Source organism: Dactylosporangium maewongense (assembly GCF_039531485.1).
GTDB lineage: Bacteria > Actinomycetota > Actinomycetes > Mycobacteriales > Micromonosporaceae > Dactylosporangium > Dactylosporangium maewongense.
The window spans coordinates 209,334-324,676 of the sequence record NZ_BAAAQD010000004.1 but is presented as its reverse complement, the minus strand read 5'-3'; the positions used below and the strand labels follow the sequence as shown (position 1 = coordinate 324,676).

The window sequence follows — 115,343 nt, the reverse complement described above, 5'->3', positions numbered from 1 at the left end:
GGCGGGCTTACGCGGCCGGGCGCAGCTGGGTCAGGGCGCGCAGTGCGTCGGTGAGCGAGATCGGCCGGTCGTTGACCTCGGTGGCCAGGCACCATTCGACGTACTGCCGCATCAACGTCGACGGCTTCACGCCCTTGCTCTTCGCCACCGCGGCCAGGCGCTGCGCCACGTCCGACGGCAGGCGCATCGAGTAGACGGCCATGACCTCCGCGTCCGGCTTCGGTGGCAGCGCCGGCGTCGGCGCCCCCCGGTCGAACGTGAACTCCCCTGCCGCGACCGCCGCCACCATGGCGTCCATCTGCTGCTCGCTGAGCGGATCGGTGCTCATGCTGCGCTCGCCTCCCACTTCTCGAACTCGGCGAGCTCGTCAGGGGTCATGTCCCGCGCTCCGAGAATCCCCCAGCTGAACTGGCCTTCCTGCTTCACCACGACGATCAGCGCCCGGCCCGCCTCGGTCCGCGCCCAGATGCTGAGCGCCGGAATCCCCAACGCGAAGCCCGGCAGCGGCCGCCGCCGGTCGGCGTTCAGCGCCTCCAGCACCTCGACGTCGGTGATCCCGACCAGCGCCGCCAGCGTCGCCGGCCACCAGCGGTACGGCATGCCTCCAATGTACGACGCCCGTCAGACTTCCGTCCACGCCCCCACCCGTGGCGTCTCCGGCCGCCAGTTGATCGAATCGCGGATCCGGTCGTCCACGTAGCCGGATCCGCTACTCGATCAAGAACGCCGGTGCGGCATGTGCCCGGAACGACAACGCGCGAGCCTCCCGGAGGAGGCTCGCGCGGTGGTACGGCTGGACGTCGGCCGGTCAAGAGGTGGGCTTGTCCGTCTCCGTCTCCGTCTCCGGGGCGGGGCCGCTGGCGTTGTCGGCGGGGGTGCTCGGGGAGGCCGGCGGCTGTGGCTTGTCCTCCAGGCCCTCCTCGACCGACTCGGCCTTCGCCGGGTCGTCCAGGATGGCGGTGAGGGCGAGGCCCGTCAGCCGGCGGAACGTGCGGCCCGGGCGGTGCCGGTCCAAAACGGCGACCTCGAGCTGGTTGGCCGCCAGCTTCCTCGGCTGGCCGCCCTCGCCGCCGACGCTGCCGAGACCCTCGACCGCGAGCTTCAGGGCCTCAGCGAGCGTCTGGTCGGGCCGCAGGCGGGTTTTCACGGCGCCGGAGATGGTGTCGGACTGGCCGCCCATGGTGACGAGGCCGGGCTCGTCCTGGACGGAGCCGTCGTACGTGATGCGGTAGAGCTCGTCGCCGTCGGCGGTGGCGCCCACCTCGGCGACGCAGATCTCGACCTCGTACGGCTTCTGCTCCTGGGTGAAGATGGCGCCGAGGGTGCGGGCGTAGGCGTTGGCGACCTGGCGCCCGGTGACGTCGCGGCGGCCGTAGGAGTAGCCGTGCAGGTCGGCGAGCCGGACGCCGGCCGAGCGCAGGTTCTCGAACTCGGGGTAGCGACCGACGGCGGCGAAGCCGATCCTGTCGTAGATCTCGCTGACCTTGTGCAGGGCGGTCGACAGGTTCTCCGCGACGAAGAGGACGCCGCCCTCGTAGCTGAGCACCACGACGCTGCGACCGCGCGCGATGCCTTTGCGCGCGTATTCCGAGCGATCCCGCATGATCTGCTCGGGCGAGGCGTAGAACTGCATGGCCACGGGGCGGGTTCTCCTTCTGACGTGGGAGCTGGCTGACGGGGGCGGGGGGACGGAGGGCTCAGACGCCCGGGTTGTCGGCGCGCTCGGCGATGACGGCCTCGGCGACCGCGCGGGTCTCCTCGTCGGTGAGCCGGTGGGTGCCCTCGACGGTGGCCGTCATGATGACCGGGAAGATGCCGCGCAGCAGGTCGGGGCCGCCGGTCGCGGTGTCGTCGTCGGCGGCGTCGTAGAGCGCCTCGACGGCGATCTTCACGGCCTCGGCGGTGGTGATGCCGGGCTTGTACCGCTTCTTCATCGACGACTTCGCGAACAGCGAACCCGAGCCGATCGAGTCGTAGCCGCGCTCCTCGTAGACGCCGCCGGCGACGTCGAAGCTGAAGATGCGCCCGGCCTTGTCGACGGACTTGGCGTCGACGTCGAACCCGGCGAACAGCGGCACCACGGCCAGGCCCTGCATCGCGGCGCCCAGGTTGTTGCGGACCATGGTGGCGAGGCGGTTGGCCTTGCCCTCCAGCGAGAGCATCGAGCTCTCGATCTTCTCGTAGTGCTCCAGCTCGACCTGGAACAGGCGCATCATCTCCAGGCCGAACCCGGCGGTGCCGGCCATGCCGACCAGCGAGTAGGCGTCGGCGGCGAAGACCTTCTCGATGTCGCGCTGGGCGATGAGGTTGCCCATCGTCGCGCGCCGGTCGCCGCCCATGAGCACACCGTCGGCACAGGTGATGGCGACGATCGTGGTCGCGTGCGCGCTCACGTCGGCGGCCATGCCGGGCGGCAGCGGCCGGCGACCCGGGAGCATCTCGGGCGCGACGGCCGACAGGAACTCGCTGAACGACGAGGTCCCCGCGGCGTGGAACGCGGCCGGCAGACGCCCAGAGTGGTCAAGACCCGTCGGCAACGGAGCTCCCTTCACAAGGATGATCGACTGTAGTTGACCAAACAATACGCCCGTCGGCCCGGATGCGTCCGGACCGACGGGGCCTTCTCAGTGACGGCTACTGGCCGCCCTTTTGCACGTATCCGCGGACGAACTCTTCGGCGTTCTCCTCGAGCACCGAGTCGATCTCGTCGAGGAGGTCGTCGACGTCCTCGCCAAGCTGCTCGACCCGCTCGGCTGTCTCAGGGTTGACCTCGGGCGCGGCGACGTCCTCTTCCTCGTCGCGCCGCGACTTACCGGATTGGGACTGCCCGCCCGTATCCCTCGTCGCCATGTCTCATCCTCCTCGGGGGACCACCAAACAACCGCTGCATCGAACTTACCCGGAAGTGATCGCTTCGAGCAGATCCTTCGCGCTCGGGCATTTGTCGAACAGTGCACCAACGTGCTTCTTGGTCCCTCGTTCGGGCTCCATCATCGGCACCCGCACCAGCGACTCCCTGCCCACGTCGAAGATGACGGAGTCCCAGCTCGCCGCAACCACCTCGGCGGGGTATTTCGCCAGGCACCGGCCGCGGAAGTAGGCCCGGGTGTCGTCCGGCGGCTCGACGATCGCGCGCTGGATCTCGTCCTCGGTGAACAGCGTCTGCATCGACCCGCGGGCGACCAGCCGGTGATAGAGGCCCTTCTCCGCGCGGACGTCGGAATACTGCAGGTCGACCAGCTGCAGCTTGTGCGAGGACCAGCCCAGCGACTCGCGCTCGCGGTAGCCCTCCAGGAGGCGGAGCTTGGCGACCCAGTCGAGCTCGCCGGCGCACAGCATCGGGTCGCGGCCGAGCCGGTCCAGCACGCTCTCCCAGCGCTCGAGCACGTCGGCGGTCTGCTCGTCGACATCGGACCCCTGCCGGGAGTCCACGTAGGCGCGGGCCCGCTCATAGAACGCCCACTGGATGTCCAGCGCGCTCAGCCGCCGGCCGTCGCGCATACGGATCAGGTGCTTCAGCGACGGGTCGTGGCTGACCGCCTTGAGCTCGGTCACCGGGTCGGCGATGCCGAGGTCGCCCGGCAGCGCCTTGTCCTCGATCATCGCCAGGATGAGCGACGTCGTGCCGACCTTGAGGTAGGTGGAGATCTCCGACAGGTTGGCGTCGCCGATGATGACGTGCAGCCGCCGGTACTTGTCGGCGTCGGAGTGCGGCTCGTCGCGGGTGTTGATGATCGGCCGCTTCAGCGTGGTCTCCAGGCCGACCTCGACCTCGAAGAAGTCGGCCCGCTGGGAGATCTGGAAGCCGGGGCCGGACCCGTCCTGCCCGATGCCGACCCGGCCCGCCCCGCACACGATCTGCCGGGTGACGAAGAACGGGGTGAGGTGCATGACGATGTCGGCGAACGGGGTCTGCCGCCGCATGAGGTAGTTCTCATGCGTGCCGTAGCTGGCGCCCTTGTTGTCGGTGTTGTTCTTGTACAGATGGATCGGCAGCGTCCCCGGGATCGTGGCCGCGCGGCGGGACGCCTCGGCCATCACCCGCTCGCCGGCCTTGTCCCACAGCACGATGTCACGCGGGTTGGTGCACTCGGGCGTGGAGTATTCGGGGTGCGCGTGGTCCACGTAGAGCCGCGCACCATTGGTCAGTATCACGTTGGCCAGGCCGAGGTCCTCGTCCGCGAGGGCCTCCGCCGGGTCGTAGAGGGCACCCGAGTAGGTGAACCCGCGTGCGTCGCGCAGCGGGGACTCCTCCTCGTAGTCCCACCGGGCCCGGCCGCCCTTCGTGAGCTCGGGTCGTGCGCCATAAGCGTTGACCACCTGGGATGACGTCACCATCGGGTTGGCTCCCGGCTGGCCGGGCACCGACACGCCGTATTCGACCTCAGTGCCCATCACGCGCCGCACACTCATGCCCACAACCCTAGTCGCAAGGTACGACAGTCTGCCTCCACCGCGGCGCGCCAGGTTTGCATGATGTCCGATTGTTGTGAAGCCGTCGCCGCCCGTAACATCCACGGATGCGAATCTTGGTCGCCTTCGAGGGTGCAGGCGCGGGTGAGGCGCCCCTGTCATGGGGGCAGCGGGACATCTGGGCGTCGATGACCAGGTTCGGCGAGCAGCTGCCGCTCGGCGGGGTGACGCCGCTGCCCCCTGGCCGGTCCGTCGAGGACGTCGCGGCCGAGCTGCGGTACCTCATGGGCCGCTACCAGGTGCTGCGCACGCGGCTGCGGTTCGCCGGCGACGGGACGCCCCGGCAGGTCGTCGCGGCCGGCGGCACCGCCACGCTGGAGATCCTGGACACCGAGGCCGACGCCGAGGCCGAAGCGGGCCGGATGCTCGACCGGTTCCGCCACGAACCCGTCGACTTCACCAGCGACTGGCCGATCCGGATGGGTGTCGTGCGCCATGCCGGCCGCCTCACCCACCTGTGCGCCGTGATCTGGCACATCGCGATGGACCGCTCCGGGGCCGCGGTGATGCTGCGGGAGGTCGCCGCGAGGGTCCAGGAGCCCGTCAGCGGCATGCAGCCCCTCGAACAGGCCGGCTGGCAGGCGTCGGACGCCGGCGCGCGGCAGAGCCGCAGCGCGCTGCGGCACTGGGAGCGGGTCCTGCGCGCGATGCCGCCGCCGTGGCCCCGCTCGTCCCGGCGGCGGGAGCGGCCCCGGCACTGGAAGGGCCGCCTGGTCTCCCCCGCGATCCCCCTCGCCACGCGGGTCCTCGCGGACCGGACCGGCGCGGACCCCTCCACCACGCTGCTCGCCGGGTTCGCGGTCGCGGTGCGCCGCTGCGCGGGCGTCGACCCGGTGCCGGTGCTGCTGGTGACCAGCAACCGCTTCCGCCCCGGGCTGGCGGACGTGGTCGCGCCGGTCGCCCAGCCTGGCCTGTGCCTCGTCGACGTCGCCGACGCCACGTTCGAGCAGGTCGTGGCGGGCGCCCAGCGAGCGGCGACGACCGCCTACAAGCACGCGTACTACGACACGGCGTCGAAGGAATCCCTGGTCGCGCGGATCGCGGCGGAGCGCGGCCCGCAGTTCCGGGTCGACTTCCACCTCAACGACCGCCGCGGCCCCGTCCCGCCGCCGGCGCGGGGCTCGCTGCGGGAGGCCGTGACCCGCCGGACCCTCGACTGGACGCCGTTCAAGGACACCCCGTCGAGCCGCCTGTTCGTGCACGCCGACGACGCCGGCCCGGCCACCGCGCTCACCTGCTACGCCGACACCCACCACCTCTCCCTGGCGGAGGCGTCCACGGTACTGACAACCCTCGAGACCGTCCTGACCGACGCCGCGCTCCAAGCCATAGGCTGACCAGCAGCCGTCTCTCGTCAGCGGCGGCGGCGCCGGTACTGACGCCCCGCTCTCTCACACGGGCGCTGCGAGCCGCCGGCTGGGCAGCGGGTTGACCACGACCTCCCAGCAGCGGAGGCGTCGCCGGTACTGACGGCCGTCCTGACCGGCGGGGTGCTGCAAGCGGCCGGCTGGGCAGTGGTTGCCCGCGGTCTCTCCGGCGGCGATGGCCGTCATCGGCGCGGACGACCCAGCAGGCCCTTCCTGACCGGCACAGCGCTGCGAGCCGCCAGCTGAGCAGCGGTCGTCCACCGGCTTTCGGCGGCGAGAGCGTCGCCGGCGCAGACGACCCCGCGGGCCGTCCAGACCGACACGGCTCTACGCGCCACCGACCGACCTGCCGTCGCCCGCGGCCACCCGGCGGCGAGGGCGTCGCTGACACGGGTAACCCCGCAGGCGTCCTGACCGGCGGGGTGCTGGGGGCGGTCGGCTGGGCGGTGGTTGTTCGCGGCCGGGACGGTCGCGTCGCGGCCTTGGCCGGACGGGGCGCGGAGGCGCCCCGGCCGGCGCCGCGGTCTGCGCAACTACACGCGGACGTGCAGGGAGGGCCGCCAAGGCCCGACCGTTGACTGCGGGAGCAACGGCCGTGCCCACGACGGACCGGAGCCATGAACTTGGCACTTGGCTCTTGGCTCTGGCTCCTGGGGCGCTGCTGGTGCGCTGCTGGGGTCATGCGAAGCGGGCGGCGCCTCTGCCGAGGTCGCCGCCCGCCGGTGTCGCGGTGTTACAGATATTGGCCGGTGTTGGTCGCGGTCTCTATGGACCGGCCGGCCTCCGCGCCCTTGCCGCCGGAGACGAGCGTGCGGATGTAGACGATCCGCTCGCCCTTCTTGCCGGAGATGCGGGCCCAGTCGTCGGGGTTGGTGGTGTTGGGAAGGTCCTCGTTCTCGCGGAACTCGTCAACGCAGGAGTCGAGCAGGTGCTGGAGGCGCATGCCCTTCTGGCCGTTGCTGAGGAAGTCCTTGATCGCCATCTTCTTGGCCCGGTCGACGATGTTCTGGATCATCGCGCCGGAGTTGAAGTCCTTGAAGTACAGGACCTCCTTGTCGCCGTTGGCGTAGGTCACCTCGAGGAACCGGTTCTCCTCGGTCTCGGAGTACATCCGCAGGACCACCGCGTCGATCATCGCCGCGACCGTCGCCTCGGGCGAGTTGTCGTGCTCGGCGATGTCGTCCTTGTGCAGCGGGACGGTGGTGAGGATGTACTTGGAGAAGATGTCCTTGGCCGCCTCGGCGTCCGGTCGCTCGATCTTGATCTTCACATCGAGCCGGCCGGGGCGCAGGATCGCCGGGTCGATCATGTCTTCCCGGTTGGACGCGCCGATGACGATGACGTTTTCCAGGCCCTCGACGCCGTCGATCTCGCTCAGCAGCTGAGGCACGATCGTGTTTTCGACGTCGGAGGAGACGCCCGAGCCACGGGTCCGGAACACCGAGTCCATCTCGTCGAAGAACACGATGACCGGGGTGCCCTCGCTCGCCTTCTCACGGGCGCGCTGGAAGATCAGCCGGATGTGCCGCTCGGTCTCGCCGACATACTTGTTGAGCAGCTCGGGACCCTTGATGTTGAGGAAGTAGCTGGTCCTGCGCTCCTCGCCGCGTCGCTCGGCGATCTTCTTCGCCAGCGAGTTGGCGACCGCCTTGGCGATCAGCGTCTTGCCACAGCCGGGAGGGCCGTAGAGCAGGACGCCTTTCGGCGGACGCAACAGGTGCTCGCGGAACAGCTCCGCGTGCAGGAACGGCAGCTCCACGGCATCGCGGATCTGCTCGATCTGCGAGAAGAGGCCGCCGATGTCGGTGTAGTCGACGTCGGGCACCTCCTCCAGCACCAGCTCCTCAACCTCGCTCTTCGGGATCCGCTCGTAGGCATACGCCGAGCGGGGCTCGATCATGAGCGAGTCGCCGGCGCGCAACGGCGCTTCGGCGAGGGTGTCGGCCAGGTGGACGATCCGCTCCTCGTCGGCGTGCGAGATGACGAGAGCGCGGTCACCACCTTCCAGGATCTCCTTCAACATGACGACCTCGCCGGCCCGCTCGAACCCGAGCGCGTCGACGATGTTCAGGGCGTCGTTGAGCAGGACCTCCTGGCCTCGGCGCAGCTCCTCGACCTCGATGGCCGGGGAAACTGCCACGCGCAGCTTGCGCCCACCGGTGAAGACGTCAACGGAACCGTCTTCGTGGCGGGCGAGGAAGACGCCGTAACCGCTCGGCGGCTGTGCCAGGCGGTCAACTTCCTCCTTCAGCGTCACGATCTGGGCGCGGGCCTCCTTGAGGGTGGCCACGAGCCGCTCGTTGTTTTCGGTCAGCCGGGCAATCTGCGCCTGCGCTGCGGCAAGCCGCTCCTCGAGCTGTCGCACGTGTCGCGGGGTTTCCGTCAGCTTGCGCCGCACCAGGGCGAGTTCCTCCTGGAGGAAAGCGACCTGCGTGGAGAGATCGTGGGCGTCCTTCTCCCATCGTGCGGCGCGCGTCTCCGCGTCGTCGCTGCGTGCCACGTCCCACCTCCCCGGGGGCTTTGAACGTTGTGCTCTAACACTAACTGCTGTTCGCCGGTCTGGGCCCCTTCGAACCCGTGCGCCACAGGGCTTTTACAAATCGTGCGGCCTGGAGGCGCTTTCCACCAGCCCTGTAATGTTGCAGCGTGAGCGCTCTTGAGGTGTGGGTTGACCAGGACCTGTGCACCGGTGACGGCCTGTGTGTGCAGTACGCGCCTGAGGTATTCGAGTTCGACGTCGATGGTCTGGCCTATGTGAAGGGGACCGACGGCGAGCTTCAGCTGGCCCCCGGCACCCGCGTCGACGTGCCCGAACACCTCCGGCTCGAGGTCATCGACGCGGCCAAGGAGTGCCCCGGCGACTGCATCCACGTGCACCGGGCGGCCGACGACGTGCCCGTCGCCGGACCCAACGCCGACTGATTCCTCACAGCATCGGCTTGCCCACGAGAGAAGAGACCAGCCGGGCAAACTCCTCCAAACGGGCGATCTGTCCGGCGCCGCCGTCGTCGAGAGTTTTACCGAAGCGCAACGCGTCGTGGCGAATGACCGAGCCGGCCTCCTCGGCGGCGACGTTCGCCTCGTCGAGCGAGGTCAGCAGCAGGTAGACATCGACGCTGTCTACTCTCGCGTGCCCGTTGGGGTTGCGGCTGAGCCGGCGGCGGCAGCCGACCTCGGTCACCGCCGACAGCGCCACGACCCGCAGCGACGACGTCATCGAGCCCGGCGGCGCCTCCTCGGGCGGGATGTCCTCGCCGTGCCACAGGATGAGCCGGGTGCCGTCGCAGACGACGACCTCCTGCCAGACCCCGTTGACGTCGTTGACGAACCGCTCGAGCGTGAAACCGAGCACACTCTGCCCGCGCAGGACGCCGGCCATCGCGTCGAGCGCGATGTCCGGGTCCCGCAGGTATGCCCTGGCCGCCGACTCGAGGTCCGGATAGGGCGACCAGTCCGGAAATACGGCAGGTAGGTCACTGAAGCTCGGACGGCTCATCCTTTGCCTCCTCCTCCCGTGCGACCGCGGCGGCTGCCAACCGCCGCGCCGCATACGCTTCGGCGCCCTTGCTCGGCTTGCGGCGCCGCGGCGGCGCCGTCACCCCCGGCGCCAGCTTCCGGGCACTGACGAGGAACGCGGTGTGCGCGATCATCCTGTGATCGGGCCGCACCGCGAGACCCTCGACGTGCCAGTCACGCACCAGGCTCTCCCAAGCCCGGGGCTCCGTGTAGCCGCCGTCCTCGCGCAGCGCCTCCACCAGCTCGGACAGCTGCGGCGTGGTCGCCACATAGCCGATGAACACCCCGCCGGGGATCAGCGCCCGTGACACGAGCGGCAGGATCTCCCACGGGGTCAACATGTCTAGGATTATCCGATCAAAACCGACATCTTCGCAGCCCGCTACGTCACCTACCCGCAAGGTCCACCCCGCCTGGGGCCCGCCGAGGAAGGCCTCGACGTTGCGCCTGGCGATCGCTGCGAAGTCTTCGCGCATCTCGTACGACGTGACGCTGCCGCTCGGTCCGACCGCCCGCAGCAGTGAGCAGGTGAGGGCGCCGGAGCCGGCCCCGGCCTCCAGGACCCGGGCACCGGGGAAGATGTCGCCCATGGCGACGATCTGCGCGGCGTCCTTCGGGTAGATGACCTGGGCGCCGCGGGGCATGGACAGCACGTAGTCCGACAGCAGCGGCCGCAGCGCGAGATACGCCGTGCCGCCGGCGCTCGTCACGACGCTGCCGTCGGGCGCGCCGATCAGGTCGTCGTGCGGGAGGGCGCCGCGGTGGGTGTGGAACTCCTTGCCCGGTTCGAGCACGATCGTGTGCATCCGCCCCTTGGGGTCGGTCAACTGGACCCGGTCACCCGGCTGGAAGGGTCCCCGGCGGGTGGTGGGGAGGTCGAGGGACACAGTCACGTGCGATTCCTTCTGCTGGTGGGCCTGCTGGTGGATCTGCGTGTTTCGAGCAACGAGAGCAGCTCGGCGCCGCGCAGGACGCCGTGCACATCCTCACCCGAGACCACCAGGTAGTCGCCGCCCGGGTCGTCCCGGATGGCGTGCAGCAGGTCGGTGCCCCGCAGATCCCCTGCCAGGACGTGGTGCTCGTCGATCCGGCGGGTGACGTCGCCGATCGGCACCCACGGCCGGCGCTCCGCCGGGACCGCCCGTGCCGAGGCGCCGTGCACGAACCCGAGCATCGCCCCGGCCCCGTCCACGACGGCGAGTGGCTGGCCGCCGCTCTGCTGGGCGATCCGCTCCGCCTCCGCCAGCGGCGTGGCCGCGGCGACGGGGATCACCGGCCTGGCCAGCTCCCGCGCGTTGAACGGCGGCAGGCTCGACGCGACCCGCCCGTGCCGGATCGCCTGACCGGCGCCGACCCACATCGTGATGCTGACCAGCAGCGTGAAGAGCAGGCCGAAGATCCTGTCGAGGACGCCCTGGGAGTACAGCACGACCACGGTGGCGGCGGTGGCGACCGCGACCAGCCGCCCCGACCAGCCGGCGACCCGCCGGCCGAGATTCGGGTCACCGCTGATCTTCCAGACGAGGGCCTGCAGCGCCCGCCCACCGTCCAGCGGCAGGCCGGGCAGCGCGTTGAACACGGCCACCACGATGTTGCTCAGTGCCAGCTGGAACGCGAACGTCTCGGCCAGGCTGTGCGCCGGCAGCACCAGCGCGACGCCGCCCGCCAGCAGTCCCAGCAGCAGCGACACGGCCGGCCCGGCGAGCGACACGAACAGCTCCACGCCCGGCCGCGGCGCCTCCCGCTCCATCTCCGTGTAGCCGCCGAGCATCTCCAGCGTGATACCGCTCACACCGATCCCGCTGTGCCGGCTCGTCACCGCGTGGCCGAGCTCGTGCAGCAACACCGACAGCAGCAGGCACACCACGAACCCGAAGCCCAGCACGAACCCGGTCGTCATCGGCAGCGTCCGCTGCGCCGACAGGAACTGGCTATACGTCAGCGTGATCAGCGCGGCGAGCAGCAACCAGGACGGGGCGAGGAAGATCGGGACGCCGAACAGCCGCCCCAGCGGGATCCCGGAGCCGCGCTCCGGCGGCCGGGTCCGGGCAGCCGACGACGCCGGCGCGGGTGCCGAGCGGTAGTCGTCCATTGCCCATGATGCTACGTGTAGTCCGCGCCGAGGGGTCGGTCCGCGAAAACTGTCGTACCCGTGGCCTAACCTTCCACGCATGACGGAGACCATCACCACCCTGCCTACGTTGTCGCCGTCGCGCGCCGCGGACTTCAAGACGTGTCCGCTGCTGTACCGGTTCCGCAGCATCGACAGGCTTCCCGAGCGCCCGACGCCCGACCAGATGCGAGGCACGCTCGTGCACGCCGTGCTGGAGGCGCTGTTCGAGGAGCCGAGCGGCAGCCGCACTCCCGAGCGGGCCGCCGCCCTCGTCGCGCCGCAGTGGCAGCGCCTCGTGGAGACCGAGGAGGGCCTCGCCGACCTGTTCGCGGACACGGAGGCGTTCCTGGAGTCCAGCCGCGAGCTGCTCGGTGGCTACTTCGCCGTGGAGGACCCCAACCGGCTGGAGCCCGCGGAGCGGGAGGCGTTCGTCCAGGCCGAGGTCGACGGCAAGCTCGTCATCCGCGGCTACATCGACCGCCTCGACGTCTCCCCCGCCGGCGACCTCCGCGTCGTGGACTACAAGACCGGCGGCGCGCCCCGCGAGGCCTTCGAGGCGCGCGCCATGTTCCAGCTGAAGTTCTACGCGCTGGTCCTGTGGCGGACCCGCGGCGTGGTGCCCCGCGTGTTACGCCTCATGTACCTGAAGGACCGCGAGGTCTGCGACTTCTCCCCCGACGCCGACGAGCTGGCCAGGTTCGAGCGGACGCTGCTGGCCCTGTGGCAGGCGATCGAGCGGGCGACGGCCGAGCGCGATTTCAGGGCCCAGCCGAGCCGGCTGTGCGGCTGGTGCGCCCACCAGGCGCTGTGCCCGGCGTTCGGCGGGACGCCGCCGCCGTTCCCCGAGCCGGCGACGGCTGCCGCGCTGCCCTTGTCGACGGAGGAGGAGCCCGCCGCGGGCCGCGACGAGTGACCCTTGCCGCCACTCCCGGTTCGGCCCGGCGCGGTGTGTCGGTCGACCCGTTCGGGGCCGGCACGGCGCGGACGGCACGCCTCCGGATCGAACCCGGACGCGGTGCGGGGCGACAAGGTCGACGCGCACCGCTCAGGGCCCACGCCGTCAGGCCGGCGCGGCGAGTCCAGCGCCGTCCCGTGAGGGGTGCCACCCGGCACGGTGACTTGGTGCGTCGGCACAGCCCCCAAGTCCTCCCGCGGGCACGGCGCAGCACGACCCGGGCACCACGCGGTGCCGGGGCGGCGCCGGGTGCAGGCGGGCACGGGCGTGACATGGAGCGGGACGGGCGGTGTGTCGCTCGACTCGCCCGGAATCGGCACGGGCCGGATCGAGACCGGACGCGGTGCGGGGTGGCAGGGGCCGAGCGCCTCGCGATGCGCTGAAGGCTCACTCCGTCAGGCCGGTGCGGCGATCCCCGTGCCGCCCGGCGACGGGTGCCACCCGGCACGATGACCTAGCTCGTCCCGTGAGCCTGGCCGAAGTGCGGCACGCGCATTGCACGGGTGTGGCCACAGCGCGGACGCGGCACAGACACGGCCCGGGTCGACTGTGGGCCGGATGCGGGGGCCTACGCGGGTGCGGACGCGGCACTGCGCGGGTGCGGACACTGAGCAGGTGTGGGCACTGAGCGGGTGTGGGCACGGCACAGGCACGGGCACCGCGCGACGCTGGTGCGGCAGGGCGAGTTCGGACCGTCGCGATCGTGGGTCGGGCGCAGCCGGTGAATGCGGTGGGCAAACCGCAGCCCGGGCGTGGATCAGATGTGGGCGGTCCGGCCGGGCGCGGCGCAGGTGCGACCCGGCACCGCACGGCGCGGGCAGGGGCATGGCACGGGAGTGAGCATCGCACGCGTCTCGGCCAGCAGTCCGCCGCGGTCAGCCGGCCGGCTTCGGTCGTCTCGGCGAGCAGCCCGGCGACGCGTCCGAGTGGCCGGGGTCCGTATCCCAGCCCGGCCGCCCGGTCCGTGCTCGACGAGCCGCTGACCGTGCCACCGCGGCAGGCCGGGGCGGGCCCCGCTCCGGCGCCCAACCCGGGCCCGGCACCGGACCCGACGGCCGTCGACACGCGGATCAGCCTCGAGTTGCCCGAGCCGCCGTGTGCCAGCCGGTTGCCATGCCGCTGCGAGCCCCGCCTGATTGATCGAAGGACAGGCCCGGCCGCCAGCACGACCAGAACCGGCCTTCGATCTCCAATCACGAACCTCGCATCCGTCAGCGCTCGAGTTGCTGCAGGGGGGGGTCGGGTGCCAGTGCCGTGCCGCTGCGGGGCGCGGGCTGATTGATCGAAGGACGGTTCTGGCCGCCGGGACGACCGGATCCGGCCTTGGATCACGCGGGCGCGGACGTCGCGTCGCAGTAGGTGGGGGGACGGGCGTCTCATCCTCAAGCAGGAGGCGCGGGTCGGACGCGGCGACGAATCCAACCAGGGTTGGAGCCGATAGCGTACGAAGAGTGCTGAAGCGCGTGTTGAGCCGCCGAGCGGACCCGTTGGTGCAGGACATCGTGCTCGCGGTCGTGCTCGCTGTGGTCAGCGGGAGTTCGACGGCGCTCGCGGAGCAGGTGCTCGATGCCGGCAACCTGGCCCTGCAGGTGACGTTCGACACGGTCGGGTTGCTGGCGGTGGCGGTGCGGCGGCGGTGGCTGTGGGGGGCGGTGTGGTTCACGGCGGCGCACACCGTGGTGCCGTTCCTCGGGGTGCTGCCGGTGATGTACGGCGGGTTCGCCGTGATCGTCCTCACGTACACGGCGGCGGCGTATCTGCCGTTGCGGCGGGCGATCGCGGCCGGGCTGCTGATCTGGGCGCCGGGGATGGTGCTGGCGACGGTGCTGGGGCGCACCAATGACGAGCCGCTCGGGCTGACGCCCCAGGTCTTCCTGCTGTTCAACGCGATGAGCGCGGCGGTGTGCTTCACGGTCGGGCGGATGATGGCGACGCGGCGGGCGTATGTGGCGGCGCTGGAGGATCGGGCGAGGACGGCGGAGACGAGCCAGCGGGCGCTGACGGAGCAGGCGGTGGCCGACGAGCGGCGGCGGATCGCGCGGGAGCTGCACGACGTCGTGGCGCACCACGTGAGCGTGATGGGGGTCCTCGCGACCGGGTCGCGGCGGATGCTGCAGCGGGATCCGGGCGCCGCGGACGAAGCGCTCGCGACGATCGAGGAGACCGGCCGGACCGCGTTACGGGAGATGCGGCGGCTGCTGACGGTGCTGCGCACGGAGGCGGAGCCGGCCGGTGAGCTGGCGCCGCAGCCGGGGCTCGCCGGCGTGGAGGGGCTGGTGGAGCAGATCCGGGAGGCCGGTCTGCAGGCGGTGCTGCGGGTGGAGGGCGTGCCGGGACAGCTGGACCCGGGCATCGCGCTGACGATCTACCGGATCGTGCAGGAGGCGCTGACGAACGCGTTGAAGCACGCCGGCGCGGCGACGGTCGAGGTGAGGATGGTGTTCAGCCGCTCGGACGTGGTCGTGGAGGTGTGCGACACCGGACGCGGGCCGCAGCTGGGCACCGCCGCGATCGGGCACGGACTGCTGGGCATGCGGGAGCGGGTCATGTTGTACGGGGGGACGCTGCGCACCGGGCCGCGGCCCGGCGGGGGTTACCGTGTGCACGCGAGGATCCCCATCGAACAGCATGCGGACAGCGTGGAACGGCTGCCCGCATAGGAAAGGCGCAGAGCTTGAACGAGAGGCCTATCCGGCTCCTGCTCGTGGACGACCAGCCGCTGCTGCGCACCGGGTTCAGGATGGTGCTCGGCGGCGAGGCGGACCTCGACATCGTCGCGGAGGCGGGTGACGGCGTCGAGGCGATCGAGCTGGCCCGGCGGCTGCTGCCCGACGTGGTGCTGATGGACATCCGGATGCCCCGCATGGACGGCGTGGCGGCGACCCGGGCGATCGTCGAGGCGAAGCTGCCCGTGCGTGTGTTGATCCTGACCACGTTCGACCTCGACGAGTACGTGGTGGGCGCGCTGCGGGCCGGCGCGAGCGGGTTCCTGGCGAAGGACGTGCCCGCCGACGACCTGGTCACCGCGATCCGGACGGTGGCGGCCGGTGAGGCGGTCGTCGCGCCGCGGATCCTGAAGCGGCTGCTGGACAAGTTCGCCGACGCGCTGCCCGACCCGGACGCGGAGCCGCCGCGGGACCTGCGGGTGCTGACGGACCGGGAGCGGGAGGTCCTGGTGCAGCTGGCGCGGGGGCTGTCGAACTCGGAGATCGCGCGGGCGCTGTCGGTGAGCGAGACGACGGTGAAGACGCACGTCGGGCACGTGCTGACGAAACTCGGCCTCAGGGACCGCGTCCAGGCCGTCGTCCTCGCGTACGAGACGGGTCTGGTCCGACCGGGATCATAGGTCTCCTTCCCAAGGAGTACCCCCGACCGGCACCCCGGGAGGACGGCACACCCACGATCACCCCGTAGCGTGAGTGCATTCACGAAACCAGAGGGGGATCGAGCGTGACCACGACAGTCACGACCGGGCAGGCGGTCGCCGCCCGCGCGGTGGATGTGTGGAAGGTGTACGGCAGCGGCGAGGCCCAGGTCATCGCGCTGCACGGGGTGAGCGTCGAGTTGGAGCGCGGGCAGTTCACCGCGATCATGGGCCCGTCCGGGTCCGGCAAGTCGACGTTGATGCACACGCTCGCCGGGCTCGACTCGGTGACGCGCGGTGAGATCTTCGTCGGTGACACCCGGCTCACGGGGATGTCCGACGGGGACCTGACCAACCTGCGCAGGACCAAGGTCGGGTTCATCTTCCAGCAGTTCAACCTGCTGCCGACGCTGACGGCGGAGGAGAACATCCTGCTGCCGCTGTCGATCGCGGGTCGCAAGGCCGACCCGAAGTGGTATGACACGGTGATCGAGACGGTGGGGCTGCGGGACCGGCTGAAGCACCGGCCGAGCCAGCTGTCCGGCGGCCAGCAGCAGCGTGTCGCTTGCGCGCGGGCGCTGGTGGCGCGGCCGGAGGTCATCTTCGCCGACGAGCCGACGGGCAACCTCGACTCGCGGTCGGGGGCGGAGGTGCTGTCGTTCCTGCGCAACTCGGTGCGCGAGTTCGGGCAGACGATCGTCATGGTGACGCACGACCCGAATGCGGCCTCCTACGCCGACCGGGTCATCTTCCTGGCCGACGGCCGGGTCGTCGACGAGCTGCTGTCCCCGAGCGCCGACGCGGTGCTGGACAAGCTCAAGGGCCTGGACGCCCACCTGGAAAACAGGGTCGAGAGCGCCACCGACGCGCCGCAGGCGGGCTGAGCCGTGCTGCGCGCGACGCTCAAGAGCCTGCTGGCGCGCAAGCTCCGGCTGATCCTGTCGACCCTCGCCGTGGTGCTGTCGGTCATGTTCGTGTCGGGGTCGCTGGTGCTCACCGACACGTTGGGCCGCACGTTCGACAACGTGTTCTCCAACATCTACAGCTACACCGATGTGCAGGTGTCGGCGAAGTCGCAGACGGCCGACGAGGCGTCCGGCAACAGCCAGGCGATCCTGCCGATCCCGGCCGACGAGGTGGCGCGGGTCGAGAAGGTCGACGGGGTGCGCTCGGCGACCGGCCAGGTGTTCGTCACCGGCGCCCGCGTCGTCGGCAAGAACGGCAAGGTGGTCATCAGCCAGTCCGGGCAGTTCGGCGGCAGCTGGACCGGCGAGGACGAGCTGACGAAGCTGATCGCCGGGAAGGCGCCGGCGGCCGCGGACGAGATCGTCATCAACAACGGGCTGGCGAAGCTGGGGAAGTTCGCCGTCGGCGACTCCGTCGACATCATCGCCCGCGCCGAGGCCCGCAAGACCTACAAGATCACCGGCATCATGCAGTACGCGGGCGGCCGCGACTCGATGGCCGGCGAGACGACGGTGCTGTTCACCGAGGCGACCGCGCAGAAGGTGATGCTCGGCGAGCCGGGCGTGTTCAACGTCATCGACGTCAAGGGCAACTCGGGCGTCACCGACAACCAGCTGCGCGACAACATCAAGGCGGCGCTCGGCCCCACGTTCACCGTGCAGACCGGTGAGGAGCTGTCGAAGGCGTCCAGCGAGGCGATCCGGGGGCTGCTGAAGTACTTCAACTACTTCTTCCTCGGGTTCGGCACGATCGCGCTGCTCGTCGGCGTGTTCCTGATCCTCAACACGTTCTCGATCATCGTGTCGCAGCGGACGCGGGAGCTGGCGCTGCTGCGGGCGATGGGCGCGAGCCGCTGGCAGATCATCCGGTCGGTGCTGCTGGAGGCGCTGCTCATCGGCGTCGTCGGGTCGCTGTTCGGGTTCCTGGTCGGCATGGGGCTCGGCGCGGTCGGGGCGAGCGCGTTCACGGCCCTGGCCAACATGGAGTCCGCGGGCCTAGGGCTGCCGGTGGCCGCGATCGTGACGTCGTTCACGATCGGCATCCTGGTCACGATGATCTCGGCGGTGCTGCCTGCGATCAAGGCGGCCCGGGTCGCGCCGATCGCGGCGATGCGGGACGCGGCGACGACGGACAAGCCGCTGACCGGCATCACCATCGCCGGTGCCGTCGTCACCGCGGTCGGTGTCGGCTCGCTGTCGTGGGGCCTGGCCGGCGCCGGCGACGCGACGCTGCTGCTGGTGTTCGGCGGGGTGCTGCTGACGCTGATCGGCGTGGCGCTGCTCGCGCCGATGGTCAGCCGGCCGCTGGTCGCCGGGCTCGGCGCGGTGTTCTCCTTCTCGGTGCCGGGCAGGCTTGGGCGGCGTAACTCGTCGCGCAACCCGCGGCGCACCGCGATCACGGCCGGCGCGGTCATGATCGGCATCGCGATCATCACGATGATCTCGACGATCTTCTCGTCGCTGTCGACGGCGATCGGCGAGTCGGTGGAGAAGGACCTGCAGGCCGACCTCGTCGTCTACGGGCAGCAGACGTCCGACGTGCCGCCGGTCATCCAGCCCGACGAGCTCACGCAGATCAAGGCGCTGCCGCAGGCGCAGACGGTCGCCGCCGTGACCTACGACGGCGTGCAGGTCAACGGCAAGCAGGACTTCGTGTTCGCCTACGACGACTCGTCGGCCGCGATCACCGTCCTGAAGCTGCGGCCGGTCGCGGGCCGGATCGACCGCCTCGCCAGCGGCGAGTTCACCACCGACGAGAAGACCGCGAAGGACCGCAAGTACACGGTCGGCACCACCATCACGGTGACGTTCGCGAAGGGGCAGACGAAGACGCTGACGATGGTCGGGATCAGCAACTCGACCAGCAACGGCAACGGCGTCGTCATCTCCAACGCCGACGCGCAGACCGGGTTCGCGTTCCCGCAGCCGATCCAGGCCATGGTCAAGGTCAAGGACGGGGTCACGATCGCCGACGCGAAGGCCGCGGTCGAAGGGGTGCTGAAGAACAACCCCGAGGTCAGCGTCCAGACGAAGGACGAGCTCGTCGGCTCCAGCCGGCAGCAGTTCGACGTGGCGCTGGTCATCGTGCAGGTGCTGCTGTTCATCGCGCTGGGCATCTCGGTGCTCGGGGTCATCAACACGCTGCTGCTGTCGGTGATCGAGCGGACCAGGGAGCTGGGGATGCTGCGGGCGATCGGCCTGCGGCGCCGGCAGACGTGGTCGATGGTGACGATCGAGTCCGTGGTGATCACGCTGTTCGGCACGGTGCTCGGGCTCGTCGTCGGGGTCGGGCTCGGCGCGGCGACGGTCACCGCCCTCAAGTCGGTGATCGGCTTCGGCGCGGTCACGCTGCCCTGGGGGTACATGATCGCCTACATCATCGGGGCGCTCGTCGTCGGCGCGGTCGCCGGCCTGATCCCCGCGATCCGGGCGGTGCGCCTCAACGTGCTCAACGCCATCGCGTATGAATAGGCACCAGCGCTGACAAAAGCCGGTCGGGGGTCTCCCCCGACCGGCTTTTCCGCTTTTCCGGAGCCCTTTCTGTGAAGGCTGAGAAAGGCGGGCTAGGGGTTGACCCTGATTTCCGCTCCGGGCCAAACCCCCGCCCAAAACCGGTGGTCGGGTCGCCCTGCGGGCGGACGAGACGAGCCGGAACCGCCCCGAGGATGAAGGCACACCATTCACCAGGGGGAATCATGACTGCATCGGTTGCGACGCGCACCGAGGTGGCCGCGAAGGCGGTCGACGTCTGGAAGGTCTACGGCACGGGCGAGGCGCAGGTCAACGCGCTCGGCGGCGTTTCCGTGGAGCTCGAGAAGGGCCGGTTCACCGCGATCATGGGCCCGTCGGGCTCGGGCAAGTCGACGCTCATGCACTGCCTGGCCGGGCTGGACGCCGTGTCGCGCGGCGAGGTCTACATCGGCGACTCGAAGATCACCGGCCTGTCGGACCGGGGCCTGACGAACCTGCGCCGCACGAAGGTCGGGTTCATCTTCCAGCAGTTCAACCTGCTGCCGACGCTGACCGCCGAGGAGAACATCCTGCTGCCGCTGTCGATCTCGGGCAGGAAGCCGGACGCCGCCTGGTACAACACCGTGATCGAGACCGTCGGCCTGCGGGACCGGCTCAAGCACCGGCCGAGCCAGCTGTCCGGCGGCCAGCAGCAGCGGGTCGCGTGCGCGCGGGCGCTCGTGTCCCGGCCGGAGGTCATCTTCGCCGACGAGCCGACCGGCAACCTCGACTCGCGGTCCGGCGCCGAGGTCCTCGCGTTCCTGCGCAACTCGGTCCGCGACTTCGGCCAGACCATCGTCATGGTCACCCACGACCCGAACGCCGCCTCCTACGCCGACCGGGTCGTGTTCCTCGCCGACGGGCACATCGTCGACGAGCTGTACGCGCCGACCGCCGACGCCGTCCTCGACCGTCTCAAGCGTCTCGACAAGGCGGCCTGACGATGCTGCGCGCCACACTGAAGAGCCTGCTCTCCCGCAAGCTGCGGCTGGTCCTGTCCGGGCTGGCCGTCGTGCTGGGGGTGATGTTCGTGTCCGGGGCGTTCGTGCTCACCGACACGATGGGACGCTCGTTCGACAGCCTGTTCGCGTCGGTGTTCGAGGACACCGACGTCCAGGTGACCCAGAAGCCGAAGGTCGACGGCCAGGACATGGGGCCGTCGCAGGCGTCGAACATCCCGGCGGCGACGCTGGACAAGGTGAAGAACGTGCCCGGCGTCGCGAAGGTCGTCGGCGAGGCCAATTCCGACGGCGCCCGCGTCATCGGCAAGAACGGCAAGGTCGTCACCACGTTCGGCCCGCCGCGCCTCGGCGAGAACTGGGTCGGCACGTCCGACCTGATGCAGCTGCGGGAGGGCCGCGGCCCGCAGGCCGACGACGAGATCGTGGTCAACGCGACCACGGCGAAGGCCGCCGGCATCAAGGTCGGCGACGACGTCGGCGTACTGACGCTGCAGCCCGGCAAGAAGGTGTTCAAGCTCGTCGGCATCGTCGGCTACAGCGGCGACCGTGACTCCCTCGGCGGCTCGCTCGAGGTCTTCTTCACCACGCCGGTCGCGCAGGAGCTGATGCTCGGCGAGAAGGACGTGTACAGCTCGCTGAAGGTCACCGCGGCGCCCGGCGTCAGCCACGACCAGCTGCGCGCCGACGTCGCCGCCGCGCTCGGCGGCGAGAGCGGCCAGGCCGGCGGGTTCCAGGTCAAGACCGGCAAGCAGCTGCAGGACGAGACGACGAAGGACTTCCGGGAGGGGCTGTCGTTCTTCAACAACGTCCTGATCGGCTTCGCGGGTGTCGCCCTGTTCGTCGGCACGTTCCTCATCCTCAACACGTTCTCGATCATCGTCGCGCAGCGGACGCGTGAGCTGGCGCTGATGCGGGCCCTCGGCGGCAGCCGCGGCCAGACGCTCGGCTCGGTGATCATCGAGGCGGTCGCGATCGGGCTCATCGCCTCGGTCCTGGGCCTCGCCGCCGGCGTCGGCGTCGGTGTCCTGCTCGCCTGGGTGTTCGGCAACGTCAGCGGCGTCGCCCTCGCCAGCGTCGGCGTGCCCGCCGCCGCCGTGATCAGCGCGTTCGTCGTCGGTCTGCTGGTGACGGTCGTCGCCGCGGTCCTGCCGGCGCTGCGCGCCTCCCGCATCCCGCCGATCGCGGCGCTGCAGGAGGTCGCGACCCCGGACCGCCCGCTGACCAAGCTCACCGTCAGCGGCGCCCTCATCGGCGCGGCCGGCGGCACCATGCTCGGCCTCGGCCTCGCCGGTCAGGGCGACAACACGCTGTGGCTCATCCTCGGCGGCGTCCTGATCAGCTTCATCGGCGTCGCGCTGCTCACGCCGCTGCTGGCCCGGCCGGTGGTCGCGCTGCTCGGCCGGCTGTTCTCCTGGTCGGTGCCGGGCAAGCTGGGCCGGCTCAACTCGGGCCGCAACCCGCGGCGCACCGCGATCACCGCGGCCGCGCTCATGGTCGGCCTCGCCCTGATCACCGGCGTCAACGTCATCCTCGCCTCGGCGAAGCAGAGCCTGTCGTCGCAGGCCGCGACCCAGGTCACCGTCGACCTGATCATCTCCGGCGACGGCGACGACAACGGGCCGGCGAAGTTCGACCCGGCCGTGATGGACGCCGCGGCGAAGCTGCCCGGCGTGGCCAGCACCGCCAGCGAGTACTGGGACTTCGGGCAGCTGGAGGGCGGCGGCGGCACCGGCATCTCCGCGACATCCGACATGGCCGCCTACGCCGGCATGTTCAAGATGACCCCGACCGAGGGCACGCTCAACTGGACTGGCCCGAACCAGGCCGTCGTGGACACCGAGAACGCGCAGAAGCGCGGCCTGAAGCTCGGCTCGACGATGACGATCCAGTTCAGCCGCGGCGCGCCGCACACGGTCACCGTCGTCGGCCTGTACAAGCGCAGCGACGTCATGGGCGGCACCATCGTCTCCGGTGACGTGGTGAAGGACTTCCGCAGTCCCCAGCCGTCCTGGGGCTACATCAGGGTCACCGAGGGCACCGCGGTCGCCGACATCCAGCGGCAGGTCGACCAGCTGCTCGTCGACAACCCGGAGGTGTCGGTCGCGAACCGGGCCGAGTTCGTCGACGCGCAGTCCGCGCAGTTCGACCAGCTGCTCACCATGATCCAGATCCTGCTGGCGCTGGCGATCCTCATCGCGGTCCTCGGCATCGTCAACACCCTCGCCCTGTCGGTGCTGGAGCGGACCCGCGAGCTCGGGCTGCTCCGCGCCATCGGGATGCGCAGGGCGCAGACGATGCGGATGGTCACCGTCGAGGCGGTCGTCATCTCCACGTTCGGCGCGCTGCTCGGCCTCGCGGTCGGCACCGGCCTCGGCGCGGCCGTGGTCCGGGCGCTGAAGGACGACGGCTTCTCGAAGATGGCCTTCCCGTGGACGCAGATGGCGACGTACCTGCTGCTCGCCGCCCTGGTCGGGGTCCTCGCGGCGATCCTGCCGTCGATCCGGGCCTCGCGGGTCAACGTCCTGCAGGCGATTGCGCACGACTGACCACGTCGCACGGACCAAGGGGCGCCTGCTCGGGGAGGCGCCCCTTCTCCGTTTCCGGTTTCCGCGTCGGTACGGACACCCGCGGCGCGACCGGTCCGCACAGTGATCCGCGACCTCGCCAGGCGACCGAAGACCGGACGCCGTCCCGCCGCCGGCGCGCGCCGCTACGCGACCAGTTTGCGCAGGTAAGCGACGTCGACGTCGAGCAGGGACTCGACGAGGGTCACGCCGGTGGGGTCCAGGTCGACCTCGCACGGCACGGCGAGGACCGCGCAGCCGGCGGCCCGGGCGCTGCGCACGCCGTTCGGCGAGTCCTCCACCGCGACGCAGTCCATCGCGACCGCCCCGACGAGCCGCGCCGCCGTCAGGTACGGCATCGGGTGCGGCTTCGTCTGGTCCACCTCGTCGCCGGCGACGACCGCGTCGAAGTTGTCCGCCCCGATCGTCAGCAGGGCCACGTCCACCAGGTGCCGGTGCGTGGCGGTGACCAGCGCGAGCGGTACACCCTCCGCACGCAGCGCGGCGAGCAGCTCCTTCGCGCCGGGACGCCACTCGACGCCACCGTGGAAGAGCTCCTTCACCCGCGCCTCCAGCCACCGGACGCTCGCGTCGGTGCTGATGCTGGCCGGCAGGCCGAGGTCGGCGTGCAGCAGCCGCATCGAGTCGGTCATGTTGCTGCCGACCATCGCGTGCCTGGCCTGCGCGGACAGTTCACCGCCGTAGTGCGCGGCGAGCTCGGTCAGGCCGACGGACCACACCTTCTCGCTGTCGACGAGGGTGCCGTCCATGTCGAAGAGCACGGCCGCGAGCCGGTCGTCAGAAGCCACCTGACGGATCCTGCCTGAGCGGGGCGGTCACCGTCCGTCATTCGTGCTCAAGCTCACGGCGTGCAGAAACTCCGCCGGCGTCATCGAGCCCGGCCGTGCGCCCGACCGGGCCGCCCGCTGCACGAGCCGCCGCGCCGTCTCGTTCGCCGGGGTCGGCACCCCGTGCAGGCGGCCGAGCAGCACGATCTCGCCGTTGAGGTAGTCGGCCTCCACGGTGCCGGTGCCCCTGGCCAGGCTCTGCCACGACGACCCGCCGGCCCGCCCCACGCCCCCGGGCCAGCGCATGATGTCGCCGCGGCGCTCCCGGTCCTCCGCCGCGGACGCCACGTCGATCCCCGCGTGCCGCAGCACCGCCTCGCCCTCCGCCCGGACCGGCTCGGCCGCCTCGTCGACGCCGTCGACCCGGCCGCACAGCGCCTCCACGGCGTTGCCGAGGTTCATCAGCAGCTTGCGGTACTTCCAGCGCATGATGTCCGGCCGCGGCTGCGACACGAACCCGGCCGACTCCAGGTCACGGGCCAGGGCCTGCGCGGTCGCGTCGCTGCCGGACGGGAAGCGGCCGAGGTCGAGGATGCCGGGGACCGGGGCGCAGTGCGCGGTCACCACGCCGGGCTCCAGGTGGCTGCCGGGCAGGATCACGTGGACGCCGTACACGCGGGCGAAGTGCCGCAGGGCGGCGCGCTCGTTGGCGACCCCGTTCTGCAGGCACACGACCGGCCCGTCGAACCCTTCGAGGGCGACCAGCGCGGCGGCGGTGTCCATGCTCTTCATGCCGAGCACGACGACGTCCTTGTGCGTGTCCCCCGGGTGCTCGACCGCGTCGAGCTTGACGACCGTGTCACCCGACGGCTGGCGCAGCGTCAACCCGTCGCGGCGGATCGCCGCCAGGTGCGCGCCCCGCGCGACGACCGCCACGTCGTGCCCGGCCATCGCCAGCCGGCCCGCGACCACACCGCCGACCGCACCCGCCCCGTACATCAGCCATCGCATCGACCCAGGGTATTCGCCGCCGGCCGGACCGGACGTGATCTTGAAAATCGACACCCTGGGCGCGGCCGGCAAGCCATCCGGCGGTGTCCAACGTAGGCTGGGACCGTGACCGAGTTCGACGGCCTGCCCGTGCTGCGCTCCCCTGTCGCGATTGCCGCGTTCGAAGGGTGGAACGACGCTGCCGACGCGTCGACCGCCGTCGTCGAGCACCTCGAACAGGAATGGGGCGCCGAGCCCATCGCCTCGCTCGACCCGGAGGACTTCTACGACTTCCAGGTCAACCGGCCGACGGTGATGATGTCCGAGGGCGAGACCCGCCGCATCGAGTGGCCCACCACCCGCTTCTCGGTGGCCACGCCGCCCGATGCGGAGCGTGACATCGTCCTCATCCGCGGGATCGAGCCGAGCATGCGGTGGCGCACGTTCTGCGAGCAGGTCCTCGAGGTCTGCCACAGCCTCGAGGTGAGCCGGATCGTGCTGCTCGGCGCCCTGCTCGCCGACGTGCCATACACCCGCCCGCTGCCCGTCAGCGGCTCCGCGCCCCGCGGCGCCACCACCGGCGACGCCGGCGAGCGGCTCGGCCTGACGCCCACGCGGTACGAGGGACCGACCGGCATCGTGGGGGTCCTGCACGACGCGTGCGCCCGCGCCGACCTGGAGGCTGTGTCCTTCTGGGTGCACGTGCCGCACTACGCCAACAACCCGCCGTGCCCGAAGGCGACCCTCGCGCTGCTGCACCGCGTCGAGGAGGTCCTGGACCTGCCGGTGCCGACCGGCGACCTGGCGAAGGAGTCCTCGGAGTGGGAGGAGCGGCTCAAGCAGGCCGCCGAGCAGGACGCCGAGCTCGCCGAGTATGTCCGCGAGCTGGAGGAGCGCTCCGGCGACGCGGGCCTGCAGCCGCTGTCGGGCGACGAGATCGCGCAGGAGTTCGAGAAGTACCTGCGCCGCCGCGGGGGCCAGGCCGGCCCTTCCGCGACGGGCGCTTGGTAGCGGCTACGTTGGTCAGACCTGGCGGTACGTGCTGAGGAAGCGGCCGATCCGCCCGATCGCGTCCTCCAGGTCGGACACCCGCGGCAGCGTCACGATCCGGAAGTGGTCCGGATTGTGCCAGTTGAACCCGGTGCCCTGCACGACCATGAGCTTCTCCTTGCGGAGCAGGTCGAGCGCGAACTGCAGGTCGTCCTTGATCGGGTGCACCTCGGGGTCGATCCGCGGGAACATGTAGAGCGCGCCCTGCGGCTTCGTGCACGACACGCCCGGGATCTCGTTCAGCATCCGCCACGCGATGTCACGCTGGGCGAGCAGCCTGCCCCCGGGCAGGATGAGGTCGTTGATGCTCTGGTACCCGCCGAGCGCCGTCTGCACGGCGTGCTGCGTCGGCACGTTGGGGCACAGCCGCATGTTGGCGAGGATGTCCAGGCCCTCGATGTAGCTGGTCGCGTGCTGCTTCGGTCCCGACAGCACCAGCCAGCCGGTGCGGAAGCCCGCCACCCGGTACGCCTTGGAGAGCCCGTTGAACGTGAGCGTCAGCAGGTCCGGCGCGACTGCGGCCGTCGACACGTGCGTCGTGTCGTCGTAGAGGATCTTGTCGTAGATCTCGTCGGAGAAGACCAGCAGGTTGTGCCGGCGGGCGACCTCGGTGATCCGCTCGATCATCTCCCGCGAGTACACCGCGCCGGTCGGGTTGTTCGGGTTGATGACGACGATCGCCTTGGTGCGCGGCGTGACCTTCTTGGCGATGTCGTCGACGTCCGGCATCCAGTCGTTGGTCTCGTCGCAGATGTAGTGCACGGCCCGCCCGCCGCACAGGCTGACCGACGCGGTCCACAGCGGGTAGTCCGGCGAGGGGATCAGCACCTCGTCGCCGTTGTCCAGCAGCGCCTGCAGCGCCATCACGATGAGCTCGGAGACGCCGTTGCCGAGGTACACGTCCTCGATGTCGACGCCGTAGACCTGCTTCTGCTGGTAGTACTGCACGACCGCGCGCCGGGCCGACAGCAGGCCCTTGGAGTCGCCGTAGCCGTGGGCGGAGGGCAGGTTCAGGATGACGTCCTGGAGGATCTCCTCCGGCGCATCGAACCCGAACGGCGCCGGGTTGCCGATGTTGAGCTTCAGGATGTGGTGGCCTTCGGCCTCCATCTGCTTGGCGGCGGCCATGACCGGTCCGCGGATGTCGTAACAGACGTTGGCCAGCTTCGCGGACTGAGTCACCTGCATGCAGCCACAGTACGAGGCCCGCTCCCATGCCTCAGTAGCCACTTCCCATCATGTGGCGCATGACGTGTTCCGTGAACCACCTTGCCTCCAGCTTCCTAGGAGGCTAGTCTTCTATGTATGACCATCAACCCTGGGGCCGCGGAGTTCCCGCACCGGCAGATCGCCGCGCAGCTCCGGGCCCGGATCCACCGGGGCGACTGGGCCCCCGGTGAGCGACTGCCGTCGATCCCGTCGCTCGCCACCCAGTTCGGGGTCGCCAAGCAGACCGTCCAGCGCACCATCGACCAGCTGCGGATCGAGGGCCTGCTGATCACCCGTCCCGGTTCGGGGACGTTCGTCCGCGGCACGAAGCGCCGGATGAACCGGCTCTCCCGCGGGCGCTACGGCGCGGAGCGCGGCTACCACGCCGAGCTCGCCGCCCGCTACCGCCAGCACCTGATGCAGGTCGGCGCCATGCCCTGCCCCCCGGACGTCGCCGAGGCCTTCGGCATCGACGTCGGTGTCCACCTGCTCGTCCGCCGCCACCTCGTCCGCACCGGCGACGCCCCGGTCGAGGTCGGCGCCTCCTGGTTCCGCCCCGCCGACGTCCGCGGCACCTCCATCGAGCGCCCCGACGTGTTCGACCGCCCGCTGTACCAGGAGGTCGAGGCCGAGACGGGCCGCCGCTACACGAGCGCCCGCGACCAGGTCAGCGCCCGCCTCCCCACCCGCGAGGAGGCGGAGCTGCTGCAGATCCGCCCCGACACGCCCGTCCTGGTGCTGCTGCACATCGCGTACGACGCCGAGCACAAGCCGATCGAGGTCGCCCAGGCCGCCTGGCCGGGCCCGATGACCTCGCTGACCGAGGAGTACAAGATCCCCGGCGTCCGCCCCGGCCTCCCCACCGACGAGCCCGACCTGGCCCTCGGCTAGCCCCACCCGGACTCTCCGCCGGTCCCCCACCGCCGCAGGTCAGGCCGGTCCGGCACACTTGCGACCGCACATCCCGAGAAAAGTTCCGGCGGGCGTGCAGCGTTCGGGTGGGCGGGGACCGTTCTATCCGCGGCGGAGGGAGCGGCCCTTTGAAGGCAGAGGATCCGGACGGGTTCCGGGAGTTCGTGGCGGCGCGGATGGCGGCGCTGCGAAACCTGGCATACGTCACGTGCGGGGACTGGCACTCGGCGGAGGACGCCGTCGCCAACGCCCTGGCCAAGTTGTATCCGCGCTGGTCGCGGCTCGACCGACCGGACCTGTACGCGCAGACGATGGTCGTGCGTGCGGCGATCGACGAGACCCGGCGGCCGTGGTGGCGGCGGGAACGGTCCGCCGGCGACCAGGTGCCTGACGTCGCGCAGGCCGATCCCAGCGGTGTCGCCGACGAACGCCTGACCGTGCGCAGGGCGCTGCAGGCGGTGCCCGTCCGGCAGCGGGCGGTGCTGGTGCTGCGGTACTACCTGGGCATGACGGCCGAGGAGGCCGCGGAGGTGCTCGGGATCCGGGCCGCATCGGTCAGGAGCCAGACGACCAGAGGTCTGGCGAATCTCCGGGCGGCCCTCGCCGCCGGAGGCGTGGTCTTGGATGAACCGTCTGAACTCGGAGAGTGGACCAATGCAGATGCAGGACCTGGTGGAGCTGGCGACGTCAGAGCCACCGCCGCTGCGGCACGACGCTGACCAGATCCTGGCGGCGGGCCGGCGGGTCCAGCGCCGCCGCCGGGTGGCGACCGGTGCCGCCGCGGCCGCGGTACTGGGGGTGATCGCCGCCGCCGTCGCCGTGCCCGCCCTCGGACGGGGCGGCGAGGAGGCACAGCTCCAGATGGGTGCCCCGGAGAACAACCAGCCGGTGCCCGCGACGGCGGAGCCGTTCACGTTCACGTTCGGTGGTTACAAGGTCGGGAAGCTGCGGGTGGCGCAGCCGGTCGACGTGTCGACGGCGTACCAGCTCGCCTCCGTGTACGCGGACGGGCTGACCACCACCGACAAGGCCGCCGACCCGAACGCGCCGGCGCAGGACGGCAAGAAGCTGTACGCGTACCTGACCGTGTACCGGGCCGGCGCGTACGACCCGTCGAAGCTGACCGGCACGCAGCCGGTGACCGTCGGCGGGCGGCCCGGGCTGGAGGCCGGCGGCCCGTACCTCGGCTGGGCGACGCGGCGGACGTTGGCGTGGCAGTACAACACGGACGCGTGGGCGGTGATCCAGGCCAGCTCCGACGACGCCGCGTACCCGTCGGCGAAGGACCTGCGCGACCTCGCCGCCGGGCTGCGCGGCCAGACGCCGGTGCCGGCGAAGGCACCGGTGAAGCTGGGCTACGTGCCGGCCGGATACCGCCTGCAGGAAGCGTCGATGCACGCCATGACGGGGCTCAACGGGATCGCCGCCGCCCGCGACGGCGACTACGCGGGCCTGCTGTTCAGCAACCCGGCCCTGCCGACGACCGGGCTGACCGCGCCGTTCGGCGGTGAGGACGGCGCCGACCCGAAGGGCAGCTTCGTGGTGTACGTCGTGCCGGCCGCCAACTCCAACCAGCAGCCGTCGCCAGGCGTGACCTGCGGCAACGGCTTCTGCAACCGGTGGGTCGGCGGCGTGAACATCCAGGTCAGCAGCGGCGGACGGCTGACCGACACGGAGATGACGAAGGTCCTCGACGGCGCCACCCTCGCCGACGTGAAGAACGAGCGCACCTGGACGCCCGTCCCGGCCTGACGTCCCTGACGACGGCGACGGCCACCCACCGGTCGGTGGGTGGCCGTCATCGTTTCCGGGCGTTGTTCAGGTGATCGGTCAGGTGATCGGGTCGGGGGCGACCTCCGGCTTGGTGGCCGGGCGGGCCGTGTCGACGCGCGGGTCGCCCTCGTCGGCGAAGTAGTCCGCCGCGCTGGTGTCGTCGCCGCCGTCGGTGACCGACGCGGCCCGCAGGATCAGCGTGAGCAGCGCCGCGACGATCAGGTTGACCGCGACCGCGACGAAACCGACGTAGATCGTCTTCGCCGAGTCGAAACCGAACTCCTTCAACGGGAACGCCGAGCCGCCGAAGTGGGCGCGCTTCGTGGCGGCGTTCGGGATCTGGTACAGCATCCACACGCCGAGGCCCATCCCGGCGACCCACCCGCCGATCAGCGCGCCGCGGTGGAACCACCTGGTGAACAGGCCCAGCGCGACCGCCGGCAGGGTCTGCAGGATGATGACGCCGCCGATGAGCTGCAGGTCGATGGAGAACTGCGGGTCGACGAAGACGACGAAGACCAGCGCGCCGACCTTGACCAGCAGCGACGTCACCTTCGACACGGTCGCCTCCTGGTGCGGGGTGGCGTCGCGCTTCAGGTATTCGCGGTACACGTTGCGGGTGAACAGGTTCGCGGCGGCGATCGACATGATGGCGGCGGGGACGAGCGCGCCGATGCCGATCGCGGCGTACGCGATGCCCGCGAACCAGTCGGGGAAGAGCTTGTCGAACAGCATCGGCACGACGGTGTTGTTGTCGTTGGTGCCGTTCGGGTTCTTCAGCGGGGTGACACCGGCGGCGATCGCGGCGTACCCGAGCAGCGCGATGAGGCCCAGCAGCAGCGAGTACGCCGGCAGCGCCGACATGTTCCGCTTGATCACGTCGCGGTTCCTGCTCGCCAGTACACCCGTGATGCTGTGCGGGTAGAGGAACAGCGCGAGCGCGGAGCCGAGGGCGAGGGTGATGTACTGCAGCTGGTTGTTGGCGTTGAGGAGGATGCCGTCGGTCGCCGCCGGGGTTTTGTCGAACTTCGCGTCGGCGGCGTCGAAGATCGCGCCCCAGCCGCCGAGCTTGTACGGCAGGTAGAACACCGCGACGAGGATGACGACGTAGATCAGGGTGTCCTTGACGAACGCGATGAGCGCCGGCGCCCGCAGGCCGCTGGAGTAGGTGTAGGCGGCGAGGATCGCGAACGCGACGATGATCGGCAGGTGCCGGGCGATCGCGCCCTCACCGGTCACCCCCATCGTCTTGAGCACGGACTCGATGCCGACGAGCTGCAGCGCGATGTACGGCATGGTCGCCACGATTCCGGTGACCGCGATCAGCAGCGCGAGCGTCGGTGACTGGAACCGGGCCCGCACGAAGTCGGCCGGCGTCACGAACCCGTGCCGGTGCGACACGGACCACATCCGCACCAGGACCAGGAACACGAGCGGATAGATGATGACGGTGTACGGCACGGCGAAGAAGCCGGCCGCGCCGGCCGCGAACAGCAGCGCCGGGACGGCGACGAACGTGTAGGCGGTGTACAGGTCACCGCCGACGAGGAACCAGGTGATCCAGCCGCCGAAGTTCCGGCCGCCGAGTCCCCACTCGTCGAGGTGGTTGAGGTTGTCCGGGCGGCGCCAGCGGGCGGCGACGAAGCCGACCACGCTCACCCCGACGAACAGGATGACGAAGATCGCGATCTCGACCTGATGGTCACGCCACATCGCCGGTCACCGCCGCTTCGTCATCTGGTAGACCAGCGTCGTGGTGCCGACGCCGACGGCGATGATGGCCAGTTGCATCCAGTAGAACCGGGGGAAGCCGAGCAGGCGGGGACTGTCGGCGTTGTACCAGACGGTGACCAGCGGCAGCACGATCGGGATGAACAACAGCCAGTTCCACGGGCTCTTGTCCGCGGCCCGGGGGGTGTCGGGGCGTTCGGGACCGGTCACGGCCAACCTCCTTCACGAGGGTTGTGCGCGCCTGGCGGGCGGCCAGGTAGATCGACGTAACCTGATCGGCGTCCCGGCCGCTGACCGGTGGGGTCACGGATCGGCGAACGGTCGGTTCCGCGCGCCGGACGGTGTCCTGGATCACACCAACGGGGTCCCGTTCTGTCCCTGCGGCCCTTCCGCGGCCCCTTTCCGTGTGCCTCTCGCGGGCCCCTTCCGCGGGCCTTTTCTGTGTGCCCGGCGCGGGCGGGCGGTCATCGCGACAGTTCGGCGGGCGTGGCGTTGCCGCCGGTCAGGATCACCGCGACCCGCTCCCCCATCAGGTCGGGCCGGGCGAGGACCGCGGCCAGAGCGGCGGCGCCGGCGCCTTCCGCCTGGGTGTGCGCGCTGCCGGACAGCACCTGCCGGGCGTCGTCGATCGCGTCGTCGTCGACGAGCACGAAGTCGGCGAGCAGGTCCCGCAGGATCTTCTGCGGCAGCTCGAACCCGCGCCCCGTCGCCAGCCCGTCGACCCTGGTCCGGTTGTCCCGCCGCACACAGGCACCGGACCGCCACGAGTCGTGCGCGGCCGGCGCGGCGCTGGACTGCACGCCGACGACCCGGCAGCCGGGCGCGACGGCGGCGGCGACCACGCAGGCGGCGGCCGCCCCTGTACCGCTGCCGACCGGCACCACCACCGTGTCGAGGTCCGGGTGCCGTTCGAACAGCTCCAGGTAGGCGGTCCCAACGCCCGCGATCACGGCCGGCTCGTCGCCCGGGCTGACCAGCCGGCCGCCGACCGTCCTGGCGTGCGCCTCGGCGTGCGCCTCCGCCTCGGCCATGTTCGCCCCGTGCAGCGTCACGGTCGCGCCGAGCGCCCGCACCGCACGGATCTTGAACTCCGCGGCCCCGGCCGGCATCACGACGTGCGCCGGGACGCCGAACGCGCGGGCGGCGTATGCGATCGACCGGGCGTGGTTGCCGGTCGAGTACGTGACGACGGTTTCCCCCGCGTCCAGGCCGGCCATGAGGTTGAGCGCACCGCGGACCTTGAACGCGCCGGTCGGCTGCGCGTTCTCGTGCTTGACCACCACCCGGCGGCCCGCGACCTCGTCCAGCAACGGATACGACCAGGACGGTGTCGCCGGAAGGTGCGGGTCGAGCACCCGCCGGGCACGCAGCACATCGTTGAGACTCACCATGCGCTCCAGCTTGGTGCCGGTACCATATATAAATCCAATGCCGAGTTTCTTGGAAACTCATAGGTGGGATCTATGCTTGACGTGACGCGCCTGCGGGTGCTCGCCGCGGTCGCCCGGCACGGCTCGGTCACCGCCGCCGCCGAGGCGCTGCACTACGCCCAGCCGTCGGTCAGCCACCACCTGTCGCGCCTCGAGGCCGAGACGGGCGCGTGTCTCGTGCAGCGCGTCGGCCGCGGCGTGCGCCTCACTCCCGCCGGCCGGCTCCTCGCCGAGCGCGCCGAGGAGATCCTGGGCCGGCTCGACGCCGCCGAGGCCGAGCTCGAGTCGCTGACCGGCCTGACGTCCGGCCGGGTGCGGCTCGCCGCGTTCCCGTCGGCGCTGGGGTCGTTCGTGCCGCTCGCCGCCGCCCGCTTCGCCGCGTCGCACCCGGGCGTCGCGCTGAGCCTGGTGGAGGCCGAGCCGCCGGAGGCCCTGCGGCTGCTCAAGGCCGGCGAGGTCGACCTGGCGGTCGTCTTCGACTACGCCGCCGGCGACCCGGGCCCGGACGACGGCGTCCGGCTGACCCCGCTGTTCGACGAGCCGCTGCACCTCGTCACCGGCCTCGCCGAGACCCGCGACCTGGCCGGCCTCGCCGGCGCCCGCTGGATCGGCGGCTGCGAACGCTGCCGGACGAGCCTCGTGCGGCGGTGCGCGGCGGCCGGGTTCACGCCGGAGATCGCCTTCACCACCGACGACTACGTCGCCGTGCAGGCCCTGGTCGCCGCCGGCCTGGGCGTCACGATCCTGCCGGACCTGGCGCTGCGCGCACACCGCTCGGCGGGCGTCCGGACGCAGCCACTCCCCGGCCCGGGCCGCCGCGTGACCGCCGCCCTCTACGGCACGCCCCCGGACCCGCCCGCCCCCGCCGCCCTGCTCGCCGCCCTCCTGGCCACCGGGCCGCCCGCATAGCCGTCCGGGCCTCCGGGTGGCACGCCTGCCGTACAACGGAAGCCGTCGGCAAGTTCTTCGGACCGGTCGTGGACCTTGGTGCTGGTCACCGCACGGCGCTGTTCACGGTCTGCAACGTCCGCCGCGCAGACCTCGAACACCTGCCGCACCTCGACGACTCCGAAACCGGTCTGCTCTGGCTCCCCCGTCGTTTGGCGCTCAGAGGCCACAGACCGGCCCGTTACCTGCGGCGATGAGAGGGGACCGGCAGACCCGGTGGCCCGCCACGCCCCCGCACCGTTCCGGCAGGCAGGCAGGCAGGCAACGACCGACCATGCGCCCTCGCGACCGTTCATGACGTAGCCCGGCCGGGGCACGGAGGTGAAGCAGCGCGGGCGGGGGCCTCCGCCGGGCGGCGACCCGGGGCGTCCGACGGACCCGGGCGCGGCGATCAGGCCTGCCCGCCCGCGCAATTCCTTCAACGGTTCAACGACGCGGGCCCGGGCTTGATGCCCGGCGGCGCGCCGGCGGTGGGAACCGCTTACAACTTGATGCCCAGCAGGGCGTCGACGGCGAGGCGCAGCACGGCGGGGGCGTCACGGTCGTCGCCGGCGTCGGCCAGAGTGGCGTCGACCCAGGCGTCGACGGCGGCCAGGGCGCCCGGCGTGTCGAGGTCGTCGGCGAGGCGGTCGCGGAGCTGGTCGAGCAGCTCGATGCCGGACGGGCCGATGGAGGCCTTGGCGGCGGAGCGCCAGCGGGAGAGGCGCTGCTGGCCGGTCTTGAGGACGTCGTCGGTCCACTGGCGGTCGTTGCGGTAGTGGTCGGCGAGGAGGGCGAGGCGGACCGCCATCGGGTCGACGCCGTCGCCGCGGAGGCGGGAGACGAAGACGAGGTTGCCCTGGCTCTTGGACATCTTGTCGCCGTCGAGGCCGATCATGCCGGCGTGCACGTAGTGCGTGGCGAAGGGGGTCTTGCCGCTGAGGGCCTCGGCGTGGGCCGCGGAGCACTCGTGGTGCGGGAAGAGCAGGTCGTTGCCGCCGCCCTGGACGTCGATGGTGTCGCCGAGGAGGCTCTGGGCGATGACGGCGCACTCGATGTGCCAGCCGGGGCGGCCGGGGCCGAGGTCGCCGCCGTCCCACGCGGGCTCGCCCTCGCGCAGGCCGCGCCAGAGCAGCGGGTCGAGCGGGTCGCGCTTGCCGGGGCGCTGCGGGTCGCCGCCGCGCTCGGCGGCGAGGCGGAGCATCTCGGTGCGGGACAGGTTGGACTCGCTGCCGAAGCCGGGGGCGGTCGCGACGCTGAAGTAGACGTCGCCGGTGCCGTCCTCCAGCGCATACGCGTGGCCGCTCGCGATCAGCCCGGACACCTTGCGCGCGATCTGCGGGATGGACTCGACGGCGCCGACGTAGCGCTTCGGCGGGATGATCCGCAGCGCCTCCATGTCCTCGCGGAAGAGGGCGGTCTCGCGCATCGCGAGCACGACCCAGTCCTCGCCGTCGCGGGCGGCGCGCTCCAGCAGCGGGTCGTCGATGTCGGTGACGTTCTGGACATAGTCGACCTCGTGGCCGGCGTCGCGCCAGACCCGGTTGGCCAGGTCGAACGCGAGCATCGTGGCGGCGTGGCCGAGGTGGGTGGCGTCATAGGGGGTGATGCCGCAGACATACATGGTGGCGGGCCTGCCCTCGATCCGCACCGGCGCGATCTCGCGGCGGGCGGAGTCGAACAGGGCGAGGGTGGTCGCACCGGCAGCGGTGCGGGGCAGCGTGGGCACCGCCGGTGCCGACCATGAGTCCATCCGCCAAGACTATCCGCGGGGTACGACCGAAACATCGGGGAAACCGGTGTGACGAACCTAGCGTAGACAGGGCCTTACATCGGCGGCCACGGAATGGCGTGGCGGTCCTCGTCGGGGGCCGGATACCGCTTCTCCTGCAGCAGCTGGGTGATCCGCAGCGCGACGGTGCCGACCTCGGCCGCGGTCAGGTGGTCCGAGAGCGACTCGGCGAGCCCGGCCGTGTACTGGGCGCGCAGCTTCTCCAGCACCTCGATCGCCTCGTCGGGCAGCGGCTCGCCGGCCCAGCCCCACAGGATGGTGCGCAGCTTGTCCTCGGCGTGGAAGCAGATGCCGTGGTCGACGCCGTACACGCGGCCGTCGACGGTGTCGATGATGTGCCCGCCCTTGCGGTCGGCGTTGTTGGCGACGGCGTCGAAGACCGCCATCCGCGCGAGCCGGGGGTCGTCGTCGTGGGCGAGGACGAACGGGCGCCCGCGCTCGTCGCGCGCGCTGAGGATGCGTTTCCACGTACGTGGGACCTTGGCGGCGGGCACGAAGCCGAGGATCGCGTCGTCGGTCTGCAGCTCGTCGTCGATCCACAGCTGGACCATGCCGGTGCCGAGAGGCCCGTCGCGCAGGACGGTCGGCGGGACCACGGACCAGCCGGTGGCCTCGGACAGCAGCCAGGCCGCGTACTCACGGTCGGCGAGGGTGCCGTCGGGGAAGTCCCACAGCGGCCGCTCGCCGCTGACGGGTTTGTACACGCACCGGGCGACGGTCGACCCGTGCGTGATGACGGCCCGCAGGGTCGCGTTGGACGCGTCCATCAGCCGGCCTTCGATCTCCATGGTGCCGTGGCGGAGCAGCTCCAGCGCCTCGTCCTGGGGCAATGCCGGCACGGCGTCTACCGGCGGTAGCCGTTGTGACGCGGGCAGAGGTGCCCGCGGGCGTCGAGGGGCTGGCCGCACAGCGGGCAGGGCGGCCGTCCGGACGCGACAACCCGCTTGGCCCGGTCGATGAACGCGCGGGTCGCCTGCGGCGTCAGCCGGACCCGCAGCCGGTCCCGGTCGGCGCTGCTGAGCTCGTCGTCGTCCTCGTCCTCGGCTTCCTCGGCCTCCTCCTCGCCGACCGCGATGGCCTCGATGACCACGGTCGCGGTGTCGACGTCGAAGGCGAGGCCGAGCGTGCCGACCCGGAACTCCTCGTCGAGGGGCGTGTCGAGCGGCTCGTTGTCGCTGGTGTCGACGGCCGCGGTCTCGGGCAGGTCGACGCCGAAGCGGCGCTGCGCCTCCAGCAGGAGCTCCTCGAGCTTCTCGGCCAGGAGGGTCACCTGCACCTTCTCGAGGGCGACGCTGACCAGCCGCCCCCCGCCGCGCGCCTGCAGGAAGAAGGTCCGCTCCCCCGGCGCGCCCACGGTCCCCGCGACGAACCGCTCGGGCGGCTCAAATGCATACACCTGGTGGCTCACACCGTCACCTCCGCTGCGCTCCGGCGCCGGCGTGAGCGCAACCTGAGCCGCTGATTCACGGCTCCTCCGCTACGCTCCGGACCGCTCATGCCCGTCACCTCCGCTGCGCTCCGGCGCTCCACCTGAACTGCCGATTCACGGCTCGTCCGCGACGCTCCGGACCGCTCATGCTAGAACTCTATCCGCATGCTTCGGTCAGCGCTCACGCCAGGCAGCAAGATCACACAGAACCGCCCGAACCGCCCCCTACGGCAGCATCCGACGTCGGCTCCTCGTCGATCTTGGGGACGAACGGCGACAGGTCTCCACCGGTGTCGTTCAGCCGCAGGACGAAGGACCGCAGCGGGGTGTACCGGATCACCGTGACCGACGCGGGCTCGACGGCGATGCGCTGGAACAGGTCCAGGTGCATGCCGAGCGCGTCGGCGACGATCGCCTTGATGATGTCGCCGTGGCTGCACGCGAGCCAGACCGCGTCCGCGCCGTGCGACTCGGTGAGCTTGGCGTCCCACGTACGGATGGCGGCGATCGCACGGGCCGACATCACGGCCATCGACTCGCCGTCGGGTCCGGGGAACACCGCCGCGGACGGGTGCGCCTGCACCGTCGCCCACAGCGGCTCCTTGGCAAGCTCCTTGAGCGGCCGGCCGGTCCAGTCACCGTACCGGCACTCAACGATCCCCTCATCCACCGAAATGTCGGAAAAGTCGGGAAGAGCCAGCGACAGCGTCTCCCGGCAGCGCGGCAACGGGCTGGACACCACCGCCGCCAGGGGCAGCTTCGCCGCGGCGAGCCGCTCCCCGACCGCCAGCGCCTGCGCCTGCCCGACCTCGTCGAGCCCGACGGGCTGGTGGCCGGCGAGCACCCCGCTGGCGTTGGTGTTGGTCCGGCCGTGCCGGAGCAGGAGCAGTGTCGTCACGCGGACAAGCCTGCCATCTCGTACGCGCGCATCAGCTGCCGCATGGTCTGCGTGCCGTGCTCGTGGTCGCCGAAGAGCAGCGCCGCCAGCTCGGTGACACCGGCCTCCTTGTAGGCCTTGAGCCGCTCCGCGATCCGCTCGACGGGCCCGATCAGCGACGTGCGGTCGATGAACTCGAACGGGATCGCCGCGGCCGCCTCGCGGTGCTTCTTCGCCAGGTACAGGTCCTGCACCTCGCGGGCCGCGTCGCCGTACCCCATCCGCGTGGCGAGCGCGTTGTAGAAGTTCTGCTCGCGGCTGCCCATCCCGCCCACGTACAGCGCCGCGTACTGCCGCACCAGCTCCGCGCACATCTGCGGGTCGTCGCCGACGACCACCGGTACACCGGCGCAGATCTCGAAACCGTCGAGCGTCTTGCCGGCCTTGACCCGGCCCGCCTCGATCGGCTTCAGCGACTCCGCGGCGAACTCGGGCGAGAAGAAGATCGCCAGCCACCCGTCGGCGACCTCGCCGGCGAGCTCCAGGTTCTTCGGCCCGACCGCGGCGAGGTACACCGGGACGTGGTCGCGGGTCGGGTGCAGGGTCAGCTTGAGCGCCTTGCCGGGGCCGTCGGGCAGCGGCAGCTGGTAGTGCTGCCCGTCGTAGGCGACCGTCTTGCGGGTCAGCGCGAGGTTGACGATGTCGATGTACTCGCGGGTGCGCTGCAGCGGCCTGCCGAACCGGACGCCGTGCCACCCCTCGGACACCTGCGGGCCCGACACGCCGAGACCGAGCCGGAACCGGCCGCCGGACAGCTTGTCGATCGTCGCCGCGGTCATCGCCGCCATCGCCGGCGTCCGGGCCGGGATCTGGAACACCGCGGAGCCCAGCTCGATGCGCTCTGTCTGGCCCGCGAACCACGCGAGCATCGACGGGGCGTCCGACCCGTACGCCTCCGCCACCCATACGCAGGAGAAACCGAGGCGGTCGGCCTCCTGCGCGAGGGCCAGGTGCCCGGCCGGTTCATTCCACGCCGCGAGATATCCGAGGTTCAACGCGAGCCGCACAACTGCCTCCCAGGGTCCCCCGCGCGACCCTGCACGGGCGGCACCAAGGGTAGCGGGGTGCCCACCTACCCGCCTTCGGTGGGATCCGGCCGTATCGTTCCACCTATGCAGCAGCGACCGCTCGGCCGTAGCGGGCTGGCGGTATCCCGGCTGGCCCTCGGCACCATGACCTGGGGCCGTGACACCGACGCCGACGATGCGGCCGCCCAGCTCAAGACGTTCCGCGACGCGGGCGGCACGCTGCTGGACACCGCCGACGTCTACGCCGACGGCGAGGCGGAGTCGGTGATCGGCGCCCTGGTCGGCCGGCTCGTGCCCCGCGAAGAGCTGGTCATCGCCACGAAGGCCGGCCTGCGACCCGGCATGGCGCGCCGCCGCGACGGCTCCCGCAGCCACCTGCTGCGCGCCCTCGACACCTCCCTCGAACGCCTCGGCACCGACCACGTCGACCTGTGGCAGGTCCACGGGTACGACCCCGACACGCCCCTCGAGGAGACCCTCAGCGCGCTCGACACCGCCGTGCAGACCGGCCGCGCGCGCTACGCGGGTGTGTCCAACTTCTCCGGCTGGCAGACCGCCCGCGCCGCCACCTGGCAGGCCGCCTGGCCCGGCCGCGCCCCGCTGGTCTCCACGCAGGTCGAGTACTCGCTGCTCGAGCGCGGCATCGAGCGCGAGGTGATCCCCGCCTGCTCCGCGCTCGGCATCGGCCTGCTGCCCTGGTCGCCCCTCGGCCGCGGCGTCCTCACCGGCAAGTACCGCGGCGGCGTCCCCGCCGACTCGCGCGCCGCGTCGCCGCACTTCGAGCGGTTCGTCGCCCCGTACCTCGACGACCGCTGCGCCGGCATCGTCGAGGCGGTCGCCACCGCCGCCGGCGGCCTCGGCGTGTCACCCCTCGAGGTCGCGCTCGCGTGGGTGCGCGACCGGCCGGGCGTCGTCGCCCCCGTCCTCGGCGCCCGCACCGTCGGCCAGCTCCTCGGCGCGCTGCAGACCGAGGAGATCGAACTGCCCCGCGAGATCCGCGCCGCCCTCGACGACGTGTCGGCTCCGACGTCGGGCTATCCCGAGCGGCAGACATAATCAGCAGATCATGATCCGATCCGCGTTGTCGTCCCTGGTACTGGTAGCGCTCCTCGCCGCGTGCGACTCCGGGGCCCCGGTCAGCCACCCGGACGCGACGGTCCCGACCCCCACCTGGGCGCCGGCACCGTCCGTCTCACCCGCCGGGACCGTCGCCCCGGCCGGCGGACCCGCCTCCGCCGTCGCCGTCTCCGGGTCACGGACAGCCGTCGGGCTGCAGTCCGGCCTCGCCGTTCTGGACACCTCAGGCACTACGCTGTTGCCCACGTCGGCTCCTGTACGAGCCGTGGTGGCCCTTCCGTCCGGCGGCTTCCGCGCCGTGGCGGGCAGCACCGTGGTGACCGTCGGCGGCGGTGGCGGCACCACGGACCGCTGGGAGCTCCCGGCCCCCGGCACCGCCCTCGCCGTGCACCCGTCCGGCTGGACCGCGGTCACCGTCCCCACCCTCGGCGACGTGATCATCCTCTCCCCCACCGGCGCCGTCACCCACACCATCCACACCGGCGGCCGCCCCGGCAGCGTGGCCCTCACCGGCGACCTCATCGGCGTCCTGGACCCCGCCGAGACGTCACTCACCGTGTACGACGCCACCTCCGGCACCCGCCGCGAAGGCCTCCGCGCCGGCGACGGCGCCGTCACCGTCACCACCGACGACACCGGCAGGTTCGTGGTCCTCGACGCCCGCGACGGCGAACTCCTGGTCTTCGAGACCGGCCCGCTCCTCCTGCGCCAGCGCTACCCCGTCCCCGGCGGCCCGTACGCACTCACCTTCGCCCGCTCCACGTTGTGGGTCACAGTCACCCAACGTAACGAGCTGGTCGGCTACGACCTGAGCGGCGGCACCCCCCGCGAGGTCGCGCGCCACCCTACCGTCCGCCTCCCGATCGCCGTCGCCGCCGACCCCTCCACCGGCACGATCGCCGTCGCCGGGTCGGCTGAAGGGCTGGTGCAGCGCATTTCGCCGTAGCAATATCGGTTCATGGACTACGAATACGTGCCGTTGCGGCTGCCGTCGAACGTCGACCGGCTCACCGCCAACGCACAGCTGACGATCCAGGCCGAATACGGCGGCTGGGAGCTGGCCAGGGTCCGCCTCTACGCGGACGGCACCCGCCAGGTCATGCTCCGCCGCAAACTCACCAGCGACGCCATGCCCGGCCTCAGCACGTAGGCCCACGGTCCCACCGATCCACCCTCATCGTGCGCGCCCCAGCCGCACGCCGACCACCCACGGCCGGTGAACAACGGGCGCCTAACCGATGACGGCCAGCACCGCCGCAAGGATGTCCGCCCGCTCAGGATGCGCCCCGCGATACCTGGCCGCGACCCCGTCCCGCCACTCCGGCACCTCAAGCACGGCCAGCACGGCCGCGTTCTCCCGGACGCCCCGCAGCCGGACCTCCCCGTCCAGCCACTCGCCGATCTCCAGCCCCCGCTCCCGGCGCTCCCGCACCGCCCGCCGCGCCTCCCCCAGCGCCGAGACCATCACCGCTCTCGACGGCGGCACAGCCATCCCCGCCCCGAGCATCCCAGTGACCGCCTCACTCCGCCGATCCCACTCAGCCACCACCCGTCAATCCTCGCAGCCCCAGACCCACCCAACGACCGACAGCGCCCCACCCCCATGATCGAAGGCCACCTCCGGCCGCCAGGACGGCCACCACCCGACTTCGATCACAAGCCCCACCTGCACAACCACCGCCGACACCGGCGATCGACCGGATGCGCACTGGTCACCGGCACGCAGCATCGAGCGACACCCTCAACAGCGCCCGACCATCCGAGAACAGCCGCGGCGAACATCACCGCAACCCCGGCACGGACGCGCAACCACCCGCCACCATGATCGAAGGACGCCCCGGGCCGCCCGGACGACCACCACCCGACTTCGATCACACGCCCCGGCTGCGCAACCACCGCCCGGCAACACCGGCGCCAGCGATCGAACTGATGCGCACTGGTCACCGGCGCGCAGCATCGAGCAACAGCCTCAACAGCGCCCGACCATCCAAGAACGGCCGCCGGGAAACATCACCGCAACCACGGCACGGACGGTGACCACGCCACCTGGCGCCCGGTCCCCAGCCGGGCGGAAGAACCCCACCTCCGTGCTGGCCTGACCTGTTACCCACATGGATCGGCGAACCCGCACGCCGACAGCACCCAACTCCGCCTACCGAGGACGGTGAGTGCCGACCAGATTCGCCCGCGGCCCCACCGCCGGACCCGCACCGCCCCGGTCGAAGGCCGGGCGGCCATGAGCAGCGGAGCGGGTCGTGGTCAGCGGCGGGCTTGGTGGTCCGGCTCGGAGGCGTCGCCGCCGGACCCGTTACGTGGTCTGGAGCGACGGCACCAGCGACGAGATGCGGCCGACGGCCGCGGGCTGACGGCCGCGGCCGGGCCGGCACGGCAGGTGCGGGGCCCGGCTGCGGCGGTCGGTCAGCGGTCGGCCGACTCGGCGTTCTTGTCGGAGGCCTCGCCCGTGGCGGGCTCGTCCTCGTCGAGGTCCTCGTCCAGCTCGACGAACGCGTGCTCGTCGAGGCGGTCGACGACGCGGTCCTCGGCGCCGACGGCGAAGGGGCCGGTGCCGTCGTTGTCCTCATACGCCTCGGGGTCGAGCGGGGTGGCCACCTCGGCGACGACGACCACGCCGTCGAGGGACTCCAGCTCGGGGATGTCGAGGGCGCCGAGCGAGCCGTCGCCGGCCTGCATCAGCTCGAGGACAGCCTCGCCGACCGTCTCGACGGAGGCGGTGTCGCCGTCGCCGGGGTTGGTGCGGCGGGCGGCGTCGGCGAGGCGGAGCAGGGCCGCGACACTGGGGACGCGGTAGTCGCGGCGCTGGCGGACGGAGATGATCTGCGGGTGCGGGTCTTCGGCCTCGGTGCCGTCGACGCCGCCGATGCCGACGCCGAACTGGCGGTCCGCCTCGTCGGGGTCGATGGCCTCGACGTCCCACGGGGTGACCTCGCCGAAGGCGTCGAGCAGGAGCTCGTCGTAGCCGTTGGAGGCGTTGTTGAGCTCGACATAGGCGCGCCACACCTCGTCGTCGTCGGCCCGCCCGTCGGCGGCCTTGACCGCGGCAAGGTGGTCGCGGGCCGCCGTGATCACGCGCTCGAGCGCGGCGTCAAGCTCCGCGTGCCGGTCGGTCATGATGGGACTCCCCCTGATATCGGTGGTGGGACGGTCGGGTTGATCAGGATTGCTGCAGGAACCTGTCGAGGACTCGCACGCCGAACTGTAGTCCCTCCAGGGGAATGCGCTCGTCAATGCCGTGGAACAACGCGCCGAAGTTCAGGTCGGCGGGCAGCCGCACGGGTGAGAACCCGAAGCAGCGGATGCCGAGCTTGTCGAACTGCTTGGCGTCCGTGCCGCCGCTGAGCATGTACGGCACGGGCAACGCGCCGGGGTCCTCCGCCTTGAGCGCAGCCGTCATCGCGTCGACGAGGGCGCCGTCGAAGGTGGTCTCCAGCGCGGCCTGGCGGTGAATGTACTCCAGCTCGATGTCGGGGCCGACGAGCTCGCGCAGCTGCTGCTCGAACAGCTCCGACTGCCCGGGCAGGGTGCGGCAGTCGATGGTGGCGGACGCGCGGCCGGGGATCACGTTGTCCTTGTACCCGGCGGCGAGGCGGGTCGGGTTGGCCGTGTTGCGCAGGGTCGCGCCGATGATCATCGCGATCGGCCCGATCTTCTCCACGGCCCGCTCGGGGTCGTCGAGGTCGAGCTCGATGCCGAGGATCTCCGACACCTGCTCCAGGAACGCCCGCACGGTCGGCGTCATGATCACCGGGAAGCGGTGCCGGCCGACCCGCGCGACGGCCTCGGCGACCGCGGTCACCGCGTTGTCGTCGTTGATCATCGAGCCGTGCCCGGGGCGCCCCTTGGCGTGCAGCCGCAGCCAGTCGATGCCCTTCTGCGCGGTCTCGATCAGGTAGAGGCGCTGGTCGCCGCCGACGCTGACGGAGAAGCCGCCGACCTCGCCGACCGCCTCGGTCACCCCGTCGAAGTAGTGCGGGTGCTTCTCGACGAGATACTGCGCGCCATAGGTGCTGCCGGCCTCCTCGTCGGCGACGAAGGCGAGCACCACGTCCCGCGGTGGCTTGCGGCCCTCGCGGCGCATCTGCCGTACAAGAGCCAGGACCATCGCGTCGAAGTCCTTCATGTCGACGGCGCCCCGCCCCCACAGGTAGCCGTCCTTGATCTCACCGCCGAACGGGTCGACGGACCACTCGGAGGCGTCGGCGGGCACGACGTCGAGATGTCCGTGGATCAGCAGCGCGTCACGCGTCGGGTCGCTGCCCTCGAAGCGGGCGACGACGCTGGCCCGGCCGGGCGCGCTCTCGTGGATCTGCGGATCGAGGCCGACCTCGGCGAGCTTCTCGGCGACATACTCCGCGGCGAGCCGCTCCCCGGCGCTCGTCTCCAGGTCGCCCGTGTTGGTGGTGTCGATGCGCAGCAGGTCGCGGCAGAGCTCGATGACCTCGTCGGTGGCGTCCATGAAGAAGTCATACCAGGCGCCTGTGACAATTTCGGCGGGTGGTCCGGTGGGCTACCACGAAGCGTCACCGGACCACACGGACTTCACCAGCCGAAACCGGCCGCGTAGCTCACCGAAGCGAGCACCGCCTGCCCCGACGCGTTGGGGTGGAAATAGTCCCAGGTCGAGATCTGCGACAGCTGGAACGGGTAGCCGAAGACGGCGCCGCCGTCGTACTTGCAGCTGGCGCCGTACGCCGCGCAGGCCGACGCCAACTGGCCGTTGAAGTCGGCGACCCGCTGCCGGACGCGGTCGCGCCGCGCAGCGTCGGCCGACGCGGTCGACGTCGGGTTGGCCAGCATCGACTGACAGATGCCGAACAGGCCCCAGGCCGTGCGCGCGCCGGAGGTGTCCTTGCCGACCTGCCAGAGCCGCTTCAGGTCAGGCACGCTGATGAGCAGCACCTTCGCGTCGGGCAGACCGGCCTTCAGCGTGCCGAGGGCCGCGTCCAGCGACGCCCGGAACGCGGCCACGCTGGTCATCGTCGACTCCGACGAGGTGCAGGCGTCGTTGGCGCCGATGAGGATCGTGACGTAGGCGACACGCTGCGAGACGGCGGTCTGGGCCTGACCTGGCATGTCAGCGGCTTTCGCCCCGCTTTTGCCGTCATTGTACGAGTGGCCGTCGATCGCCGGGTTCACCGTGCGGATCCGCAGGAAGTGGCTGTTGACGGAGGCTGTGCTGCCCGTGCTGAACGAGCGGGACGGGCAGTCGGCGAACCATCCGCACGCGTTGAACCCGCGGGTGATGGAGTCGCCCATGCTGGCGATCGATCCGGGTGGCGGCCCGGCTGCGGCGTACGCGGGAGCGGTGGCTCCCAGCAGCACGACCAGGGTGGCGGCGAGGACGGTCAGTCCCCGCCTGGCGAGGGACATGGCGGCCCCTTTCCGTAGCAGGTGGCGGCCGGCTTCCATCGAAGGCGGTACATGGGAGCGTACTGGCCGGTAACCACTCGTTTCAAGAAGTCGCGCCTCGGGTACCGACGCGGCAACGACAACAAACGATCGAGGAGGCGCACGTGAGTGCCGCACCGCTGCCGCCGCTACCGCCGGTGCCGGGCATCGAGGACGACGAGGTCGTCTTCGGCGGACCGAGCATGCTCGACCTCCTCGACGAGGACCACCAGCAGCTCGCCCAGCTCTGCGACCGGCTCGCGACCCCCGACGAGCAGGAGAAGGCCAGGCCGCAGGACATCGAGGACGTCCTGGTGGCGACGCTTGCGCGGCACCTGTCCGCCGAGGAGCAGTACCTCTACCCGACGGTCAAGGCCGTCCTGCCCGACGGCGACCCGATCGCCTCACAGGAGGTCGCCGCGGACGCGGAGCTGCTCCTCGCCCTGCAGCGGCTGCACGCGACCCCCGCCGCCGCAGGTACCGCGTACCACGACGCGCTGGAAGCGGTCGCCACCCACGTCCGCTCACACGCGGACCGCACCGGCAAGGGGGTGTTCCCCCGTCTCCGCGAACAGTGCAGCGACACCGAGCTCGTCCGGCTCGGCAACCGCGTCCTGATCGCCCGCGGCGCCGCACCCACCCGGCCCCACCCCAACACCCCGGCCAAACCACCGCTCAACAAGCTCGTCGACCCGGCCGTCGCCGTCGTCGACAAGGTCCGCGACGTCCTCACCCGCCGCACCACCTGGCCCGAGGACCTGGCTGGCTGACCGGCCGGCTGAATACGTTTATCGATCTCTCCCCGGAGGTACCAGACCATCATGGCTACTGTTCTGTGGATCATCGCGGTGCTCATCGGCATCGCCGGCGTCGTCGCCCTTCTCCGCCGGCAGATCCTGTGGGGCATCATCCTCATCGTGGTCGCCCTGCTCGTAGGCCCGGGCGGCGTGAGCATCTTCAACGTTTGACGTCGGGGGGCCGGCACCCCCCACCGGCCACCCAGGCGAAAAAGGCCCCGGCGGTTCCCCCTCCGCCGGGGCCTTTCGCGTGTCGCACCCCCCGATTCGCCAAGATCCGCGTAGACCGTGTAACGTCTCCGTCGGCCATCCGGGCGGCGAGAAAGCGACCGGGTAGGATGGTCGGAGCAAGTCGAAGTGGCGGAATGGCAGACGCGCTAGCTTGAGGTGCTAGTGCCCGCAAGGGCGTGGGGGTTCAAGTCCCCCCTTCGACACAGATCTTGGTGGAAACTCACCAACGTAGCATCCCTGCAGCATCACCGGCGGGCACGCCGGCCGACCCGAGCGGGTGACAACCCGGTCGGCTATCTGCACGTCAAGGCCCTGATCGGGTCTCGACGATGACCGGCCCGAGGCGCAGCAGCCCGGCCACGACAGAGCAGATGATCGCGGCGCTGATACCCGCTCCACTCCCCCGCCCCAGGCCGCAACCTCCGCCGCTGCCAAGCCTGCCGGACCCGCGCACCTCGCCCACGCAGGCGCTCCCGGCACTCGACATCGCCCGGCTGGACCGTTCCGGACGGGTGTCGGCCCGGCTGCTCCTCGAACGGCTCGGCTGGGGTCCCTGCCAGCAGCTGCGCACCGACGTCGCCGAGCGCACAATCCTGATCTGGCCGGACGACGCAGGTGCCGTGCTGGTCGGCGCCCGCGGCGACCTGACCCTGCCGGCCGCGGTCCGGCAGATGTGCGCCATCGAGACCGGCGACCTCGTCGTCCTCGCCGCTGACCTCCACCGCGGTCTACTCGCCGTCCATCCCGCGGAGACTGTGGCGCGGCTGCTCGCCGACCTGCACGTCCGGCTGATCACAGACGGCCATGGCCGCTGACCCGGCGAGACTCGCCGCCGCCTGGGCCTGTCTGACCGAGCTCGGGATCACCCTCGCCGACCTGCAGCACGACGCCCGGCCAGCATCACCGACGTTCGACGACTACCTCCCCCAGGTCCTCGCCGGGGCCGGTCCCGGCGCGTTACGCGCCTACCGGAGCTACTGGCAGCGCATGACCAAAGCCTGGGGAAACCAGGCAATCGACACCGTCACTGCCAGCGACCTACAAGCGATGCGACAACACGTCACCAACAGCGCCCGAGTCCGGCGCAACAGCCGCAGCGGACGCCACGCCGGCGAACTGTTCATCGCCGCCGCCCGCGCCTTCTACAACCGAGCCATCGCCGACGGCCTCATCCAGCCCGCCGATAGCCCGGCCCACCGGGTCGGCAAGCCACGACGGCTGCCCAGCACACGCAGAGCCCTGACCCCCGAGGAACTTACCGAGATCAACCTGGTCGCCCGCACCACCGGCAACGACACTCTCCTCGACGCACTCCTGCTGCGCCTCCACACCGAAACCGCCTGCCGGCGAGGCGGCGCCCTCGGGTTGCGGCTGCAAGATCTCGACGCTGAACGCGGCCTCCTGCTGCTCCGAGAAAAGGGCGGCACGGTCCGCTGGCAGCCGATCAGCCCCGACCTCGCCACCGGCCTTGCCCAGCATGCCGCAGTCCGCGGCGCGGTCCTGCCTACCGACTCCCTGCTGCGGTACCGCAACGGCTCCGTCCTGACCAGCCGCCGCTACGACCAACTCTGGCACCGCATCGGCCAACACCTGCCCTGGGTCGCCGCCCACGGCATCACCATGCACTGGCTGCGGCACACCACCCTGACCTGGGTCGAACGGCACTTCGGGTACGGCACCGCCCGCGCCTACGCCGGTCACACCGACACCACCGGACCAGCCACCACCACCTACATCCGCGCCGACCTCCAAGCCGTCGCCACCGCGCTCGCCGCGATGACAGGCCAGCCACACCCGCTCGCACAGCCCATCGACAACGGTCCGGGTGGTCTAGCGCGGCTTTGAACACACCTGCATCGCAGCGCTGCGGTACGGCGTCGCCGAAGCATCCGGACCCAGCGTGGACACGACCTGCACACCAAGGGCTGGTTCCTCGTCGAGGACGAGGTGTCCGATACGCCCGTGGTCGTCTGCGACACCACCTTCCGCCACGAAGGCCGGGTTTACCTGGGCGAGCCGCGCGCCGGCGACGACCTGGTGACCGTGCCGGCCCTGGGCAGGATCTGGGCGGGGCTGGGTTCCGATCCCGCAGATGTTCGGTCCGGGGACGGACACCGCGGACCGGGCTGGCATCGCGCCGCCCGAGAACAGCGAGCCGAGGTGTGCCTCTGATCGGACCCGGCCCTGAAGCGTCGCGCGACTCCGGCCCCGTCTCGGTCACAGTGAACGATGAACGCTCAACCTTCGCACGCGTTCCTGCTGGGGCGGGTTCACCGGGTTTCACCGGCTCGGCAGCTTCCAACGGCTGGTGCTGTGCTGGCGGGTCTTCGGCCGTGACCGCGTGGACGGTGAACTCGGCCAGCTCCGCCGGGTTCTGGGCGGCTGGGGCTACCAGCTCGGCCCGGGCCGACGACCCACTGCTGCCGTTGACCGTCGCGCAGCTGATGCTGGTCAACGGCAGCCCGCACCTGCAGGACATGACCACCGACCTGTTCGACCGGGTCCGCGAGCAGCGGCTGCTCGAGGGCGCCCGGCTCAACACCATGCACGCGGTGCAGCGAGCGGTCGCCGAGCGCGGGTTCTGCGCGGCACCGCTCGGTCGCACCGGCCAGCACGCGAGGGCCACCGGCGTCGCCGAGACCTGTCAGCAGGCCGCCGACCGTTGGTATGACACGTCCACGCTCACCCGGCGGGTCCGCGGCAGTGTCCGCGCGAACCTACTCAAGGTCGGCCGGTGGCTGGCTGCGGAACACCCCGAGGTCGCCGACCCGGCGGCGTGGACGCGGCAGACCTGCGCGACGTGGATCGCCGCCCTGGACCGCATGCGGGTCGGGGACTTCGTCCAGCGCACCGCCGGCCTCGGGGACCGGCTGGGCCAGCCGTTGACCGCGGCGACCATGGCCGGGCAGATCAGCGCGATGCGCAGGTTCTTCGGGGACTACCAGGAATGGGAATGGCTGCCCCGCCGGTTCGACCCGCAACGCGCACTGGCCGTCCCGCGCAGCATCGCCGCCCTGCTCGGCCCGGACCCGCGCGTGATCGCCGATGCCATCTGGGCGAAGCTGCTCTGGGCCGGGCTCAACCTGACCGCCGACGACGAACGTAGGCGAGCCGGGTGCTTCCGTTCGATTCTGACATTTCGGTGGCCATCTGATCACGGTACTTCCTGTGTTGATGTGAGCCGGCACGTCGGCACCGACGACGGTGAGCTCGGCCGGCTACGCCGTTCCCGCTCAAGGCGCGCCTCGGTAACCGGTATCGGCGCAGATTCCCGACCACACCATCCGCAAACGCCACGCCACCGTTTGGCGACAGGCCACGATCCGAGCGAGCGCGCTGCGAGTAGTCGGGGTGCACGGCGGCGAGGCGCGCATACGACGAGGCGTCGACCATCGCCGTCTTCATGCCACCGAGGGAGACGGCAACCACGGCGACCAGTCCCCCTCTGGGTCGGTGGTTTGCCCCACCTCGATCAGATAACCGTCGGGATCGCGGATGTAGCAACGCATCTCGTACTGGTGCTGCTTCGGCGGCGTCAGGAACTGAGCACCCCGGGCGCTCCATTCGGCGTACACGGCCTGGATGTCCGCGACCCGAATATTGAGGAAGCTGCTGACCCGGTCGGGGTCGCGTGGCGTCTCCAGGGTGACCGCGGGCTTGTCGTCGGTCGGGCCGCCACCAACATTGATGACGATCCAGCTGTTGGCTAGCGCGACATAGGTCGGCTCTCCGGAGAAGACCACCCTGCCGCCGAGTACTTCGGTGTAGAAGCGCCGAGAGCGCTCGACATCGTCCGAGACGATGAAATGGGCCAGCACAATTCCCCTTGCGGGCGGTGTGACCTCGGCCATCTAGCACCTCCACTGGTTGGGACTCATGCCCCGCTTACGGTCTGCAGGCGATGTTGCGGTGATCGGGGGTCGGCGCCGGTGATGGCGCGCCATCGAAGTCGCACGTCATTCACCCGGCATCACACTCCAGGTACAAGTGCCGGCCGCCGCAGGTCACCGAGCAGCAGCACCCCTGCGTCCAGTCCGCCGCGCACAGCGCGGCTTGCTGCCGGCCCGGCGCAGGCCCACCCGGGCGACGGCGACCCGCGGTCCGGGCCGCGATCCAAGCGACGGTCGCGGTGGCGGCGGTCAGCACGTCCAGCCGGGCCAGCGCGGGGGTAGGCGACGGCGATCTCCCGGGTAATGGGCGGCCCACCGGAGGTGCTGCTGGTGGTTCTTCGGGCAGGACGCGCCGCGCGAGAGCACGAGGATCATCGGGTTGATCTCTTGCAGCTCGCTGAATCGGCGCCTGGTCTTCGGTGTGGCCGGTGGTCGGCCCGTAGTCGGGGAAGGTCCCGCCGGGTGCGATGTCCCGCGCGCATGGCGTGCTCCTGACTGAATGTGACCGGCGAGGGCACTGTCCTTGGCGTTCCCCGCGTAATCGGCGGATGTCATAGCGATCCCTCCGTGGCCGGCTCGCGGGCGGCCGTGATCTGGCCGCGGAGCCTTCAGCGCGGCGACGTAGATCTCTGAGAAGGTGGGGAAGGGCTGGATGACGTCCCGCAGCACTGGCAGCGGCACACGTGCGCGGATGGCCAGGGTGGCCTGCTGCAGCCACTCTCCGGCCTCGGGCCCGAGCGCGTAGGCGCCCGTCAGCCGGTCGCCGTCCGACAGCAAGGTCAGGAAGCCGTTGGAGGTGGCGTAGGCGTGGGTGTAGGTGGCCGTCTTGGCCACCTCGGACACCGGGACGGTGGCGCTGAAAGCGGCCTCGGTGGCGCCGACTGCGGCCGCTTGCGGGTCGGTGTAGACGACGTCCGGTATGGCCTCGTAGTGGGCCTCGCGGGGCTCGCCCAGGATGTTCGCGGCGACGACCTCGCCCTGGTATTTGCCGACATGGGTGAGCAGCCGTATACCGGTGACATCCCCGATGGCCCACAGCCGCTCGCCGGCGCGCAGGTGCGCGTCGACTCCGATGCCGTGCGGGCCAGCGGTGACGCCCACCGAGTCCAGGCCGGCGGGCATCCGCGGACGCCTGCCCGTGGCCAGGAGCAGGTGGTCGCCGCGCAGCTCGCGACCGTCATCGAGGGTCAGGACGTAGTCCGCGCCGTCGCGCCGCGCGGCGGTCGCGCGCATGCCCAGGAATAGCTCGGCGCCGTCGGCCCGCAGGACCTCGCCGAGCGCCCGACCCAGCGGCTCGGGCTCGCGGGCCAGCACATGCCCGGCGCCCTCGGCCAGGGCCACCTCGCCGCCCAGGCGGCGGACGGCCTGGGCCATCTCGGCGCCGACCGGCCCGCCGCCGAGGATGAGCAGGCGACGCGGGACAGCCTTCATGCCGGTCACCTCGCGGCTGGTCCAGATACCGTCCAGCTCGCGCAGGCCCGCGACGGGCGGTATGACCGGGTCCGAGCCGGTGGCCACCACCACGTGCCGGGCGGTGTGGGGCACGCCGTCGACCTCGACCACACCCGGCCCGGCCAGCCGGCCGGTGCCCCGGATCAGGTCGATGCCCTTGCCCGCCAGATATTGCTGCTGCCCGGCATCGGAGTAGTCCGAGACCATGACGTCACGGTAGGCCAGCGCCTCCTGCACGTCGACGCGCGCCGTGGCCGCCGCCTCACGAGCGCCGTGCACCGCCTCGCCGGGCCGCAGCAGCGTCTTGGACGGGATACACGCCCAGTACGAGCACTCGCCCCCGACCAGATCCCGCTCGACCACGGCCACGCGCAGGCCGCCGTCGGCCAGCTCGCCGGCGCAGTGCTCGCCCGGCGAGCCGCCGCCCAGGACGATCACGTCGTGGTCGCTCATCGCTCGGGTAGCTCCTCTCCGGCCTGCTCCCGGACCACGTACTCGGCGTACCAGTCCGGCCGGTCCGGGTCCGGCTGGCCGATCCGGCCCTCGAGCTGGTCATCTACTGGGTGGTACTGGGATCACGGCCGGTCTGCGGACTGGCCGCGCAGTGTTTCCTTCCCCGCGCCCGACCGACTACTGCTCCAGGTCGGGATGGTGCGGCGGGTGGCTGCCGAGCAGCAGCCATCACGGGCCGGGCCGGTCCGCGGCCTCGGCCAGGAGCACGTCGGCGCCAAGGTCCAGGCTGACCATCGGGAGCAGGACCGGACGAGCCCGCATCTCAGCTCAGGCGCTGCCCACGCTCGCGTGCCGGACCGGCCTCGCCGTGTCCGCGCCGCGGGAACGCCGTTGGCCCCGGGGTATGAGGGGGTCGGTGTGCTGGGGGCGGTCTGTTGCCCGGTCAGGGCGGGCGCCCACCCTGGCCGTGTCTCGCGGGCGCGGAAGGTCGAACATGTTCCTGTCGGATTGGGGCAACCGCACCAGTGTGGTTCGACAACTCCCACGCACTGCACTGCTAGCGGTGCTGATGCTGACGATGCGCGGAAATGTCCCGTCGAGCCCGCTACTAACCAACCTCGCCAGCATGAACAGAGAGCGAAGACGGACAGACTGGGATGGAGGCGGACTGAGATGACCGAACGTTCCGGGACGGTCGCCCTGGTCGCCGGAGGTAGCCGCGGCATCGGTGCGGCTACCTCGCGGCTGCTGGCATCGCTGGGCATGCGGGTAGTGGTGAACTACCGGTCCAGCGACGCGGACGCGGACGCGCTGGTCGAGGCGATCCGCGCCGCCGGCGGCGAGGCCATAGCGTTACGAGCCGATGTGCGCGACCCCCGCGAGGTAGACGAGTTGGTCAAGGCGGTGTCCGCGCGGTGGGGCGCGGTCGAGGTGCTGGTCAACACTGTCAGAATCCCGTTTGCCATCAAGTCCTTCCAGGACATGAGCTGGGAGGAATTCGGCGGCAAGCTTCACGACGAGATGCTGGCCGCCTTCACGCTCACCAAGGCCGTCGCACCGGCAATGATCGACCAGGGCTACGGCCGGATCGTTCACATCGCGACCGGCCTGGCTCGGCAGCCACGGACGGAGATGATCGCGCTCGGCACGTCCAAGGCAGCACTGGTGCAGTTCGCCCGCTACGTGGCCCAGGAGCTGGGCCCCTTCGGCATCACCGTCAACGTGGTCTCCCCGGGCATGGTAGAAACCGACGTCGCCGGGAAGGTGTCCCCGCAGGTCAGGGCTCGGTTGGTCGCGGCGACCCCGCTGGGGCGGATCGCCCGGCCGGAGGACGTGGCTGGGGTCGTCGCCTTCTACGCAAGCGACGAGAGCGGCTTCATGACCGGTACGTACGCACCGGTCAATGGCGGCCTCGCGATGGACTGACGACGCCGGACCGATCGACAGCAACGCAGTCCCAACCGCTGCACCGGGGTGGCACCCGCCATGCAAACACTCGACCTCGCCTATGTCGGGCGGGGGATCCACGAGGAACTGGTCGCCTATGTCGCCGACCAAGAGGACTACTACGCCGACGAGGGTGTACACGTCGCGCTGCGCGACGGCTGCGGCTGGGATATCGAGCGGTTGCGCCGAGGCGCGACGATCGGCCTGGGCCGCGCGATGTTCTCCCGGCTGACCGACCACATCCCGTGGACGGCGCTGAGTGTGAACACCCACCGGCCGCTGTTCTGGTTCCTCGGCCGCGGCGACCTGACCTCCCTGCAGGACTTGCAGGGCCGCCGGCTCGCGGTGCACCACCCGCTCACGCCACCCGGCTGCTTCGCACGCATCGTGCTGCGCCGCAACGGCCTCGACCCCGACCGCGACGTCAAATGTGTCGCCCGCAAGCCCGGTGACTACGGACTGGACCTCCGCGGGCTGCGCAAAGGCTCGATCGACGCCGCACTCGTCGGCAGCACCATGGCACCCGAGCAGGTGGCCGCCGAGGAAGGATTCCAGGTCCTGGCCTTCGTCGGGGACCACTTCCAGATCCCGACCGTCGGGGTGGCCGTGGACCCGACCCACGTCCCGCTCGACACCCCGGCGCTGCACGCCGCGGTCCGGGCCAACCGTCGCGCTCTGCGCACCATCCGGGAACACCCCGAGATCGCCGTGACGCACATGCAGGCGTTCCTGGGCCGACACACCCCGGACGAGGTCCGCCACCACTACGACCAGTTCATCGCGCCGTACTACACCGATGACGGCCAGGCCGACCTCAAGATCGGCGACGCCGCTATCAACACGGTCGCAGCAGAACTGGGCGTCACCGCCGAATTCCGTGCGGCCGAGGTGTACCGAACCGACCTCGTGGCCGCGGACGGCGACGCACCAGTGCCATGACTCGGGCCGGCTGGCACCCATCAACTGGTGATCGGCGTTCGGCTGCTGGAACAGTTACGCCAGTTGCAGGCGGAGACCCATCTGGTGTTCACAGGTGAATGCCGGCCGCGATCGGGCTGGAGTTCCGTCGCCGTGATCACCGCCAGCGGAGTCGAACGCTGCGGTGAACTTCGTGTCTCGGTCTCGTAGCAGGAAGCGCAGCCTGCTGGCGTGCTGGTCGAGGTTCATGAGCAGATTCCGGGCCTGTTGTGTGACCCAGGCGCCGGTCGGGTGGGCGGTGACGCCGGCGATGTGGACCTGTCGGGTGGCGGGTTCGATGAAGAACAGTACATAGATCCGTTTGAGCAGCACGGTGTCGACGGTGAAGAAGTCGCAGGCCAGGATTGTGTGGGCCTGTGCGGTGAGGAACTGCTGCCAGGTCGGTCCGGTCCGGCGGGGTGCCGGGTCGACGCCGGCCCGGTGCAGGATCTTCCAGACCGTGCTGGCCGCGATCCGGTGGCCCAGCCGAGCCAATTCACCTTGTACGCGGCGATGGCCCCAGGTCGGGTTCTCAGCGGCCAGACGCAGCACCAGGTCGCGGACCTCCCGGTCCACGGGTGGCCGGCCGGGAGGCGCATGCGGATACGTCCAGTGCCGAGCGATCAGCTGCCGGTGCCGGCGCAGCTCGCAGCAGCCGCAGCCGAGCAGCAGCGGCACCACCAGAGCGGTGACAACCAGGTTGGCAAGGCGGGACCGGTGGGGCATCGGCATCTACACATCACGATCGATGGTTCGAATCCGCCGGGGGCACTCTCACCGGGCGGTCAGCTCGGCTGGGTCTCCTGTTTGTTGCGGAGCGCCTGCTCGACGGCCTCCTGCACGCGGGCGTCCTCGCGGAGCTTGCGCCGTGCGCGGCTGCGGCGGACGAGAACGGGGGTCACGACGATGACAGCGATCAGTACGACGACCAGCAGCACCAGCATCCACGGGAGGGCCCAGCTGTGCGTCGTGGCCTGGACCTGCTTGCGCGAGGTGGTGGAGCCCGACGCGTCGGTGAGCCGGGGTGTGAGAGTTGCGGTCGCAGCCAGCCTGAGTGCGGGCGACACGCCGTGGACGGTCGCCGTCACGTTCCAGCTCTCACCGGGGAGAAGCTCCGGCGACGCCGCGATCCCGCTCGCTTCGGTCCGCAGCCACCCGAACGGGCCGGATACCGACACCGTCTGCTGGGCCGAAAGGATGGCGTTGCCGGTGTTGTGGATCGTGTACGTGACGGTCGCGGTGCCCTTCGCGAACGGGTTGAGCGAGCCGGCGTAGTCGACGTGGAGGTCCTCGATCGCAAGGTTCGGCTTGATCTCGCCGCTGACCCGCAGCTTGACCCGGATACCCAGGCGACGCTCGACGTTGATGCCCTCAGCGTCGTTGGGCTGCGTCAGGGAGGTGACGATGCCGCCCACATAGTCGCCGGGCGTGGCGTTGTCCGGAACGGTGACCGTGAAGGGCACGTCGGCGGACTCCCCGGGCTTGATCGCGATGGTGCCGGGGTTCGCGTGGACCCAGACGCCGATCCCGATGGACTTCTTGTCCTTGGTGATCAGGTCGAGCTGGCCCGTGCCGGTCGTGAAGCCGTCGGCGGCGTAGACGGCCAGGTTGAGCGGAGCCGTGCCACGGTTGGCGACGACCATGGTGTCCTCGACCCGCCCACCGGGGTTGACGGAATAGCTGAAGCTGGACCGATCGGCGCCGTAGCTGTTCGAGGCCGTTCTGACCGTCCAGGCGACGTCGCCCTCCTCGGCCAGGGCAGTGCCCGCACCCAACCCGACGACCGCGAAGGCGGCGAGCAGGGCCAGGACGGCGATACGGACGAGGGCGGCGACGGTTGGCTTCCGACGCGGTGCGGGCGCATGCATCTGGGGGTCCTCGAGCAATCTGGAGCAGGTCTGGAACAGGTCTGGAACGAGGGGGCGGGGCGGGCACCCGAAGGTGCCTGCCCCGCCTTGTCAAACGTGTCCGGTCAGCTGCTCAGCGCAGTGATCGTGAGGGTGGCACGGTAGCCACCCTTCTCGACGCTGCCCGGGATCTTCAGATCCAGGTCAGCGCCCAACCGGGCGGTGCCCTTGGCGTGGCCCTGGTTGGCCCAGCCGAGACCGCGTGAGACGGACAGGCCCTGGCCGTGGTCGTCGTAGCCGGAGGCCACCGACCCGCTCGCCTGAGCACCAGCGCCGGCCTCGATCACCTGCGGCGTCCAGCCGAGGTAGGCGCCGGAGAAGGTCTTGTCGCCGTCCCGGAAGTCACTCACGCTGGCCGAGATCGACCACGGCGCGAGCGAACGCCGGTTGTCCGACACGACGATCGGGTTGATGTGGCCCGCCGCCGCGAAGTAGTCGCCGTTGTGGTCCTCCGCGGTGCCGAGGTTCACGAGGCCGTTGTAGCCGTCGATCGTCCAGCCGAACTCGCCGGGAGCGGCGTTCGGCACGTTGACCTGGATGGCCTGGCCGTCGCCCTGGTACGGGTGGACGGTGACCGAGTCGACGATCGAACCGACCGGCTGGTTGGCCGGCGAGTTGTTGCACCAGGCGCCACGCTCGACGGCCGCGTTCGGCGCAGCACAGGTGCCGCTGCGGACGTTCTCGACGACGAGCTTGTCGCTGCGAACCTGGACCTTGACGTAGGTCCGGACGTGCTCCTGGTTCTGGACCGAGTTGTACCAGTAGCTGTTCGGGTTGAGCGGGTCCGCACCGTTGCCGGCGCCGCTCGTGCCGCTGTTGTCCGGAGCGGTGATGTCGTAGTACTTCGAACCCGAAGCCGAGTTACCCGTAACGTAGATCACACCACCGGGACCGGGGAACACATCAGCGGCGCCGGGCTGCTCGGCCGGGTTCGCCTTCGCGCCGTTCTTGATCTCGTAGCTGCGGGAGTAGCTGTGGTCATGCCCCTGCAGCACCACGTCGACGCCCAGGTTCGAGAAGGCGGTCGGGAAGTCGACCCGACGCACCTTGTTGTCCGAGTCCTTGGCGTGGTCAGCCGGCGAGTAGATCGCGTGGTGGTAGACGAGCACCGTCCACTTGGCCTCAGCGCCGTGCTGGTTGATGACGTCGGTCACGTAGGCGATGTGCGCCTCGTCACCGCCGCCACCCGAAGCGGTGCGGTAGCTGTTGCTGTTCAGGTCGATGAACAGGACATCCTTGTAGATGTACCAGTAGTCACCGCCCGAGGTGTTGGACGCCGGGTTCCCGTTGGAGTACAGCCGGGCCGAGCGGTCCGTGTTCGGCGTGAACAGGTGCTGCTCGTACGCCTTGCTACCCACATCGTGGTTACCGATGGTGGCAGCCCAGGGGTACTGACGCAGCTTGTCAGGTGCGAGGAACGCGGTCCACTGGGACTCGGTGCCCGCCGTCTCGACCTGGTCACCACCCGACACCAGCAGTTCGGCGTTCGGGTTCGCGGCGAGCGAGACGTCCAGGGTGTCCTGCCAACCGGCCTGGTCCTTCGCCACGTCACCCGACGCACCGATCTGCGGGTCGCCGTAGAACAGGAAGTCGTAGTCGCCTTCGAAATCCTGCGTCTTGAAGGAGTACGTCGGAGACCAGTTGCCCTCGGCACCGACCCGGTAGGAGTACGCCGTCTGCTCCTGCAGGCTGGCGAGCGTCGCGTGACGGTTGAAGCCGCCACTGGTCGCGATGTTCGCCCCGCCGATGGCGTCGAAGGTGGCAGCACCGGCCGGGAACTCGCCGTTGGCGAGCGCGGCGGTCGGGGCGAGCTGGACCTTCTGTGCGGTGTCGGCCGACGAGTACCAGGTCACGATGCGCTGGGTCTCGTTCGCGCCGACGCCGAGGATGATGCCGCTGAGCGTGACGGGGTCCGCAGCGCTGGCGGGGGTCGCCAGACCGCCGCCGATGGCCACAGCCAGGCCCAGGAACGCCGCGGTGGTCCCAGCGACCACGCGACGCCGCGCAGGCCCGGAGGCCTGCTTGGAGGTGCTTACTTTCACGGTTTTCTTCCCTTTTCCGATGGAGGTACGGGAAAGCGACCTCAACGTTTCGCCATTCGATGAATCGACCGTGAATTCGATCTTGCGGCCAGTTGCATGTCCATGAAGACCTGCGGCTATTTCAGAGCCCGAACACCCGTTGTGTGAACCAGATCAACCCCATAACGGACACGCCCGCAGAAATTGCGCCGGTCGTCCACAGGCCGGTTTTCGGCGCGCGATGGCGCAGCACGATCAGCAGCGGAAATACGACAGCGATGATCGTCAGTTGCACAACCTCGATGCCGACGTTGAACACGAGCAAAGACCACAGCAGGGTCCACGACCACGCCTCGTCGATCCCCAGCGCACCGGCGAAGCCCAGGCCGTGCACGAGGCCGAAGCAGAACACGACCCCGAGGCGGGTCCAGCCCGAACGATCCAGGCTGAAGTGACCGCGTCCCACCGCCTCGAGGTCGGTGGCATGGTCGCCGCACCGCCAGATCCGCCACAGGTACCAGCCGGCGACCACGGCGATCGACAGCGCGATGACGGGCTCCACGACCCGCGCAGGTACGTCGACCAGACCGAGGGCGGCAAGCATGAACGTCACCGAGTGCGCCAGGGTGAAGCTCGTGGCCGCGAGCACGATCTCACGCAGGCGTCGTGACCCGGCGATGAGCGCCAGCAGGAACAGGACGTGGTCGACCCCGGTCAGCAGGTGCTCGGCGCCCAGGCGGAAGAACTCCCAGAACCGTTCGTACCACGTCTGACCGGTCGAGAAGGACGGCTGATCGGCGTCGAGCGCGGCACTGCCCGTATGACCGTCGATCTCGTAGGTGACGATCGTCTTTGTGCCGGTGACATAGCCCTCGGCGTCGGGGAACAGCTTGCTGCGCACCTCGTGCTCGTCGCCCTGCTCAGGACAGGCCCAGTCGAGCAGCAGTTTGGCGTACGGCACACCCTCCTGCTCGCCGATCGTGACGTCGCCGACCTTTGTCGGCGCGCAGATCTTGCCGTCCGCGGTGACCGAGAAACGCTCCGTGACGTAACCGACGACCGACTTCGCATGAGTGTTGAGCGCCGCGGCCTGTCCGTCGGTGTCGCGGGCGTCGAATGCGGCGGTTCCCGTCCGGAAGAGGGGATCGTCGTCCTCGAAGTCAGCGGCGGACACGACGAGCAGGTCGTACTCGAGCTGCAGCATCGTCCGGACGTGACCCTCGTCGCCGGCGGTGACGTCGACGTACACAGTCGACGAAAACCCGTGGGCGAGCGCCGGCGCGGCGCTCAGGAAGGCGATCACCGTCGCGAGGATCCCGATGACGGTGAGGCGGGCGCGTTGGGACATGCGGCTCCTTCGGTTGGCCAGTGCACGTTGCACGTCACGGGCGAACACGAGCCGGACCGCCGACGAACCGCTGGCGAACAAACTGCCAGGACGACTTCCGGCGGACTGAATGAGGCAGGAACTGAGATAGGAAGAAGCACGCACGCTCCCCCACCCGAAGGACGATCGCCTTGCGCCCCATGCTTCGGGCCGTTGCCATGCTGGCCACGGCCTCCGCACTGGTCACCGGATGCGGCTCCGGCGACGACTGGTCACAGCCGCGCCCTAAGCCCGCCCCCGTCGGGACGCTCGGCCCAGGGTTCGTCGACCCCTCCGCCTCGCCCACCCCGGAGGCGACCATCACGCCACGGCCCGGTTCCTGGACCGGGGTCCACCCACCGAAGAACTACCGCGTGGTACTGCTCACCGTGGGTGACGACGGCCCGACCAGAGCCCTTGTGACGGCGGTCAAGGACTGGGCCGAGGACGAGCACGTCGATCTCAGAACGGTGGTCGCCGGCGACCCGCACAACCTCGTTCCCAGCATCACCAAGGCCCTCGAGATGGGCCCGGACCTCATCGTCACCGCGGGCAACGACCTCATCGACCCACTCGCGCTGGTCACCGCGAGCCACCTGTCACAGCAGTTCCTCGTGGTGGGCGCGGAGCTGGCCGAGCCTACCCACAACGTCACGGCGGTCGACTGGTCCGGCGCGTCGTTCCGTGGCGAAGGGCTCGGCATGTCCTCGACGTACGACCCCGAATCGTTCACCGCCGAGCGCTGCGCGGCCTCCATCAGAGCGGGCGTCGCGGCCGTGCTCAACGACCTGACCGGGATCGTGATCTGGCTCGATCAGCTCTAGACCCGTCTTTCGCACATCGTTGTGAGTGGCGGCGTTTTGGAAAGGTCCTGGTGGGATAGGCGGTCGGGGTAGAGGCGGCAACGGGGACGTCCTGGTGGAGGTCACGATGTGTTCGTCGCGTGCTGCGTACCCGACTGATCTGTCCGATGCCGAGTGGCAGTTGCTGGCGCCGTTGATCCCTGTGGTGAAGCCGGGTGGGCGCCCGGCGGTGCATGAGCGGCGGGAGATCGTGAACGCCTTGGCGTACTGGCTGCGTGCGGGTTGTGCGTGGCGGTTGCTGCCGCACGATCTACCACCGTGGCAGACGGTCTACTACTACTGGCGGACCTGGCGACGGGAGGGCCGGTGGGAGCAGATCCTGGCCCGGTTGCGGGAGGGTGAACGCACCCGGCTGGGGCACCCGACGCCCAGCGCTGGGGTGCTGGACAGTCAGAGCGTCAAGGGCACCGACCGGGGCGGGCTGCACGGCTACGACGGCGGTAAGAAGGGCACCGTTGCGTTGTTCGATCGGGTGACGCGGTGAGTCCGATTCCCTGTCGGCTCAGATGGCCGCGGCGAGCTCGGCGAACGCTGCGGCGACGCGGAGTCCGTGTGTTGCATTGAGCCCGAGTTCGTAGTGGCCGCGGCGGAGATTCTGCATGAACGCGTGTCCGGCGATGATCGTCTGCGCGGTGCGGTCGGTGCGGAGTCCGCGCATCGGTCTGAGCCGGTGCTTGAGTTGGCTGTGGTCGGCTTCCACCCGGTTGTTGGCGTGGCGTTCGACGTGGTGCCACGCGGATGGGACCAGCTCATCAAGGACCGCTGGGTACACCGGTGCAGCGTCGGTGATCACCTCGGTGGGTCGCACCTTCAACGTGGCCATCGCCCTGCGGAAGAACCGTCGTGCCGCCGCGGCGTCACGGCGGGCCGAGACGAGCACGTCGATGACCTGGCCGTGCTGGTCGACGGCGCGGTACACGTACCGCCAGACGCCGCTGACCTTGACATAGGTCTCATCGGTGAACCACCTGTCGCCAGGCGCTACCGCAGGTAGAGCCGGACGGTGACCATGATGACGTCGGGTGGAAACCGGAACCCGGCGAACGCCGACCGTGCTGGCTGGGCTGGACGCCGCCGGTTCGAGTGCTTCACCGTTCAAGCCTGCCTGACCAGGCCATCGATCAATGAAACAGACCCCGCTCCCCAGTAAGAGGCCGACGATTGGCGGCGAGCCACCCTCTCGGCGCAACCCGAACTCCGTGAGCAGGTCCGCAGTGCGCCAGGTGGTGGCGCGGTGCAGCACCAGCCGAACTCGGCGACGCGGCCCTCCGGTTCGCGGAGGCCGGCCGTTGCGCTCAGTCGGCGGGGGCTGCGCTCCTGCGGGCGCCGACAGCGACCGCGGCGGCGGCCTGCCGGACGGCCACCGCGCCGATCGTCAGCACGGTCCGGGCCAGCGACCACGACAGCATCGGCACGAAACGCCACAGCGGCGGCCGGACCAGCGACGTGCGGCCGACCGAATGCCACGCCGCGTCGCCGCCGGTGTCCCGCATCCCCTCCTGCGTCCTGGCGATCACCTCGGGGTCGAAGCTGTAGCCGGCCTTCTTCACGACGACGGCCCGGCCGGTGAACCGGTGCATCGTGTACCGGTAGTTCGAGCACGTCTCATTCTTCGTGTACTTGGTCAGGGTCAGCCCGACGATCGCGTTCGCACCCAGCCGCTCGGCCTGCTGCCGGAGGATGTCCTTGGCCTCGTTCGGATCGTTGGACTCGCCCCAGGCGTCGTGCGACAGCACCCGCACGATGATGAACCCGCGGACCTCGGGCGCCCGGGTCATGATGAAGTGGTCAGGATCGATGTAGACCGGCCGGCCCTGCGGAGTGCGGCCCGACACGGCCACCGAGCGGGCTCGCAAACCCTTGGCCGTCCGACCGGGGGTGAAGGACACCGCCTGACCCGTCGACGGCGCCCCGTGCCCAGTGACGTCGTCGAGGTGGAAGAAGTAGTCCTGCCCGTCGTCACCGGTGATGAAGCCGAAGCCGCGGGCGACAACGAAGTTCCGTACCCAGCCGTGCATGCACCACCCTCCCGCCTGATATTTACCACAGCGGATGTAGTCCACCAAGTACGGCATGTGCATACTGCAGCCTTGCGCCTGCCCGCCACGGGCCGGCCGGCGATGCTGCCGCCAGGAGCCGATCCACGGTGACGGCGAGGTGGGCCGCCCGGTCGGCGGTGGCTGCGTGTACCCGGATGACGGTGGCCAGCGTGTGGAGAAGACGGAGCAGTTCGACGTGGCTCGCCGGTGCTTCATCCGCGTCGAAACGAATGACGGTGTCGTGTTCGACGGCGGCAGCAGTTGCCTGCGCGGCGGCCTGGATCGCTTCGGCTGTCGACGCACCGATGCCGGGAATCTGCTGCAGTGAAGCGGCGGACGTCCCCTGAACGGCCAGGACGCTGTCGAAGCCGTACTGGGGGAGCTTCGCGATGTTGCGGATCGCTTTGCCGGATGGTGTTCGCAGGGTGTCGGCGCGCATCCCGGCAAGCTGTTCTGCGATCAGTCGCGAGCGGAGCCGCTCGTGTTCGACGCGGACGTCGCGTTGTAGCTCAGCGACTGCGTCACGGAGTGTGTCGGCCTGCTGGAGGAGTACCTGGCCGTCGTCGAGCAGCCGCCGGGTGGCGCCGAGCGCCATCGACTCGGCAGATGCCGAGGTGCCGGTCGTCATCGAGGGGCGCTGCCGCGATCGGCCGTCTGCTACGCCCATTGTGCCGCACACGTCGGCCGGTGCGAGCTCGCTTCAGCTTCCACCCACACCCCCAGCGCTCTACGTGGTGAGGATATTACCGAGTGCAGTACCGCCGAGGAAGGCCGTCGTCGATGCGAGGGACGCTCCCCTGGCGCATATATCGCGGGCCTTGGCCGATTCATTCACGACGACAGGTTGCGATCGTCCAGCTACTCAGGGAGATAATCGCGTAGGCTATCGAGCGTCGTCGAACGATGCGGTGGAGGGTGGAGGTGTCATGGACATCGGACCCGTTCTACGACACCTTGCCAGTCCAGCTCGCCTGCCCGTCCGGTCGGACATCGAACTCGCCGAGTCGGTCTCGATCCTCGCCAAGCAGGCAAAGACGGAAACCGTTGGAACCCCCTACCTGAAGACACCCAGCCCGGTGGCGGTCGCCTCGATCCTGCAAACCAGGCCGGCCGACATCCTCCGGGAACTCGGCGTCGCGACAACCTTCCTGACCCGATCGCCGTTCCTCTCCGTCTCCCAGCATTGGGCGCACGTCCGCTACTGCGCCACGCTCGAGGCCGGTCGAGAGCAGCTCATGCGCCTCACCTCGTACGCGTCCAAGGATGTGGTGCATCACCACAAGGTGACCCAGTCCGAGCAGCTCGGTATCGGTCTCGCGCTCGTCGTCGCCCGCGCTGTCCTCGAACGACGCCACCCTGGCTGGCTCTTCCACGTCGTCGACGCCGACGTCGCCCTGCGGCACGGCTACGTCAACGACGTCACCGGCAGAGTGGGCAACAAGCCCGGCACGAACAAGCGGCCCGACTACTTCCTCATCGGGTGGCGTCGCGCCGGCTCGACGACCAAGGTGCGCATCGCGGTGCTCGAATGCAAGGGAACACACGGCGACGAGAGTCACGTCTACAGGCAACTCGCCAAAGCATGTCTGCAGGTCGGCACCGTCGCAATCGGCGATCACCCGATGTACGGCCTGATGGTCGCATCCCGGCTGCTCCGCAGCGGCGTCAGTTCCTATGTCCTCGACCCGCCCGGCGACGACGAACTGTGGACCGGGCCCACGAGCGACTACGACGAGCTGCTGGCAGAGCAACCGGACGAGCTCGAGTGGCGAGCTCGACAGCAAGCGCCACAGCCCGACGCAGCCGACCCAGCGGGCGGCACTGCGCCGTCAACCCCGACGACGGCCGCCGCTACGCCAACCCCGCCGTACGTCATTCCTGCCAGCCACCGGTCCTGGCTGGCTCAGGTGATGAACCGCACCGTCGCCGCATCGGTACTGCTGTTCGCTGGCGACAGCACCACCGCTGTGGACTACACCAGCCCACGCCAGCGCGGCTACAGCAGCGCCATGCTGCCCCTGGAAGACACGTGGCCGGACACCATCAGCGCACAGGTACGCATGCCGTCGGGCCCGGTCCTCACCGGCACATCGCACCTGATGCCCCTCAATGACGGCCGAACCCTCGAAGTCTTCCGCGGCATCGACCGACGCCTCCACCGCGATCTCAAAGAAGGGAACCTCAGCCGATACGCCCGAAACGCCGGATGGCTCCGCCGCTGGTGGAACGCAGCCCGCAGCCGATCGCGCGACACCGTGTCCGTCGGCGCCGACGGCACGGCGCTCATCATCAGAGTGCTCGACCGGCGCGAACGACCATCACGCCGGCGCTACCGATGAAGTTCACCGCATGGCCAAGGGATTGACCGCAGCCAAACACGGCTGATCATCGCTCGACCAAGAGCACTGTCGACCGGTGGCATGACGACGAAGCATGCGCTGGCCGTTCCTGTGGCGACGACAGCGCAATCCATGGCCGTGGCTCCCCGTATCGCACCCGACCAGCTCGCTGCATCGCGCCGCTGCCCGGTCGATGGGCGACTCAGCCTTCCGGCCACCCCCGAGCGTGATCGTCGACGCAGGTAGCGACGTTGTACTCAGTTCATCCAGGCAGCGCCACCTTGTGCACAACAACGCCAACGCTGAACGGCGCCGGGATGTCCCGCGCTTGCGCGGTCAGGCTTTCGATCAGTGTTTGCGTGGTGTGGCGCGCGACCTTCGAGCGCTTGTCTCCTTCCTCAACCTGCTCGGGCGGGAAACACGCCACGAGGTAAACGCCGTGCGTGTGGCCGGCGGGTTCCAGGTACTGCCCGACGAGCTGCTTGGTCATGGCGGTCATGGTGGAGTCGTTCCAGCAGCCTTTGACCTCGATGACGACGCAGATCGTGTTGCCGGTGCTGTCGGCCGCATCGACTCGGATGTCGTGGCGCTCCCCAATGCCCGCCCCGGCTTACGGCGAACCTCCACCTCGCGGTTGACGACAATGCCGGAGAATTTGAGCAGCAGGCGCAGGCCGTGGCAGTACCAGTCGGAGATGCTGTTCTCGTCCTTGGGCTCGCCCGGCACGTGGGTTACATTCCACAACGCGAATGCCTGCGGTGTCTCTCCGGTGAGCCACCCGCCAATAGTGCCCAAGGCTTCCAGGACTGCCGACTGCAGGTCGGCCGCGTCGGTTACGAGTCGGCGCCGACGATCCTGTAGGAGCTGGTGCAGATGGGCGAGCGTCGGCGGTAACCATGTCCGTTGGCGGGTGACCTCCCGCGCGAGGAGGACAGCCCGTTCGAGCGGCAGTTGCGGTTGACGGCGCTGCAGCTGCTCAAGCGCCGTGAGGCTTTCCTCGGTGCCCCGTTCAACCAGGCCCTGGAGAAGTTCGTCGCGCCACATACCGAGCTGCTCGCGCGGTGACACAAAATGCGCCTGCCGTTCATCCGGGTCTTCCTGCGGAGGGAACTGCTCTGCAAGCCACTCGTAGAGTTCGGCGACTGCGTCGTGGTGGTCGATCATCGCTAACGGTCGGTGGCGCATGCGTTGACCGAGCGCGAGCGCGATTTGCCTCCCGGCGACGGGTACTCGGCGGACGGCCGCTACGAGCAGTGGTAGGCCTTGCTCGGGTGCATGGTTCATCAGGACTGTCGCTGCGGTGACGCCGGCATCGACATCAGGTACGCCCTGCAATTGGCGGGCGCACCAGTCGATGCCTCGTTGGTCGTTGCTGCGCAGCAGCAGATCGAGAATGTCGGCGCGGTTGACGGTGGATGGCCCATCGAGATGGCCGGCGACTGCATCCGCCAGTTGATCGTTCATGACGGGGGCAAGATCGCGAAGCCACCACAGTGGCTGGTCCTTGGCGTTGAAGATGGCTAGCAAGTGATTGACAGCGTCGGCGAGCACAGCGGGCGCGCGTGACGCGACTTCGGCGAGGAGGCCGGCTTTGGTCTGGGTGTCCGCGTCGCGGTTCACTACATGGGCGGGGTAAGTGAAGATCGCCTCTGCGCATGCGGCCCACTGGTTCGCTGGCAGTTGAGCGAGCCGCTGCGGATCGAGGCGGTGCCAGCGGGCGAGCGCCCGGTACGCCGCAACAAGCTTGTGGTAGACCGTCGTGGTGTTCTGATGCGTCGGCAGCTGCATTGATTCGGCCGCCGAGATGTACTGCCAGGCTGCCTCATCGATCCGGCGCTGGTCCAGCTCGCTCAAGAGCGGATAGCCGGGGAGTTTGCTGAGGTCGTCGGAGAGGCGGTCGCGGTAGACGCCGCGGGCGACGTCGACGTCTAACAGCCGGTCGATGATCCAGTAGCGCTCAGGTTCAATCTCTACCTGCGCAAGCCGGGACTGCACCTGCTGGACGTACTCGTCACGGGCCGTCGCCGGTACCTGTTCCTCCTTGCCTCGACGGCGGGCGTGTGTTTGCCGCAGCATCTCGGCCAGGGGTGAATCAAGGTGGACGTAGAAGTAGCCTTCGAGGCCGGTCCACAGCGGGCTGTGCTCGTATTGCCATGCGATGTCGTCATGCGTTGACGCTGCCGGGTTGTACAACCTGCGGTCGCCGGATCACCGGGACGGCGACGGCGACACCCCGCTGCCGCCCGCGCAGGGCTCGGGGCACTTCGTGAACACGATGGCCCGGAACTGCAGCATGGTCTGGGAGCCCCGCCCATGCACCTCCAGCCCGACACCGCCACGGTTCTGGATGAACCCTCCGGGCTCGAAGGTGAGGCTGACCGTGTTGCGGACCAGAGCAGGGGCGGAAGGCTTGCCGCCCGGCAGGGTCCAGCTGCCGGCCGCGTCGATCCGGTCCCGGTTCCTGTCGAAATCGGGGGTCAGTGCGTACTGGAAATCGAGGAAGAACTCCGGCGGCACATGCAGCGCCTGCATCGAGCCGTCGGCGGCGAACACGAAGGTGGCGTCACGCCCCGCGTTGCGCCAGGTGCCGACGACCATCTCCGGGGTGACGTCCACGATCGCTTCCGGCCGCGAGTCGACGGTCCGCAGCCCGCAGGCCATCAGCATCAGCGCTACCAGCGCGAACGCTACCTTTCGCATCCACTGTCCTTCCGCACAGGGTACTGGCGTGCCTGGAACGTCGGTGACGGCCGCACGGCCACCGCCGCGTCAGCGGGGTGACGTCGAGGGCAGACCGCTGCCGATGCCGCAGGGCTCGGCACACTTCAGGAACCCGATTCTGCCGGTCAGCAGGATCGGCTGCGACCCCTGCCACCACGCCTCGAACCCGCTCACCCCACTCGCCGGGACGAAGCCGCCCGGCTCGTACCTGATGGTGAGCAGGTTACGGCGCCGGTCGAGGGGTGACGGGCTCCGCCCCGAAACCGCCCAGGTGCCGTGCGTGTCGATCCGGTCCCGGGCCGGGTCGAACCCGGGTGCGATCGCGTCGGCGAAGGACGGGAAGAACTCGCGGGGCACGTTCAGCGCCTGAAACGTGTTGTCGGCCGCGAACATGAACGTGGCGTCCCGCTCGGCGTTGCGCCACGTGCCGACGACCGTGGCCGACGTCAGGTCGACGGTCTCGTCCGGGCCCGGATCGACGCCGGCGCCGAACCCGCAGGCCATCAACGCCAGTGCCACCAGCGCCAGCGCGACCTTCCGCATGGGCCGTCCTTCCGGCCCGGGAGCATGCTCCCGGGCTGGAACCACAACGTCCTACAACAGTTCCTTCAGCAGGTTGAGCGTGCCGTAGAGTACCGAGGACCCGTTGGGGTCCCGCTCGCAGGATTGCCCCAGGGCTCCTTGCTGGGAGCCGAGAAGAACGGCTTGGTGACGATCCGGGTCCCGGTCTGCATAGGGCAGGGTCCGCCGCCAGGTGATGGCACCGGTCGCCGCGTCGATCGCGCAGCTGTTGGTGTTGTGCGGATCGGAGACCGTCCAGCTCAACGCCGACGGTGTCCGGGTGGCGACGGTACGCCCGGCGAAGGAGTAGTACCGCGTGCCGGTGACAACTCGGGTGGCCAGGTTCGTCACCCGGTACAGGTTGTCGCGCTGCGGATAGGTGATCGTGTACGCGGCACTGCCGACGCACCGGACCGTCCCCGCGACCTGTCCCTTGTAGAAGGTGTCGTAGACGGTCGCGGTCTGCTTGACGGATCCGGTGACGCCGATCTTGCCGAGCCAGGTCTCCGTCAGGCGGCCCAGCTTGTCGTAGACGTTCGAGGTCAGGACGTGCCGGGCGTCAGCAGACCGACCGCCATGGACAGGGTGGCGGTCTTCGCCGTTCTGCCCGACGAGCTCGTAGAACGACCCCCGCGGCACTGCGAGGTCGATGGCGTCCACGGCCACCTTGTCCCCGAACCGCTTGGTCAGGCCCGAATCTCCAACGCTGTGTGCATGCCGTCGACGGCACGGACGGATCGAGCCGGACGGATTGACCCTGACTCCCCGGTGGGGTGGGGCCAGCTCCACCCCACTGAGCCACACCTGACTCCACTCGCTCCCGGCGACCCCGACCTTTCTCCCGGTCGCAAAAAAAGGCCGTTCGCAGGGCGTCAGTGAACGACCCCGGCCGGTAAGGTGCTCGGCGAGCGCGATCGACGGCGGGCGATGGGGGAACGCATGCTGCTGCTGGTGCTTGATGCCTTGCGCCGCCGTCCGGCACAGTGGCTGGCGGTTGCGGCGCTGACCGCGTTGCTCTACGCGATCGCCGCCGCCGGGCCGCAGTTCGCCGCCGCCGCGACCGCCCGGGCCGCCGCGGCCGATGTCGCCGCAGCGCCCGCGGCGCAGCGCATCCTCACCGTGCACCGGGGCACGCCCGTCGGCCGGGACCCACAGGGGGCGCTCGCCGAGTTCCGGGCGGACGTCGAGCGGCTCCTGGACAGCAGCACCGCGCCGGTGCTCGGGTTGACCCGGCCGCTCACCAGCGTCACCGGCGGGTTCAAGCGGGTCGCGCCGGTGGCGTACCGCGACGGCGTCTGCGAGCACGTGCGCGTCAGCGGCGCCTGCCCGGCCGCGGCGGGAGAGGCGATGCTGAGCCGGCGGGCGGCGGACACGCTCGGGCTGCGCGCCGGGGACCAGGTGAAACTGCGGACCCAGTCGGCGACGGAGGTGACGCTGCGGGTCACCGGCACGTACGAGCGGACCGACCCGTCCGGCGCGTACTGGGCCGAGCCGCTGTTCGGGCCCGGGCAGATCACCGCCGGCGAGGAGGCGCTCGACCCGGCGTTCGTGTCGCTGGCGACGTTCGGCGACGAGGGGTTCGACGAGCCGACCGCCGTCTACACCACATCGCTGCCGGCCAGAATAGTGAGCGGCGCCGGGCGGGACGAGCTGCGCGACACGCAGGAGGCACTGGAGAAGGCCGGGTTCACCTTCGTACCGCCGGACCAGAGCCTCCTCGACGCGGTCGACGCGGACCGGGCGGCGGTGCGCAAGGGCATGCTGGTCGCGTGGGTGCAGGCGCTTGTGCTGTGCTGGCTGGCGCTGGCGATCGCTGGGCGGCACACCGCGCAGGACCGGCGGCCCGACATCGCCCTGCTGAAGCTGCGCGGCAGCACCCGGCTGCGGATGCTGCGGCTCACCGCCGGTCAACATCTGCTCCCGATGCTGCTGGCGCTGCCGGTCGGGCTGCTGCTCGGGGTGTTCGGGGCACGGGAAGCCGCGGACGCGGACGTGCCGGCGGCGCAGTTGTGGCCGGCCGCCCAGCTGACCGGGGCGGCGGTGGTCGCGGCGTTCGTGGTCGGGCTGACGGTGCTGGTCCTCGGCGAGGTGGCCACGTTCCGCGCGCCGGTCGCGACCCTGCTGCGGCGGGTGCCGTCGCAACGACGCGGCTGGCAGCGGCGCACCCTCGACGTGGTGGTCCTGGTTGCCGCGGCCGCGGCCCTGTACCAGGCGCACGCCGGCGGGACGACAACCGGCTTGGGGGTGGCCGCCCCCGCGTTGACCGCGCTCGCCGGTGCGGTGCTGATGGCGCGGCTGCTCGCCGCCGGCAGCGACCGGTTGGGGCGCGGGGCGCTGCGCTTCGGCCAGATCAAACTCGCGCTGACCGCGCTGCGGTTCTCCCGGCAGCCGGGCGCCGACCGGATCCTGGTGCTGATGGCGGTCGCGGTGGCGCTGCTCGGGCTGGCCGCGCAGGGCTTCACCATCGGGCGCACCGCCCGCGCCGACCGGGCGAGCGTCGAGCTCGGCGCCGCGCGGGTGCTCACCGTGCAGGCGGCGAACCACACGGCGCTGCTGGCCGCGGTGCGCCGCGCCGACCCGGGCGGCCGCACGGCGATGGCGGTCGTCGCCGACCTCGGCGCGTCCCCACCGGTGCTCGCGGTCGACTCCGCAAGGCTCGCGGCGGTCGCCGACTGGCGGCCCGAGTACGGTCCGCGCAGCGCGCTGGACCCGACCGCGGCACGGGCCGAGCCGCTGCCCCTCATCAGCGGCACGGGCCTCACCCTTGACGCCCGCAACGACTCCGCCGAGCCGGTCAGGCTGGTGTTGACGCTCCGGCACGGGGTGACCGGCGCGGACGTGTCCGTGCCGATCGGGCCGGTCCCGCCGGGCGAGCACCAGGCGGCGGCGTCGGTGCGCGGATGCGAGAGCGGCTGCCGGATCGTCGGGCTCGTCCTCGCCGGACCGTCCGATGTGGACAAAAGGCCGGTGAGCGCCCCGGCGAACTCGGCGCTGGTCGTGCGGGAGCTGCGCCAGCAGGGGCCGGACGCCGTCATCCTCAGCGGCGCGAGCCTCGGCGACCAGCGCCGGTGGCGCGGCGCCGACACCGGACCGGCGATGAGCGTCGGGGCCCGGCAGGGCGCGCTGACGCTGCGAATCCCGAAACCCGTGGTGGACAACGCGGCCGTCGGCGACAACCACGCATACGTGGTGGATGTCGTCGCGGCGGTACCGGTGATCCTGGCCGGACCGGCGCCGAAGGCGTGGCTGGCCGGAGACCCCGCGCTGCCGCTGTTCGGCGGCTCGTCCGTGCCGGTGCGGGTCGCCGCGACCACGGCGGTGCTGCCGGTGCTGGGCCGGGCGGGCACCGTCATCGACCTCGACGCGGCGGTGCACGCCGCGGCCGACGCGGGCACCGCGGGTGTGCCACAGGTGTGGATCGCCGCCGGTACGCCCCAGGCCACCGTCGACGCGCTCACCGCCGAGCTGGCCGCCGCCGGGGTGACCGTGCTCGCCGCCGACAGCGTCGAGCGCCGCATCGAACGGCTCGACCAGGACGGCTCGGCCCTCGCCACCCGCTTCCAGCTGCTGGTCGCGCTGTGCGCGCTGCTGCTCGCCGCGGTCGCCGCGACCGTGGCGGTGACCGTCCAGGAGGCGGCGCGGGCCCGCGAGTGGCGGGCGCTGCGCGCGCAGGGGCTGCCGATGCGCGCCGCGGTCGGCGTCGAGACCGGCGGGCAGGCTGCGCTGGTCGCGTTCGGGGTGCTGGGCGGGCTGGTCGTGGCCGGGGCCGCGGCCCGGGTCACCGACGTCCCGGCCGTGTTCCTCGACGACTGGCGGCTACTACCACCACCGGAGACGTTGCAGTTGTCCGTACTCGGCGGGACCGGGCTCCTGGCGCTGACGGTGCTCGGGGCGGCATCGGGCGCGGTGATGCTTGCCTGGATCCGGAACCTGCGCAACAGCGATGGAGGCCGCCGGTGATCTCCCTGGTGCTCGCCATGCTGCGCACCCGCCGCGGCCAGGCCACGACCCTGCTCCTGCTGACCCTCGTCGTCGTCGGCGCGACCGTCGCCGTCCCCGCCTACCTGCGCGCCGTCGACCTCGCCGTGGTCCGCAGCGAGGTCGACGGCGCCGCCCCCGGCGAACGCACCATCGCCCTCAGCGCCACCGTCGACAACAGCGACACGAGCACGATCGACTTCACCGACGTCACCAGCGCACTGCTCACCGTGCCCGGCTTCACCCAGGTGTACTCAGCGGAATTCCCGGCCGCCGGCATCGAGCCCGAGCCGCGCGACGCGTCCCGCCTCACCTACCGGCAGGAGGCCTGCGCCCACCTGACCATGCTCGCCGGGCGCTGCTACATCGGCTCCGGCGAGATCGTGATCGGCGAGCGCACCGCCGAACGGCTCGAGCTCGGCGTCGGTGACCCGGTCGCCCTCGCGTTCGCCGTCAGCAAGGGCTCCCCGACCGGACCGGTCTACGCGGCGTTCACCGAGCCCACCCCGTTGACCGTCGTCGGGGTGTACCGGCCGGCCGCCCCGCAGGAGGAGTACTGGGGCTCCCACGACTACTTCGCCGTCGACGTCACCGGCCGCACCGGCGAGCCCGTGTTCACCGGCCAGGCCACCCTCGCCCTGATGCGGCGCACCTCGACCCTCGTCGGCGTCGACGCGACCGCCGCCCCGGCGACGTTCGACGCGGCCCGCCTCGGCCAGCTGCGCGGCCAGCTCGACGAGCTGAAGGACCGCACCGCCAAGCTCAGCCAGGCGTTCAGCGTCACCACCGACATCCCCGACCTGATCGGCCGGGTGGAGCGCAGCCGGGCGCTGGCCCGCCAGACGGTGCCGGTCGGCGCGGTGCCGTTGCTGCTGCTGGCGTACCTGGTGCTGTATCTCGCCGTCGACTACGGCGTGGAGGGCCGCCGCCCGGAGCTGGCGGTCGTCGCGCTGCACGGCGGGACGTGGTGGCACCGGTGGCTGCTGGCGCTCGGGGAGGACATCGCCGCGATCCTCGCCGGCGCGGTCGCCGGGTGCGTCGCGGGGCAGCTCGTCGTGGGCGCGATCGCCGCCTGGCGGTTCCCGGGCATCGGGGTGCCGCTGTTCACCGCCGGCGCGCTCGGCAACGCGCCGTTCGCCGCGCTCGGCGCCCTCGTCGTCGCGCTGCTCGCGCAGCGCCGGCACCTGCTCAGCCCGGTCGGTGAGCTGCTGCGCCGGGTCCGGTCCCGGCGCACTGGGCGGCGGCTGCCGGTCGGTGAGGTGCTCGTCGGGGTCCTCGCCGCCACCGCGGTGGTGCAGCTGTTCCTCACCGGCGGCGGGCTGTCCGGGGTCGGGATGCTCGCCCCGGCGCTGTCCATGCTGGCCTTCGCCCTCGTGGGCGCCCGGCTGTTCGCGCCCCTCGCCGGGCTGCTCGGCAAGCGGGCGCTGCGCCGGGGCCGGCTCAGCGTCGCCCTGGCCTCGCTGCAGCTGGCCCGCCGGCCGGGGCCGCAGCGGCTGATGCTGCTGCTGGTCGCGTCGGTGGCGGTGCTCGGGTACGCGGTCGCCTCCGCCGACGTCGCCGCGCAGGACCGCGACCTGGCCGCGCGGATCGACACCGGCGCGCCGCGGGTCGTGTCGGTGGCGCCGGTCACCCGCGACCACCTGCTGCACGCGGTGCGGGCCGTCGACCCGGACGGCGCCTACGCGATGGCCGCCGCGCAACTGTCCGAGGACGGGTCCGCGCTCGCCGTGGACACCACCCGGCTGGCCACGGTCGTCGACTGGCGCCCCGAGTACGGCGACCTCGACGCGGCCCGGGTCGCGGCGCTGCTGCGCCCGCCGGCCCGCGAGCCGGTCACCGTTCGCGGGCCGGACGTCGCGCTGGACGTCGACGTGTCCGACGTGAAGATGTCGGTACCGGTGGAGCTCACCGTCGTGCTGTCGTCCCTCACCGGCCGCGGTACCGCCACCGTGCCGTTCAAGTTCATCAACGACGGCACCTACGCGTTCCGGGAACGCACCCCGCTGTGTGTCGACGGCTGCCGGCTGGTCGGGCTGCACGTGCGGGCGCAGAGCACGTCGCCGACCAGCACCCGGTTCGTGCTCACCGTGCGGAAGCTCGGCGGCGCCGACCTCACCGACGTGACCCGGTGGCGGCCGACCGGCGGCCGGCTCGACACGGTGCGGGACGGGCTGCGGCTCGCCATCGACGCGCCCGGCGGGCTGCCCGACGGCGCCTGGATCCAGCCGGTCGACGCGCCGTACCCGCTGCCGGTGCTGACCGCCGGCCCGCCGCCGCGCGACGGCACCCTCGCCGGGCTGGACAAGCGGCCGACCGAGGTGCGGGTCACCGGCCGGGCCGGCGCGCTGCCCAGGCTCGGCACCGCGGGCACGCTGGTCGACCTGGAGTACGCCAACCGTGTCGCCACCGACGCCGGCAGCGCCCACCGCTCGGAGGTGTGGCTCACCGGCACCGCGCCGCCCGACCTGCTGACCCGGCTCGCCCGGCAGGGGCTGATCGTGACCGGTGACGTGACCGCCGAGCAGACCCGCCGCCGCCTCGCCTCGCAGGGCCCGGCCCTGGCCACCTGGTTCCACCTGCTGGCCGGCGCGCTGGCGGTGCTGCTCGCCGCGGGCGGGCTCGGGCTGATCGCCGCCGTCGACCGCACCGGCCGCGCCGCGGACGAGGCGGCGCTGCGCGCGCAGGGGTTGAGCCGGGCCGCGATGCGGCGGGCGAAGCTGTGGACGTACCCGGCGCTGGTCGTCGTCGCGGGGCTGCTCGGGCTGGGCAGCGCGCTGGCGGTGTGGCGGCTCACCGGGTGGGCGCTGCCCGTCTTCGGTGAGGACCTGCCGGCGCTGCCGCTGCCGCACTGGCCCGACCCGGTCGCGGTGCCGGCGACCTGGCTGGCCTGCGTCGCGCTGCTGCTCGCCGTCGCGTTGCGCGACGGCGCCTCGAACCCGCCCGGCGCATCGCGGCGCCGCAGCCGGATCGGAGCGCCATAGCCACAGATCGCCGTCACTCGGGGGAGATGGAGATGGGTCAGGAAACAAGTCCGTACCGGATCCTGGGCCGCGTCTGCTGCGGCGGGTTCGGCCGGGCCACGGAGCTCGCCGGGGTCAAGGTCCGGGCGCTGGTGGTCACCCTGCTGTTACAGGCCAACCGCGCGGTGTCGCTCGACCGCATCGGGCAGGCGCTGTGGGAAGGGGAACCGCCGCGGTCGGCCACCGCCAACATCCGCTCGTTCGTGCACCGGCTGCGCGCCGACCTGCACGACCCGGCGCACCCGGTCAGCCGCGCCGGCGGGTACGAGCTGATGGTGCCCCCGGACGGCTCGGACCACCTGCGGTTCGAGCGGCTCGTCGGCGCCGGCCGGGCCACGCTGCGCGCCGGCGACGCGGCCGGGGCGGCGGACCTGCTGAGTAATGATCTTGAGGCATCACCGCCCCTCAACGGGCGGATGGCAGCGAATCATGCAGGTAAATTTCGCATGAATCAAGGGGCGAACAGGACGATTGCGAAGAAAGAACACGGAAACGCCTCACTACCGGGCCGACAGGAACATCGACCCGGCAACGAGGGATCAAACTATCCGAAAGATCTTTCGGGCTAATTGAAAACCTGAAGCACGTCCGGATTGTCGGTCCAAATCTTGATGTACGGGAGCGACATCTTCGTCAGTTCGTACCAGATGGCACAGTAGAAGATATCGGTGGTCCCGTCAGTCAACCACTGGGTCCACCGCCCACTGGCCGGGCCGACGGGTCGCACCGAGCCGACCCGGCCCATGATGTCGGCCGGCCCGGCCAGCCGCTTGTTCGCATAGACCTCCCGGTACGCGGATCGGTGGACCGCAGCTTCGAACATCGCATCGCTTTCGATCAGGGCGTCGACGGACCCGAATTCGATGGTGCTGGCGGTATCTTCCGACACCACCAGTTCACCTGTCCGGGTCGCCGACGCGCCGCAGTTTCTATCCGTTTCCACGACATAGGAGATCTCGTCCTCGCCCTCGTACGGGTCGGGTTCACAGACCGGCGCGAAGGTGACTACCGAGTCGAAGAACCGACTGGGATACGTGAGGCCGGCGTATCGAGCTTGAAGACCCTCCAGCCTGTGTATCAGGACTTCGTCCACCGCTCCGCGGACGCTTTCCAGTGCAGTTCGAAGCGCGTCGCCCGTCAACCCGGGATCAACTTCCACACGAGCGGCATGCTGTGCCAGGAAAGCGGTGGCCCGATGGGACAACCCCTGCGGCGAATCCATCACGAAATCCGATGGCACAGCAACCTCCAGAAATCCGCTAGCTACCCATGCGTCATGTTCAGATGACCCAACAACCGCCCACAGAGCCCGCACGGATTCACGATCGTCCTGTGCCGCACCATGCCTATGCTACGGCTTTGGAGCGCCATAGCCGTTGTATGTAGTGGCACGGCACCCAGCTCCCTGATCCTGCGGATGCCCTCGATCTCACTGCACCTCCCATGATGCCCGCACATGAGCAACTCCCTCTGGAGCCGTCTGGGCATTGGACTGGTCGTCCGTACTGCCTGGGTCTGCACGACCACCAGCAAGCCTGATGGCCTGATGCCGATCGTCTCGCCGACTGTGCCTGGGCGGTCGTGTCTGCTGGGAGTGTTGGCCGTAATCTCGTCGACCCGTTCTCCCAGGCGACCGGCGGTGCCGTCATCGACGTTGCCGCCGGGTAACGGGCAGGCCGCACCGTTGTTGTTGTGCACCAGGACCGGCGTTTTGTCGGCGACCACGTAGTACGTGTGCACCTCGGCCACCGTGAGGTCCTGCATGACCTGGCTGTCCTGAAGGTTCCGGACCTCCACGACGACCACGTCCGAGCCGTCGAGTGCGCGCACCACTTCGCCGGGTTGCAGGGTGACGGCATCCACCCACCGCTGCCGGGTCTTGGACCAGAACGGGTGGTGCTGCGTGGTGTGCAGCGTGACGAGGCCGTCTTCGTCCAGCAGGCTGACATCGGTGAGGTCGGAGTCGAGGTTGACATGCTTCCGGGTGACCGGCCGGACCGTCGTCTCACCGGTTTCCGGATCCGTGGCGACGACCTGGTCGCCCTCCGCGACCTCCTGGATCGCCTTCGTGGAACCGTCCGCCATCAGCACCGGCGTGCCGGGGTCGAAGCTGTGGTTACAGCTGCCCGCCAGGTCGTCTGCCCTGTTCGACCCGGCGCCTGCCGCGTCGTCGGCGAGGCCGCCGGGTGCGTCGTCGGCCTTCTTGGCGCCCGCGCCGACCTTCTGCGCGAGTTCGTCGGCCTTCTTTCTGGCTGCGGCGATGAGGTCGTCGGTGCGCCGGATGACGTCATCGGCGATCTTGATGGCGTGCTGCCACGACTGATAGGCGTCGAAGGCTCTGGTGATGCCCTTGACGATGGCCTTGCCGGCCTTGAAGACCTTGCCCCACGGGATCATCCCGATGAGGGTGTTCACGCAGGCCCCGACGTCGCCCTTGGTGATGCAGTTGACGATGTCGGTGATGCCGAGGAAGTCGAGCAGGAAGGACAGGCCCTGTTCGACCAGCATGTCCATCATCGACTTCTTCTTCAGCGCCTCGGCCTCCAGGCGCGCCTTCTGGTCCTCGTCGGACAGCCCGCCGGGGTTGCCGGTCGGGTTGCCCGGCGGCGGCGGCGGGGCCGGCGGCGGCGGGAACGCGTCCGGGTCGGCGGGGAACGCCTCACCGGACGGGTCCGCGTTGGTGACCGGCGCGTTGTTGCCGTACGCGTACCCGTTGAGCCGCTGCGGATCCTCAGGGATCGTCAGCGGATCGACGGAGATGAACCGGCCGAGCTTCGGGTCGTACTCCCGCGCACCGAGATGCGTGAGCCCCGTCGACTGGTCCTTCGTACCGCCGACAAAGCCCTTGTCACCGGGCCAGCCGACGACCGCCGTGCCGCGCTCCTCACCGAACGGCGTCGAGCGACGCTTTTGCACCGTGCCGGTGACGGAGTCCATCGCCACCGTCGCCGTGCCCTGCGGATCCGAGGCCAGGTAGGTCAGCGTGCCGTCGTTCGTGCGAACGGCGACCGTCATCCCGCCGTGGCTGTAGTACCGCGTCGCGGACTTCACGTTGGCGGTGCTGAGGTGCAGTTCCTGACCGGGCAGGTACAGCGTGGTCCCGGTGTCGTCGCGCCGGATCAGCCGGTTGCCGGAGGCGTCGTTGAGGAACCGGGTGATCTTCGAACCCTCGGTGACCTTGCTGAGCTTGCCTTCGGCGTCCCACTGCAGGTCCTGCGTGGCGCCGCCGACGACCCGCTGCGTGGTGTTGCCGCTCGCGTCGTACTGGTACGAGGTGAGCGTGCTGCCCCCGACGCTGGTGGTGTCGAGGCGGTGCCCGGCGGTGGCGTAGTTGTAGGTGGTGGTCGGCTCACCGGGCAGCTCGTGGCGCTGCTCGGTGGTTCGGTTGCCGGTCTTGTCGTAGGTGTAGCTGCTCCAGTACTTCGCCGGGCCGCCCAGGTTCGCGACCGTGCGACCGCTGGCGGCGCAGCTCGCCGTCGCCGGCGTCCACGCCTCGGTCATCCGCCGCAGGTGGTCGTGGCTGAAGCACTGGTAGTCGGCCGCCTGCCCCGACGCGGTCGGCTGGTCGAAGACCGAGACCACGTTGCCGGCGGCGTCGTAGGTGTAGGTGGCGTTGTAGACGCTCGCGCCGCCGTTGGGCCTCGCGCTCGCCGTGATCAGCCGCCTGGTGGCCTCCTCGTAGGTGAACTGCAGCAGCAGCGACTTCTTCCCGGACCCGGTCGCACCGACCGTCACGCTCAGCGGCTCGGCGAACGAGTTGTACGCCGTCGCCTGCACGTAGCTGGACGCACCCACGGTGGAGATCGGCAGACCCCACGCGTTGTACCGGGTGGTCAGTGTCTCCGCCGGCAGCGAGGCGAGCTCCGGCATCGTGGTGGTGTCGGGGGTGCCGTCGAAGTTGTACGTGGACGAATAGTCGTAGCTGCCGGCCAGCCCACCCTCGATCATCGGGATCGAGACCCGGGTCTTCGTGGGCCGCTGGAGCATGTCGTACTCGACCACCGAGGTGCGGTACTCGTCGGAGCCGACCCACCGCGACGACGACGTCGGCAGGCCGAGCTTCAGGGTGTCGTACACCCAGCTCGTCAGCTTCTTCTCCGGCGTGGTCGTGATGTCCTTGACCTCGGTCGGCCGGCCGATCGCGTCATACGACATGCCGAGCTTGTCGCCGCGGGCGTCGGTGGTGGTCGCGACCTCGCCGTACTGGTTGTAGGTGAGCGTCGACTCGCCACGGTCCGGTTCCTTCACCCGGTTCGGCCGGTGCAGGTCGTCGTAGAAGTACTCCCACTTGTTGCCGGCGGAGTCCTCGACGACGCTCTGCTGGCCGTCCTTGGCGTAGCTGAACTTCGTCTCGTCGTAGACCCCGGGCGCCTTGTACTGCCACAGCTTCGAGACCCGGCCCCGCGCGTCGTAGGTCGCCGCGGTGGTCGTGCCGCCCGCCGGCGGGGTCACGGTCACCCGGTCCCCGTCATACGCGGTGGTGGTGCGCCACTTCTCGGCCAGCCCGGAGGCGGTGTGCCCGTACAGGATCTCCGCCGTGGTGCGGCCGGCCGCGTCGTATTCGGTGCGGACCTGGTTGGGCAGCGACGCCTCATTGACCGGCAGGAACGTGAAGCCGGGCGGGGCGTCGTTGGTCATCGGACCCGACCGCTTCACGATCCGGTTCTGCGTGTCGTACTCGATGGTGCTGACCGAACGACCACCGGTGGGGCTGGCGATCTGGGTCTGCCGCAGCCGCAGCAGGCCGTCGTACAGCTCGTACTTCGAGGAGTACTGCGGCGCGAGCGTGCCCACCGGCTGCCCCGGCACCTGCGACGGCGACTGGAGCGTCGACGTCATGACAACGGAGTAGCCGGTCTGGCTGATCACGTACGTATACGTGCTGTCCGGCGAGTCGACGCCGCGCTTGCGGGTCGGCCCCCACACGTTGATGACCCGGCCCAGCGCGTCGAGCTCCGCCTCGGTCGTCACGTCGTCGTTCGTGTCGTCGACCATCTTCACCGGCGCACCCCACGCCGGGTCGTTGTCGGTGTAGGTCACGTGCCCGATCGGGTCGGTGGTGATCACCCGCGTGATCGGGCCGTTGCCGGTCCGCACGTAGTCGCTGTGGGTGAGGTTGCCCTTGACGTCGGTCGAGTCCGTGACCCGGCCCGTCGCGTCGTAAACCGCCGTCGACTTCGTCTGGTAGGTCGCCGTGCTCGCCGCCGCGCCCGTGTAGCCGTTGACCTCCTCCACCTTGGTGACCAGCCCGCGGTCACCGATGACGCCGAGGGTCGCGGACTGGTAGTAGTTGCGCGAGTCGGTGAGGACGTCGCCCTTGGCCGGGTTGGTCACCGAGCAGAGCACCGACAGCTGCTGCACCCGGATCGGCAGGTTGATCAGGTACTTGGCGGTGTTGGACGCGAACGTGTACTTCGTGCACTGGTCGTCGCTGCCGTCGCCGACCACACCCTGGTTCTCGATCTGGGTGACGGTGCCGTCCGCGGCGAAGCTCTTGACGACCTTCGTCTCCCGGACCGTGGTCGGCGTCAGGTACGTGTAGCCGTGGCTGACCTCGATGTCGGCCTTCGTGGCGTTGGTGGTGCCCCACGGCTTCGTCTGCGTCGCCTGCGCCGCCGACACCCACGGATCGTCGATGGTGGTCGACAGTTTCGTGGTCTCACCGAGGAAGCTGGTCGTCTCCCGGGTCATGCCGGCGAACCGGTCGTCGTCGGGGATCGTCCCGCCGCGCGAGTCGGTGACGTTCACCGTCTTCGTGCCGCCGGAGCCGTTGCGGTCCCCGTTCATACCCCGGAAGAACCGGGTCTCCGTCTTGCGGCGCAGGCCGTCGAGGCCGTCGCCGGTGCGGGTGATCACCGTGCCGTAGCCGCGCCACTGCGACCAGGTCTTGTCCTCGATGGGGATGATCCCGTCGATCTCGTCGAAGTGCCACGCGGCGTCGCCGACGTACTCGTAATCCGTCACCACCGGCTGCATGCCGCTGTACGCGTCAGCCTGCGTCACGCGGTCCACGACGTACTTGTGGAACCAGTCGATCCGGTTCGGGTACGCCTCGTCCACGCCCTTCACGGGCATGCACCGCAAGGTGTTCGCCTGCGGCGAGACCGGCAGGCTGGTCGTCGAGCAGTTCGTCGGCATGTACCGCACCGCGAGCTTGCCACCGGACTCGCTGGTGATCCCGATGATCCGGCGCCACTTCAACGGCGGGATGTTCGCGCTGAGATTGTCGACCCGGTTGTCCATCGGCGCACCGTCGAAGGTGACCTCGTTCGCGGTGATCGGCGTCGCGGCAGCCAGACCCTTGTGCGTGATTCCCTCCAGCCACATCGCGTAGCCGGTCGATGCATCTTCACGGATGTACGACTGGCGCAACGTCCACTCGTCGACCGGACGGAACCCGACACCGTTGTTGTTCAACACCTCGGTGCGGATCTTGTTCAGCCGCTTCTTCGTGAAGAACGCCGGCGAGAACGTCTGATTGCACGGCGCCGCGTCACAGGTGAGGTCGGTCGGCGTGTCCTGGAAATCCGTCGGCGCCGAGCAGCCGCCCACGCACCGGTTCTCCGTGTCGAAGAACACCTTCGCCAAGGGGGGCGTGCTGTAGATGGCGTCGCTGCGCTGCCCGTAGTCGATCCGCTTCAGGTTGCCCGCGCGGACGTACCAGTCGGGGTGATCGGCGTCGCCGTAGCGGGCGTAGTTGTTCGTCTCCCGCTCGTAGAAGTACGACATCGTGTTGCCGTGCACGTCCACGGCGTAGTCGACGTTCCACTTGTACGCCTGCCGACAACCCGACGCCTGGAAATTCGCACCGTTGCACGGCTCACCAGGGTGATTGCCGTACACCGGCACCGTGAAGACCGACTGGGTCTCCTCGCCGCTCGTCCAGCCCGGCAAGCGGTTCTGGCCGAAGAAGAACTGGGTGCCGTCGGGTGAGGTGAACTTCCAGTACTCACCGTTGTCGTCACCGTTGTTGAGCCCGGTGTTGAACAACTGCTCGACCTTCGAGCCGTCGTCGTTCTTCAGCTTCCACGTGTTGCTCGTGCCGACCCGCACGAGCTCGGAGGCCCTACCGTTGAGGGTGATCGAGGCGTTGTCCGAATACCAGCACTGGTCCCCCGTCGGCCGCGTCTTGTTGTTCGCGTCGCCCTCGACGTCCGTCGCACACGGCTTGTAGCGCCGCTCGATCTGCCCGGGCGCGAACTCGAAGCCCATCCCGATCCACGACGCCTGGTTGTTTGCCCCGACCGTCCGGCCGTCAACGCCGCTGGACGCGTAGGCCAGGGAGATCGTCGGCGACGGACCGCCGTTGGCGGGCGGCACGCTCAGCGGGTAGGACCAGGTGAAGTCACCCGTCGAACCGCCGCCGCCCCAGGCCGCGGACTCGCTGAGCGAGGTCGCCCCGAAGTTGCCCGCGCCACCGGAACCGGCCGCCTGCAACGCCAGCATCTTCGACGCACCGCCGGCGAGGGTCAGGTCGCTGCTGACCACTCCGGTGCCGGTGTTGTTCACCGACTGCAGCGGCTTGCCCACCTGGCACTCGCTGCGCTCCGGTGTCGTGGCCGCGCACTCGGGCAGCTCGACCAGGCGCAGCCGGGAGCTCCACGCACCGCCGTACGCGTCGCGGAACGAGCCGTAGTTCACCTCGACCGAGATCCGGTTGTTGCTCAACGTGGAGTCCGGACGGGCCACCTTCAGCAGCAGACCGTCCACTTTGGACTTCGCCGTGCGCGCACGGTCGAACACCTCGACGCGGACCGCCGCCGGCCCGGCCAGCGGGACCTTCCGCAGATCCTCCTGCACCGCATCACGGGCGTCACCGATGAACACCGGGCTCGCACCCGCCCGCGTCGGACCCGCCTTCGCGGCCCGCACGACATCCGCGTTGGTGCGGGCGGGCTCGGCGGCGAGCCGCCGCGCGGCCAGGTCGACGGTCGCGGACTCGGCCTTCGGCCAGCTCACGGCGGGCGCCGCGGTCAGCCCCAGGCCCTGCTCGGCATCCGCGAACCTTGCCGGTTTCACCCGCTTCGAGGTGTCCTCCGGCACCTTCCGGTCCACCTGATTCGGATTCGCCACCAGCGGATCGACCGGCGCCGCCACCGCGGGCAGCGTCGCCAGCCCTGAGGCCAGCAACGACAACGTGATCGTCAGGACCGTCGCACCGACCGCCCGGCGGCGCCAGCTGCGCCATCGTCGGTGGTCCGGCAATCGTTCTTGAACAGCGTGCAGCATGGACCGCACCGCGGCGTCCTCCCCGTATCGGCAACCGTAGATCCGCCCACAGGCGGATGGCAGACGAATCATGCATGTAAATGCATTGTCGGACAAGGGATTGAGTTCCCTGGCTCCCTTCCATAAGCTGCGGCCGCTGCCATCGACCAGACGGGGAGGACCATGGTGGGCGAGAGCATCCCGCTGCGCCGTGCCCAGAAGTGGGCCATCGCACTCACAGTGACCGGATTAGCCGCTTCGGCGCTTGTCGTCACGCAGTTCGGGCCGAACGGCCGTCACGCTCAGCAGTCAACCGACACCACCGCGTACGCCGCCGGCGCTGCCGGGAGCGGCTCGGAGGCGAACGGTTCGGGCACCGCTCAGGACCCGGTAGATACCACGGAGAACGTCTCGCCCGCTGCCCTGCTGAACGAGGCAAAGCTCACCAACAAACCCGTCGAGGTGGCGCAACGTCGCACCGCGACGGCGCAGACCTTCATCAACCCGTCCGGCACCTACACCACCAAGCAGTTCGCCGCTCCGGTGCGCGTCAAGCAGGACGGCAAGTGGGCCGACATCGACACCACGCTGGTCCGCGACGCGAAGGGCGTGGTGCGGCCGAAGGCCACCACCGTCGATGTCAGCTTCTCCGGCGGCGGCAAGGGTGACCTGCTGACGATCAAGGGCATCGGCGGCACGTTCGCGCTGACCTGGCCGACCGAGCTGCCGAAGCCGACGCTCGACGGGCCCAACGCCACCTATGCCGACCTGCTGCCCGGCGTCGACCTGCGGCTCACCGCGCAGCGCGAAGGGTTCAGCAAGGTCTTCGTGGTCAAGAACCGGGCCGCGGCCGACAGCCAGGCGCTGCGCAAGCTCACCTTCGGGGTGCGCACCGCCGACCTGAGGATCGCCTCGGCGGCGGACGGCGGCTTCAACCTCGTCGACCGCAACGGCACGTCGGTGCTCATCAGCGACGCACCGATCATGTGGGACGAGCCGGTCATCCCGGCCGGGCTGAGCAAGTGGGAGGCGGAGCTCGTCGAGCCGGCCCACCACGCCACGATGCGCTCGGTGATCGGCAAGGACCAGCTGTCGGTCGAGCCCGACCAGGCGATGTTGGCCCGTACCGACCTCAACTTCCCGGTGTACATCGACCCGTCCGGCAACGTCACCAACAACGGCAACTGGACGCACATCAACCAGGCCAACGGCAACACGTCGTACTGGACGACCGACCGCGACCGGGCCAAGGTCGGCTACTCCGGCTACGCCACCACGAAGACGCCGTGGCGCTCCTACTTCCTCTTCGTCGTGGACAACCTCGCCGGCAAGCAGCTCACCAACGCGGCGTTCTCGATCACCCTTGACCACTCCGCCAGCTGCGGCGACACCCAGGTGATGCTGTACGGGACCAACAACGTCAGCTCGACCACGGCAGTCACCTGGAACAACTCCAGCGGCGGCAACATCTGGGCGACGCACGTCGCCAACGGCTGGGGCCACGCCAACGAGGACACCGGCTGCGGCGGCCAGGCGGCCCCCGACATGACGATGTGGATGGGCGGCTACGACTACCCGCTGGTCCGCCAGCACATGCAGCGCGCCGCCAACGGCGAGTTCGGCGGCCAGATCACCTTCGGCATCAAAGCCGTCGACGAGGGCCAGAAGCTGCAGTGGAAGCAGTTCCACCCGTGGAGCGCGGCGATGACCTTCGAGTACAACACCACCCCCGACGTGCCGCAGGAGCTCAACACCGTCCCGGCGACCACGTGCGGCTCGGAGAGCAGGCCGACCCGGCTGCCTGCGGCGATGCAGAACACGAAGTTCAGCGCGCTGCTGCTGGACAGTGACGCCAACACGGTCCACGGTGACCTGCAGGTGCTGCTGGGCAACACCGAGACCGTGAAGCACAGCACCAGCACCGTCGGCGTGGCCAACGGCTCCGCGGTGTCGTGGCCGGCCACCCCGGCCGGGGTCCTGGCGGCCAACACGGTGTATTCCTACCGGGCCCGCACCGGCGACGGGGTCGGCAACAGCCCGTGGAGCAACCGCTGCTACTTCGTCGTGGACACCACCGGGCCGTCGGTGCCGACGATCAGCAGCACCGACTTCCCCGACGGCAACCCGGTGAAGGACGTCGGCCAGACGGGCAGCGTGCTGCTCAAGCACGCACCCGCCGACACCGACATCGCCGGCTACGCCTACGGGTTCGCCGCGGACAAGCTGACCGGGTGGGTGCCCGCCGACAGCACCGGCGACGCCACCATCCCGATCACGCTGTGGACCGACCCTGACACCGGCTACGCGAGCAGCGACCTGTACGTGCGCTCGGAGGACTTCGCCGGCAACCAGAGCATCACCACCATCAACCCGTACCAGCTGATGGCGAACGACAACGGTGCCGTGCCGCCGAAGAAACGCGGCGACGTCAACGGCGACGGCAAGGGTGACATCTCGGCGATCATCGACGCCGGTGGCGACCGGTTGCGGGCCTGGACGCTGACCTCCAACGGCCTCGACGTCGACAACAACCTCGCCTTCTCCACCCAGACCGTCGGTTGGGACACCGGCCGGGACGGCTCCTCGTTCGTCACGATGCGCTTCGTCACCGGCGACTTCACCGGCCCCGCGGGGTTGCCGGACGGGCTGTCCGACCACGCGCTGTTCCGGCAGGACCCGGACGGCCTGATCCGCATGTTCCTGCTGACCGCCCGGGGCAACCGCTTCGACGTCCTGCAGGACCCGGTCTGGACCAGCCCGGCCGCGCCGGTCGATCCACTGTGGAACATCGCCAACCTGCGGTTCATGCCGGGCGACTTCGACGGCGACGGCAAGGCCGACGTCGCGGCGGTCCGCGGCGACGTGACCGGCACCGGCTCGACCATCTGGGTGTGGCGGCAGAGCTCCGGTTCGACCCAGTACACCGCGACGCAGTGGGCGAGCACGCCGACGATCAACATCACCACCTCCACCCCGGTCGGCGCCGACCTCGACGCCGACGGTGACACCGACGTCACGTTCATGAAGGCCGACGCGGTCGACACCATGTCGGCGCTGGTCTACAAGTCCAACGGGGCCGCGCAGACGTTCCAGACGCCCAGCGGGTCGGCCTGGTCGTCGGGAGCGGGCAACTTCGAGTACCGCCGGGCACGGTTCGTCACCGGCAACTTCGACGGCGACACCACCAACGGCAAGGGCAAGATCGATATCGCGGTCCTGTACGACTACGGCACCAGCAGCAACTTGGCCGTGTGGGGCTGGAACGGCACCGCGATCACCTCGCTGAGCGTGTCGCCGACGTGGACCTCGTTCGACGTGCGCAAGGTGAAGGAGCTCCAGGCCTCGGACTTCGACGGGGACGGCAAGGACGACCTGGCGATCTTCCGCGACAGCTCGATCGTCGGCACCACCGAGCTGCACACGGTGCGCAACTCCGGCACCGGCTTCACCGCGGCGCCGCTGATGGTGCGCAGCTGGACGGTGTCGGAGAAGCCCGAGCGGCGGGCCGCGTGGCGCTTCGACGACACGGGCAGCGGCACCGCCGTCTTCGACGAGTATGGCGACTACCCGGCGAAGGTCTTCGCCGGTGGGACCCGGGTCAACGGTCGCAAGTTCTCCACCGACCCGTCCGACCGGGCGCTGTCGCTCAACGGCACCAACCAGTGGGCGGCCACCAGCGGCGCGGTCGTGCGGACCGACCGCAGCTTCACCGTCGCGGTGTGGGTGCGGATCACCGCGACCAACAGTTGGCAGACGGTGCTCGGCTCGCAGGGCACCTGGCAGTCCGGCTTCTACCTGCAGTGCACCATCGGCGGCCAGTGGCGCATGGTGTTCTCCAACGACGACGTGCAGTACCCGGCGGGGTACTTCTATGCGGAGGCGAAGACGCCGGCACAGGCCAACACCTGGACCCACCTCGCGGGCGTCTACGACGGGGACACCGGCACGATCAAGCTCTACCTCAACGGCGTGCTGGAGGGCACCGGCGTCCGGGCGACCCCGTGGAACGCCTGGGGCCCGATCCAGATCGGCCGGGGCGAAGGGCGCGTGACCGGCGGCTTCAACTACGTGGGCGGCATGATCGACAACGTCGACATCTTCGACCACGCGGCGTCCTCCTACGAGATCGCCCAGCTCGCGACGCCGTAACCCGTACAGCGGTGGGCTGTCCCTTCAGGGGCGGCCCACCGCCGTTTCCACAGCAGCCGGGCGTCGCGGATGCGCGGGACCATCCACTGCCAAGGTTTTCGACCAGGCGAAGCGCACCGGGCAGGAGGCCGCTCAAGGAGTACGGGGTCCGCTGAGGCGGTTGAGCAGGCCCGCACACCGGGCCTGCTCAACCCCGATCTTTACCGACCCGGGCGGATCGCGGCGGCGCTCACTGGCCCTGTCCCTGGTCGTGCGGAACGGTGACCGTGACGGTGCAGCCGGCCGCGCGGCCGATCTCGTCGTGACCGCGGTAGGTCAGCGTGTAGACCCGGTCGCCGCCGTTGCCGGCGCGCTCGGCGCGCAGCTGCCCGGTCAGCGACGGCTGCCCCGGGGCGAACCCCGTGACGTCCGAAGCGTCGCCACCGGTGACGTCGGCGAGCTGGAACCCGCGCGGCCCGAGGACGCCGTCCGGGAGGTCGACGCTCACGTTGACGTCAACCATGCGGTGGTTCGGTGGCCACAGCCGCGGCCGGTCGACCGTGCAGTTCAGCTGCCGCTCGGGCAGCGGTTCGTCCAGCGTGGCGACCGCGTGCCCGATGGTGGCGGTGAGCCGGGCACCGGCCTCGTAGTACATGTGGACGGTGGTGCCGTCGAAGTAGAAGGTCGGTGCCGCGGAGCGGCCCAGATCCGGCGCGGCTGCCATCGAGTCGTGCACCACGCCCAGGTGAACCTCCTGGTCGAAGTTCTCGCCGACGTCCACCGCGTGCATGTCCCCGTCGGCCGCGTGGAAGATCACCAGGTTGCGGCCCTGCCAACGCAGGTAGAACGGGCCGGAGGCGTTGGGGGCTTCGACGCCCTGCGGGGTGACGATCGGCTGCGGCTGGATCGTCCAGTTCCGGGCGTCGGTGGAGACCGCCCAGCGGATGCGCCGCGCTACCGGACCGGTCGGGCCGGGGAGCGCGTTGATCGGGTTGTCCATGAACAGCATCAGGTACCGGCTGCCGAGCCGCGGAATCGACTGTTCGAAGACCCGGGCGTACGAGGTCTCGCCGCCGGTGCTGTCGTCGCGCTGGACTGCTGCGCCGCCGTATTCGAAGTGGATGCCGTCGTCGGACGTGGCGTACCGGGTGATCGAGTTCTCGCCGTGGAAGTAGAGGAAGAGCTTCTGCTCGCCTTCGATCCAGATGGCGTGCGGCGAGGAGATGTGGCTGACCGTGTTGTAGTACGGCAGCCAGGTGTTGGAGACCAGCGGGTTGCTCTGATATTCGGTCCAGGGGCCGTTGATGGAGTCGGAGTAGGCCAGGGAGATGCCGCCCGGCTTCTCGTGCGGCGCGTAGTACAGGTAGTAGGCGCCGAGCGGGTGCGCGAAGTAGTCGGCCGCCCGGATGACGCTGGGGAAGATGAACTCGTTCGTCGGGTTGTACTTCAGCTTCGTCTTGTCGAACGCCGTGCCGACGTAGGTGAAGCTGGGAAAGCTGAACGGGGTGTCGGCCGACGCTGCCGTGGCCGGTGTCGCGGCGAGGGCGGCGGTGACGAGTCCGGTCGCCGCAGCGCAGGCGGTACGGCGGACGAGGCGCTGAGATGTCACAGAATTTCTCCCTTGGTGGACGGCGGTCGACGTCGCGCGGCGGGCGAACCGGCGCCGGCGGCGGTCGTTCGACAGGCACGACCGACCGTCCGGGTGATGAACGGTGAACGGTGGAGATCGAGCAGGGGTTCGACATCGGAACCGGGGGTTCCACAATGGACGGTCACGCCGCTGACGGTGGCGGTGGCGGGTGCCGGCTGGTCGTAGCAATACGCCATGTGGCCCTCCTGCCGCTGAGTGTTACCGGCGTGTTTCTCGAATGGTGGTAGGCGCACTCCGGGCAGTCAAGACGATAATACGTATTATCTAGGTACGCTGATGCCCTCGACGTCGGCCGGCGGCACCGTAAGGTGCCCATCGTGACCACCCGGAGCCGCCACAACGACCCCGCCGACCGGTCCGGTGAGCCGTCGGCCGAGCAGCTGCGTCACGAGGCCAGCTCGGCCTCGACCCGGGCTCCCGCACCGCCTGAGCCCTGTCCTGCCGATCATGGAGTAGTTGATCGATGATGTGTCGGTGGGATCGACGAGGTCGGGACGTTCGACAGCGACTGCCTGCTCAAGCGCGTCGACTGGCTGACGCACTGACCGGTGTGGTGTGCGGTGGCCGCCTCGCCGCCACCGCACGCCGACCCAGTCATACGATCACTTCGGCCACGGCATTTCCCGCGCCTGCTGGTCCAGCCACTTGAGCATCGCCTGGGTTGTTTCTTCCGGCCTTTCCTGCTGGATCCAGTGGCCGCAGTCGAGATTGGCCACTTCCGCGTTCGGCACGAAGTCGGTCAGTCGTTCCGACTTCGCGACCGCGTCGCGGTCGCCGTAGATCATGAGGGTGGGCTGGCAGATGATCGGGTCCACGTCGGCCAGCAGGTGCCAGTTGCGGTCGAGGTTCCTGTACCAGTTGATGCCGCCCGTGAACCCCGACGACTCGAACGCGGAGATGAAGACGGCCAGTTCGCGGTCGCCCATCAAGGGATCACCGAGCGGAGTCTCCGCTCTGGCGAGATTGATCAACGACATGCCCGGCTGAGGCTCCGCGGGGGGCTCGTTCTTCCGGTACAGGTTGCGAAGGAACTGGAACGTGTGCGCCTCGAGAACGGCGTCCGCGACGCCCGGCTGCCGATTGAAGTGGACGAAGTAGAAGTCGCCGCCGAACACCTCTTCCATGAACTCGATCCAGGGCCTTGCTCCGCGCTCCTGGTACGGCAGGCTCAGGTTGATCACCTTGTTGACCCGGTTCGGGTGCAGCAAGGTCAGGCCCCAGACGACGAACGCACCCCAGTCGTGGCCGACGAAGGTGGCATCGTCATAGCCGTAGTGGTCAAGCAGCGCGACGAGGTCACCCGCCAGGTGTTCGATGTCGTAGGCGGTCACTTCGGCCGGACGGGACGAGTTTCCGTAGCCCCGTTGGTTCGGGACGATGACGTGGTAGCCCGCTGCGGCCAGGGCCGGCATCTGATGACGCCAGGAATAGGCGAGCTCCGGCCAGCCGTGACAGAGCACGACGGGTCGCCCTGCATTGTGCCTGCCGGCCTCGAAGACTTCGAGCTCCACGCCGTTGACCGCGATCATGGTGGGTTCGGGGAAATCGGTGATCATGCGGCCATCCTGCCGACCGAAACCGGTCACCTCATGACCGGTTTCTGTGGAAGTGTTGCCGGGGTGCGAGCCGACCGGCTGATGGCCATCCTCCTGTTGCTGCAACAGCGTGAGCAGGTGACAGCGGCAGAGGTCTCCCGGGAGCTGGAGGTCTCCGAGCGCACCGCCCGCCGCGACCTCGACGCCCTGGCCATGGCCGGGGTGCCCGTGTACTCCATGCAGGGCCGGGGCGGCGGCTGGCGCCTCGTGGGCGGCGCCCGCACCGACCTGTCCGGGTTGACCGCGAGTGAGGCCCGCGCCCTGTTCCTGGTCGCCGGCCCGGCCTCGGCTGCGACGCCGGCCGTGAAGGCGGCGCTGCGCAAGCTCGTCCGAGCCCTGCCGGAGCCCTTCCGGGTGCAGGCCGAGGCAGCGGCGGCGTCGCTGGTCACGGACCCGCAACGATGGGGTTCGAGCCGGATCGAGCGCCGGGCACCCCGATTCCTCGACGAACTCCAGGACGCGGTGATCCGCGGCGTCCAGGTGCGGCTCGGCTACGTCGACGGCAACGGCACCGAAACCGAGCGAACCGTCCACCCGCTGGGCATCGTCGCCAAAGGTCCGTCGTGGTACCTCGTCGCCCACACCGAGGCCGGCCGGCGGACCTTCCGCATCGACCGCGTGTCGTCCGCCGACCCGACCGGCGATCCCGTGCACCGGCCCGGGGACTTCGACCTCGCCGCGAGCTGGCGCGAGATCGCCGACGAGGTCGAACGCAGGCGGACACCCCTCGAGATCCAGGCGGTGTGCACACCCAGCGGGATAGGCCGGCTCCGGATGATGCTCGGCGACCGGCTCGAGGTGGGAGGCTCCACGGCCGACGGCCGCATCGAGGTCGTGATCCGCGGCTACAACGAGTACGCGCTCGCCGGCGAGCTCGCCGGGATGGTCGAATGGCTCGAGGTGACCGGCCCTCCCGGCGTACGGGACCACCTGGCCGCGATCGGCAACGCCCTCGTCGAGCGGTACGGCTGAGACCGGGCGCGCGGGCAACACAGGACGTGGGCCCTGGGAGAGTTCACCCAGGGCCCACGCCGTCATTGCCGCCCTACGGGCGCGGTGTGCTTACCGGCGACCCGCGTACAGCTGCGTCACGTGCTCGGCGCTGAGCTCGTAACCGTACAGGCGGAAGTCGTCGATCAATCCGTCGAACCTCGGGTCACCCCAGCTCGTCCCGCCGATGTAGTTGGCGGTGGTGTTGCCGCCCACGCCGACGTTGCCGATGTTGATGGTGAAGTCGGTACGGGTGGCCTTCAGGACGCCGTTGAAGTAGATCTTCCCGACCGAGCCGTTCTGCGTGAACACGACGTGTGTCCACGCGTTGAGCGGCAGGTCGTTGCCGGCGCCGAGCAGGAGCCGTTCCTGGGTGGCCACGCCCGGTGCCTTGAACGTGGCACCGAACCCGGTGGTGTTGCCGTTGGTGGCGGACTGGAGCAGGAAAAACGTGTCCGTGCTGCTGCCGATCTGCACCAGCGGCACCCAGTTGGGCAGGGTGTCCGGCCGGGCCCAGAAGGACACCGTGAACTGCGTGTCCAGGCCGGCCTCGATGTTGTCGGGCAGCCGGACCTGGTTGCCCGAGGCCGCGTCGCCACCCGGCAGGTTCACCGCGGGGCCGTACTTGCCGGACGCGCTCCACGACGTCGTGCCCGTCAGGGTCGCGGCGCCGATCGAGGACTTCGCGCCCGTGTTCGCGGCGGCGGTGCCCGTGTTCTCGTCGAAGGTGTACCGGACCGAGACACCCTCGTTGTACATCGCGGCCACGTCCGCCGAGGTCAGCGCGGACGTGTAGATCCGGACGTCGTCCATCAGGCCGTCGTACGCCGCGTCGCCGTAGCCGTTGCGGCCCAGCCAGTTGTTGGTCGTCGGACCGATCTCCGTCATACCGATGGTCAGGTCGGTACGGGTGGCGATCACCTGGCCGTTGAGGTACAGCGTGCCGATCGAGCCCTGGCGGGTGAAGGCCACGTGGTTCCACTGGCCGGCGACCACGTCCTGGGCCGGACTGGCGTAGACCCGCTCCTCGGGGCCGGTCTTGGCCTTGAAGGTGACCGCGAGCCCGGTGCTCCCGCTGGCCTGGGTCTGCATCTGGATCTGGTAGTAGCTGCCGGCGGAGCCGAGCCCGTCACCGATGTGGAACAGGCCGGTCCAGTTGCTCTTCGTGTCGGGGCGCACCCAGAACCCGGTGGAGAAGTTCGCCGCGCCCTGGAGCAGGTTGTCCGGCAGGTCGACGGCGTTCGCGGTGCTGACACCGGGGAAGTTGATCGCCTTGCCGAGCACGCCGTTGGTGGACCAGCCGGTGGTCCCGGTCAGGACCGCGGCCCCCACCGAGCCGACGGAGCCGGTGTTGGCGGCGGTGGTACCCGTGCCCTCCTCGAACTCGTACCGGATCGGGATGCCGGTGGCCGGCGGCGGCGGGTTGTCGCCCACGATCACCAGGTCGTCGATCATGAGACCGGCGCCGGTCCCCGTGGCCGCCTTCAGGGTGAGCACCTGCGAGGCGGTCGCGGCCGTGAAGGTGCCGACGTACGAGCCGTAGGCGGCCGTCGAGGGCAGTGCGGTCGTGGCCGTGAGCGTGGCGTTGAGGTTGCCGATCGTCAGCGTTCCCGTCGCCGCGGCGGTCCCGGACGACCGGGCGTCGCGGGCGTAGCGCAGCGAGATCCGGTACGTGTTGCCGGGGGTGAGGTCGCTGACGGTGCGGGTGATGTTGCCCGTGGTGCCCAGGCTGAGCTGGTACCCGGTGAAGCCGAGGCCGCCCTGACCCGCGGCGTTGCCGCGCACCAGCTGGACCTGGCTCGCGACGTTCCACGGCGACATCCGGCTGTTGCCGGCGGCGACGTCGACGGTCGCGGGAGCGACGTTGGTGCGCCACTCGGCGGGCAGGCGCGGGTACTCGAACTGGTCGACGACCCGCGGGTTCAGCTGCGTCATGACCACCGCGGGGTCGATCTGCAGGATCTTCGCGACCGACGGGGTGCCGGTGTTGTCCCAGATGTACAGCATGTACGACCCGGGCGGGGCGTAGTTGCCGTTGAGCGGCGAGGTGATGTTCACCGTGCCACCCGACTGGCTGAACGCCAGGTCCTGGAAGTTCTGGTCGTTGTTGAACCCGTGCGTCACGGAGCCGTTGCGGACCAGCGTGACCCGGGAGACCGTGCCGGTCGCGCCGATCTGGAAGTTGCCGTTGTAACCGATCTTCTGCGGCGCGGTGTTGATCACCGGGCGCGGGGCGAGCGCGTCGCCGTTGAACAGGTACCCCGGCGAGTAGTACTCCACGTCCGTGTAGTTGCGCGGACCGGGAGCGCCGCCGCCGCCGACCATGACCCGGCCGTCGGGCAGGAGCAGGGCCGTGGAGTGGTAGAGCCGGGCGTGCTCGTGCGGGATGACGACCTCGGACCAGGTGTTGGTGGTCGGGTCCCAGATCTCGGGGTTGGTGACGTACCCGCCGTTGCCGTTGTTCTCCCGGCTGCCGCCGGTGATCAGGACCCGGCCGTCGGGCAGGAGCGTCGAGGTCAGCCAGTGGCGCTGGTACTTCATCGGCGGGATCGCCGTGACGACCGGGTTGGCGGTGCCGCCGGTGATGTCGACGGTGAAGCCGGCGCGGGCGCCGTCCGGGCCACCGCCGTTGCCCCACCAGCCGCCGCCGACCTGCATGATCTTGCCCGGGCGGTACATGACCGCGGTGGACGTGGCGCCGACCGGGTTACCGTTGCCGCCCTGGTTGGAGATGTTGGTGGGCAGCGTGCCCCGCAGCGTGATCTGACCGGTGCCGTTGTTGCCGGCCGGGTTCAGCTCGTACATCTGGGTGCCGGTGATGTTGAACAGCGTGCCGGTGGTCGGCGCGACGAACGCGCGGGGGTACCACCAGCGGTTCTCGTCGTTGCCGGGGTGGTCCGTGCCGCCGTCACCGTAGGCTGCCGAGCTGGTGGCGCCGGTGAGCAGCTTCCAGCCCGTGCCAGACTCCGGGGTGTAGATCTCCGGGGTGAGGACACCGCGCCCGCCGGGGCCACCGGTGAGGCTGCCGCCCTGCACGACGACGGAGCCGTTGGGCATGGTCGTGCCCGTCGGGTACCACCGCGGGTAGTTCAGCGGCGCCTCGGTCTGCAGCCCGTTGTTCGTGGAGTAGCTGGTGACGCCGATCCCGCCGTCGTTGGGGGCGTTGCCGCCCATGCCGTCGTCACCGCCGACCGTCATGATGGAGTGGTCGTGCGGGCTCTGCACCTGCATGGAGCAGAACAGGTCGGTGTACGTGGTGTTGGGGATGATGCCGGCGCGGAGGTTCGCCAGGGTGCGTGGCGTGGAGGGGTTCCAGATGTCGACCTCCATCTGGCCGCCCTGGGTGACCCCGTCGTTGCCGGTCCAGTCGTAGGGCGTGGTGTCGTTGGCCCAGCCGCCGACGCTGCCGAAGGACTGCACCCGGCCGTCGGAGGTCAGGGCCATGTTGATCGGGACCAGCGGCCACGGCGTGACGCCGCTCCAGGCGCCGGCCAGGTCCTTCCTCGGCGGCGAGCAGTCCGCCGCGAGGAGCTTCGCGGCGTAGGCGAGGCCGTTCTTCATCTGGGCTCGCATGTACGTCTCGGAGTACGCGGTGCCCTCGTGGCCCATGGAGGTGTACCAGGACCGGCCGGAGTCGATCGTCTGACACCAGGTGAGCGGGTGCTTGGAGCCCTGCCGGCCCATGCCGTAGGAGGCCTCGTCGGCCTCGACCAGGGTCCGCACGTTGGGCGCCGGGTTGACGACCCAGTCGTACCATTCGTCGCTGCGGGTGATGCTCGTCGTCACGCCCGCGACGAGCGGGTGCGTGGCGTCCGAGACGAACACCCGGCCGGGCCGCACGCCGGGGTTCTCCGGGTGTCCCTCGGAGGCGGCACCGACGAGACGGGCGTAGAACGGGTTGACGTCGTGCTCGCTCTCACCGACCGACCAGCCGGTGTAGTGCATGCCCATGAACCCGCCGCCACCGCGGATGTAGGCCTCGAGCGCGGAGCGCTGGGCCGCGTTGAACAGCACGCCACCGGTCTGCGCGAAGACCACCGTGTCGCGGATGGCGAGGTTCGCGGTCGTGAACGCCGCCGGGTCGTCGGTCTCCTGGATGTCCACCGGCTGGTTGTACTGGGCGCCGAGCTGGGTCGCCAGGTCACGCACGGCCTGCCGGGCCTCCACGTTGGAGGCGTGGAAGTTGGCCTTGTAGAACAACAGCACGCTGAGCCGGCCGTCGTCGGCGGGGGCCGCATGCGCCACGGCGGGAAGCGCGACGGTGGCGGCCGAGCTGGCGATCAGCGCCAGGGCGGCGAACGCCGCGGCGGCCCGGCCGGACAAATACGTTGAGAGGCGGAAGTGGGCTGACCTGCGGGGCACTTTCATAAGAGATCCCTTGAGGTTCGGCGGACGTGGCGGTATGGCGGACACCAACCACGGAGAGCCTGAACGTAGGGCAACATGAATACGTCGTCAAGAACTGCGTCTACGTACGTGAACCGAGTTTTTCAATGATTCTCATATGCGAACCAAATCTGGACATGGCGCAGGCCCCCGGAAAAGTTCCGGGGGCCTGCGCCGGCGGTGCCTATCGCAGCTCGGCGATGACGGTCTTGAGCTCCGTGTAGTCGTCCAGGCCGAACGACCCGAGCTCACGGCCCCAGCCCGACTGCTTGAAGCCGCCGCGCGGCAGGGTGACGTCGTCGGCGTGCCACGTGTTGAGCCACACCGTGCCGGCCCGCAGGCGGGCACCGACCCGGTGCGCCGTGCCGATGTTCTGCGACCACACGCCCGCGGCGAGCCCGTACACCGTGTTGTTCGCGGCGGCGACCACCTCGTCCTCGGTGTCGAACGGAATGGCGGTCACGACGGGACCGAAGATCTCGTCGGTCTGCACGGCCATCTGCTCGTTCACGGAGGTGATGAGCGTCGGCGCCACGAAGTAGCCGCGGTCGCCGACCGCGTCGGCACTCCCCGCGTTCAGCACGGCGCCGTCCTGTACCGCCCCGCGGATGTAGCCGAGCACCTTCTCGTGCTGCTCCTGCGACACGAGGGGACCCATCTGCGACGCCGGGTCGAAGCCGTCGCCGACCTTGATCGCCCGAGCGGCCGCGGCGACGCCCTCGACGACCTGGTCGAAGACGCCGCGCTGGACGTAGAGGCGCGAGCCGTTGACGCAGCACTGCCCCTCGTTGAAGTAGCCGCCCAGGACCGCGCCGGCGATGGCCGCCTCGATGTCGGCGTCGTTGAAGACGATGTTGGGCGCCTTGCCGCCGAGCTCGAGGGAGACCTTCTTGAGGTTGCCCGACGCCGCGGCGGCGATCTTCTTGCCGACCTCGGTGCTGCCGGTGAACGCGACCTTGTCCACACCGTGGTGGTCGACCAGCGCGGCACCGGTGTCACCGAAGCCGGGCACGACGTTCACCACGCCCGCGGGCAGGCCGGCCTCGAGCAGCAGCTCGCCGAGGCGCAGCGCGGTCAGCGGGGTCTGCTCGGCCGGCTTGAGCACGACGGTGTTGCCCGCCGTGATCGCCGGAACGATCTTGAAGCAGGCCATGAGCAGCGGGAAGTTCCACGGCACGATGCCCGCGACGACGCCGACCGGCTCGCGGCGGGTGTAGGCGTGAAACTCGCGGCCCGGCACGGACATCGGGATGGAGGTGCCCTCCATCTTGGTCGCCCAGCCCGCGAAGTACCGGAAGAGCTCGGCGGCGATCGCCACGTCACCGTCGCGGGCCGCCTCGACCCGCTTGCCGTTGTCGAGGGCCTCCAGCTGGGCGAACTCGTCGGCGTGGGCGTCGATGAGGTCGCCGATGCGCCACAGCAGGTGGGAGCGTTCGCGCGGGGTCATCCTCGACCACGGGGAGCGGTGCTCGAACGCCGTGCGGGCCGCCACGACCGCGCGGTCCACGTCGACGGCGGACCCGTACGCGACCTGTACCAGCACCTCCTCGGTCGACGGGTTGACGGTCTCGAACGTTCTGCCGTCCTTCGCGTCCACCCACTCGCCGCCGATGAGCAGCTGCTTCGGTGAGGACAGGAACGACCGGACGGCGGGCAGGAGCGCTGGGTTCTCGTGGGGCATGATGGCCTTCCGTAGGTGCCGGGTTCGGCTATTTGATGATCGAGATCTTTGAATAGTCGAGGGTGAGCGCGACGGCGACGACGATGATGACGCCGTAGAGGATCTGCTCGTAGGCCGACGGCACGCCGACGATCGGCAGGCCGACGCGCAGCAGCGTCACGACGAGCGCGCCGGCGAGGCTGCGCCACACGCTGCCGTGACCACCGGTGATCGCGGTGCCGCCGACGACGATCGCCGCGACCGCCGGCAGCAGCAGGTTGTCGGCCATGGTGGGGCCGCCGCTGTACTGGCGGGAGACCAGCATGACCGCGGCGAACCCGGCGCAGGCGCCGGAGGCGCAGAACACGCCGATCTTGACGAGGTCGACGGGTGTGCCGGCGAGCCGCGCGGCCGACTCGGAGTAGCCGGTGGCGGAGATCCAGCTCTGCAGCGGGGTCACCTTGAGGACCAGCGCGATCACGGCGACGACGACGATCGCCATCGCGGCCGACATCGGCACGTAGCCGGCGACGTACAGCTCGAGCCACTTGACCGTCGAGTCGTCCACGACCCGCACCGTGCCGGCGCCGGAGACGACGAGCGCGACCGCGGACAGGATGCTCATCCCGCCGAGGGTGACGACGAACGACGGGATCCGCAGCAGCACGTGCGCCGCGCCCTGCACCGCACCGATCGCCGCCGCGACCAGGATGACCATCGGCGTGGTGAGGCCCCCGAGGTCCGGCAGCCACAGGGCCAGCAGGACCGTCGTCAGCGACGCCAGGGCCGCGATGGACAGGTCGATGCCGCCGCAGAGGACGACGAGGGTCGCCCCGGCGGCGAGCACGATGAGCGGCGCGGCGGTCCGCAACACCGCCGTCAGGCTCCGGGTGGTCAGGAAGTCGGGGTCGGCGATGGTCAGGGCGGCCACCAGCGCCACCAGGGCGATGAGCGGCATGAACCCGGTGATCCGCCTGGCCGGGCGGGGCGCCGCGGTGCCGGTCGCGGGTTCGGCGACTGGCTGCATGGCAGCAGAAGTGCTCATACCATCTCTTTCACGAGGTCGAGCGGGCTCGGCTTGCCGCCGCTCGGGCAGGCGACCTCGGCCGCGACCCGCCCGTCGTTCATGACGAGGATCCGGTCGGCCATGCCGATCGCCTCCTCGAGGCTGTCGGCCAGCAGCACCGTGGCGACCCCGGTCGCGGCGAGCTCCCGCATCAGCCGGTACACCTCGGAGCGGGCGCCGATGTCCAGCCCTCGCGTCGGGTGGTCCAGCAGGAGCAGGCGGATGTCGCCGCCGACCAGCCACCGGGCCAGCACGACCTTCTGCTGGTTGCCGCCGGACAGCCGCTGGATGGCGGTGTCGCGGCCCGGCGTACGGATGGACAGCCGCTCGATCCAGCGGTCCACCAGGCCGGCCTGCTTCTTCGGCGCCACGAACGGGCCGGCGCAGCGGGCCTGCTGCTTGGCCAGGGTCATGTTCTCGGCCACCGACATCGGGCCGACCATGCCCTCGATCTTGCGTTCGGCCGGCACGTAGCCGATGCCGGCGGCGCACGCGGCGCGGGTGCTGCGCAGGTCGATCTTCGTGCCGTCCATCCGGATCTCGCCCGCGGTCGTCGGCTCGGCGCCGAACAGCGCGCGGCAGACGTCCTCGCGGCCCGATCCGTGGACCCCGACGATCGCCACGATCTCGCCGACCCCGACGTCGAGGTCGACGTCGCGGAACGTCTTGCCCGACAGCCCGCGGACCGACAGCCGGGGCTGCTCGGCCGTGACCGGCGCGGCGGCGTTCTCGTGGTAGTGGTCGTCGGACCCGGTCGACCCGATCATCATCCGGTGCAGCTCGCGCGGGACGGCACCCGCCGTGGCGACCTCGCCGACCGACTGGCCGCCGCGCAGCACGGCGACGCGGTCGCAGACGTCCAGCACCTCGTCGAGACGGTGCGAGACGAAGACGACCGAGGCGAACTCGCGCAGCCGGCGGATCTGCGCGAACAGGGTGTCGATCTCCTTGGACTCCAGCACCGAGGTCGGCTCGTCCAGGATGATGACCGGCGGGTGCTGGCTGCGCTCCTCGATGCGCAGCACCTTCGCGATCTCCACCATCTGCCGGTCGGCGAAGGACAGCGAGTCGGTCCGGGCGAGCGGGTCGATGTGCGAGCCGATCTTGTCCAGCTGTTCCTGGGCGAGGCGGCGCATGACGTCCCAGCGGTAGACGCCGCGACGGACCGCGACGCCTTCGCTGCCGAGGAGGATGTTCTCCGCGGCGGTCAGGTTGGGCACCAGCGACTGCTCCTGGAACACCATCCCGATGCCGTGGTTGGCGGCGTCCACGACGCTGCGCAGCTTGACGGCCTCGCCGCGCACGTAGATCTCGCCGGCGTCCGGGGTGACGAGGCCTACGAGGGCCTTGAGCAGCGTGGACTTGCCCGCGCCGTTCTCCCCGGCCAGGCCGAGGACCTCGTGCTGGTTGACCACGAAGTCGACGCCGTCGAGCGCCTTCACCCCGGGGTAGTGCTTGACGAGCCCACGGACCTCCAGCGCGGCGGCACTCATTTGGTCACCTGGTTTCTGCGACGCTGGGGGATGACGGCGGCGGCGACCGCGGTCACGACGATGAGGCCCTCGACGCCGCCCTGCCAGTACGGGCTGACCCCGACCTGCACGAGACCGTTGGTGAGCACCACGACGAGCAGGACACCCACGGCGGAGTGCAGGATGCCGCCGCGGCCCCCGGTGAGCAGGGTGCCGCCGACGACCGCGGCGGTGATGGCCGAGAAGTCGTAGCCGTTGCCGGCCTGGACGAGGCCGGCGCCGAGCTGGCTGGTCACCATCACCCCGCCGAGGCCGTAGAAGGCCCCGGCGAGCGCGAAGACCGCCACTTTGTACGGCTTCACCCGGACACCGGAGAGCGCGAGCACCTCCTCGGCGCCGCCGATGGCGAAGGCGTACCGGCCGAGTCGGGTGTAGCGCTGGATGAGCCAGCCCACCAGGACGCACGCGGCGGCGATCCAGGTGAGATAGGACAGGCCCAGGAAGCGCTCGATCGCCCAGCCCTTGAGCATGGCGTCGGAGATGTTGGGCTGGACGCCGGCGAACATGAGGGTCGCGACGCCGAGCCCGACGGCCGAGACCCCCAGCGTCGCCATGAACGACGGCACCTTCAGCAGTACCAGCGCCAGGCCGCTCAGGCAGCCGAACGCACAGCCCAGCACGACGGCGACCAGGATGCCGAACAGTCCGAAGTCGTTGTCGTTGCGATTGTTGGCCACCAGCAGCGACACGGTCAGGGCGGCGGCGCCCATGACGCCCGCTGAGGACAGGTCGATGGACCCCATCATCAGCACGAACGTGATACCGCAGGTGACGACCGCGAGCACCGCGGCGGCGTCCATGATGTTCTGGGCGTTGCCGATGCTGCGGAACTGCGGGCTCAGCGCGGCGAACACCAGCCAGATGACGACCAGCGCGACCGGTGGGCCGGCGTCTCGGAACGACGCGCCTCGCCGAGAGCTACGGCGAGGCGCTGTGACGACCTCGGCTGTCATGGTCACTTCAGGGGCCCGGCCACACGCTTGAAGACGTTGCCGCACTCGAAGTCCGACGGGTCCGTCTTCGGCGCGGCGAAGTCGGCGGCGTTGGCCTTCGTGATGAGGAACTGCTTGGCGAAGAACGCCCGGTTGTCGGCCGTGATGTCCTTGACGGCCAGCTTGCCGGTGGCCACGCAGTAGCCGATCGCCAGGCCGATGCCGCCCTGCCAGGCGCCGTCGCTGGAGACCGTGGCGGTCATCGTCCCGCCCTGGACGGCCTTGACGGCGTCCGGGACGGCGTCGATGCCGACGACGGCCACCTTGCCGGAGAGGCCTGCCTGCTGGAGTGCCTCCAGGGCGCCGAGCGCCATGTCATCGTTGGCAGCCCAGATACCCTTGACCTTGTCGCCGTGCTTGGTGAGCAGGGTCTTGGTCACCGTGAGCGCCTCGGCGCGGGAGAAGTTGGCGGCCTGCTGGTCCAGCAGCTGGACGCCCGGGTTCTTCTTCAGCGACGCCTGGAGGCCGGCGAAGCGGTCCTTGGCGGCGGCGGTGTCCAGGATGCCCTGCAGCGCGATGATGCCGCCCGAGCCGCCGATCGCCGTGGCGAGCGCGTCGCCGATCTGCTGGCCGGACTCGACGCCGTCGTAGGTGATGTGGCTGACCCACGTCTTGTAGTCGGCCGGCTTCAGGTCGGCCGGCTTGTTCCACTGCGTGACGAGGTAGGCACCGACCTTGTCGGCACCCTTGACGATCGGCGCGGTGTCCGAGTCGCCGTTGGGCAGCACGTTCATGACCAGGCACTTGGTGTTACCGGCCAGCAGCTGGCTGATCTGCTCCTGCTGCTTGGTGGAGTCACCGCCGTACGTGAGCCGCTCCTGGGTCAGGCCGACCGACTTGGCGAAGGCGTCGCCGCCGCCCAGCCACGCGGCCTCGTAGGGGTTGGACTCGTTACGGACCTGACCCACCAGCTTCACGTCGGCCGGCTTGCAGCCGCCCGCGTCGGCGGCCTTGTTGTCGCCGGCCGCCTCCTCGCTGCAGCCGGCCAGTACGGCGGCTGCCAGTGTCAGGGTCAGTAACGCTGCGGCGGGACGAGGGGTGATCGTCATGGTTGATCCTCAATCTCTTCAGTGCCGGTGGGAGCCGGCGGGGTGGCACAACAGAGAGGAGTCGTCTGATCTTGCTGGTTCGGTGCGCTGAAGGCCAGGGTCAGCGGGCCATCCAGCCTCCGTCGACGACCAGGACGTGGCCGTTGACGTAGTCGGCGGCGGCGGAGCTCAGGAAGACGGCCGCGCCTGCGATGTCGGCGGCCTCTCCCCAGCGGCCGGCGGGGATGCGTTCGAGGATGGACCGGGAGCGGTCCGGGTCGGCACGCAGCGCGGTCGTGTTGTCGGTGGTCATGTAGCCGGGCGCGATGGCGTTGATCTGCACGCCGAGCCGCGCCCACTCGTTCGCCAGGGCCTTGGTGACGCCGGCGACGGCGTGCTTGCTGGCGGCGTACGACGCCACCCGGAGCCCGCCCTGGAAGGACAGCAGGCTGGCGACGTTGACGATCTTTCCGTGCCCACGCTCGGTCATCGGCCGCCCGAACGCCTGGCAGAGGAAGAACAGGCCGCTCAGGTTGGTGTCCACCACGCGGTCCCACGACTGCCGGCTCACGTCCACCGAGTCCTGGCGGTCGATGATGCCGGCGTTGTTGACCAGAATGTCCACCTGACGGCGGCCGTTGACCTCGGCCGCGACCCGGACGACCGCGTCGTGGTCGCTGACGTCGAGGTCGACGACCTCCACGTCCCGGCCGAGGCCGGCCACCTGCTCCCGGGTGGCCGACTGGCTGCCCGGCCGGCCCAGCAGGACCAGGTCGGCGCCCGCCTGGGCGAGCCCGAGCGCGATCGCCTGCCCCAGGCCGCGACCGGCGCCGGTCACGACGGCGCAGCGGCCGGTCAGGTCGAACGGCGAGGTCACAGATCCTCCAGCGGCACCGGGGTCAGATCGGTGTAGTCGTTGTTCTCGCCGCCCATCGCCCAGATGAAGGCGTACGAGCCGGTGCCGACGCCGGAGTGGATCGACCACGGCGGCGAGATGACGGCCTCGCGGTCGCGCACGACGAGGTGGCGGGCGGCGCCGGGCTGACCCATCAGGTGGAAGACCCGGTCCTTCTCGTCCAGGTCGACGTACATGTAGACCTCGGTGCGCCGGTCGTGCAGGTGCGGCGGGAACGTGTTCCACACCGAGCCGTCGGCGATGACGGTCACGCCGAACTGCAGCACCGAGGTCTGCAGCTCCTCGCCCCAGGCGTACTTGTAGAGGTTGCGCTCGCTCGCGCCCTGCGCCGTGCCCAGCTTGATCGGCTCGATCGCCGAGTGGCTCAGCAGGGCCGTCGGGTACGCCGCGTGCGCCGGGGCGGAGACGAAGTAGAACGCGGCTTCGGGGCCGGTGAAGACGACCTCGTTGCCGCGGCCGACGAACAGTCCGTCGAGGTGGCGGAGCTCGAACTTCTCGTTGTTGACCAGCACGTGACCGGACTGGCCGACGTTGACGATGCCGAGCTCGCGGCGCGCCAGGTGCGACGGCGTGCCGAGCACGTCCCAGGCCGGCAGCTCGAGCTGGCCGTCACCGGGAACCGCGCCGCCGACGACCAGCCGGTCGTCGTGGGTGTACACCCCGTGCACCTCGCCGGTACGGAACAGGCGCTCCACGAGGAAGTTCTTTCGCAACTCCGCAGTCGTTGCCGTCTCAACCGTGGACGGCGATGCGGAGTACCTCACTTCGATCAAAACTTTCTCCTCGTTTGTGAACCGCGTTCCGCTACGTGAACTGAGGCGACGATACCTATGGCTCCGATCACAGGTCAAGGGGCTGAAGTCTGTTCTTCTATGTGAACTGTGGTTTAGTGTTGGACGCCGGGCGCACACGCACCGTTGATGAGGAGGCCTCGGGTGGACACGGACAAAACGGCTGCAACCTCGCAGGTGAAGTCGGCTGCACGGGTCCTCGACGTCCTGGACGACATCGCCGCCCACGGCCCGGGCACCCAACTGCAGCTGGCCACCCGCCTGGGCATCCCGAAGAGCAGCCTGCACGCGCTCCTGCGCACCATGTGCGCCCGCGGATGGCTGGACACCGACCAGACCGGCAGCGTCTACCGGCTCGGCGTGCACACACTCACGGTGAGCTCCGCGTACATCGACGGCGACCCGGTCCTGTCGCGCGCCAGTGCCGTGATGGACGAGATCGCGGCCGCCACCGAGGAGACCGTGCACCTGGGCCGCCTGGAAGGCGCCGAGGTCATCTACACCGCCAAGCGCGAGTCCAAGCATCCGTTGCGCATGTACTCGGCGGTCGGCCGGCGCCTTCCCGCCTACAGCACGGCCCTCGGCCGGGCGATGCTGGCCGAGATGCCCGAGGACGTCCGCGAGCCGCTCGTCCCCCACCAGATCAAGGCCATAACCACCCAGACGACCACGGACCGGGACGCCCTGCTGGCGATCATCGACAAGGCCGCCCAGGTCGGCTACGCAGAGGAGAGCGAGGAGTCCTGCCTGGGCGTGCGCTGCTTCGGTGTCGCGCTGCCCTTCTCCCGCCGGTCGGTCGACGCGCTGAGCGTCGCGGTCCCGATCAGCCGGCTCAAGCACGGCCGGGAGGACTTCATCATCGAGACCCTGCTGAGCGTGAAGGCCCGCCTGTCGGCGATGCGCGACAACAGGCTGGTGCGCTGACGCACTCCCACGCACGACGATGGGGCCGACCCGGCTGCGGGTCGGCCCCATCGTGTATGAGCAGCGGCCTCAGCGACCTCGGCGATCTCAGCGCTTCTCGAGCGCGGCGACCACGCCGGCGCGGGAGGCGTCCTCGCTGGCCAGGACACCCCCGTTGGCCACGTCGTCCGCGGTGATCTCGGTGAACACCATGCGGACGTCCTGCAGACGGGCCCCGAGGATCTCGACGGCGTTGTCGGCCACAGCGCGGGCGAAGGCCCTGCGCTGCTCCATGGATCGGCCCGCGAGCAGCTCGACGGTGATGTTCGGCATGGTGCCCCTCTCCTACCAGCTGTCCATCATGTGGACTTGAGTTCACTAGTGTGAACGCACACTACCGTGCTGCCTGGATCACCACAATGCGATGCCCGTATCAGTTCACATACTTGACATCGGTTCGGCATGTTGGTCGAATCTCTGCAACCCACACTCGTCCTGAGGCGCGAGGATGCGACATGCGGCGCAATGAGATCGGACCTGCCCGGACCCCGGCTCGACCGTGGTCGCGGCGCGCCGCGCGGGCCGGCGCCGCCGCGGTGGTCGTCGGCCTGGTGGGGATCGCGTCCCCGGCGGGCGCGCACGTCACGGTGACGCCTTCCACGACCGCGGCCGGCGCCCACGCCCTCCTCCAGTTCGCCGTCGGGCACGGCTGCGGGGACTCGCCGACCACCAGGATCACCATCCAGATCCCGGCGCAGATCACCTCGGTCACCCCCACCCGGACCGCGCTGTGGAAGGTCACGAAGCAGACGGAGACCGTCGACCCGCCCGCGGTGGACGCCCACGGCAACAAGGTCGTGCAACGGGTCGCCTCGGTCACGTTCAGCACGGACACCCCGCTGCCGGACGGCTACCGCGAGGTCTTCGAGCTCACGGTCCAGCTGCCCGAGGCCAAGGGAACCAGGCTCGTCTTCCCGACCATCCAGACCTGCGAGCGGGGCGAATCCGCCTGGACGGAGGTTCCGCAGGACGGGAAGGACGTCGGGGAGCTCCAGCTGCCCGCCCCGAGCTTCGTCGTCGCCGCGCCCCTGAACGGCACGGGGGGCACTGACGGCACGGGGGGTACGGGGGGCACGGGGGGTACGGACGGCACGCACCACCACACGCTCGCCGGCAACTCGGCCGCCACGCCCGCGCCGGCCAGGGACGACACCCTGACGCTCGCCGCGCTGGCGGCCGGCATCCTCGGCTCGCTCCTCGGCGGCGCGGCGCTCGTCCGACAGCGCCGCCGGACATGACCGGCCGAGGGCCGCGCCGGGTCGGGGCGACGGCACTGCTGATCCTGGTCTTCGTGCCGGCGATGCTGCTCGGGCTCGCCCAACCGGCGCACGCGCACGCGCACCTCACCCGCAGCGACCCGGCCGAGGGCGCGGTGCTGCAGACCGCGCCCGACCGGATCCTGTTCACGTTCGACGAGGCCGTCCGCGGCGTCCCGGGCGGCGTGCAGGTCTTCGACGCCCAGGGTGCGCTGGTCGAGGCGAGACCGGCCGTCAAGGGCACCGAGCTCGAGGTCGGGCTGCCGGGACGCCTGGGCAACGGCACGACCGTGATCACCTGGCGGGTCGTCTCCGAGGACGGGCACCCCATCAGCGGCGCCCTCACGTTCTCCGTCGGCGCGCCCACCCCCGTCACCACCCCGGCTCCGGACGGCTCGGACAGCGTCCCGGCAGCCCCCTGGACGCTGACCCTGGCCCGCGGGGTGGGCTACGCCGGTCTCCTGATCGCGGCCGGGCTCGTCGTGTTCGCCGCCGTGTTCCTGCCCACCGGCCCCGGCGTCGACCGCCCGCGCCGCCGCCTGGTCGTCACCGCGCGCACCGCCGCGGCCGTCGCGGCCGTCGCGTGGCTCGCCGCGTTGCCGATCACCGCGGTCTACCTGCTCGGCGGCGGGCCGGCGCTGCTCACCGAGGGCTCGACGTGGACGTCGCTGCCGCCGGTCGAGTACGCCGTCGCCGCGGCCGTCGCCGGCGGACTGGCGCTCGCCGTGGTCCTGCTGGGCCCCGGGCCGGCAGCGCGGCGGCGACGCGTCGCGGCGGTGACGGCCGCCGCGGTCGCGGTCGCGGCCCCCGCGCTGGTCGGGCACACCCGCGCGGCGAGCCCCGCGCTCCTCGCCGTCGGTGCGGACGTGCTGCACCTCCTCGCGGGCGGCGTCTGGCTCGGCGGACTCGCCGGCCTGGCGCTGACCCTGCCGGCCCTCTCCGGCCGGGACGCCACCGCCGCCGGGGTGCTCGCCCGCTTCTCCACCGCCGCCGCCGGCGTCCTCGCGGCCCTCGTCGCCACCGGCTCGCTGCTCGTGTGGCGGATCCTCGGGTCCTGGACGGCGCTCGTCGACACCACCTACGGCCGGCTGGTCCTGGCCAAGATCGCCATCGTGCTGGTCACCGTCGCCATCGCGGCGTGGAACAGGTGGTCGCTCCTCCCCCGGCTCCAGCGGGCGGCGAACAGGAACAGCCGGGAGGCGCGCTCCCGCCCCGTCGTGCGCGCCACCGCGGTCGAGGGCGCGCTCCTCGTCGCCGCCCTGATCGTCACCGGCTTCCTCGTCGACACGAGCCCCGAGGGCGGCTCCCGGCCCGCGAGCGTGTCGGCCGAGGCCGCTTCCGACACCCACACGACCACCCTGGGCGACATCACGGTGCGGGCCTCCCTCACCCCGCTCACCCGCGGCCCCAACACCGTCACCCTCCGGCTGAGCTCCGCGGCCGGCGAACCCGCCGAGGGCGTCGCCCCGCCGGTGGTGCGCCTGTCGACCGACGGGACGACGCTCGGCGACATCCCGCTGACGCAGGTGTCGGCGGGTCTCTACACGGCGCAGGTCGTGCTCCCGGTGTCCGGGACGTGGCGGATGCAGGTGTCCCTGCGGGTCACCCAGTTCGCCAACCCCGTGGGCGAGCTGGAGTTCCTCGTCAGAGGATGACCGCGCCGGTCTTCTTCACCATGCGGTCCGCCCGCGCCTGGCTGCCGCCCTGGACGTAGATGTCCTCGGCCTGGCGTAGCAGCGACGCCTCGTCGCCGCACCGAGCCCGGGCACAGGCAACCAGCGCGTCCGCTTCGAGCATCCGGTACCCGCCCCGGCGGGCCAGCCGCAACGCCTCTCGTGCGGCGTCCATCGCCGTCGCGATCGCCCCCTCGTGCAGGTGCACGGCCACCAGCCCGATCAGGGCGCGGCACTGCAAGTAGGGCGCGGCGACCGCCGTCGCGAGCTCGTGACCCTCCCTGATGCACGCCGCCGCCTCATCGGGCGATCCGGCCTCGAACAGGAGAGCGCCGATGCTCACCAGAACATCCGCCTCCGAGGGCCGGTCCTGGTTGGCCCGGGTCAGCTCCAGGGCGGTGCGAGCCATCTCGATCACCGGGCCGTCCGTCGGGCCGACGGCCGACTCCAGCAACGCGAGCTGCACGAGCATCGCACCCTTCCCGTACCGTGAACCGATCTGCTCGTAGATCTCGGCGCTGCGCTCCAGCTGGATCCGCGCCTCGGCGTATCGGCCCATCTCCCGCAGCACCAGGCCGAGATTGAGCCGGTTGACTCCTTCGCCGTCCACGTTGCCACCGTGCTCGTTGAGCCGCAGCGCATCGGTGAGGTACTCGGCCGCCAGTGCCAGCTGACCCAGCTCCCAGCACATCATGCCGAGGTCGTTGACTGTCACCGCCTCCACATACTGGTGACGATGCTCCCGGCAGACGGTGAGCGCGTCGAGGTACGCCGCGCGGGCCGCCTCCGGCTCGCCCAGCGCCAAGTGGACCAGGCCGATGTTGTGATTCAGGTAGCCGACGGCCTCCGACCAGCCGACCGACTCGGCCAGCGTCAGCCCGAGGCGGTACTGCCGCAGCGCCTCCTGGAAGTCGCCGATGGACCACGCCGCCTGGCCCAGCGTCTGGTGCATGGCAGCCTGCGCCTGGTGATCGTCGCACGCGCGGGCCGCGTCGAGCCCGGCCTGGCCGGTCGCGAACCAGGGCGCGGCGAGTCGCGTACTGAAGAAGTAGCCCCGCAGCTGATCGGCCAGCATCCACGCGAGTGGGCGTGGACCCCGCTTCGCCACGTGTTCGACGATCGCGACGATCTGCGGCATCTCCACCTCGATCCAGGCCATCACGGCGGCCGGATCGGCGAACCGGTCGGCGATACGGTCCGGACCCGGCAGACGCACCATGTTGGGATGCTGGCGCTGGGCCGCTTCGGCCACCCGGTCGGCGTAGTGGGCGTACAGCCGGTCGATCGCGCCGGCCTGGGCGGTCGGCCCGTCGTCGGCCGCCGAGAGGTTGCGGGCATAGAGCCGCAGCAGGTCGTGCAGGACATACCTACCCGGCGACGGCGTCTGGAGCAGGCTGCTGTCGACCAGGTCGTCGAGGAGATCTTCGGTGTCCCGCTCGGTCCGGCCGAGCAGCGCCGCGGCCGCCGGCACGGACCAGGAATTGATCGGGTCCAGCGCCAGCAACCGGAACGCCTGTGCGGCGGGCTCCGAGAGGTCCTGATAGCTGAGCCGCAGGCTGGCGGCTACCTGCAGATCCCCTGCCCGCAGCTCGTCGAGCCGGCGCACCTCGTCGTCGAGGCGGCGGGCCAGGGTGTCGACCGTCCAGTTGGGACGGCTGGCGAGCCGGGCGCCGGCGATGCGGATGGCGAGAGGCAGCCGTCCGCACAGCCGGACCACCGTCGCCGCCGCGGCGGGGTCCGCCAGCACCCGGGACGGGCCTGCGATCTTGGCGAACAGGTCGACCGCGTCCTCGACGGGCATGGTCTCCAGATCGACGGCGGTCGCGGCCTCCAGGTCCACCATCCGGCGACGGCTGGTGACGATCACGCCGCAACCACCCCAGCCCGGCAACAACGGCCGGACCTGCCGGGCGTCGCGGGCGTTGTCCAGCACGATCAGCAGACGCCGCACCGAGACCGTGGTCCGGAACAACGCCGAGCACTCCGCCTCGTCGGTCGGGATCGACGCCGCCTCCACGCCCAGTCCGCGCAACGCCTGGCTGAGCACGTCGACGGGGCGCGCCGGATCGGCTCCGTCGCCGCGCAGATCCGCGTAGAGGTGACCGTCCGGGAAGTCGGCCCGCATGAGATGCGCGGCCTGCAGGGCGAGGCTGGTCTTGCCCACTCCACCCGGGCCGGCGATCGTGCAGATCCTCACCGGGATCGGGACCGGCGCCGCCACGTCATTGCGCATCAACTCGCACAACAGCCGTAGCTGCGCCGTTCGACCGGTGAAGTCACCGACCGGTGCCGGGACCTGGAACGGCCGGACTCGATCGGCCGCCGGTCCGGTCACGTCCGTCGCCGGTGGCGGTGGCGGTGGCGGCTGGGGCGGGACCGACGGGGGCAGGACCGATGGGGGCGGTGGCGGCTGGGGCGGGATCGACGGCGGCGGCGGGGGCGGCGGGGGTGATGGCTGCGGGGGTACGGCAGGTGCCTGCTCGCGGGCCGGCGACGCCCGCCAGTCGTCGATGGCCTGCCGTGGTTCGCTGCGCCAGTGCTGGCGCAGCACCCGGCGGTGGAATTCGGCAAGCTCCGGCCCGGGGTCGATGCCCAGGTCGTCGGCGAGCCGCGCACAGATCTGCGCGTAGGCCGCCAGGGCTGTCGCCTGCAGGCCGCCGGCCGCCAGTGCGAGGATCATCCGCCCCCACAGCGGCTCGTGCAGCGGATGCGCGTCGCTCAGCGCCCGCAACATCGCCAAGGACCGTTCGTGCCGGCCGACCTGGTCGGCGAGGTCGGCATGTCGCAGCACGGCCATGATGCGCTCGTCGGTCAGGGCCACCGCCCGCGGATGCGTGGCCAGCGCGGCGACGTCGCAAACCGCCTCGGCGCGCCACAATGCGAGGGCCTCGTCGAGGAGATCCAGGGCGGCCGCGGGTTCCGCGGCACGGGCCCGCTCGACCAGCTCGCGAAAGTGCAACAGATCCAGCTGATCGGCACCGGCGCGCAACATGTACCCGCCGGGCACGGAGCGGAGCATGGACGTCTGGGCCGAGTCTGCCGCGACCGGTCCGAGGAGGTGACGCAGTCGCGTCACGTACGTCTGGATGAGGTTGACGGCCGATTCCGGTGGCGCGGAGGGCCACAGCAGGTCGATCAGCTCGGTGCGCGGCACCGCCTCGTTCGGGGTCAGGGCCAGGCGGCCCAGCAGACTTCGCTGCCGGTCGGCGCCGAACCGCCGGTCGGCGCCGCCGCGACGCACCACCAGCGGGCCGAGGATGAGCACACGGACCGAAGCATCGGGCATCTCGCCGGCCGGGCTGCCCGGAGACGCCGGCCGCACCGCCGCCCGCTGGAACGCCGCGGCGTCCTCCCCGGTCAACCTCAACGCCTCGCACAGCCGGCGCACCGAGCCCGGGTGCGGATGCGAGGTGCGTCGCTGCTCGAGGTCGCGAACCGTCGCCACGCTCACCCCGGACAGCAGTGCGAGCTCACGCTGGGTGAGCGCCGCCATTTCCCGCGACATTCGGAGCAAATCGCCGAAGGGCACGGCCCCGGCATCGCCCATGCGCTTCACGCCCGCCCCCGTGGTCATCGTCGCAAGTGGATTCATCGTAGTACGGGTCTGGTACGGGTGGTGCCCCGCAAGTTCCGCGGTCCGCACCCGTCCTGGCATGCGCGAACGCGATACGAGACCGGTACGGGCACCGCCGGGTACAGCCGGCGTCCAGCACCGAGCCGAATGCTGTGAGCACCGCCGGCGAAGGGCACCGGCGGGGACGGCCACAACTTCGGAAGGGCTCGACATGACCATTGGAATTCGCGACCGCACCCGCCACGCATTGCTGTTTGCCGGCGGCCTTGCCTTCGCGCTCGCCGCCTCGCTCGTCGTCGGTGCGGGTGCGGCCCGTGCCGCGCCCAGCCCACCGGCGCCCGACCAGGTGCCGCCTGCGCTCGCTGCCGTCACCTGCGGATACAACGGTGCCGAAAACAAGTGGATGCCCCGATCCATGGCGGTGACCCGGGCGCGGAGTTGGATCGGCAAGACGCCGTACAGCCAGACCAGGTGCTACCGCAACAGCTACGGCGACTACCGCACCGACTGCTCCGGCATGGTCGCGATGGCCTGGGGCCTCGGCGGACAGGGCAGCGACTGGTGGACCGGCAACCTCGACGATGTCAGCACCCCGATCCCGGCGTCGCAGCTGGCCGCCGGCGACGCCCTGCTCTACCACGACGGCACCTCGAACGGCAGCCACGTGGCGCTGTTCGTGTCGTGGAAGGACAGCGCGCACACCCAGCCGATCGTGGTGCAGGAGAACGGCTCCACCGACAACACCATCGAGGGTGTCCCGACCAACTTCAACTGGCGCAACTACACCCCGGTGCGCTACGACCGCATCGTCGAGGATCAGCCGCCGGCGGTGTCGCGTCCGCGGCCGGGTTCGGGTCTGGTCCGTTGGGGCGACCAGCTGCAGGGCTTCGAACGTCGTGCGGACAACACCCTGCAGCACGTCTGGTGGAACGGCACCGCATGGACCAGCGAGACGTTGTTCCCGACGATGAGTCTGGCCGGACGGCCGGTGGCACTGATCGACTCGGCGAACTGGATCCAGGTGTTCGCCCGCGGCACCGACAACACCCTCCAGCACGTCTGGTGGAACGGCACCGCGTGGAACCGCGAAACGCTCCCCGGCGGCGCCGGACTCGCCGGCGACCCTGCCATCTCCATCGACTCGGCGAACTGGATCCAGACCGTCATCCGCGGCACTGACGGCAGCCTCCAGCATGTCTGGTGGAACGGCACCGCATGGAACCGGGAAACCCTCCCGGGCGGCGCCGGACTCGCCGGAGATCCCGCGATCTCCATCGATTCACTCAACTACATCCAGACCGTCATCCGCGGCACTGACGGCACCCTGCAGCACATCTGGTGGAACGGCACCACCTGGAACCGCGAAACCCTCCCGGGCGGCGCCGGACTGGCCGGCGACCCCGCCATCTCCATCGACTCGGCGAACTGGATCCAGACCGTCACCCGCGGCACTGACGGCACCCTCCAACACATCTGGTGGAACGGCACCACCTGGAACCGCGAAACCCTCCCGGGTGGCGCCGGACTCGCCGGAGATCCCGCGATCTCCATCGACTCGCTCAATTTCGTCCAGACCGTCATCCGCGGCACTGACGGCACCCTCCAGCACATCTGGTGGAACGGCACCGCGTGGAACCGCGAGACGCTTCCCGGCGGCGCAGGACTCGCCGGCGACCCGACCATCACTCTCGACTCGATCAACTTCATCCAGACCGTCACCCGCGGTACTGACGGCACCCTGCAGCACATCTGGTGGAACGGGTCCACCTGGAACCGGGAAACCCTGCCCTCCTGACCCACACCGCCCGGCGTCCCGCACCACGGGACGCCGGGCCTCCGTCATCCGGGCCACCGAACCTCAGCAACTGTTAGGAGTTCCTCATGACCGACCAATTCACGGGAAGCCGGCGACGATCGCTGCGGACCTTGCTTGTGCCGCTCGCCGCGTCACTCGCGATCGCCACGATGGCGGCCACGCCGGCCGCAGCCGCCGAACCCAACGGTCACGCCGCCGCCGGTCGCGTTCCCGGCACCGCCGCTCCCCCGTCGCTGAGTGCGGCTGCCGTGCCGCCGGGCTACCCGATCACCGGCGTCGACGTCTCAAACCACCAAGGCGGCATCAACTGGTCGAGCGTCGCCGGCTCGGGGCAGCGGTTCATGTATGCCAAGGCCAGTGAGGGCCTGACGTTCACCGACTCGTACTTTGCCGCCAACTACGCCAATGCCAAGGCCAACGGCCTGTACGCCGGCGCGTACCACTTCGCGCGTCCGGACCGTGGTGGTGGAACCGCCCAGGCTGACTACTTCCTGGATCGGGCCCGGTATGCGGCCGACGGGCGGACCTTGCCGCCGATGCTCGACATCGAGTGGCCCTGGGAGGGTTCCGGCAGCACCTACCCCTGCTACGGCATGAACCCCGGCCAGATGGTCGCCTGGGTCAACGACTTCGTCACCCGGGTCCGCGAGCGCACCGGCCGGCCGACCATGATCTACACCAGTGCCAGCTGGTGGAATCCGTGCACCGGCAACAGCGGCGCGTTCGCGGATCAGCCGCTGTTCGTCGCGCGCTACGCCAGCGCGCCCGGCACGCTGCCGGCCGGCTGGAGCCGGTGGGCGCTGTGGCAGTACACCGACCAGGCGAGCGTGCCCGGCGTCAGCGGCAATGTCGATCACAATGTCTTCAACGGCTCGACCGCCGATCTGGCCGACTTGGCGGGCGGCACAGCGGCGGTGTCGCGTCCGCGGCCGGGTTCGGGTCTGGTCCGTTGGGGCGACCAGCTGCAGGGCTTCGAACGTCGTGCCGACAACACGCTGCAGCACGTCTGGTGGAACGGCACCGCATGGACCAGCGAGACGTTGTTCCCAACGATGAGTCTGGCCGGGCGGCCGGTGGCGCTGATCGACTCGGCGAACTGGATCCAGGTGTTCGCCCGCGGCACTGACAACACCCTGCAGCACATCTGGTGGAACGGCACCACCTGGAACCGCGAAACCCTCCCCGGCGGCGCAGGACTCGCCGGCGACCCCGCCATCTCCATCGACTCGGCGAACTGGATCCAGACCGTCACCCGCGGCACTGACGGCACCCTGCAACACATCTGGTGGAACGGCACCGCATGGAACCGGGAAACCCTCCCGGGTGGCGCCGGACTCGCCGGGGATCCCGCCATCTCCATCGACTCACTCAACTACATCCAGACCGTCACCCGCGGCACCGACAACACCCTCCAACACATCTGGTGGAACGGCACCACCTGGAACCGCGAAACCCTCCCGGGCGGCGCCGGACTGGCCGGCGACCCCGCCATCTCCATCGACTCGGCGAACTGGATCCAGACCGTCACCCGCGGCACTGACGGCACCCTCCAACACATCTGGTGGAACGGCACCACCTGGAACCGCGAAACGCTCCCCGGCGGCGCCGGACTCGCCGGCGACCCGACCATCACTCTCGACTCACTCAACTACATCCAGACCGTCACCCGCGCCACCGACAACACCCTCCAACACATCTGGTGGAACGGCACCACCTGGAACCGCGAAACGCTCCCCGGCGGCGCCGGACTCGCCGGCGACCCGACCATCACTCTCGACTCACTCAACTACATCCAGACCGTCACCCGC

General features: G+C 70.4%; 88 protein-coding genes, 1 tRNA gene and 1 pseudogene. 37 read left to right on the top strand and 53 right to left on the bottom strand.

Annotation, left to right across the window (positions count from 1 at the left end):
• Positions 1 to 7: 7 nt before the first annotated feature.
• From ABD332_RS13465 to dop, 6 genes are all read right to left on the bottom strand, one after another.
• Complete coding sequence (locus tag ABD332_RS13465; protein WP_344502176.1) at positions 8 to 328, bottom strand: hypothetical protein; 321 nt, start codon at positions 326 to 328, stop codon at positions 8 to 10.
• The gene (locus tag ABD332_RS13460; RefSeq protein ID WP_344502175.1) at positions 325 to 600 is read right to left on the bottom strand and encodes a hypothetical protein; all 276 of its coding nucleotides are present in this window, start codon (positions 598 to 600) and stop codon (positions 325 to 327) included. Before ABD332_RS13460 ends, ABD332_RS13465 begins: the two co-directional genes overlap by 4 nt.
• Positions 601 to 808: 208 nt before the next feature.
• The gene (prcA, locus tag ABD332_RS13455; RefSeq protein WP_344502174.1) at positions 809 to 1,639 is read right to left on the bottom strand and encodes a proteasome subunit alpha; all 831 of its coding nucleotides are present in this window, start codon (positions 1,637 to 1,639) and stop codon (positions 809 to 811) included.
• 58 nt (positions 1,640 to 1,697) lie between these two features.
• On the bottom strand, positions 1,698 to 2,537 hold the full coding sequence (gene prcB, locus ABD332_RS13450; RefSeq protein WP_344502173.1) for a proteasome subunit beta: 840 nt from the start codon (positions 2,535 to 2,537) through the stop codon (positions 1,698 to 1,700).
• A gap of 97 nt (positions 2,538 to 2,634) precedes the next feature.
• Entirely contained in the window at positions 2,635 to 2,850 is a 216-nt protein-coding gene (locus ABD332_RS13445; protein WP_033362892.1) for a ubiquitin-like protein Pup, read from the bottom strand.
• A gap of 45 nt (positions 2,851 to 2,895) precedes the next feature.
• Positions 2,896 to 4,413 (bottom strand): depupylase/deamidase Dop, encoded by a 1,518-nt coding sequence (gene dop, locus ABD332_RS13440; protein ID WP_344502171.1) that lies wholly within the window; start codon positions 4,411 to 4,413, stop codon positions 2,896 to 2,898.
• 107 nt (positions 4,414 to 4,520) lie between these two features.
• Between dop and ABD332_RS13435 the strand changes: the two genes are divergently transcribed.
• Positions 4,521 to 5,810 (top strand): condensation domain-containing protein, encoded by a 1,290-nt coding sequence (locus tag ABD332_RS13435; protein WP_344502170.1) that lies wholly within the window; start codon positions 4,521 to 4,523, stop codon positions 5,808 to 5,810.
• Positions 5,811 to 6,573: 763 nt separating this feature from the next.
• On the opposite strand, the gene arc is transcribed toward ABD332_RS13435, so the two are convergent.
• Positions 6,574 to 8,340, bottom strand: coding sequence for a proteasome ATPase (gene arc, locus ABD332_RS13430; RefSeq protein WP_344502168.1), 1,767 nt, complete (start codon positions 8,338 to 8,340; stop codon positions 6,574 to 6,576).
• Between the two features lie 146 nt (positions 8,341 to 8,486).
• On the opposite strand from arc, the gene ABD332_RS13425 reads away from it, so the two are divergent.
• Positions 8,487 to 8,762, top strand: coding sequence for a ferredoxin (locus ABD332_RS13425; RefSeq protein WP_344502167.1), 276 nt, complete (start codon positions 8,487 to 8,489; stop codon positions 8,760 to 8,762).
• Positions 8,763 to 8,766: 4 nt separating this feature from the next.
• Here ABD332_RS13425 and ABD332_RS13420 read toward each other — a convergent pair whose 3' ends face one another.
• From ABD332_RS13420 to ABD332_RS13410, 3 genes are read right to left on the bottom strand one after another with little or no spacing between them, the layout of a single operon-like run.
• Positions 8,767 to 9,336 carry a hypothetical protein gene (locus ABD332_RS13420; protein WP_033362888.1) on the bottom strand — a complete coding sequence of 190 codons (570 nt, stop codon included), beginning with the start codon at positions 9,334 to 9,336 and terminating at the stop codon, positions 8,767 to 8,769.
• Positions 9,314 to 10,249: a tRNA (adenine-N1)-methyltransferase gene (locus ABD332_RS13415; protein ID WP_344502166.1), complete on the bottom strand. Its 936-nt coding sequence runs from the start codon at positions 10,247 to 10,249 to the stop codon at positions 9,314 to 9,316. The genes ABD332_RS13420 and ABD332_RS13415 overlap by 23 nt, the downstream gene beginning before the upstream one ends.
• Positions 10,246 to 11,448, bottom strand: coding sequence for a site-2 protease family protein (locus ABD332_RS13410; protein WP_425552190.1), 1,203 nt, complete (start codon positions 11,446 to 11,448; stop codon positions 10,246 to 10,248). Before ABD332_RS13410 ends, ABD332_RS13415 begins: the two co-directional genes overlap by 4 nt.
• 79 nt (positions 11,449 to 11,527) lie before the next feature.
• Between ABD332_RS13410 and ABD332_RS13405 the strand changes: the two genes are divergently transcribed.
• The 7 genes from ABD332_RS13405 (at position 11,528) to ABD332_RS13375 (ending at position 22,772) form a co-directional block, all read left to right on the top strand.
• A complete protein-coding gene (locus tag ABD332_RS13405; RefSeq protein WP_344502165.1) occupies positions 11,528 to 12,382 on the top strand; it encodes a RecB family exonuclease in 855 nt (284 codons plus the stop codon).
• 1,493 nt (positions 12,383 to 13,875) lie between these two features.
• Positions 13,876 to 15,084 carry a sensor histidine kinase gene (locus tag ABD332_RS13400; protein WP_344502164.1) on the top strand — a complete coding sequence of 403 codons (1,209 nt, stop codon included), beginning with the start codon at positions 13,876 to 13,878 and terminating at the stop codon, positions 15,082 to 15,084.
• Positions 15,085 to 15,164: 80 nt separating this feature from the next.
• Positions 15,165 to 15,770 carry a response regulator gene (locus ABD332_RS13395; RefSeq protein WP_425552192.1) on the top strand — a complete coding sequence of 202 codons (606 nt, stop codon included), beginning with the start codon at positions 15,165 to 15,167 and terminating at the stop codon, positions 15,768 to 15,770.
• A gap of 104 nt (positions 15,771 to 15,874) precedes the next feature.
• Complete coding sequence (locus ABD332_RS13390; RefSeq protein WP_344502162.1) at positions 15,875 to 16,672, top strand: ABC transporter ATP-binding protein; 798 nt, start codon at positions 15,875 to 15,877, stop codon at positions 16,670 to 16,672.
• A gap of 3 nt (positions 16,673 to 16,675) precedes the next feature.
• Complete coding sequence (locus tag ABD332_RS13385; RefSeq protein ID WP_344502161.1) at positions 16,676 to 19,225, top strand: ABC transporter permease; 2,550 nt, start codon at positions 16,676 to 16,678, stop codon at positions 19,223 to 19,225.
• Positions 19,226 to 19,449: 224 nt separating this feature from the next.
• Complete coding sequence (locus ABD332_RS13380; protein ID WP_344502160.1) at positions 19,450 to 20,205, top strand: ABC transporter ATP-binding protein; 756 nt, start codon at positions 19,450 to 19,452, stop codon at positions 20,203 to 20,205.
• Between the two features lie 2 nt (positions 20,206 to 20,207).
• Complete coding sequence (locus ABD332_RS13375) at positions 20,208 to 22,772, top strand: ABC transporter permease (protein ID WP_344502159.1); 2,565 nt, start codon at positions 20,208 to 20,210, stop codon at positions 22,770 to 22,772.
• Positions 22,773 to 22,936: 164 nt separating this feature from the next.
• Here the strand turns inward: ABD332_RS13375 and ABD332_RS13370 are convergent, their stop codons facing one another.
• Both ABD332_RS13370 and ABD332_RS13365 read right to left on the bottom strand, forming a co-directional pair.
• A complete protein-coding gene (locus tag ABD332_RS13370) occupies positions 22,937 to 23,572 on the bottom strand; it encodes an HAD family hydrolase (protein ID WP_344502341.1) in 636 nt (211 codons plus the stop codon).
• Between the two features lie 54 nt (positions 23,573 to 23,626).
• The gene (locus tag ABD332_RS13365) at positions 23,627 to 24,589 is read right to left on the bottom strand and encodes a ketopantoate reductase family protein (RefSeq protein WP_344502158.1); all 963 of its coding nucleotides are present in this window, start codon (positions 24,587 to 24,589) and stop codon (positions 23,627 to 23,629) included.
• A gap of 105 nt (positions 24,590 to 24,694) precedes the next feature.
• Between ABD332_RS13365 and ABD332_RS13360 the strand changes: the two genes are divergently transcribed.
• Positions 24,695 to 25,579 carry a PAC2 family protein gene (locus ABD332_RS13360; RefSeq protein WP_344502157.1) on the top strand — a complete coding sequence of 295 codons (885 nt, stop codon included), beginning with the start codon at positions 24,695 to 24,697 and terminating at the stop codon, positions 25,577 to 25,579.
• A 12-nt stretch (positions 25,580 to 25,591) separates the two neighbouring features.
• On the opposite strand, the gene ABD332_RS13355 is transcribed toward ABD332_RS13360, so the two are convergent.
• The gene (locus tag ABD332_RS13355; RefSeq protein WP_344502156.1) at positions 25,592 to 26,806 is read right to left on the bottom strand and encodes a pyridoxal phosphate-dependent aminotransferase; all 1,215 of its coding nucleotides are present in this window, start codon (positions 26,804 to 26,806) and stop codon (positions 25,592 to 25,594) included.
• 117 nt (positions 26,807 to 26,923) lie between these two features.
• On the opposite strand from ABD332_RS13355, the gene ABD332_RS13350 reads away from it, so the two are divergent.
• The 3 genes from ABD332_RS13350 to ABD332_RS13340 all read left to right on the top strand — a co-directional run bounded on the left by ABD332_RS13350 (position 26,924) and on the right by ABD332_RS13340 (position 29,491).
• Complete coding sequence (locus tag ABD332_RS13350; protein ID WP_344502155.1) at positions 26,924 to 27,718, top strand: GntR family transcriptional regulator; 795 nt, start codon at positions 26,924 to 26,926, stop codon at positions 27,716 to 27,718.
• Positions 27,719 to 27,867: 149 nt separating this feature from the next.
• Positions 27,868 to 28,458 carry a SigE family RNA polymerase sigma factor gene (locus ABD332_RS13345; RefSeq protein ID WP_344502154.1) on the top strand — a complete coding sequence of 197 codons (591 nt, stop codon included), beginning with the start codon at positions 27,868 to 27,870 and terminating at the stop codon, positions 28,456 to 28,458.
• The gene (locus ABD332_RS13340) at positions 28,394 to 29,491 is read left to right on the top strand and encodes a hypothetical protein (protein ID WP_344502153.1); all 1,098 of its coding nucleotides are present in this window, start codon (positions 28,394 to 28,396) and stop codon (positions 29,489 to 29,491) included. Before ABD332_RS13345 ends, ABD332_RS13340 begins: the two co-directional genes overlap by 65 nt.
• Before the next feature lie 78 nt (positions 29,492 to 29,569).
• Here ABD332_RS13340 and mctP read toward each other — a convergent pair whose 3' ends face one another.
• The 3 genes from mctP to ABD332_RS13325 form a co-directional block, all read right to left on the bottom strand.
• Positions 29,570 to 31,225, bottom strand: a complete 1,656-nt coding sequence (mctP, locus tag ABD332_RS13335; RefSeq protein WP_344502152.1) for a monocarboxylate uptake permease MctP — start codon at positions 31,223 to 31,225, stop codon at positions 29,570 to 29,572.
• Positions 31,226 to 31,231: 6 nt separating this feature from the next.
• On the bottom strand, positions 31,232 to 31,453 hold the full coding sequence (locus tag ABD332_RS13330; RefSeq protein ID WP_033357190.1) for a DUF3311 domain-containing protein: 222 nt from the start codon (positions 31,451 to 31,453) through the stop codon (positions 31,232 to 31,234).
• 254 nt (positions 31,454 to 31,707) lie between these two features.
• Positions 31,708 to 32,634 (bottom strand): threonine ammonia-lyase, encoded by a 927-nt coding sequence (locus ABD332_RS13325; RefSeq protein ID WP_344502151.1) that lies wholly within the window; start codon positions 32,632 to 32,634, stop codon positions 31,708 to 31,710.
• Positions 32,635 to 32,706: 72 nt separating this feature from the next.
• Here ABD332_RS13325 and ABD332_RS13320 point away from each other — a divergent pair, with 72 nt between their 5' ends.
• Positions 32,707 to 33,582: a LysR family transcriptional regulator gene (locus tag ABD332_RS13320; protein WP_344502150.1), complete on the top strand. Its 876-nt coding sequence runs from the start codon at positions 32,707 to 32,709 to the stop codon at positions 33,580 to 33,582.
• A gap of 520 nt (positions 33,583 to 34,102) precedes the next feature.
• Here ABD332_RS13320 and mshC read toward each other — a convergent pair.
• From mshC to ABD332_RS13295, 5 genes are all read right to left on the bottom strand, one after another.
• Positions 34,103 to 35,353, bottom strand: a complete 1,251-nt coding sequence (gene mshC, locus ABD332_RS13315) for a cysteine--1-D-myo-inosityl 2-amino-2-deoxy-alpha-D-glucopyranoside ligase (RefSeq protein WP_344502149.1) — start codon at positions 35,351 to 35,353, stop codon at positions 34,103 to 34,105.
• Between the two features lie 74 nt (positions 35,354 to 35,427).
• Entirely contained in the window at positions 35,428 to 36,231 is an 804-nt protein-coding gene (locus ABD332_RS13310) for an SCO1664 family protein (protein WP_344502148.1), read from the bottom strand.
• Between the two features lie 5 nt (positions 36,232 to 36,236).
• Complete coding sequence (locus ABD332_RS13305; RefSeq protein WP_344502147.1) at positions 36,237 to 36,800, bottom strand: DUF3090 domain-containing protein; 564 nt, start codon at positions 36,798 to 36,800, stop codon at positions 36,237 to 36,239.
• 220 nt (positions 36,801 to 37,020) lie between these two features.
• A complete protein-coding gene (locus tag ABD332_RS13300) occupies positions 37,021 to 37,719 on the bottom strand; it encodes an MSMEG_4193 family putative phosphomutase (RefSeq protein ID WP_344502146.1) in 699 nt (232 codons plus the stop codon).
• Positions 37,716 to 38,765 (bottom strand): LLM class F420-dependent oxidoreductase, encoded by a 1,050-nt coding sequence (locus ABD332_RS13295; RefSeq protein WP_344502145.1) that lies wholly within the window; start codon positions 38,763 to 38,765, stop codon positions 37,716 to 37,718. The genes ABD332_RS13300 and ABD332_RS13295 overlap by 4 nt, the downstream gene beginning before the upstream one ends.
• Positions 38,766 to 38,870: 105 nt before the next feature.
• Here ABD332_RS13295 and ABD332_RS13290 point away from each other — a divergent pair, with 105 nt between their 5' ends.
• The 3 genes from ABD332_RS13290 to ABD332_RS13280 are packed head-to-tail and all read left to right on the top strand — an operon-like array spanning position 38,871 to position 41,013.
• Positions 38,871 to 39,842 (top strand): aldo/keto reductase, encoded by a 972-nt coding sequence (locus tag ABD332_RS13290; RefSeq protein WP_344502144.1) that lies wholly within the window; start codon positions 38,871 to 38,873, stop codon positions 39,840 to 39,842.
• Positions 39,843 to 39,852: 10 nt separating this feature from the next.
• Positions 39,853 to 40,809, top strand: a complete 957-nt coding sequence (locus ABD332_RS13285) for a YncE family protein (RefSeq protein WP_344502143.1) — start codon at positions 39,853 to 39,855, stop codon at positions 40,807 to 40,809.
• 12 nt (positions 40,810 to 40,821) lie between these two features.
• On the top strand, positions 40,822 to 41,013 hold the full coding sequence (locus ABD332_RS13280; RefSeq protein WP_327010753.1) for a DUF5703 family protein: 192 nt from the start codon (positions 40,822 to 40,824) through the stop codon (positions 41,011 to 41,013).
• A gap of 81 nt (positions 41,014 to 41,094) precedes the next feature.
• On the opposite strand, the gene ABD332_RS13275 is transcribed toward ABD332_RS13280, so the two are convergent.
• From ABD332_RS13275 to ABD332_RS13260, 4 genes are all read right to left on the bottom strand, one after another.
• A complete protein-coding gene (locus ABD332_RS13275) occupies positions 41,095 to 41,355 on the bottom strand; it encodes a hypothetical protein (protein WP_344502141.1) in 261 nt (86 codons plus the stop codon).
• Positions 41,356 to 42,281: 926 nt separating this feature from the next.
• On the bottom strand, positions 42,282 to 42,992 hold the full coding sequence (locus tag ABD332_RS13270) for a hypothetical protein (RefSeq protein ID WP_344502140.1): 711 nt from the start codon (positions 42,990 to 42,992) through the stop codon (positions 42,282 to 42,284).
• Positions 42,993 to 43,035: 43 nt separating this feature from the next.
• A complete protein-coding gene (locus tag ABD332_RS13265) occupies positions 43,036 to 44,337 on the bottom strand; it encodes a M20/M25/M40 family metallo-hydrolase (RefSeq protein ID WP_344502139.1) in 1,302 nt (433 codons plus the stop codon).
• A gap of 83 nt (positions 44,338 to 44,420) precedes the next feature.
• On the bottom strand, positions 44,421 to 45,251 hold the full coding sequence (locus ABD332_RS13260) for an SGNH/GDSL hydrolase family protein (protein WP_344502138.1): 831 nt from the start codon (positions 45,249 to 45,251) through the stop codon (positions 44,421 to 44,423).
• A gap of 143 nt (positions 45,252 to 45,394) precedes the next feature.
• Here ABD332_RS13260 and ABD332_RS13255 point away from each other — a divergent pair, with 143 nt between their 5' ends.
• From ABD332_RS13255 to ABD332_RS13235, 5 genes are all read left to right on the top strand, one after another.
• The gene (locus tag ABD332_RS13255; protein ID WP_344502137.1) at positions 45,395 to 46,039 is read left to right on the top strand and encodes a hemerythrin domain-containing protein; all 645 of its coding nucleotides are present in this window, start codon (positions 45,395 to 45,397) and stop codon (positions 46,037 to 46,039) included.
• A 51-nt stretch (positions 46,040 to 46,090) separates the two neighbouring features.
• Complete coding sequence (locus ABD332_RS13250; protein ID WP_169788941.1) at positions 46,091 to 46,237, top strand: GPGG-motif small membrane protein; 147 nt, start codon at positions 46,091 to 46,093, stop codon at positions 46,235 to 46,237.
• Between the two features lie 180 nt (positions 46,238 to 46,417).
• Positions 46,418 to 46,500: transfer RNA gene (locus ABD332_RS13245), tRNA-Leu, on the top strand.
• A 126-nt stretch (positions 46,501 to 46,626) separates the two neighbouring features.
• On the top strand, positions 46,627 to 47,112 hold the full coding sequence (locus tag ABD332_RS13240; protein WP_344502136.1) for a hypothetical protein: 486 nt from the start codon (positions 46,627 to 46,629) through the stop codon (positions 47,110 to 47,112).
• Positions 47,102 to 48,142 carry a tyrosine-type recombinase/integrase gene (locus ABD332_RS13235; RefSeq protein ID WP_344502135.1) on the top strand — a complete coding sequence of 347 codons (1,041 nt, stop codon included), beginning with the start codon at positions 47,102 to 47,104 and terminating at the stop codon, positions 48,140 to 48,142. Before ABD332_RS13240 ends, ABD332_RS13235 begins: the two co-directional genes overlap by 11 nt.
• Before the next feature lie 1,556 nt (positions 48,143 to 49,698).
• On the opposite strand, the gene ABD332_RS13230 is transcribed toward ABD332_RS13235, so the two are convergent.
• Positions 49,699 to 50,148 (bottom strand): VOC family protein, encoded by a 450-nt coding sequence (locus ABD332_RS13230; protein WP_344502134.1) that lies wholly within the window; start codon positions 50,146 to 50,148, stop codon positions 49,699 to 49,701.
• 288 nt (positions 50,149 to 50,436) lie between these two features.
• Complete coding sequence (locus ABD332_RS13225; protein ID WP_344502133.1) at positions 50,437 to 52,092, bottom strand: dihydrolipoyl dehydrogenase family protein; 1,656 nt, start codon at positions 52,090 to 52,092, stop codon at positions 50,437 to 50,439.
• Positions 52,093 to 52,764: 672 nt separating this feature from the next.
• Between ABD332_RS13225 and ABD332_RS13220 the strand changes: the two genes are divergently transcribed.
• Entirely contained in the window at positions 52,765 to 53,517 is a 753-nt protein-coding gene (locus tag ABD332_RS13220) for an SDR family NAD(P)-dependent oxidoreductase (protein ID WP_344502132.1), read from the top strand.
• A gap of 60 nt (positions 53,518 to 53,577) precedes the next feature.
• Positions 53,578 to 54,477, top strand: a complete 900-nt coding sequence (locus tag ABD332_RS13215; RefSeq protein WP_344502131.1) for an ABC transporter substrate-binding protein — start codon at positions 53,578 to 53,580, stop codon at positions 54,475 to 54,477.
• Positions 54,478 to 54,531: 54 nt separating this feature from the next.
• Here the strand turns inward: ABD332_RS13215 and ABD332_RS13210 are convergent, their stop codons facing one another.
• From ABD332_RS13210 to ABD332_RS13195, 4 genes are all read right to left on the bottom strand, one after another.
• Positions 54,532 to 55,227: a hypothetical protein gene (locus ABD332_RS13210; protein ID WP_344502130.1), complete on the bottom strand. Its 696-nt coding sequence runs from the start codon at positions 55,225 to 55,227 to the stop codon at positions 54,532 to 54,534.
• Between the two features lie 53 nt (positions 55,228 to 55,280).
• The gene (locus ABD332_RS13205) at positions 55,281 to 56,363 is read right to left on the bottom strand and encodes a COG1470 family protein (RefSeq protein ID WP_344502129.1); all 1,083 of its coding nucleotides are present in this window, start codon (positions 56,361 to 56,363) and stop codon (positions 55,281 to 55,283) included.
• 104 nt (positions 56,364 to 56,467) lie between these two features.
• The gene (locus ABD332_RS13200) at positions 56,468 to 58,444 is read right to left on the bottom strand and encodes a purple acid phosphatase family protein (protein ID WP_344502128.1); all 1,977 of its coding nucleotides are present in this window, start codon (positions 58,442 to 58,444) and stop codon (positions 56,468 to 56,470) included.
• A gap of 121 nt (positions 58,445 to 58,565) precedes the next feature.
• A complete protein-coding gene (locus ABD332_RS13195) occupies positions 58,566 to 59,990 on the bottom strand; it encodes a HupE/UreJ family protein (protein WP_344502127.1) in 1,425 nt (474 codons plus the stop codon).
• On the opposite strand from ABD332_RS13195, the gene ABD332_RS13190 reads away from it, so the two are divergent.
• Both ABD332_RS13190 and ABD332_RS13185 read left to right on the top strand, forming a co-directional pair.
• Positions 59,969 to 60,613, top strand: a complete 645-nt coding sequence (locus ABD332_RS13190) for a type 1 periplasmic-binding domain-containing protein (RefSeq protein WP_344502126.1) — start codon at positions 59,969 to 59,971, stop codon at positions 60,611 to 60,613. The two genes, ABD332_RS13195 and ABD332_RS13190, sit on opposite strands and share 22 nt — an antisense overlap.
• Before the next feature lie 94 nt (positions 60,614 to 60,707).
• Positions 60,708 to 61,136 carry a transposase gene (locus tag ABD332_RS13185; RefSeq protein WP_344502125.1) on the top strand — a complete coding sequence of 143 codons (429 nt, stop codon included), beginning with the start codon at positions 60,708 to 60,710 and terminating at the stop codon, positions 61,134 to 61,136.
• Between the two features lie 18 nt (positions 61,137 to 61,154).
• On the opposite strand, the pseudogene ABD332_RS13180 reads toward ABD332_RS13185, so the two are convergent.
• The 3 genes and pseudogenes from ABD332_RS13180 to ABD332_RS13170 all read right to left on the bottom strand — a co-directional run bounded on the left by ABD332_RS13180 (position 61,155) and on the right by ABD332_RS13170 (position 63,319).
• A pseudogene (locus tag ABD332_RS13180) lies at positions 61,155 to 61,663 on the bottom strand (IS6 family transposase).
• A 284-nt stretch (positions 61,664 to 61,947) separates the two neighbouring features.
• Complete coding sequence (locus ABD332_RS13175; protein ID WP_344502124.1) at positions 61,948 to 62,727, bottom strand: cold shock domain-containing protein; 780 nt, start codon at positions 62,725 to 62,727, stop codon at positions 61,948 to 61,950.
• Positions 62,693 to 63,319, bottom strand: a complete 627-nt coding sequence (locus tag ABD332_RS13170; protein WP_344502123.1) for a hypothetical protein — start codon at positions 63,317 to 63,319, stop codon at positions 62,693 to 62,695. Before ABD332_RS13170 ends, ABD332_RS13175 begins: the two co-directional genes overlap by 35 nt.
• Before the next feature lie 298 nt (positions 63,320 to 63,617).
• Here ABD332_RS13170 and ABD332_RS13165 point away from each other — a divergent pair, with 298 nt between their 5' ends.
• Positions 63,618 to 65,030 carry a hypothetical protein gene (locus tag ABD332_RS13165; RefSeq protein WP_344502121.1) on the top strand — a complete coding sequence of 471 codons (1,413 nt, stop codon included), beginning with the start codon at positions 63,618 to 63,620 and terminating at the stop codon, positions 65,028 to 65,030.
• Between the two features lie 262 nt (positions 65,031 to 65,292).
• Here the strand turns inward: ABD332_RS13165 and ABD332_RS13160 are convergent, their stop codons facing one another.
• From ABD332_RS13160 to ABD332_RS13140, 5 genes are all read right to left on the bottom strand, one after another.
• A complete protein-coding gene (locus ABD332_RS13160; protein WP_344502120.1) occupies positions 65,293 to 65,520 on the bottom strand; it encodes a hypothetical protein in 228 nt (75 codons plus the stop codon).
• A gap of 5 nt (positions 65,521 to 65,525) precedes the next feature.
• Positions 65,526 to 67,223, bottom strand: a complete 1,698-nt coding sequence (locus tag ABD332_RS13155) for a hypothetical protein (RefSeq protein ID WP_344502119.1) — start codon at positions 67,221 to 67,223, stop codon at positions 65,526 to 65,528.
• 15 nt (positions 67,224 to 67,238) lie between these two features.
• Positions 67,239 to 67,730 carry a hypothetical protein gene (locus ABD332_RS13150; protein WP_344502118.1) on the bottom strand — a complete coding sequence of 164 codons (492 nt, stop codon included), beginning with the start codon at positions 67,728 to 67,730 and terminating at the stop codon, positions 67,239 to 67,241.
• 69 nt (positions 67,731 to 67,799) lie between these two features.
• Positions 67,800 to 68,294, bottom strand: a complete 495-nt coding sequence (locus ABD332_RS13145) for a hypothetical protein (protein ID WP_344502117.1) — start codon at positions 68,292 to 68,294, stop codon at positions 67,800 to 67,802.
• 51 nt (positions 68,295 to 68,345) lie between these two features.
• On the bottom strand, positions 68,346 to 69,101 hold the full coding sequence (locus ABD332_RS13140; RefSeq protein ID WP_344502116.1) for a hypothetical protein: 756 nt from the start codon (positions 69,099 to 69,101) through the stop codon (positions 68,346 to 68,348).
• 150 nt (positions 69,102 to 69,251) lie between these two features.
• Between ABD332_RS13140 and ABD332_RS13135 the strand changes: the two genes are divergently transcribed.
• The 3 genes from ABD332_RS13135 to ABD332_RS13125 are packed head-to-tail and all read left to right on the top strand — an operon-like array spanning position 69,252 to position 75,879.
• A complete protein-coding gene (locus tag ABD332_RS13135; protein ID WP_344502115.1) occupies positions 69,252 to 72,272 on the top strand; it encodes an FtsX-like permease family protein in 3,021 nt (1,006 codons plus the stop codon).
• Positions 72,269 to 75,271 (top strand): hypothetical protein, encoded by a 3,003-nt coding sequence (locus ABD332_RS13130; RefSeq protein ID WP_344502114.1) that lies wholly within the window; start codon positions 72,269 to 72,271, stop codon positions 75,269 to 75,271. Before ABD332_RS13135 ends, ABD332_RS13130 begins: the two co-directional genes overlap by 4 nt.
• A gap of 32 nt (positions 75,272 to 75,303) precedes the next feature.
• Positions 75,304 to 75,879, top strand: coding sequence for an AfsR/SARP family transcriptional regulator (locus tag ABD332_RS13125; RefSeq protein ID WP_344502113.1), 576 nt, complete (start codon positions 75,304 to 75,306; stop codon positions 75,877 to 75,879).
• On the opposite strand, the gene ABD332_RS13120 is transcribed toward ABD332_RS13125, so the two are convergent.
• Positions 75,876 to 76,550, bottom strand: coding sequence for a hypothetical protein (locus ABD332_RS13120; RefSeq protein ID WP_344502112.1), 675 nt, complete (start codon positions 76,548 to 76,550; stop codon positions 75,876 to 75,878). The genes ABD332_RS13125 and ABD332_RS13120 overlap by 4 nt on opposite strands.
• A 23-nt stretch (positions 76,551 to 76,573) precedes the next feature.
• Positions 76,574 to 83,539: a polymorphic toxin-type HINT domain-containing protein gene (locus ABD332_RS13115; RefSeq protein ID WP_344502111.1), complete on the bottom strand. Its 6,966-nt coding sequence runs from the start codon at positions 83,537 to 83,539 to the stop codon at positions 76,574 to 76,576.
• A gap of 162 nt (positions 83,540 to 83,701) precedes the next feature.
• Between ABD332_RS13115 and ABD332_RS13110 the strand changes: the two genes are divergently transcribed.
• A complete protein-coding gene (locus tag ABD332_RS13110) occupies positions 83,702 to 87,667 on the top strand; it encodes a LamG-like jellyroll fold domain-containing protein (protein WP_344502110.1) in 3,966 nt (1,321 codons plus the stop codon).
• A gap of 229 nt (positions 87,668 to 87,896) precedes the next feature.
• On the opposite strand, the gene ABD332_RS13105 is transcribed toward ABD332_RS13110, so the two are convergent.
• Entirely contained in the window at positions 87,897 to 89,255 is a 1,359-nt protein-coding gene (locus ABD332_RS13105) for a glycoside hydrolase family protein (protein ID WP_344502109.1), read from the bottom strand.
• 644 nt (positions 89,256 to 89,899) lie between these two features.
• A complete protein-coding gene (locus tag ABD332_RS13100) occupies positions 89,900 to 90,958 on the bottom strand; it encodes an alpha/beta fold hydrolase (RefSeq protein ID WP_344502108.1) in 1,059 nt (352 codons plus the stop codon).
• 12 nt (positions 90,959 to 90,970) lie between these two features.
• Here ABD332_RS13100 and ABD332_RS13095 point away from each other — a divergent pair, with 12 nt between their 5' ends.
• Entirely contained in the window at positions 90,971 to 91,864 is an 894-nt protein-coding gene (locus ABD332_RS13095; RefSeq protein ID WP_344502107.1) for a helix-turn-helix transcriptional regulator, read from the top strand.
• A 90-nt stretch (positions 91,865 to 91,954) separates the two neighbouring features.
• Here the strand turns inward: ABD332_RS13095 and ABD332_RS13090 are convergent, their stop codons facing one another.
• From ABD332_RS13090 to kduI, 8 genes are all read right to left on the bottom strand, one after another.
• Positions 91,955 to 96,250 (bottom strand): LamG-like jellyroll fold domain-containing protein, encoded by a 4,296-nt coding sequence (locus ABD332_RS13090; RefSeq protein WP_344502106.1) that lies wholly within the window; start codon positions 96,248 to 96,250, stop codon positions 91,955 to 91,957.
• A 202-nt stretch (positions 96,251 to 96,452) separates the two neighbouring features.
• On the bottom strand, positions 96,453 to 97,949 hold the full coding sequence (locus ABD332_RS13085) for an aldehyde dehydrogenase family protein (protein ID WP_344502105.1): 1,497 nt from the start codon (positions 97,947 to 97,949) through the stop codon (positions 96,453 to 96,455).
• A 28-nt stretch (positions 97,950 to 97,977) separates the two neighbouring features.
• Positions 97,978 to 98,973 (bottom strand): ABC transporter permease, encoded by a 996-nt coding sequence (locus tag ABD332_RS13080; protein WP_344502104.1) that lies wholly within the window; start codon positions 98,971 to 98,973, stop codon positions 97,978 to 97,980.
• Positions 98,970 to 100,487, bottom strand: a complete 1,518-nt coding sequence (locus ABD332_RS13075; RefSeq protein WP_344502103.1) for a sugar ABC transporter ATP-binding protein — start codon at positions 100,485 to 100,487, stop codon at positions 98,970 to 98,972. Before ABD332_RS13075 ends, ABD332_RS13080 begins: the two co-directional genes overlap by 4 nt.
• A complete protein-coding gene (locus ABD332_RS13070) occupies positions 100,484 to 101,479 on the bottom strand; it encodes an ABC transporter permease (protein ID WP_344502102.1) in 996 nt (331 codons plus the stop codon). Before ABD332_RS13070 ends, ABD332_RS13075 begins: the two co-directional genes overlap by 4 nt.
• A 2-nt stretch (positions 101,480 to 101,481) precedes the next feature.
• Positions 101,482 to 102,567 (bottom strand): sugar ABC transporter substrate-binding protein, encoded by a 1,086-nt coding sequence (locus ABD332_RS13065; protein WP_344502101.1) that lies wholly within the window; start codon positions 102,565 to 102,567, stop codon positions 101,482 to 101,484.
• Positions 102,568 to 102,667: 100 nt separating this feature from the next.
• Entirely contained in the window at positions 102,668 to 103,423 is a 756-nt protein-coding gene (kduD, locus tag ABD332_RS13060; RefSeq protein WP_344502100.1) for a 2-dehydro-3-deoxy-D-gluconate 5-dehydrogenase KduD, read from the bottom strand.
• On the bottom strand, positions 103,420 to 104,226 hold the full coding sequence (kduI, locus tag ABD332_RS13055; RefSeq protein ID WP_344502340.1) for a 5-dehydro-4-deoxy-D-glucuronate isomerase: 807 nt from the start codon (positions 104,224 to 104,226) through the stop codon (positions 103,420 to 103,422). Before kduI ends, kduD begins: the two co-directional genes overlap by 4 nt.
• A 204-nt stretch (positions 104,227 to 104,430) precedes the next feature.
• Here kduI and ABD332_RS13050 point away from each other — a divergent pair, with 204 nt between their 5' ends.
• Entirely contained in the window at positions 104,431 to 105,177 is a 747-nt protein-coding gene (locus ABD332_RS13050) for an IclR family transcriptional regulator (protein WP_344502099.1), read from the top strand.
• A gap of 87 nt (positions 105,178 to 105,264) precedes the next feature.
• On the opposite strand, the gene ABD332_RS13045 is transcribed toward ABD332_RS13050, so the two are convergent.
• A complete protein-coding gene (locus tag ABD332_RS13045; protein WP_344502098.1) occupies positions 105,265 to 105,489 on the bottom strand; it encodes a tautomerase family protein in 225 nt (74 codons plus the stop codon).
• A 182-nt stretch (positions 105,490 to 105,671) separates the two neighbouring features.
• Here ABD332_RS13045 and ABD332_RS13040 point away from each other — a divergent pair, with 182 nt between their 5' ends.
• Together ABD332_RS13040 and ABD332_RS13035 are read left to right on the top strand one after the other, a co-directional pair.
• Positions 105,672 to 106,454: a YcnI family copper-binding membrane protein gene (locus ABD332_RS13040; RefSeq protein WP_344502097.1), complete on the top strand. Its 783-nt coding sequence runs from the start codon at positions 105,672 to 105,674 to the stop codon at positions 106,452 to 106,454.
• Positions 106,451 to 108,127: a copper resistance CopC/CopD family protein gene (locus ABD332_RS13035; RefSeq protein WP_344502096.1), complete on the top strand. Its 1,677-nt coding sequence runs from the start codon at positions 106,451 to 106,453 to the stop codon at positions 108,125 to 108,127. The genes ABD332_RS13040 and ABD332_RS13035 overlap by 4 nt, the downstream gene beginning before the upstream one ends.
• On the opposite strand, the gene ABD332_RS13030 is transcribed toward ABD332_RS13035, so the two are convergent.
• Positions 108,117 to 111,788 (bottom strand): BTAD domain-containing putative transcriptional regulator, encoded by a 3,672-nt coding sequence (locus ABD332_RS13030; RefSeq protein WP_344502095.1) that lies wholly within the window; start codon positions 111,786 to 111,788, stop codon positions 108,117 to 108,119. The genes ABD332_RS13035 and ABD332_RS13030 overlap by 11 nt on opposite strands.
• Before the next feature lie 142 nt (positions 111,789 to 111,930).
• Between ABD332_RS13030 and ABD332_RS13025 the strand changes: the two genes are divergently transcribed.
• Positions 111,931 to 113,514, top strand: a complete 1,584-nt coding sequence (locus tag ABD332_RS13025) for a DUF8189 domain-containing protein (protein ID WP_344502094.1) — start codon at positions 111,931 to 111,933, stop codon at positions 113,512 to 113,514.
• 86 nt (positions 113,515 to 113,600) lie between these two features.
• On the top strand, positions 113,601 to 115,343 hold a 1,743-nt coding region (locus ABD332_RS13020), incomplete at its 3' end, for a GH25 family lysozyme (protein ID WP_344502093.1).

Coding starts and splice junctions, on each gene's coding strand:
- ABD332_RS13465 (WP_344502176.1), bottom strand. CDS start 328: ATGAGCACCGATCCGCTCAGCGAGCAGCAGATGGACGCCATGGTGGCG.
- ABD332_RS13460 (WP_344502175.1), bottom strand. CDS start 600: ATGCCGTACCGCTGGTGGCCGGCGACGCTGGCGGCGCTGGTCGGGATC.
- ABD332_RS13445 (WP_033362892.1), bottom strand. CDS start 2,850: ATGGCGACGAGGGATACGGGCGGGCAGTCCCAATCCGGTAAGTCGCGG.
- dop (WP_344502171.1), bottom strand. CDS start 4,413: ATGAGTGTGCGGCGCGTGATGGGCACTGAGGTCGAATACGGCGTGTCG.
- ABD332_RS13435 (WP_344502170.1), top strand. CDS start 4,521: ATGCGAATCTTGGTCGCCTTCGAGGGTGCAGGCGCGGGTGAGGCGCCC.
- ABD332_RS13420 (WP_033362888.1), bottom strand. CDS start 9,336: ATGAGCCGTCCGAGCTTCAGTGACCTACCTGCCGTATTTCCGGACTGG.
- ABD332_RS13410 (WP_425552190.1), bottom strand. CDS start 11,448: ATGGACGACTACCGCTCGGCACCCGCGCCGGCGTCGTCGGCTGCCCGG.
- ABD332_RS13405 (WP_344502165.1), top strand. CDS start 11,528: ATGACGGAGACCATCACCACCCTGCCTACGTTGTCGCCGTCGCGCGCC.
- ABD332_RS13395 (WP_425552192.1), top strand. CDS start 15,165: ATGGTGCTCGGCGGCGAGGCGGACCTCGACATCGTCGCGGAGGCGGGT.
- ABD332_RS13380 (WP_344502160.1), top strand. CDS start 19,450: ATGACTGCATCGGTTGCGACGCGCACCGAGGTGGCCGCGAAGGCGGTC.
- ABD332_RS13375 (WP_344502159.1), top strand. CDS start 20,208: ATGCTGCGCGCCACACTGAAGAGCCTGCTCTCCCGCAAGCTGCGGCTG.
- ABD332_RS13365 (WP_344502158.1), bottom strand. CDS start 24,589: ATGCGATGGCTGATGTACGGGGCGGGTGCGGTCGGCGGTGTGGTCGCG.
- ABD332_RS13355 (WP_344502156.1), bottom strand. CDS start 26,806: ATGCAGGTGACTCAGTCCGCGAAGCTGGCCAACGTCTGTTACGACATC.
- ABD332_RS13350 (WP_344502155.1), top strand. CDS start 26,924: ATGACCATCAACCCTGGGGCCGCGGAGTTCCCGCACCGGCAGATCGCC.
- ABD332_RS13340 (WP_344502153.1), top strand. CDS start 28,394: ATGCAGATGCAGGACCTGGTGGAGCTGGCGACGTCAGAGCCACCGCCG.
- mctP (WP_344502152.1), bottom strand. CDS start 31,225: ATGTGGCGTGACCATCAGGTCGAGATCGCGATCTTCGTCATCCTGTTC.
- ABD332_RS13325 (WP_344502151.1), bottom strand. CDS start 32,634: ATGGTGAGTCTCAACGATGTGCTGCGTGCCCGGCGGGTGCTCGACCCG.
- ABD332_RS13320 (WP_344502150.1), top strand. CDS start 32,707: ATGCTTGACGTGACGCGCCTGCGGGTGCTCGCCGCGGTCGCCCGGCAC.
- mshC (WP_344502149.1), bottom strand. CDS start 35,353: ATGGACTCATGGTCGGCACCGGCGGTGCCCACGCTGCCCCGCACCGCT.
- ABD332_RS13290 (WP_344502144.1), top strand. CDS start 38,871: ATGCAGCAGCGACCGCTCGGCCGTAGCGGGCTGGCGGTATCCCGGCTG.
- ABD332_RS13285 (WP_344502143.1), top strand. CDS start 39,853: ATGATCCGATCCGCGTTGTCGTCCCTGGTACTGGTAGCGCTCCTCGCC.
- ABD332_RS13280 (WP_327010753.1), top strand. CDS start 40,822: ATGGACTACGAATACGTGCCGTTGCGGCTGCCGTCGAACGTCGACCGG.
- ABD332_RS13275 (WP_344502141.1), bottom strand. CDS start 41,355: ATGGCTGTGCCGCCGTCGAGAGCGGTGATGGTCTCGGCGCTGGGGGAG.
- ABD332_RS13270 (WP_344502140.1), bottom strand. CDS start 42,992: ATGACCGACCGGCACGCGGAGCTTGACGCCGCGCTCGAGCGCGTGATC.
- ABD332_RS13265 (WP_344502139.1), bottom strand. CDS start 44,337: ATGGACGCCACCGACGAGGTCATCGAGCTCTGCCGCGACCTGCTGCGC.
- ABD332_RS13260 (WP_344502138.1), bottom strand. CDS start 45,251: ATGTCCCTCGCCAGGCGGGGACTGACCGTCCTCGCCGCCACCCTGGTC.
- ABD332_RS13250 (WP_169788941.1), top strand. CDS start 46,091: ATGGCTACTGTTCTGTGGATCATCGCGGTGCTCATCGGCATCGCCGGC.
- ABD332_RS13240 (WP_344502136.1), top strand. CDS start 46,627: ATGACCGGCCCGAGGCGCAGCAGCCCGGCCACGACAGAGCAGATGATC.
- ABD332_RS13235 (WP_344502135.1), top strand. CDS start 47,102: ATGGCCGCTGACCCGGCGAGACTCGCCGCCGCCTGGGCCTGTCTGACC.
- ABD332_RS13230 (WP_344502134.1), bottom strand. CDS start 50,148: ATGGCCGAGGTCACACCGCCCGCAAGGGGAATTGTGCTGGCCCATTTC.
- ABD332_RS13225 (WP_344502133.1), bottom strand. CDS start 52,092: ATGAGCGACCACGACGTGATCGTCCTGGGCGGCGGCTCGCCGGGCGAG.
- ABD332_RS13220 (WP_344502132.1), top strand. CDS start 52,765: ATGACCGAACGTTCCGGGACGGTCGCCCTGGTCGCCGGAGGTAGCCGC.
- ABD332_RS13215 (WP_344502131.1), top strand. CDS start 53,578: ATGCAAACACTCGACCTCGCCTATGTCGGGCGGGGGATCCACGAGGAA.
- ABD332_RS13210 (WP_344502130.1), bottom strand. CDS start 55,227: ATGCCGATGCCCCACCGGTCCCGCCTTGCCAACCTGGTTGTCACCGCT.
- ABD332_RS13205 (WP_344502129.1), bottom strand. CDS start 56,363: ATGCATGCGCCCGCACCGCGTCGGAAGCCAACCGTCGCCGCCCTCGTC.
- ABD332_RS13190 (WP_344502126.1), top strand. CDS start 59,969: ATGCTGGCCACGGCCTCCGCACTGGTCACCGGATGCGGCTCCGGCGAC.
- ABD332_RS13175 (WP_344502124.1), bottom strand. CDS start 62,727: ATGCCGTACTTGGTGGACTACATCCGCTGTGGTAAATATCAGGCGGGA.
- ABD332_RS13170 (WP_344502123.1), bottom strand. CDS start 63,319: ATGACGACCGGCACCTCGGCATCTGCCGAGTCGATGGCGCTCGGCGCC.
- ABD332_RS13165 (WP_344502121.1), top strand. CDS start 63,618: ATGGACATCGGACCCGTTCTACGACACCTTGCCAGTCCAGCTCGCCTG.
- ABD332_RS13160 (WP_344502120.1), bottom strand. CDS start 65,520: ATGACCAAGCAGCTCGTCGGGCAGTACCTGGAACCCGCCGGCCACACG.
- ABD332_RS13150 (WP_344502118.1), bottom strand. CDS start 67,730: ATGCGAAAGGTAGCGTTCGCGCTGGTAGCGCTGATGCTGATGGCCTGC.
- ABD332_RS13145 (WP_344502117.1), bottom strand. CDS start 68,294: ATGCGGAAGGTCGCGCTGGCGCTGGTGGCACTGGCGTTGATGGCCTGC.
- ABD332_RS13135 (WP_344502115.1), top strand. CDS start 69,252: ATGCTGCTGCTGGTGCTTGATGCCTTGCGCCGCCGTCCGGCACAGTGG.
- ABD332_RS13125 (WP_344502113.1), top strand. CDS start 75,304: ATGGGTCAGGAAACAAGTCCGTACCGGATCCTGGGCCGCGTCTGCTGC.
- ABD332_RS13115 (WP_344502111.1), bottom strand. CDS start 83,539: ATGCTGCACGCTGTTCAAGAACGATTGCCGGACCACCGACGATGGCGC.
- ABD332_RS13110 (WP_344502110.1), top strand. CDS start 83,702: ATGGTGGGCGAGAGCATCCCGCTGCGCCGTGCCCAGAAGTGGGCCATC.
- ABD332_RS13090 (WP_344502106.1), bottom strand. CDS start 96,250: ATGAAAGTGCCCCGCAGGTCAGCCCACTTCCGCCTCTCAACGTATTTG.
- ABD332_RS13085 (WP_344502105.1), bottom strand. CDS start 97,949: ATGCCCCACGAGAACCCAGCGCTCCTGCCCGCCGTCCGGTCGTTCCTG.
- ABD332_RS13080 (WP_344502104.1), bottom strand. CDS start 98,973: ATGAGCACTTCTGCTGCCATGCAGCCAGTCGCCGAACCCGCGACCGGC.
- ABD332_RS13075 (WP_344502103.1), bottom strand. CDS start 100,487: ATGAGTGCCGCCGCGCTGGAGGTCCGTGGGCTCGTCAAGCACTACCCC.
- ABD332_RS13070 (WP_344502102.1), bottom strand. CDS start 101,479: ATGACAGCCGAGGTCGTCACAGCGCCTCGCCGTAGCTCTCGGCGAGGC.
- ABD332_RS13065 (WP_344502101.1), bottom strand. CDS start 102,567: ATGACGATCACCCCTCGTCCCGCCGCAGCGTTACTGACCCTGACACTG.
- ABD332_RS13045 (WP_344502098.1), bottom strand. CDS start 105,489: ATGCCGAACATCACCGTCGAGCTGCTCGCGGGCCGATCCATGGAGCAG.
- ABD332_RS13040 (WP_344502097.1), top strand. CDS start 105,672: ATGCGGCGCAATGAGATCGGACCTGCCCGGACCCCGGCTCGACCGTGG.
- ABD332_RS13035 (WP_344502096.1), top strand. CDS start 106,451: ATGACCGGCCGAGGGCCGCGCCGGGTCGGGGCGACGGCACTGCTGATC.
- ABD332_RS13025 (WP_344502094.1), top strand. CDS start 111,931: ATGACCATTGGAATTCGCGACCGCACCCGCCACGCATTGCTGTTTGCC.